The 87,019-nt window shown below is 32.4% G+C and carries 71 protein-coding genes and 1 tRNA gene (1 of these 72 cut by a window edge); 28 read left to right on the plus strand and 44 right to left on the minus strand.

Annotation, left to right across the window (positions count from 1 at the left end):
* Positions 1 to 914, minus strand: the 5' portion of a protein-coding gene (gene fbp / locus B2989_RS01995) for a class 1 fructose-bisphosphatase (RefSeq protein ID WP_145005771.1). It extends 94 nt beyond the left edge of the window; only the first 914 of its 1,008 coding nucleotides appear in the window; it begins with the start codon at positions 912 to 914; its stop codon lies beyond the left edge, outside the window.
* Between the two features lie 118 nt (positions 915 to 1,032).
* Between fbp and B2989_RS02000 the strand changes: the two genes are divergently transcribed.
* The 4 genes from B2989_RS02000 to B2989_RS02015 are packed head-to-tail and all read left to right on the plus strand — an operon-like array spanning position 1,033 to position 5,651.
* On the plus strand, positions 1,033 to 1,512 hold the full coding sequence (locus tag B2989_RS02000; RefSeq protein WP_292943399.1) for a GNAT family N-acetyltransferase: 480 nt from the start codon (positions 1,033 to 1,035) through the stop codon (positions 1,510 to 1,512).
* A complete protein-coding gene (locus tag B2989_RS02005; RefSeq protein ID WP_292943402.1) occupies positions 1,513 to 2,763 on the plus strand; it encodes an aspartate kinase in 1,251 nt (416 codons plus the stop codon).
* Positions 2,764 to 2,806: 43 nt separating this feature from the next.
* Complete coding sequence (locus tag B2989_RS02010; protein ID WP_292943405.1) at positions 2,807 to 4,624, plus strand: lysophospholipid acyltransferase family protein; 1,818 nt, start codon at positions 2,807 to 2,809, stop codon at positions 4,622 to 4,624.
* The gene (locus tag B2989_RS02015) at positions 4,617 to 5,651 is read left to right on the plus strand and encodes a carboxypeptidase-like regulatory domain-containing protein (protein ID WP_292943408.1); all 1,035 of its coding nucleotides are present in this window, start codon (positions 4,617 to 4,619) and stop codon (positions 5,649 to 5,651) included. Before B2989_RS02010 ends, B2989_RS02015 begins: the two co-directional genes overlap by 8 nt.
* Before the next feature lie 3 nt (positions 5,652 to 5,654).
* Here the strand turns inward: B2989_RS02015 and B2989_RS02020 are convergent, their stop codons facing one another.
* From B2989_RS02020 to B2989_RS02085, 14 genes are all read right to left on the minus strand, one after another.
* Positions 5,655 to 5,981 (minus strand): ArsR/SmtB family transcription factor, encoded by a 327-nt coding sequence (locus B2989_RS02020; RefSeq protein WP_145005786.1) that lies wholly within the window; start codon positions 5,979 to 5,981, stop codon positions 5,655 to 5,657.
* 114 nt (positions 5,982 to 6,095) lie between these two features.
* A complete protein-coding gene (locus B2989_RS02025; RefSeq protein ID WP_292943415.1) occupies positions 6,096 to 6,638 on the minus strand; it encodes a hypothetical protein in 543 nt (180 codons plus the stop codon).
* A gap of 51 nt (positions 6,639 to 6,689) precedes the next feature.
* The gene (locus B2989_RS02030; RefSeq protein ID WP_292943418.1) at positions 6,690 to 7,079 is read right to left on the minus strand and encodes a VOC family protein; all 390 of its coding nucleotides are present in this window, start codon (positions 7,077 to 7,079) and stop codon (positions 6,690 to 6,692) included.
* Positions 7,076 to 7,537 (minus strand): DUF1801 domain-containing protein, encoded by a 462-nt coding sequence (locus B2989_RS02035; protein ID WP_292943421.1) that lies wholly within the window; start codon positions 7,535 to 7,537, stop codon positions 7,076 to 7,078. The genes B2989_RS02030 and B2989_RS02035 overlap by 4 nt, the downstream gene beginning before the upstream one ends.
* Before the next feature lie 25 nt (positions 7,538 to 7,562).
* Positions 7,563 to 8,501, minus strand: a complete 939-nt coding sequence (locus tag B2989_RS02040) for a 2-hydroxyacid dehydrogenase (RefSeq protein ID WP_292943423.1) — start codon at positions 8,499 to 8,501, stop codon at positions 7,563 to 7,565.
* 151 nt (positions 8,502 to 8,652) lie between these two features.
* Positions 8,653 to 10,026, minus strand: a complete 1,374-nt coding sequence (mgtE, locus tag B2989_RS02045; RefSeq protein ID WP_292943426.1) for a magnesium transporter — start codon at positions 10,024 to 10,026, stop codon at positions 8,653 to 8,655.
* A 4-nt stretch (positions 10,027 to 10,030) separates the two neighbouring features.
* Positions 10,031 to 10,828, minus strand: coding sequence for a 16S rRNA (adenine(1518)-N(6)/adenine(1519)-N(6))-dimethyltransferase RsmA (gene rsmA / locus B2989_RS02050; protein WP_028284171.1), 798 nt, complete (start codon positions 10,826 to 10,828; stop codon positions 10,031 to 10,033).
* Between the two features lie 30 nt (positions 10,829 to 10,858).
* Entirely contained in the window at positions 10,859 to 11,182 is a 324-nt protein-coding gene (locus B2989_RS02055) for a DUF4286 family protein (RefSeq protein ID WP_145005798.1), read from the minus strand.
* A gap of 3 nt (positions 11,183 to 11,185) precedes the next feature.
* The gene (locus tag B2989_RS02060) at positions 11,186 to 11,698 is read right to left on the minus strand and encodes a GNAT family N-acetyltransferase (protein ID WP_292943433.1); all 513 of its coding nucleotides are present in this window, start codon (positions 11,696 to 11,698) and stop codon (positions 11,186 to 11,188) included.
* Positions 11,699 to 11,702: 4 nt separating this feature from the next.
* On the minus strand, positions 11,703 to 13,487 hold the full coding sequence (locus B2989_RS02065) for a tetratricopeptide repeat protein (RefSeq protein ID WP_292943436.1): 1,785 nt from the start codon (positions 13,485 to 13,487) through the stop codon (positions 11,703 to 11,705).
* A gap of 433 nt (positions 13,488 to 13,920) precedes the next feature.
* Positions 13,921 to 15,198, minus strand: coding sequence for a serine--tRNA ligase (serS, locus tag B2989_RS02070; RefSeq protein ID WP_292943439.1), 1,278 nt, complete (start codon positions 15,196 to 15,198; stop codon positions 13,921 to 13,923).
* Between the two features lie 121 nt (positions 15,199 to 15,319).
* On the minus strand, positions 15,320 to 16,639 hold the full coding sequence (locus tag B2989_RS02075; protein ID WP_292943442.1) for an HTTM domain-containing protein: 1,320 nt from the start codon (positions 16,637 to 16,639) through the stop codon (positions 15,320 to 15,322).
* Entirely contained in the window at positions 16,629 to 17,543 is a 915-nt protein-coding gene (locus B2989_RS02080; protein ID WP_292943445.1) for a bifunctional riboflavin kinase/FAD synthetase, read from the minus strand. The genes B2989_RS02075 and B2989_RS02080 overlap by 11 nt, the downstream gene beginning before the upstream one ends.
* 81 nt (positions 17,544 to 17,624) lie before the next feature.
* Positions 17,625 to 20,363, minus strand: coding sequence for a M43 family zinc metalloprotease (locus tag B2989_RS02085; RefSeq protein WP_292943448.1), 2,739 nt, complete (start codon positions 20,361 to 20,363; stop codon positions 17,625 to 17,627).
* A gap of 145 nt (positions 20,364 to 20,508) precedes the next feature.
* Here B2989_RS02085 and B2989_RS02090 point away from each other — a divergent pair, with 145 nt between their 5' ends.
* The gene (locus B2989_RS02090; RefSeq protein WP_292943450.1) at positions 20,509 to 23,535 is read left to right on the plus strand and encodes a reprolysin-like metallopeptidase; all 3,027 of its coding nucleotides are present in this window, start codon (positions 20,509 to 20,511) and stop codon (positions 23,533 to 23,535) included.
* Between the two features lie 53 nt (positions 23,536 to 23,588).
* Here B2989_RS02090 and pth read toward each other — a convergent pair whose 3' ends face one another.
* The 3 genes from pth to B2989_RS02105 form a co-directional block, all read right to left on the minus strand.
* Positions 23,589 to 24,224: an aminoacyl-tRNA hydrolase gene (gene pth / locus B2989_RS02095; RefSeq protein ID WP_145005822.1), complete on the minus strand. Its 636-nt coding sequence runs from the start codon at positions 24,222 to 24,224 to the stop codon at positions 23,589 to 23,591.
* 77 nt (positions 24,225 to 24,301) lie between these two features.
* The gene (locus B2989_RS02100; RefSeq protein ID WP_145005825.1) at positions 24,302 to 24,937 is read right to left on the minus strand and encodes a 50S ribosomal protein L25/general stress protein Ctc; all 636 of its coding nucleotides are present in this window, start codon (positions 24,935 to 24,937) and stop codon (positions 24,302 to 24,304) included.
* A gap of 52 nt (positions 24,938 to 24,989) precedes the next feature.
* Entirely contained in the window at positions 24,990 to 25,931 is a 942-nt protein-coding gene (locus tag B2989_RS02105) for a ribose-phosphate pyrophosphokinase (RefSeq protein ID WP_145005828.1), read from the minus strand.
* Positions 25,932 to 26,075: 144 nt separating this feature from the next.
* Between B2989_RS02105 and B2989_RS02110 the strand changes: the two genes are divergently transcribed.
* A tRNA-Leu gene (locus tag B2989_RS02110) sits at positions 26,076 to 26,155 on the plus strand.
* A gap of 95 nt (positions 26,156 to 26,250) precedes the next feature.
* Here B2989_RS02110 and B2989_RS02115 read toward each other — a convergent pair.
* Both B2989_RS02115 and B2989_RS02120 read right to left on the minus strand, forming a co-directional pair.
* Positions 26,251 to 27,261, minus strand: a complete 1,011-nt coding sequence (locus B2989_RS02115) for a LacI family DNA-binding transcriptional regulator (protein WP_292943460.1) — start codon at positions 27,259 to 27,261, stop codon at positions 26,251 to 26,253.
* An 8-nt stretch (positions 27,262 to 27,269) separates the two neighbouring features.
* Positions 27,270 to 28,241 (minus strand): type I phosphomannose isomerase catalytic subunit, encoded by a 972-nt coding sequence (locus B2989_RS02120; protein WP_292943463.1) that lies wholly within the window; start codon positions 28,239 to 28,241, stop codon positions 27,270 to 27,272.
* 158 nt (positions 28,242 to 28,399) lie between these two features.
* Between B2989_RS02120 and B2989_RS02125 the strand changes: the two genes are divergently transcribed.
* From B2989_RS02125 to B2989_RS02135, 3 genes are all read left to right on the plus strand, one after another.
* Complete coding sequence (locus tag B2989_RS02125) at positions 28,400 to 28,990, plus strand: HupE/UreJ family protein (protein WP_292943465.1); 591 nt, start codon at positions 28,400 to 28,402, stop codon at positions 28,988 to 28,990.
* 117 nt (positions 28,991 to 29,107) lie between these two features.
* Entirely contained in the window at positions 29,108 to 29,539 is a 432-nt protein-coding gene (locus B2989_RS02130; protein WP_028284186.1) for a deoxycytidylate deaminase, read from the plus strand.
* Positions 29,539 to 31,131 (plus strand): S41 family peptidase, encoded by a 1,593-nt coding sequence (locus B2989_RS02135; protein WP_292943470.1) that lies wholly within the window; start codon positions 29,539 to 29,541, stop codon positions 31,129 to 31,131. The genes B2989_RS02130 and B2989_RS02135 overlap by 1 nt, the downstream gene beginning before the upstream one ends.
* On the opposite strand, the gene B2989_RS02140 is transcribed toward B2989_RS02135, so the two are convergent.
* From B2989_RS02140 to B2989_RS02150, 3 genes are read right to left on the minus strand one after another with little or no spacing between them, the layout of a single operon-like run.
* Complete coding sequence (locus tag B2989_RS02140) at positions 31,128 to 31,733, minus strand: FAD-dependent oxidoreductase (RefSeq protein ID WP_292943473.1); 606 nt, start codon at positions 31,731 to 31,733, stop codon at positions 31,128 to 31,130. The genes B2989_RS02135 and B2989_RS02140 overlap by 4 nt on opposite strands.
* Positions 31,733 to 31,930, minus strand: a complete 198-nt coding sequence (locus B2989_RS02145; RefSeq protein WP_145005845.1) for a hypothetical protein — start codon at positions 31,928 to 31,930, stop codon at positions 31,733 to 31,735. Before B2989_RS02145 ends, B2989_RS02140 begins: the two co-directional genes overlap by 1 nt.
* Positions 31,931 to 31,959: 29 nt before the next feature.
* Positions 31,960 to 32,541: a MarC family protein gene (locus tag B2989_RS02150; protein WP_145005848.1), complete on the minus strand. Its 582-nt coding sequence runs from the start codon at positions 32,539 to 32,541 to the stop codon at positions 31,960 to 31,962.
* 154 nt (positions 32,542 to 32,695) lie between these two features.
* Here B2989_RS02150 and B2989_RS02155 point away from each other — a divergent pair, with 154 nt between their 5' ends.
* From B2989_RS02155 to B2989_RS02175, 5 genes are all read left to right on the plus strand, one after another.
* The gene (locus B2989_RS02155; protein ID WP_292943480.1) at positions 32,696 to 33,265 is read left to right on the plus strand and encodes a DUF3109 family protein; all 570 of its coding nucleotides are present in this window, start codon (positions 32,696 to 32,698) and stop codon (positions 33,263 to 33,265) included.
* 751 nt (positions 33,266 to 34,016) lie between these two features.
* A complete protein-coding gene (locus B2989_RS02160) occupies positions 34,017 to 34,997 on the plus strand; it encodes a ribonucleotide-diphosphate reductase subunit beta (protein WP_145005853.1) in 981 nt (326 codons plus the stop codon).
* A 214-nt stretch (positions 34,998 to 35,211) separates the two neighbouring features.
* The gene (locus B2989_RS02165) at positions 35,212 to 37,692 is read left to right on the plus strand and encodes a ribonucleoside-diphosphate reductase subunit alpha (RefSeq protein ID WP_292943483.1); all 2,481 of its coding nucleotides are present in this window, start codon (positions 35,212 to 35,214) and stop codon (positions 37,690 to 37,692) included.
* Positions 37,693 to 37,820: 128 nt separating this feature from the next.
* Entirely contained in the window at positions 37,821 to 38,327 is a 507-nt protein-coding gene (locus tag B2989_RS02170; protein ID WP_292943485.1) for a zinc ribbon domain-containing protein, read from the plus strand.
* Positions 38,327 to 39,073, plus strand: a complete 747-nt coding sequence (locus B2989_RS02175; RefSeq protein WP_292943487.1) for a CPBP family intramembrane glutamic endopeptidase — start codon at positions 38,327 to 38,329, stop codon at positions 39,071 to 39,073. The genes B2989_RS02170 and B2989_RS02175 overlap by 1 nt, the downstream gene beginning before the upstream one ends.
* 57 nt (positions 39,074 to 39,130) lie before the next feature.
* Here B2989_RS02175 and B2989_RS02180 read toward each other — a convergent pair whose 3' ends face one another.
* The 3 genes from B2989_RS02180 to B2989_RS02190 all read right to left on the minus strand — a co-directional run bounded on the left by B2989_RS02180 (position 39,131) and on the right by B2989_RS02190 (position 43,832).
* Entirely contained in the window at positions 39,131 to 39,985 is an 855-nt protein-coding gene (locus B2989_RS02180) for an OmpA family protein (RefSeq protein WP_292943489.1), read from the minus strand.
* 281 nt (positions 39,986 to 40,266) lie between these two features.
* Positions 40,267 to 42,552: an inorganic phosphate transporter gene (locus tag B2989_RS02185; protein WP_292943491.1), complete on the minus strand. Its 2,286-nt coding sequence runs from the start codon at positions 42,550 to 42,552 to the stop codon at positions 40,267 to 40,269.
* Between the two features lie 77 nt (positions 42,553 to 42,629).
* Positions 42,630 to 43,832, minus strand: coding sequence for a porin (locus B2989_RS02190; RefSeq protein ID WP_292943493.1), 1,203 nt, complete (start codon positions 43,830 to 43,832; stop codon positions 42,630 to 42,632).
* Between the two features lie 390 nt (positions 43,833 to 44,222).
* Here B2989_RS02190 and B2989_RS02195 point away from each other — a divergent pair, with 390 nt between their 5' ends.
* Positions 44,223 to 44,582, plus strand: coding sequence for a toxin-antitoxin system YwqK family antitoxin (locus B2989_RS02195; RefSeq protein ID WP_292943495.1), 360 nt, complete (start codon positions 44,223 to 44,225; stop codon positions 44,580 to 44,582).
* Positions 44,583 to 44,645: 63 nt separating this feature from the next.
* Here the strand turns inward: B2989_RS02195 and B2989_RS02200 are convergent, their stop codons facing one another.
* Entirely contained in the window at positions 44,646 to 45,815 is a 1,170-nt protein-coding gene (locus tag B2989_RS02200; RefSeq protein WP_292943497.1) for a multidrug transporter, read from the minus strand.
* Positions 45,816 to 45,859: 44 nt separating this feature from the next.
* On the minus strand, positions 45,860 to 48,664 hold the full coding sequence (locus tag B2989_RS02205) for a TonB-dependent receptor (protein ID WP_292943499.1): 2,805 nt from the start codon (positions 48,662 to 48,664) through the stop codon (positions 45,860 to 45,862).
* 202 nt (positions 48,665 to 48,866) lie between these two features.
* Between B2989_RS02205 and B2989_RS02210 the strand changes: the two genes are divergently transcribed.
* The 3 genes from B2989_RS02210 to B2989_RS02220 all read left to right on the plus strand — a co-directional run bounded on the left by B2989_RS02210 (position 48,867) and on the right by B2989_RS02220 (position 55,047).
* A complete protein-coding gene (locus B2989_RS02210) occupies positions 48,867 to 50,210 on the plus strand; it encodes a deoxyguanosinetriphosphate triphosphohydrolase (RefSeq protein WP_292943501.1) in 1,344 nt (447 codons plus the stop codon).
* Between the two features lie 91 nt (positions 50,211 to 50,301).
* Positions 50,302 to 54,330: a thrombospondin type 3 repeat-containing protein gene (locus B2989_RS02215; protein ID WP_292943504.1), complete on the plus strand. Its 4,029-nt coding sequence runs from the start codon at positions 50,302 to 50,304 to the stop codon at positions 54,328 to 54,330.
* Positions 54,331 to 54,336: 6 nt separating this feature from the next.
* A complete protein-coding gene (locus tag B2989_RS02220; RefSeq protein ID WP_145005895.1) occupies positions 54,337 to 55,047 on the plus strand; it encodes a hypothetical protein in 711 nt (236 codons plus the stop codon).
* A gap of 41 nt (positions 55,048 to 55,088) precedes the next feature.
* Here B2989_RS02220 and dxs read toward each other — a convergent pair whose 3' ends face one another.
* A complete protein-coding gene (gene dxs, locus B2989_RS02225) occupies positions 55,089 to 56,858 on the minus strand; it encodes a 1-deoxy-D-xylulose-5-phosphate synthase (protein WP_292943508.1) in 1,770 nt (589 codons plus the stop codon).
* A gap of 60 nt (positions 56,859 to 56,918) precedes the next feature.
* Between dxs and B2989_RS02230 the strand changes: the two genes are divergently transcribed.
* A complete protein-coding gene (locus tag B2989_RS02230; RefSeq protein ID WP_292943511.1) occupies positions 56,919 to 57,368 on the plus strand; it encodes a nucleoside deaminase in 450 nt (149 codons plus the stop codon).
* A gap of 139 nt (positions 57,369 to 57,507) precedes the next feature.
* Here the strand turns inward: B2989_RS02230 and B2989_RS02235 are convergent, their stop codons facing one another.
* From B2989_RS02235 to B2989_RS02265, 7 genes are all read right to left on the minus strand, one after another.
* Positions 57,508 to 57,747 (minus strand): hypothetical protein, encoded by a 240-nt coding sequence (locus B2989_RS02235; protein WP_145005906.1) that lies wholly within the window; start codon positions 57,745 to 57,747, stop codon positions 57,508 to 57,510.
* A 43-nt stretch (positions 57,748 to 57,790) separates the two neighbouring features.
* Complete coding sequence (locus B2989_RS02240) at positions 57,791 to 59,572, minus strand: chloride channel protein (protein WP_292943516.1); 1,782 nt, start codon at positions 59,570 to 59,572, stop codon at positions 57,791 to 57,793.
* Between the two features lie 46 nt (positions 59,573 to 59,618).
* Positions 59,619 to 61,373 (minus strand): aspartate--tRNA ligase, encoded by a 1,755-nt coding sequence (aspS, locus tag B2989_RS02245; RefSeq protein ID WP_292943519.1) that lies wholly within the window; start codon positions 61,371 to 61,373, stop codon positions 59,619 to 59,621.
* 94 nt (positions 61,374 to 61,467) lie between these two features.
* Entirely contained in the window at positions 61,468 to 64,980 is a 3,513-nt protein-coding gene (locus B2989_RS02250) for an efflux RND transporter permease subunit (protein ID WP_292943522.1), read from the minus strand.
* A gap of 12 nt (positions 64,981 to 64,992) precedes the next feature.
* A complete protein-coding gene (locus B2989_RS02255) occupies positions 64,993 to 66,162 on the minus strand; it encodes an efflux RND transporter periplasmic adaptor subunit (protein WP_292943525.1) in 1,170 nt (389 codons plus the stop codon).
* A 25-nt stretch (positions 66,163 to 66,187) separates the two neighbouring features.
* Complete coding sequence (locus tag B2989_RS02260; RefSeq protein WP_292943528.1) at positions 66,188 to 67,495, minus strand: TolC family protein; 1,308 nt, start codon at positions 67,493 to 67,495, stop codon at positions 66,188 to 66,190.
* Positions 67,495 to 68,103 carry a TetR/AcrR family transcriptional regulator gene (locus B2989_RS02265; protein ID WP_292943531.1) on the minus strand — a complete coding sequence of 203 codons (609 nt, stop codon included), beginning with the start codon at positions 68,101 to 68,103 and terminating at the stop codon, positions 67,495 to 67,497. Before B2989_RS02265 ends, B2989_RS02260 begins: the two co-directional genes overlap by 1 nt.
* A 127-nt stretch (positions 68,104 to 68,230) precedes the next feature.
* Here B2989_RS02265 and B2989_RS02270 point away from each other — a divergent pair, with 127 nt between their 5' ends.
* Together B2989_RS02270 and B2989_RS02275 are read left to right on the plus strand one after the other, a co-directional pair.
* Positions 68,231 to 69,205, plus strand: a complete 975-nt coding sequence (locus B2989_RS02270) for a polyprenyl synthetase family protein (RefSeq protein WP_292943534.1) — start codon at positions 68,231 to 68,233, stop codon at positions 69,203 to 69,205.
* 9 nt (positions 69,206 to 69,214) lie between these two features.
* Entirely contained in the window at positions 69,215 to 69,565 is a 351-nt protein-coding gene (locus B2989_RS02275) for a hypothetical protein (protein ID WP_292943537.1), read from the plus strand.
* Positions 69,566 to 69,590: 25 nt separating this feature from the next.
* Here B2989_RS02275 and B2989_RS02280 read toward each other — a convergent pair whose 3' ends face one another.
* The gene (locus B2989_RS02280) at positions 69,591 to 70,082 is read right to left on the minus strand and encodes a c-type cytochrome (RefSeq protein WP_292943540.1); all 492 of its coding nucleotides are present in this window, start codon (positions 70,080 to 70,082) and stop codon (positions 69,591 to 69,593) included.
* Positions 70,083 to 70,179: 97 nt separating this feature from the next.
* A complete protein-coding gene (locus B2989_RS02285) occupies positions 70,180 to 70,725 on the minus strand; it encodes an alpha-ketoglutarate decarboxylase (protein WP_292943543.1) in 546 nt (181 codons plus the stop codon).
* A gap of 116 nt (positions 70,726 to 70,841) precedes the next feature.
* Between B2989_RS02285 and B2989_RS02290 the strand changes: the two genes are divergently transcribed.
* Genes B2989_RS02290 through odhB form a run of 3 tightly spaced genes read left to right on the plus strand, consistent with a single transcriptional unit; the run spans position 70,842 to position 75,266 of the window.
* Positions 70,842 to 73,598: a 2-oxoglutarate dehydrogenase E1 component gene (locus B2989_RS02290; protein WP_292943546.1), complete on the plus strand. Its 2,757-nt coding sequence runs from the start codon at positions 70,842 to 70,844 to the stop codon at positions 73,596 to 73,598.
* A 17-nt stretch (positions 73,599 to 73,615) separates the two neighbouring features.
* Positions 73,616 to 73,990, plus strand: a complete 375-nt coding sequence (locus tag B2989_RS02295) for a DUF3887 domain-containing protein (RefSeq protein ID WP_292943549.1) — start codon at positions 73,616 to 73,618, stop codon at positions 73,988 to 73,990.
* A 25-nt stretch (positions 73,991 to 74,015) separates the two neighbouring features.
* Positions 74,016 to 75,266, plus strand: coding sequence for a 2-oxoglutarate dehydrogenase complex dihydrolipoyllysine-residue succinyltransferase (gene odhB, locus B2989_RS02300; protein WP_145005945.1), 1,251 nt, complete (start codon positions 74,016 to 74,018; stop codon positions 75,264 to 75,266).
* 860 nt (positions 75,267 to 76,126) lie between these two features.
* Here the strand turns inward: odhB and B2989_RS02305 are convergent.
* The 6 genes from B2989_RS02305 to B2989_RS02330 all read right to left on the minus strand — a co-directional run bounded on the left by B2989_RS02305 (position 76,127) and on the right by B2989_RS02330 (position 83,536).
* Positions 76,127 to 76,768, minus strand: a complete 642-nt coding sequence (locus tag B2989_RS02305; RefSeq protein ID WP_292943554.1) for a response regulator — start codon at positions 76,766 to 76,768, stop codon at positions 76,127 to 76,129.
* Between the two features lie 60 nt (positions 76,769 to 76,828).
* Complete coding sequence (locus B2989_RS02310) at positions 76,829 to 77,281, minus strand: retropepsin-like aspartic protease (protein WP_145005951.1); 453 nt, start codon at positions 77,279 to 77,281, stop codon at positions 76,829 to 76,831.
* Positions 77,265 to 79,838, minus strand: a complete 2,574-nt coding sequence (locus B2989_RS02315) for a CHAT domain-containing protein (RefSeq protein WP_292943557.1) — start codon at positions 79,836 to 79,838, stop codon at positions 77,265 to 77,267. The genes B2989_RS02310 and B2989_RS02315 overlap by 17 nt, the downstream gene beginning before the upstream one ends.
* 30 nt (positions 79,839 to 79,868) lie before the next feature.
* The gene (locus B2989_RS02320) at positions 79,869 to 81,821 is read right to left on the minus strand and encodes a PKD domain-containing protein (protein WP_292943559.1); all 1,953 of its coding nucleotides are present in this window, start codon (positions 81,819 to 81,821) and stop codon (positions 79,869 to 79,871) included.
* Between the two features lie 169 nt (positions 81,822 to 81,990).
* Positions 81,991 to 82,974, minus strand: coding sequence for a hypothetical protein (locus tag B2989_RS02325; RefSeq protein ID WP_292943561.1), 984 nt, complete (start codon positions 82,972 to 82,974; stop codon positions 81,991 to 81,993).
* Positions 82,975 to 83,035: 61 nt separating this feature from the next.
* Positions 83,036 to 83,536, minus strand: coding sequence for a hypothetical protein (locus B2989_RS02330; RefSeq protein WP_292943563.1), 501 nt, complete (start codon positions 83,534 to 83,536; stop codon positions 83,036 to 83,038).
* A gap of 142 nt (positions 83,537 to 83,678) precedes the next feature.
* Here B2989_RS02330 and B2989_RS02335 point away from each other — a divergent pair, with 142 nt between their 5' ends.
* The 4 genes from B2989_RS02335 (at position 83,679) to B2989_RS02350 (ending at position 86,906) form a co-directional block, all read left to right on the plus strand.
* Complete coding sequence (locus B2989_RS02335; protein ID WP_292943565.1) at positions 83,679 to 84,260, plus strand: RNA polymerase sigma factor; 582 nt, start codon at positions 83,679 to 83,681, stop codon at positions 84,258 to 84,260.
* A gap of 4 nt (positions 84,261 to 84,264) precedes the next feature.
* Positions 84,265 to 85,020, plus strand: a complete 756-nt coding sequence (locus B2989_RS02340; RefSeq protein ID WP_292943567.1) for a tetratricopeptide repeat protein — start codon at positions 84,265 to 84,267, stop codon at positions 85,018 to 85,020.
* Positions 85,021 to 85,098: 78 nt separating this feature from the next.
* Entirely contained in the window at positions 85,099 to 85,866 is a 768-nt protein-coding gene (locus tag B2989_RS02345) for a TatD family hydrolase (protein WP_292943569.1), read from the plus strand.
* A gap of 8 nt (positions 85,867 to 85,874) precedes the next feature.
* The gene (locus B2989_RS02350) at positions 85,875 to 86,906 is read left to right on the plus strand and encodes an asparaginase (RefSeq protein WP_292943571.1); all 1,032 of its coding nucleotides are present in this window, start codon (positions 85,875 to 85,877) and stop codon (positions 86,904 to 86,906) included.
* Positions 86,907 to 87,019 lie beyond the last annotated feature (113 nt).

Genomic DNA, 87,019 nt, shown 5'->3' on the forward strand with positions numbered 1-87,019 from the left:
ATATCCATAATTCTGTTGTAACCATTACTTGCCTTTCCGTTAGCTTGTTCTGCTAAAAAAGCCATCGGATTACATTCATACAATAATCTTAGTTTACCGTCTTCATTTTTTGAGCTTTTAGGATACATATAAATACCTCCTTTTATCATGTTTCTATGAAAGTCAGAAACCAATGACCCAATGTACCTAGATGTATAAGGTCTATCTCCTTCTTCCATTTGACAGTATTTAATATAGTTTTTTACACCTTGTGGGAAGTGGGTATAATTACCTTCGTTTACAGAGTATATGTTTCCGTTTTCCGGAAACTGCATATCTGGATGTGATAAATAAAAAGTACCGATTGCTGGATTTAATGTAAACCCATTAACACCATGACCAGTGGTGTATACTAGCATTGTAGATGTACCATAAACCACATATCCTGCAGCAACTTGTTGGTTTCCTGGTTGTAAAAAATCTTCGATAGTTACAGGTGTTCCAACTGGCGTAACACGTCTATAAATTGAAAAAATAGTTCCTACAGACACGTTAACATCAATATTAGAAGAGCCATCCAAAGGGTCAATTAATACAATGTATTTATTTTGATTGTTATCATCTTGACTATTTATTGTAATAAAATCATCTTCTTCTTCACTTGCAATACCACATACAATATTACGATTTGTAAGGGTTTGGATAAATTTATCATTGGCATAAACATCTAGCTTTTGCTGGTCCTCACCTTGTATGTTTGTATCTCCTGCAGCACCAATAATATCTACTAGTCCAGCTTTGTTAACTTCATGGTTTACAACCTTGGCAGCAAGACGTATAGAGTTTATTAATCTAGAGAGTTCTCCAGATGTGTATTTAAACGAAGCTTGGTTTTCAATAATAAATTCTCCTAACGTTTGATTTTTTTTAGACATGTGTTTAGATGTAGTTGTTTGCACAAATATCGTATATTTTAACAATTATAACGTTGTAGTTGTCCATAATTTGGTATTATAAACATTCTTAAACTATATTTGATTAAATTAAAATTTTATGGAGTTTACAATTCGTTTTGCCGAAAAAAAAGATGTTCCGGCTATGCTTGACTTGATAAAAACACTAGCTGTTTTTGAAAAACAACCAGAAGCAGTAATTGTTACAGAAGCAGATTTATTGGAACAAGGTTTTGGAAAACATCCCTTATTTACAACTTTTGTGGCCGAAAAAAATGATGAAGTTGTAGCTATGGCTTTAATATATATCCGTTTTTCTACCTGGAAAGGTAAGACAGTACATTTAGAAGATTTAATTGTTAAAGAGAATTGCAGAGGAGAAGGTCTTGGTACTTTACTTCTTGACGAAGTTATAAAGTATGGTTATAGTTTAGGTGTTAAACGTATATGTTGGGAAGTTTTAGATTGGAATGAACCTGCAATAAAATTTTATGAAAGTAAAGGAGCCACTTTACTAAAAGATTGGTTTTTAGTACAAATGGATCAATCAAGTATTGAAAATTACATCCAAAAATTATAAATGAGAGTATTTAAATTTGGAGGTGCGTCTGTTAAAGATGCTAAAGGTGTTAAAAATCTAATTTCAGTTTTAGAGCAAGTAGGACATGACAATACGTTAATTATTGTGTCTGCAATGGGTAAAACCACTAATGCTTTAGAGCAGGTTATAGGTAATTATTTTGATAACAAACCAGAATTACAGCAAGCTATACAAGCAGTTGTGACTTATCATAACGATATTGTATTAGAGCTTTTTGAAAATAAAAATCATCCCGTTTTTGATATTACAAATGCGCTTTTTGAAGAGCTCACTACTTTTTTGAAAACAAATAAATCTCCGGATTATAATTTTGTTTACGATCAAGTGATAGGATTTGGAGAGTTAGTATCTACCACTATAATTAGCCAATTTTTAAACTTAAAAGGATTTACTAATAATTGGATAGATGTTAGACAATTAATTAAAACAGATGACTACTATAGACGCGCAAATGTTAATTGGGACCTGACACAGCAGTTAATTACTAAACATGTTGATACTAGTAAACTTAATATAACTCAAGGGTTTTTAGGAAGCGACAAAAATAATTTTACAACAACTTTAGGTCGCGAAGGTAGTGATTATACAGCAGCCATTTTGGCTTATTGTCTAAGTGCAGATAGTGTTACCATTTGGAAAGATGTACCTGGTGTTTTAAATGCAGACCCTAGACACTTCAAAAATGCACAATTATTAAACGCCATATCATATACAGAAGCTATTGAGCTGGCTTTTTATGGTGCCTCAGTAATACATCCTAAAACATTACAGCCACTTCAACGTAAAGAAATACCATTATACGTTAAATCGTTTTTACAACCAAATGAAGATGGAACAATAGTAAGTAAAATTAAAGGAATTGAACCAAAAGTACCCTGTTTTATAGTAAAGCAAAACCAAGTCTTATTATCATTATCTACTTTAGACTTTTCCTATATTGTAGAAGATAATATTAGCGAAATATTTAATTTGCTATCAAAATATAAAATGAAAGTTGATGTTATCCAAAACTCTGCGATTAGTTTTTCTGTTTGTTTTGACAATAATTTCAATAATTTAGAACCTTTATTGTTACATTTAAAAGCTAAATTTAACGTGACATGTAATGATAACGTATCTTTGTACACGATTAGGCATTACAATCAAAAAGCAATTGCCGATTTAGAAGTCGGAAAAACAGTTTTATTAAAACAAATGTTTCAAGAAACACTACAAATAGTAACTAAATAAATCTATTGATTACATTTGTAAACTCTAATATGAATAAAATTAAATGGGATTAGTCACTGCAAAAGAAGTTTCAAAAGCTATAAAACTTGATAAATACGGGTTTTTAGGGACTTTTGTTGGTTGGTTATTAATGAAAGTTTTAAAGATATCTACTTTAAATAAAATCTATAATCGTAATAAACATTTATCACATTTAGAATTTTTAAACGGAATTTTAGATGAATTTCAAATTAAATTTGAAATACCTGAAGAAGATTTAAAGCGTTTACCTAAAGATGGAGCATACATTACAGTTTCTAATCATCCTTTAGGCGGAATTGATGGTATATTACTTTTAAAATTAATGCTAGAACAACGCGAAGATTTTAAAATAATTGCTAACTTTTTATTACATCGTATAGAACCGATGAAGCCATATATAATGCCTGTTAATCCTTTTGAGGACAGAAAAGATGCAAAATCTAGCATAGCAGGATTTAAAAGTGCAATTTCACACTTACGCGATGGTCATCCATTAGGTATATTTCCTGCAGGAGAAGTGTCTACTTACAGAGACGGTAAATTGGTAGTAGATAGACCATGGGAAGAAACAGCTATGAAGTTAGTACAAAAAGCTAAAGTACCTGTAGTACCAATATACTTTCATGCTAATAATAGTAAGTTGTTTTATAAGCTATCTAAAATTAGCGATATTTTTAGAACCGCAAAATTACCATCAGAGTTGTTGACTCAAAAAAGACGAGTGATAAAGGTTAGAATAGGAAAGCCAATCTCTGTGAATGATCAAGCCGAGCATGAGTCGCTTTCAGATTTTTCTGAATTTATAAGAAGAAAAACCTATATGCTATCCAATGCATTTGAACCAAAAGAAAAAATAATAGATACCATTTCCTCTAGCTTAAAATCTCCAAAATCTATAAAAGCACCTAAACAAATTGTGACACCTGTTAGTCAACAGGCTATGATTGCTGAGGTTGATGCTTTAAGACAGCAGGATTGCAAATTGTTAACTAGTAAAAATTACGAAGTGTTTTTGGCTACTGCCGAAAACATGCCAAACTTGCTGCGTGAAATTGGTCGTTTGAGAGAGATTACTTTTAGAGAAGTAGGAGAAGGGACAAATGAGCCTATAGATTTAGACCAATTTGATAATTATTACCACCATTTATTTTTATGGGATAGTGAAGCTAATGTTTTAGCAGGAGCATACAGGATGGGATTAGGATCTCAGATTTTTGCCAATTATGGGATTAATGGGTTTTATCTGCAAGACTTGTTTGGTTTTGAACCAGAATTGTATAAAATGATGAGTGAGTCCATTGAAATGGGTCGTGCATTTATAATAAAAGAGTATCAGCAAAAACCGATGCCTTTATTTTTATTATGGAAAGGTATTGTACACACTACGTTACGTCATCCTGAGCATAAGTTTTTAATAGGTGGTGTTAGTATCAGTAATCAATTTTCAGAATTTTCTAAATCGTTAATGATTGAGTTTATGAAGTCTCATTACTACGATCCTTATGTAGCCCAATATGTACATCCTAAAAAAGAATTTAAAGTAAAACTTAAAGATGCTGATAAGGACTTTGTATTTGATGCAACAGAAGCTGACTTAAACAAGTTTGATAAAATTATAGACGAGATTGAACCAGGAGCATTAAGGCTTCCTGTACTACTTAAAAAGTACATCAAACAAAATGCACGTTTAGTGGCTTTTAATGTTGATCCACTATTTAATAATGCAGTAGATGGTTTAATGTATATTAAAATTGAGGATTTACCAGAAAGTACAGTAAGACCTGTTATGGAAGAGTTTCAAGCAGAATTAGAGCGTAAAGTTACTGAGCAAAATGAGTAACAGAATAGTAATTTTAATTGCTTTTTTTGTTAGCACATTAACATTTGCGCAGACCTATTCTGGTACTGTACAAGACGCAGATACAAGTCAATTGTTATCTAGTGTTACCGTTTATTTTGATGGTACAACCATTGGTGTAATCACAGATCTTGATGGTAATTTTTCTATCACAACACAAAAAACTATAAACGCGCCATTAGTAATTAGTTATATTGGTTACGAGACGTTAATAATTGATAAAAAAATACTTCAAAATAATCCTATAATAAAGCTTAAACCTCAAGCTACAGATTTGGACGAGATTGTCTTAACTGATGATGACTGGTCAAGAGAAAAAAAAATAGGATATTTTAAACGCGAGTTTTTAGGACAGTCAATCCATAGTGAAGATTGTAAGATCAAAAACCTTGATAACATTAGATTTAGATATAGCAAAGTAGATCAAACTATGTATGCTATGGCAGATCAACCCATAGTTGTAATAAATAAGTATTTAGGTTATAAAGTCGAGTATAACTTAGTTGATTTTGAAATCATGTTCCATACATCAGCAGCAGGATTTGATTATGTTAAAGAAGTATTTTACAGTGGTACTAGTAATTTTACCGAATTAAATACAAAAGTAAAGAAACGTTATCTCAAAAACCGAAGCTTTGTTTACAAGACCTCATTACTATATTTTATGAGAAGTTTAGCAGCAAGTAATCTTAGGGAAAATGGATTTAAGTTATTTAAAAAGGAGGATGAAGCATCTTCCGATCCATTATTTGAAACTATTCAAGATGCGGTTTTTAAAACTGAAAAAACAGAACATAATACTACAAAAGTCTCCTTTTTAGGTACTAATAAAGTAGTGGTTAGTTTTGAAAACTTAGAGCAAGCCTTTTTATTGCCAAACTCAAAAGATCTGACTTTTTATATAGACAGCTTTGGTATACACTTTCCTATTAACAATGTTTTGTTTGGAGGTCTGTTTGGACAAGATAGATTGGTAAATATGCTACCATCGGATTATAATTTACAATAACTATTACTTATTGCAATTAACCTGAGTTTTTACAAAAAAGTCATTGACAACACGTCTACTTTCGTTTAATTGATCTAAATCAATCGTGTAAAATAGGTTTTTTCCTTTTACTTTTTGTTTAAGTAAACCAATTTTTCTAATCTCGCCAAGATGTTGCGAGATAGTTGGTTGTGACAATCCAGTGCTTTCCACAAGCGCATTGCAATTGCAATCTTTGTTTTCGCTTATGTACTGTATCATGGCTATTCTAGCAGGATGACCCAATACTTTAGTAATACTTGCCACTTGATTTTGCGATGTATTAAATAGCTGTTTTTTTGAAAAGCCCATAGTCATTATATGATTAATATTATTATTAAAGTGATATTGCAATATCACAATGATAAATTTAATTAAAAAACCAAAATCAAGCAAGACTTTGGTTTTAAATTTCTAATCTTTTTGTTATTTACCAAATAAACGTTGGAAAAAAGACTTCGTTTTTTTAGTAGTTTCTTCAATAACTTCTTTAGCATCTTCAGCTAAATCCTCTAATTTATCGCCAGCTTCGTCTGCAAGTTTAGAGGCCTTCTCTTTGGCGTCATCTAGCATTTCTTTAGCATCTTCATTTATAAATTCGGTTGCTTTTGCTTTAGCCTTTTGATACGTTTCTTTAGCGTCATCAGATAGCTCGTCAAATTTTTCTCCTGCCTCTTTGGCTATTTTAGATGCTTTGTCTTTAGCATCGTCCATAAACTCTTTAGCATCTTCGTTTATAAACTCGGTAGCTTTAGCTTTTGCTTTTTCAAACGTTTCTTTAGCATCCTCTTTTAGATCTTCAAACTTAGACTCTGCTTTATCAACAACTTCTGATGTCTTTTCTTTAACAGCTTCTAGGGTTTCTTCGGATGTTTCTTTGACGTCTTCAGTTACATTATTTGCAGTGTCTTCTATACTGTTTAAAGTTTTCTCTGCTTCACTTTCAATATTTTTGTGCTCTTCGTTCATGATTTATCGATGTTATTTTTCTGAAAGCTAATATATTACAATAATTTATGATTATTTTAAAAATATTTTATCAATAGGTTCCCAAAGCTCAATTTTATTACCATCATTATCTAAAATCCAACCAAATTTTCCGTAGCTGTATTCTTCAATTTCACCTAGTACAGTTACGCCTTCTTCTTTTAAAGCGGATAGTAATTCTGTTAAGTTCTCTACACGATAATTAAACATAAAGTCTTTTTTAGATGGCTCAAAATGTTGGCTATCTTCTTTAAAAGGACTCCATTGTGTCGAGCAGTCATTACCATCTTTGTCTTTCCACCAGAAGGTTGAGCCATAATCATCCGTATCAAATCCTAAATGTTTTTGGTACCAATCCTTTGTTGCTTTTGGGTCTTTAGTTTTAAAAAATAGACCACCTATTCCTGTAACGCGTTTTTTCATTTTTTTAATTTTAATGCAGATTCATAAATTGTTATCCATTCTTCAACACTCATTTTACCTAATAACTCCTCAATTAAATCGTAAGGGATATCATCCATTTTTTTAAATCTGATACAGCTTTTACCCATGTCTAATTTGTATTTACAGTGTTTTGGGTACTCTGCAACAAACCAATCGTATAATTCCTTTTTTGCATATAAACCTGAATGATATATTGCTATAAAGTTTTTTTGAGATGCTACATTAATAAAAGGTAAAGGCGGAAACGGTTTGCAATGGTAACCAGCTGGATATATAGATTTTGGCACATAATAAGCCAACATACTATAACCCATCCCTGCTTCTAAACCTTTTGGCATGTGTTGTGTTATTAAATTATGCAGTTTAGTTATAGGTGCTTTTCTGTCTTCTGGTAGTTGATTGATGTAGTCTTCTGGTGTTTTTGCGGTTGAGGTCATTAGGTTTAATTTTATTTTTAAAGAATTAGCTAAATTGTGATTTAATTTTATCCACTATTGTTTGTGCTAGTTTTTCTTTACTTTCTATGGTCCATCCAGCTACGTGTGGAGATAAAATAACATTATCTGCTTTTATTAAATATTTGAAGGCTTCTGGCATTTTATTATCGGTAAAAAGGTTTTCGAAGGATGATTTTTCATATTCTAAAACATCTAAACCTGCACCTAATATTTTTCCCGTTTTTAGGGCATTAACTAAATCTGAAGTTACTACACTTTTGCCTCTTGCTGTATTTATTAACCAAAACGGTTTTTTAAAACCGTTTATAAATTTTGCATCAATCATATTAATGGTAGATGGTGTTTCTGGTGTATGTAAACTTAATACGTCTGCTTGGTCTTGTAATTCAGATAAAGGTACTTGTGTAGCGTTAGCATCTGCTACATTTGGTTTAAGGTCATAACATAATACCTTAACGTCAAAGCCTCGTAGTTTTTTTGCAAAGGCTTTCCCCATATTACCGTAACCAATTAAGCCAACGGTTTTACCATCTAGTTCTAATCCACGATTATCTTCACGCAACCATTTGCCTTCTCTAACTTCTTTATCACCTTTATTGAGTTTATTAAATAGACTTAATAGCATGGCTAAACTATGTTCTCCTACAGCATTACGATTACCTTCTGGAGCTGCAATTAAAGCGATGCCTTTACTTTGTGCGTAGTCACAATCTATGTTTTCTAGACCTGCACCAACACGTCCTATAAATTTAAGATTGGTTGCTGCATCTAAAAAAGTTTTGTCAATACTAAATCGGCTTCGTATTATAAAACCGTCATATTGGTTTATTTTTTGTTGGATGTCTATTTTGGAAGAGGTATAATCTTCGTGATTTGTAAAGCCTAAATCGTTAAGCTGATTGATTAGCAATGGATGGTTGGCGTCTAGGTGTAATATTTTCATTTATTAGAGACTGTCTATTGTGTTAAACAATTTTAATAAAAGTAATGTTTTTATGCGTTAGTGGTAGTAGTGGCATCCTTTTTTTTGCTGCCATATATGGCAAAAAAAAGATATAACGGATGACACGACCTTTAGGTAACGCCCAAATTATTTAAAATCCTAAGATTGATTTTGCAATAAGAAAATATAGTAATATACCAAATACATCATTACTGGTTGTAATAAATGGTCCTGTTGCAACAGCTGGATCAATACCTCTTTTATCTAAAAATATTGGAATAAAGGTTCCTATTAATGCTGCCATAATTATAACTGCAACTAATGCTATTGCTATAGTTATTGATATTATGTATGGTGTTTTAAATGCAAAATGTGTTACTGCTATGGCTACTAATGCTAGTGCTAAACCGTTAACTAATCCTAAGATAGACTCTTTAAATAGTCGTTTTATGATGTTGCCATCTATACTGTTGTTGGCTAATCCTTGAACTACAATTGCAGAGGATTGTACACCAACATTACCTGCTGTTGCTTGTATTAATGGGACAAAACTTAGTAGGATTATAAACTCACCCATGGAGCCATTAAATCCTTCGATGATGCTAGCTGCACCAAGTCCGCCAAACATACCAATTAGTAACCATGGTAATCGTGCTTTGGTTAATTTAAGGATGCTATCATCTGCTTCTACATCTTGTGATATACCAGCTGCCATTTGATAATCTTTGTCTGCTTCTTCACGAATAACATCAACGATATCATCAATGGTAATACGTCCTAAAAGTGTTTTGTTTTGGTCCACAACAGGAATCGCTTCTAGGTCATACTTTTGCATGATTTTTGCGACTTCCTCTACATCTTCTTCAACGTACACATAGTCCACATTGCTGTTGGCTAATTCTGCTATTTTTTGATCACTTTTTGCTGTTAATAAGTCTTTTAGTGATAGTCGACCTAACAGTTTTTCTTGTTTGTCTACAACGTAAATAGAGTGTACGCGACTAACGTGTTGCGCTTGTCCACGTATGCGACGTAAACAGCCTGCTACTGTCCAAGTTTCATAAACCTTGACAAGCTCTTTAGCCATTAAACCACCAGCAGTATCCTCGTCGTAGGCTAATAATTCTTGTATTTCGGCTTTGTGCTCTTGGTCTTCTATTTGCGATATTACTTCTGCTTGACGCTCTTCTGGAAGCTCTGCAATGATATCTGCAGCATCATCTGTATCAAGTTCTTCAATTTCTTCAGCAATTTCTTTAGCCGACAGATTTTTTAAAACTTTTTCACGATTGTCCTCATCTAACTCCATTAGGACATCAGATGTGGTTTCAGAATCTAGAAGCTTGATAACATACATAGCCTCTTCTAGATTTACTTCATCTAAGATTTCGGCAATATCTGCATAGTGAAACTCTTCTAAAAGCGTTTTAAGTGCTTTATCGTTTTTTTGTTCGATAAGTAACTCTACTTGCTCAATAAGTGCGTCTGTAAGCTGAAATTGTATGTTTTGATTGTCTTCCACCAAATAATTATTTGTCGTTTTCGATTAGGCTAGTTAACTCTAAAAATTGTGCAACGCTTAGTTGCTCTGGACGTTTGTCAAAGATAGGGTTTGCTTTTAAATTATCTGACAATTCCATTGTTTTTAAACTGTTACGAATGGTTTTGCGTCGTTGCTGAAAAGCTTGTTTTACTACTCTGAAAAATAATTTTTCGTCACACGGTAAACTATAATCTGCTTTACGTGTTAAACGTAATACTCCAGAATCTACTCTTGGAGGTGGATTAAATACGGTTGGAGGTACTGTAAATAAGTACTCGGCATCATAAAACGCTTGTGTAAGCACAGATAATATACCGTAAACTTTACTACCTTCTTTGGAGCAAATACGTTGTGCTACTTCTTTTTGAAACATGCCAGAAAATTCTGGAATTTGATCACGAAGCTCTAATGTTTTAAATACAATTTGAGTTGAAATATTATAAGGGAAGTTACCAATTATTGCAAAAGGTTGGTCCTTAAAAGTTTGGCTTAAGTCGTATTTTAAAAAATCTTTTTCAATGATTCTTGGCGCTAAGTTTAGATAGTTGTTTTGTAGATATTCTACACTTTCTGTATCTATTTCTATAACGTATGTTGTAATAGGTTTTTGTAGTAAGTATTTGGTTAAAACACCCATTCCTGGTCCAATCTCTAAGACGTTTTTGTAACCATTTAAAGTTAATGCGTCTGCAATGTCTTTAGCAATACCTTCATCTTCTAAAAAGTGTTGACCAAGAAATTTTTTAGCTTTAACTTGATGGTTGTTATGTTTTTGATGTGCCATAAAATAGGTTGTTTTTCAGCTTAAGCTGAATTATTTAAACGATACCGAATACTCGTCCACAATTTGAAGCTCTGTTCTAAAAGCTAACATTTTGTCGGCAAATTTTTTAAGACCTTCATTTCTAAGGTTGTCAGCGTCTTCTTTATAATAGGCATCCAAAGCTTCTCTGGAATACGATTTATATTGAATGGAGTAGGTTTGTCCTCCCATTTCTTCATCTACTAAAACCTTTGTAAGTGTTGCTTTTTCAAACTTACCAGTTGCTAACACAGTTGGTATGTGTTGTTTTATCCAGATTAACCACTCGTCATGAGCACTATCATCTATATTTACTGTGACGTTATATATGTACATGGTCTATAAGTTTTTTGCAAATAACATAAGTTCTGAGTCGTCCTCAAAGGGTTTTACCATTTTTATGAAGTTAAAACCTAATTTTTCTATTAATTTAATGGATGCAACGTTATTATCTTTAGTTATTGCTCCAATTTTTTTTAGATCAAAGCTGTTTTTTGCTAATTCTAATATCGCTAAAGACGATTCTAATCCATAGCCTTTACCTTCATATTCTGGTAACATTGCAAAGCCAATGTCAGGTAATTCTAAATTTGCTCGTTTTGTTAAACCGTTTGTGCCAATTGGTTTGTTGTTTTCTGCTTTTAAATGCAATTTGTAAAACCCATAACCATGCGTTTTGTAGTCATTTAAATGACCCTTTTTAATGCGTGCTTTGGCTTGGTCAATAGTGTTTACTTTACGGTCACCAATAAATAATTTAAATTTTGGAGTGTTAACTAAATCTATAAAAAATTGAGCATCATCCAATGTAAACTTAGTAATTATAAGTCGTTCTGTTTCTGCTACTACCATAATGTTAGTTTAAGGTGTCACCACGAAGCGTTCTAAATTTTTTACGAGCATCGACTGCGTATATGCTATCCGAATGATTGAATAATAATTGTTCGTATAATTTTTTAGCTTCTTCTGGTTGATTTAAGTGATTTATTAATAGTTCTGCTAAATTGTATAGTGCGTTATCTAATAAAATACTGTCTTTAAAGTCTGTTATAATACGTTGGTAATTTGACTTTGCGTTTTCAAATTCATTTTTAATTTCGAATAATGCTGCTTGTTTTAGTAAGGCTTGAGGTACAATAACTTCTGTTTTATGATCCGTTAAAACGCTATTTAGGATACTAATGGCTTGGTCATTTTTATTTTGAAACGCTAATAAATCTGCTTTAGCATATTTAGTTAAAGCTACTTGTAGTGAGTCTTCTGCTCTGTTATCGCTAATTAGTAATTTTAAATCTAATGCATCATTAGCGGTTAATTGAGAGGTTGAGGATTTTAATATTTTTAGCTGTGATTCTGCCCATTTAAAATCGCCTTTATAATAACTAGCTTTTGCAATCTTAAATCTTGCTTCTTGTGCTATGGTACTGTTTTTTAGGTTGCGTTCTATTTGGGTGTAGTATATTAAGGCTTCGTTAAATTTTTCTTTTAATATTAATATGTCACCTAATTCTAATTTAACTGGAGCTAAATCATATTCTGAAATTTTAAATTTTAATGCGTTTTTTAATATTGAAATGGCTTGATCTTGCTGGTTAAAATTAAAGGCTAAAAAGTGCGCGTAGTTAATTTGTAAATTTAAGGTTTGTGGTGTTTTACCATAGGTTTCAAAAAGCGTTTCATAGTCTTTCTGGATGTTGGGATAGTCGTTAGCAGTGGCTATTTTAGTTTTAATTAATAGCACTTTTAAGTTGCCAACAAGTTTGGTGTCAATGTCCTGAGTATTTTGAATTATAAAATTAAATACAGCTATGGCATCGTCGTATTGTTTTTGGTTTTCTGCAATTAGACCCAATTCAACCAGACGATCTAAGCTTTGCATTTGTCTTTTGTAAATTGCTTTTTCTTGTGCAAAAGCTTTATTGTAATCTTTTTGCTGAATGAATAACCAACTAAGCATCTCATTCCAGATTAAATCTTGTGATTGTTGAATTTTTTTTAAAAGTATTTTTTTTAAAAATATATTATTTTGATTGGAGGCATCATCCGAAATAAACTCGCTAATACTTCTTTTAATGGTGTTTAAATAACTGTAGCTAGTTTCTACTAAATCTATATAGCTTTCAAACATTTTTTCTACTTCACCTTGTGCACCATAAATACGTGCTAATTGCATATTAAACTCTAACCTAGGATTAAGTTGCATAGCCTTTTTATATGTAGCTATGGCTTGGTTTAAAAGTGATAGATTTTCAAAAGTCCTACCAACGCGATAGGCATTATTTGTGTTTTCGTCTAAGGATTTAATTGCTTGATCATAATATTTATTAGCATTTATACTGTCGTTTTGTAGGTTGTAGTTGTAACCTAGTTCTACTAATAATTCTGGATATTTATTGGTATCAAGTACTTCTAGTAGTCTTGCTTCTGCATCTTTATATAGCTCTAATTGTTGCTCTACTTTTACTAATTGTAATAAGTAGTTGGTGTTATTTGTGTTTTTGTTGTATAATTTTTTATAGCTGGTTAAGGCTTTTTCAAACTCACCATTTGTAAAATATTCGCGTGCTACTAAGTCTTCCTGTGCATTTAATGTCACAGAAATTATCAAGAGTATTATTAAAATGTAGCGTTTAATTATCATTGTTGTAAATATAAAAATACGAAAGCTAGTAAATGTAAATAATAAGCAAAAAAAATGCCCGAACTAAGTTCAGGCATTTAGCCAATCTAATAAATGTGCTATTAATCATATATATATTCAATATAAGATTCAATTACTTGATTGGGGTTTATCTATGTAATTTTACTTTTTATTGTTTTACTAGTGCTATTGTCTCTTTGTCCTTGCTTTGGTCGTTAGTTTTGTTTAAAACTTTCACCATAACAGCTAAAAGAAGCATGAAAAGCAGCAATCTTGCAACGTTTTTCATAATTAGTAGGTTGTATAGGGTGTATCAAAGAAAACTTATTTTTTGTTAACCACAAAACAAATCGTACTAAAACCGACAAAACAACGTGTTTTTTAACGTTTAATCGATTAAATTAATTTAAAAAATAAGAAAAAACCTACAAAACTAATTAATATATTCAAAACCTGTATAAGGGACTAATACGTCTGGAATCTTAATTCCGTCTGCTGTTTGGTAGTTTTCTAATATTCCTGCTAAAACTCTAGGTAGTGCTAAAGAGCTTCCGTTTAATGTATGTGCTAACTCATTTTTACCTTCGCTATTTTTAAAACGAAGTTTTAAGCGGTTGGCTTGAAACGTTTCAAAATTAGAAACGCTAGATATTTCTAACCAACGGTCTTGTGCTGTAGAAAAGACTTCGAAGTCATAAGTTAATGCAGAAGTAAACCCTGTGTCACCACCACATAATCTTAGGATTCTGAATGGTAAATTAAGTTCGTTTAATATTGCTTTAACGTGGTCAACCATACCGTCTAATGCTTTGTAAGAATTATCAGGATGCTCTACACGTAAAATTTCAACCTTATCAAATTGATGTAAACGGTTTAATCCACGCACGTGTGCACCATAACTTCCTGCTTCAACTCTAAAACATGGTGTGTAAGTTGTTAGGCACTTTGGTAAATCTTTTTCGTCTAATAAATCGTTTCTGTAAATATTTGTCGCTGGAACTTCTCCTGTAGGAATTAAGTATAGGCTTGGGCTAACATTGGTAGCATGATACATTTGTCCATCTTTATCTGGTAACTGTCCTGTTGCTAAAGCTGAAGCTTCGTTTACAAGATGTGGTACTTGTACTTCCTCATAGCCAGCTGCTGTATTTTTATCTAAAAAATAGGCGATTAATGCACGTTGTAATTTTGCGCCTTTACCTTTGTATACTGGAAAACCTGCTCCAGCTATTTTTGTACCTAATTCAAAATCTATGATGTCATATTTTTTTGCTAGTTCCCAATGTGGTAAAGCACCATCATGTAATTTAGGGATTTCACCTTCGGCGTAAACTTCTTCGTTATCCTCTTCGCTATTACCTTTTGGTACAGTAGCGTGTGGAATGTTTGGAATTTTGTATAATAGTTGATTTAAAGCTTCGGCTGTAGTAGTAAGCTTGTCGTTTAACTCTTTAGATTCGTCTTTAAAATCTGCTGTTTTAGCTTTTAAAGCATTTGCTTTTTCGGCTTGACCGGATTTATATAAAATACCAATTTCTTTAGAGATAGCATTGGATTCTGCTAAAACTGCATCTAATTTAGTTTGTAAAGCACGACGCTCTTCATCTAAATTTATTACCTCTTCAATCAATGTAGAAGCATCTATGTTTCTAACTGCTAATCTATTGATAACTAAATCTTTGTTTTCTCTAATAAATGGTACTTGTAACATATGTTTTGTTTTGGGTGTTACTTCATGCTTTGGCACACTATAATTGTTGTGCTAGGTGACAATTTGTAACTTCAAATTATATGTTGTAAAAGTAGTAAGATTTTGGTTGCTTTAAAATAAATTATTTATCTAATTGCGAAGGCAATACCCAATCACTGTGCTTAAAGGGTTGCCACTTGACACTAGCTAAATCTGTTTTAGTATTAATTAGCGTTTTATGAGGTCTTCCATTAACGCTTACTTTTGCACTTACGTACACAGCAATATCTTGACCTTTTGACTTGTAGTCCTTTTTTAAATGCTGTGCAAATTGCCATATTACGTCAGGTCTTGTAGTGACCAAGCGTTGTTGTTTTTTGGTTAAATAATCGTTTAAATTTATTAAGGTTTCTTGATTGGTATTTTTATCGACTACTTTATAGGTTGCGTATCCAGATTTTGATCTAAGCATCATTCGCCAAGATAATCTATGACCTTCTTCTGTCCATAAAACATTATCGTTTATAAAATGATGACGTAAAGGTAGAATGATTTGAATTATAAAATATAGGGTTGTAGCTCCTATTAAGATTGGTTTGTAATTAGGGATAATCACTTGGTTATCCTTGTATAAGGGCTTGTTTTTAAGAAATATTTTTTTAACTAATTCTGGAGCAAAAAAGAATAAGCTAAATGCCAATGCTAAATAAGGGAAAATGCCTACTTGAAATACAATAGAGTTAAATAAATGGAATATTATAGAGCTGTAAAAGGCTAGTTTTCTGGTTGGTTTAAAAAGCAATAAAGGAATTATTAATCCATCATATAAAATACCTCCATAAGCTACAAAAATAGGTAAGTATTGATTTTGTAATAGTTGTCCAATAATTGGATAGTTAATTTTGTTTTCTAACAGCTGTCTAGGTACGCTTAGGTCTAACCAATCAGGATACATTTTGGCAATGGATGCGTAAGTATACAATATTAATAATTGTACTACAAAAATCCATTTACACCAGCTAGGCATACTTATTTTTTTTATTTCAGGATTGAGTTTGGCGTCAATTGATGCGTATTTATTAGCAGGCAAAAACACCATAATTCCGCTTAGTAAGCATAATAGATAGTAGTGGTTGTTGTACGATGATTTTTGCATTAAATATGTAGTTGTCCACATAACAGTAAATGCAATCATGCTTAATCTGTATTTGTAACCAACCATTATTAGCAATCCAAAACAACCCATTATAAAGTAATATACATACATCCAATTACCAGGTAGTGGCTGTAAAAAATCAAAACCAATAAAGTTGAACGTAAATTTTGGTTCTATTAACGTATTTTTAATCCATCCTGTAAAAATGGCTCCTACGGATTCTAGAAAACACAACAGACCAAAAATAATTCTGAAAACTATTAAGGCACTATTGTCAATATGTTTAAATAGAAATTTATTTATCATACGTCTTTAAAAATTCTGATGCATTATGGTTGTCAATCTCTAATTGTTTTTTTAGTAAGTCAAGGCTTTCAAACTTTTGCTCTTCTCTTAGCCTATGTAGTAGCTCAATTGATAAGGTTTTGTTATATAAAGATTTATTTAAGTTGAAAAAATGAATCTCGATACTTTGGGTAGTACCACTTACTGTTGGATTTGTGCCAATATTCATCATTCCAAATTCAAGTACATTATCTATTATGGCTTGAACGACGTAAACGCCTTGTTTAGGAATAAGTTTATAGGTTTCTTCAATTTTAAGATTTGCAGTAGGATAGCTTATTGTTTTACCAATGCCTTTGCCTTTAATAATTGTTCCTGTCAGCATAAAATTATAGCCTAAGTACGTGTTAGCTGTTTTGATGTCTCCTTCGTTTAATGCAGCTCTAATTTTTGTAGAACTTATGGCAACATCATCTATATCTTGCATAGAAATCTCTTCTACATCAAAATTAAATTGCTCTCCAAATAGTCTTAGGTCATTGATGTTAGCATTTCTGTTACGACCAAAATGATGATCATAACCTATAATGACGTGTTTTGCTTTTAATTGATCGACTAAAATGTCCTCTACAAATGACTCAGCGGTTAATCTAGAAAAGTCTTTGGTGAATTTTTTTACAACCAAATTGGTAATTCCAAAACGTTTTAATAATAACTCTTTTTCACTTATTGTATTAATTAGCTTAATGTTAGCGTCTTTTTGAAGTACCATCCTTGGATGCGGGAAAAATGTTAATAAAGAAGGTTGAAGTCCTTTATTATTTGCAACCTCAACTAACTGTTTGATTATTTTTTGATGTCCAATATGAACGCCATCAAATGTACCAATAGTTAATACAGTGTTTTGTGTTTGATTTGTTTTCAACTTTCTAATATTATACTACAAAAGTAAAAAAGCCAATTGGATTAAATCCAATTGGCTTTTAAGATTATTGTATTTATCTTTTTATTTCTTGATAAAAGGGAATGTTACAGCATTTCCAGCTTTAGATATTTTAATAAAATACATTCCATTACTAAATGGAGTAGTGTCTATAGTAAGATCTTGAGCGTTGTTAATGTTGTTTTCAGTGATTAACTGACCAAGCATGTTGTATACTTTGTAAGCATTTGGTAAATCATTGTCATTAGCTGCTTTTATAGTTAATACACCAACAGATGGGTTAGGGTATATAGATAAAGTACTAGCTAATTCAAAATTATTAACCGATAAGAATGCTAATTGTGATCCAAAGTAATAAGTATCTGCGATACCTGTAGTAAATGATGCAGATAATATTAAGTCAGTACCAAACGCACTAATTGTAACAGGTACAACTTCGTTAGTACCTTCTTTTTTAACTTGTAATGCACTTCTGTTATTTCCAGTAGCAGTTTCCCAAGCAGCTATTTCAGCTTCAGTAAAGTAGAAGTTAATTGAAGATGCGTCACTAGAACTAGCATTTGTGGTTGTGATATCAAAAGTTTTAGCAGTTACAAAACCAGCAGCATCAGTTGCTCCAGCGTAAGATACAGCTGCAGCTCCAGCAGTTGTTGCATCTCTAGATACAGCTACTGTAGTACAACCATGAGCAAATCCTCCTGTGTTATCAATATCTAACATGATATTTCCAGTTGAAACATCTGTCGAGTAAGCTTGACCAGCAGCAGTTAAGTTAATTTGGTCAGGTGTTGTAGTGTTAACATCTGTTTGTACTAACGTGTTAACGTTTGATGTTACAGCAACATTATCTATAGCTAAAAAGTCTTGATCTGTACAATCCCAATGTCTAAAAGCAATATAAACATTTGATTGACCAGCAAATGCCGAAATATCAAACGTATGAGATATAATTGCTCCTGTATTTCCAGCATCACCTAATATTTCTGTCATTGAAGTCGCAGAATTTACTAAGGTTGCAATATTGTTTGTGTTACCTACATGGATGCTATATTTTTCTTCGTCCCAACTTGCTGCAGCCACTTGAGTAGTCCAGCTCATTGTAACTGTTCCAGAAGCAGCAGATAAATCTATTGCTGGAGTTACAGCCCAATTATCAGGAGTTAATGGAACTTGTATCCATGAACGTGACATTAAACTAGGACTTAAAACAACGCCTACTGTAAATTGATCTCCAAATGAATTACTATCACCATCGGCATCTGTGGTTGTCCAGTCAGAAATATCTTCATCTTCAAAGTCATCACTAAAATATGTAACATTTGCAGTGTTTGAAACAACAGCGTCATCATTTAATATGGTAACATTGTAAGGTACTGTTGATACCGTAGCATCACCTGTAGTTGTTAAATTTAAGGTTAATTCAATAGTTTCATCAGCTTCAACAAAGCTATCATTAAACACTCTTAAAGTAACAGCATTACTAGGTGTAGTTGATCCAGCAGGAAATGTAACAGAGTTATTCATTAACATAAAATCTTCATTTTCTGTAGCTGTTCCACTGTTTGATAATGTTACTGTAGAAGCAGCAGTACCACCTAAAGAGATTGTGAAATCAATTGTATAATCTTGGAAATTACAATCACTACCTTCAGCTATTTGTCCAGGAGAAGGTGTTCCAGAAGACGTGTTGATAAATGGAATTGTTGAAGAGTTACATGCATTAGAGCTAGCTAATTCCATTCTACGAGGCGAATTGGCCATTACAATTAACATTCTGTCTTTTTGATTTTGAGTAAAGTTATTCATACAGATATCGTTTGAATAATCCATATAATTGGTAGTTAAATCAGCAACACCATCACAGGTTGTCGTTGCTGGACAGTTACCACCACTAGATGTTTGTTGCGTTGGTGTATCAGCACAAAAATCATTTCCACAGTTAGCATCACCCCAAATATGTCTTAAACCTAGGTAGTGACCTACTTCATGAGTCATTGTTCTACCTCTATCATAAGGTGCGTTTAATAAAAAACTACCATCATTGCTACCAATATCTCCAAAAGTACTATATGCAGCTACAACACCATCCGAGTTAGCACCACCATTATTAGCGTTTAAACCTTGTAATCCTGAAGCATTAGGAAATTGTGCATAACCTAAAAGCGTCTGATCAGTAAATTGAACAGACCACATGTTCATGTATTGTGTAGGATCCCAAATTGTAGCAGGTTTAAGTACTGTATCTGTACTACCTCCTGGTCCAGACCATGTTGTACCTAAAGCAGTAGAGTCAAAACGATTAATACCATTAGTTGGATTACCATTTTCATCTTGTTGAGCAAGACAAAATTCTATCTCAACATCAACTCCAGTTCCATCACCAGGTGTACCTGTTAATTTTCTAAAATCTTCATTCATTGCATCAATTTGAGAAATTACTTGTGCGTCAGTAATATTTGGTGCTACACCAATTGCTTGTCCTGAGTGAACAACGTGTACTACTACAGGAATTGAAATAACAACCATACTTCTGCTATCTGGATTTGCAAGGCGTTGTTGTTTAGCTTCTTCAATTTTGGTAGCCATCCAATCTTCAAATTGACCATCTGTAGCTCTTTCAGGAAATTGTTGAGCTAAGTAAGCTTCATATTCTGTGCTTGAACATTTTACATAACCTGTGTCCTCTAGACTACGAGCATTTTCAGGGGTTACGTTTTTTTGACCGTTATTTCTCTTTTCCTCTTGAGCTGTTAAGCTTAAAGTGAATAGTATAGAAAAAAGATAAAGTGTAATTTTTTTCATCAAAGGGTTTTTTAGTTTAATCCGATAAATTTATGGAAAAATTGCTAATTAGGGTGTTAAATTTTAAAAGGAATATTATTTTTTTACGCATTTTATTAAGAATTCTCATTATTTTAGTCTAATAATTCAACTAAAACCAGCTGTCATGAAAACAAGATTACTCAATTTATTTAAAATACTTATGATGCTTTCATTTGTATTTTCCTATGGTCAACAAGACTATTGGATTAAATCTACCGAAGCTAAAACTTCTAATTTAGAAAAAGTTAGACGTGCTTCTTTTCCAGATGATTATCAAGTATTTTCCTTAAACGTTGAAAAATTTAGATTAGCAATTAAAGACGCTCCTTTAAGAGGTGAAAATATAGGTAAGTCTAATGTTATAGCTTACTTTCCTGATGCTACTGGTAAGTTAGAACGCTTTAGTGTTTCTGAATCTCCAATTATGGAGTCAGAATTAGCAGCGAAAAATCCGATGATTAAAACGTATAAAGCTGTCGGTGTTGATGATCCAACAGCTACAATGCGGTTTAGTTTAACTCAATTTGGATTACATACAATGTCATTGTCAGGAAAAAGAGGGTCATTATTTATCGATCCTTACACTGTTACTAATGACTTTTATATTGTGTATCAAAGAAGTGCTTTAGGTCAAGATTTACAAGGTTTTGAGTGTTTGACAGATGAAAACATAGAGCTTAGATCACTTACTAATGAAACAGCAAGAGCTTTGGCTGATACCGACGATATGCAACTTAGAACCTATCGATTAGCTCAAACCTGTAATGGTGAGTATGGAGCATTATTTGCTGGAACAGGAACAGATGCACAAAAGAAGCAAAATATTCAGGCTCAAATGGCAATTACTATTAATAGAGTAAATGAAGTTTATGAAAGAGATTTGGCTATAACACTAGTGTTTATTAATCAAAATGACCAATTGATTTATTATAACGCAGCGACAGATCCTTGGACAGGAGAGTTTAATACAAAAACACAACAAGTGATTTCTACAACATTAAATGATGAAAGCTTGTATGATATAGGCCATAATTTTAATACCTCTGGAGGAGGTAGTGCAGGTTGTTTAGGTTGTGTGTGTCTTGATGGTGCACCACCTTATACTGGAAATCAAAAGGGTAGAGGTTATACGGGACGACCAAATCCTACAGGAGACGCATTTGATATTGACTATGTTGCGCATGAAATGGGTCATCAATTTGATGGATGGCATAGTATGAATACTTGCAGTCGTTCAGGAAATGGTATGACAGAAGTAGAGCCAGCTTCTGGTAGTTCTATTATGGGTTATGCTGGTATTTGTGCTACTAACGTACAATCTAATAGTGATGCTCATTTTAACTATGTAAATATTAGAGATATCTCTGCTAATATCCAACCAGGAGGAACTAGTGATTGTGGTGTGACTATGGCGCTAACTAATCAACCTCCAGTTGCAGATGCAGGTTCTGATTATTCAATTCCACCAAGTACAGCTTTTGTTTTAAGAGGGTCAGCAACAGATCCTGATGGATTAGCAAGTTTAACGTATAATTGGAGTCCTAACGATCCGTCTCAGGCACCAACAAACGGAGCGCCACAACCAAATTGGACTACAGGTCCAATGTATAGATCTATATTGCCAACAGATTCTCCAGATAGATATATGCCAAGTTATAGTGATGTGGTTGCTGGTAATTTAACACCAACTTGGGAAGTGACTCCTGCTGTTGCAAGAACCATGAATTTTTCCTTTATAGTAAGGGATAATGCTAGTGGTTTTGCTAATGGTATTGGACAAACTGATGCAGATTTAATGGTGGTTGACGTTGTAGGTACGCAGCCATTTACTGTTGTTACTCCACCAGCTTGGGGTTCAGGAAGTGATCAAACTTTAATATGGAATGTTGGAGATACTGATGGAACGGTTATTAATTGCCAATCGGTAAATATTAAATTTTCGACAGATGGAGGTTTAACTTACCCAATAACTTTAGCATCTGGTACAGCTAATGATGGGACAGAAGTTGTGACTATACCTGCAATTGCAGATACGGATAATGCTAGAGTAATGGTTGAGGCTGCGGATAATATATTTTATGCTATGTCTAGCGTGTTTTCAATAAGTAATACGCCTTCTTTTGTGCTTAATAATGCTACAGGAGCTCAAGTTGCTTGTAGTATAGATGCGGTGGATTATACTGTAGATATGATTACTGTTAATGGTTTTTCAGAGACAACTAACTTCACGTCTTCAATCAGTCCAGCATTACCAAGTGCAAATGTGATATTTACACCTTCAAGTTTAAATACTGATGGAACAACTCTGGTAAGCGTATCTGGTTTACTAAGCGCTGCAGCTGGTGACTATACAATTACTATTACAGGTACGTCTGCTACACAAACTAAAGCAGTGGATTTACCTTTAACAATTATTGACGGTATCTGTGCATCTGTTGCTAATACAAGTTATCAAACTAGTACGACTTTAGTTCAATTTGCAGATATAAACAATACTTCTGGTAAACCTTCAGGTTATAGTGATTATACAGGGTCTACTATTGCAACTCAAACAACGGATGTTAATAGAGGCTCTACTTATCCATTAGTAACACACCAAAATACAGATGGTAACTATACTTGTGTAACTAATGTTTGGATTGATTGGAATCAAAATTGTTTATTTGAAGCAAATGAAACTTATGACTTAGGCTCTGCTATTAATGTAACAAATGGGCCTTCAGGAAATTCTGGACTAATGGTTACCGTTCCTTCTGATGCACTTATTGGAGCGACAACTATGCGTGTAACTACAAAGTATGCATCTGCTTCAAACTCTTGCGAAAATGGTCATGATGCTGAGGTGGAAGATTACCGTATTAATGTAATGGCATCTTTATCTGTTACAGAATTTACTGATTTTAGTAGTTTTAATGTGTATCCAAATCCTAATAATGGAGAGTTTGTTATCCAAATGAATAATAATAATTTGTCTAGTGATGTTAATGTTGTTGTTTATGATGTTAGAGGACGACGTGTTTTTAATGAGTCTTTTCAAAATTCTACTGAATTTAATCAAACTATAAAATTAAATAATGTAGAATCCGGATTGTATTTATTAAGTATTACAGACGGAAAGTCTACTGCAACTAAAAAGTTAATTGTAAAGTAATTTACTGCTCAATATTTATAAATAAAAAAAGGAAGCTATTTAGCTTCCTTTTTTTATTTTCCATTAAAATTATTCATTGTATTATTGATTCCAGCAGTACCAAAAGATTTTACTATTTCTGCACTTTTTTCATAGCGTTCCGGAAGTTTTTTGTTTTCATCATCTTCCCATTCGCCTAATACATAATCAACCTGTCTTCCTTTGCTAAAAGCATCGCTTATACCAAATCTAAAACGATTATATTTTGAGGTGTTTAATTTTTCTTGAATGTCTTTTAGTCCATTATGTCCTCCATCACTACCTTTGGTTTTAATCCTGAGACTTCCAAAGGGTAGGTTTAAGTCATCTGTAATAACAAGTAAATTATCTAAAGGAATTTTTTCTTTAGTTAACCAATATAATACAGACTTACCACTTAAATTCATATAGGTACTTGGTTTTAGTAAAATAAATGTTCGGCCTTTATATCTAAAGGTTGCAACATCTCCTAATTTTTGAGTTTCAAATGTAATGTCCTCCTTTGTAGCTAAAAAGTCTAATATTTTAAAGCCTATATTATGGCGTGTATTCTCGTACTTTTCACCAATATTACCTAAGCCTACGATTAAAAATTTTTTCATGGGATCTAATTCTTCAATAAAATTTGAGGATTTATTGTTTGTAAACAGTTTAAAAATCCATTTAAGCATAATGTCTGTTTTTGTAAAAATAAAAAAAGCATCCTAAATTAAAAGGATGCTTTTTGGTATTTAATTTTAAAAGAAATTTAATCTTTTACTGCAGCTACATCATCTGTTTCAGTTGCTGGTACATCATCTGCATCTTCATCTTCATCTTCATCGTCTACAGTTACTGCAGCTCTAGAACGTCTTACTAAACACACAACAGTGTTGTCTGGGTGCATAAAAGTGTAAGCTTCGTTTTCTAACTTAGTAATGTATAATTTGTTACCGATTTTAAGATCTTCGATATTTGCATCGATAAAATCAGGTAAGTTTCCTGGTAAAGCCTTAACACGTAAACTACGTTTGTTTTTACGTAAAACACCACCATTTCTTACACCTCTTGGGTTACCAATAAAGTTAAGTGGAATATCCATTGTGATTTCTTTGTCTTCAAATACTTGGTAGAAATCTACGTGTAAAATATTATCTGTTACAGGGTGAAATTGAATGTCTTGTAAAATAGCATTAAAAACTGTTCCACCTTCTAATTCGATTACAACTGTGTGCGCATTTGGTGTGTATACCAATTTAGAGAATGCTAACTCAGCTGCTGAAAAATGAACTGGTTTGTCTCCTCCGTATAGTACGCAAGGAACCTGACCAGCATTACGTAAGGCTTTTGTTGCTTTCTTGCCCACGCTTTCTCTTTGAGATCCGTTGATTGTAATTGACTTCATTTTATTATTTATGTTTAATTATTAAATACGTTGTTGATGTAGTTATACGTTACTACATTAAAAATTTTGAGCTAATTGATTTATTGTAATGTACATTTTGCATGACTTCGGCAAATAAATCAGCACAGCTTAAAACTTTTATTTTTTTACTTTCTTGCTTTAATGGGATAGAGTCTGTAACGATTAATTCTTCTAATTTAGAGTTCTCTATTCTTTCGTAAGCATTACCTGATAATATTGGATGTGTACAAATAGCTCTTACACTTAATGCACCACGTTCCATCATTAAATCCGCTGCTTTTGTAAGTGTGCCAGCAGTATCTACCATGTCATCTACCAATACTACATTTTTACCAGTAACATCTCCAATTAATTCCATGTGTGAAATTACATTGGCTTTAGCACGTTGCTTGTAGCAAATAACCACATCACTTTGTAATGCTTTTGAATAAGCATAAGCACGTTTTGATCCTCCCATATCTGGAGAAGCAATAGTTAAATTGTCTAGCTTTAAATCTTTTAAATAAGGTAAAAAGATGGTTGAAGCAAACAAATGATCTACAGGTTTTTCAAAAAATCCTTGTATTTGGTCAGCATGCAAATCCATAGTAATAATTCTAGTAGCTCCTGCTGCTTCCAACATTTTTGCTACTAATTTAGCAGCAATAGGTACTCTAGGTTTGTCTTTACGGTCTTGTCTTGCCCAACCAAAGTAAGGTAATACAGCTGTAATGTGTCTTGCAGACGCACGTTTTGCTGCATCAATCATTAACAACATTTCCATTAAGTTTTCTGAGCTTGGATTTGTTGATCCAATGATGAAAATACGAGTTCCTCTGATAGATTCTTCATATGATGGTTGAAACTCACCATCACTATAAGTTGATGTTATTACTTTGCCTAAATCTGATCCGTAAGCATGAGCGATTTTCTCTGCTAACGCTTTACTTTGCGTAATGGAAAATATTTTAGCTTCTGGCTTTGTGTTTGGCATTGTTAATCTGTTGTTTGGTAGGTTTTTAGGCTACATGATTTTTAATGAGGTGCAAATTTAGTATAATTTTTGAGCTTTAAAAGATATTAGACGCTATTTTTACGGGATATTTCTAAAATATATTTATTTTTGTCATCTCAAATTGCTCAAGTGGCGGAATTGGTAGACGCGTCGGATTCAAAATCCGATTCTTCGGAGTGTGGGTTCGATTCCCACCTTGAGTACGTTTAAAGCCTTTATAATACTAAAAAATAGTTTTATAAAGGCTTTTTTTATTGGTTGTAATTAGCTAGTTGTTAGCCTGTTGTTTTGTTTAGTCTTATTTTGAAGAGTCTCTAAATACAATATCAGTTTCTATAGTTTCAATGGTTGTATTTGTTATTTTCTTTTCTAGTTTATTGATTAAAAGTGTGGCTGCTCTTTCGCCAATAATTTCTCCATGTTGACTTATTGTACTTAATCTAGGATTGGAGTGTCTTGCTAAAATTCCGTTAGAAAACGCTAAAACAGATAATTCTGTAGGTATTTTAATGCCTTTTTCATGGGCTATTTTCATTGCAGCAATTGCTACGGACTCGTCAGAAGCAATAAAAGCATCAAAAGTATGATCAAATAATGGTTTTACGACAGCTTCATGTTTTTTGTAATATATTTCATGAGTTGTTATTATAATGTCGTCGTCTTTTTCTAAATTATTATTTTTTAAACCAGCTAAATAGCCTTCATATCTTAGTTTTCCTATACTTAAGTCCATATTTGCGCCAGCAAAAGCTATTTTTTTACAGCCTTTATTTTTTAAGTAATTTACAGCGTTTACAGATGCCATAAAGTCGTTAGTGATTACTTTGTCACAATCTATGTCTTCAACAACGCGATCAAACATGACTAAAGGGATTTCTTTAGCAATACAAGATTTAAAATGATCAAAAGATGCTTCGGTTTCCGTTTCTTCAGCTACAGATAAGATAAAACCATCTACAACACCTGTGGATAGCATTTCTATCGTTTCAATTTCTTTGTTAAGTGAGTCATTGGATATACAAGTAATTATTTTGTAACCTTTTTTTGTAGCTGTTTTTTCTATTCCTTTTAATACTTGTGCAAAGTAATAGTTAAGCATGTTTGGAATGATAATCCCAATGGTTTTAGTGCGTTGATTTTTTAAGCTTAAGGCATTAAAGTTTGGTGTGTAATTTTTTTCTTTAGCGTAAGCTTTTATGTCTTCTGAAGTAGATTTACTAATCTCTGGGCTATCATTTAAAGCTTTTGAAACTGTCGAAATTGAAACACTAAAATGATTAGCTATATCTTTTAAAGTAATTTTTTTCATAGTAATTGTTATAAATAAACTTCTAGTAACTCACAAGACGTTGAAGATAAAGAAATGTTTTTAATACTAGCAGGAAGTAATACTGTTTCACCTTTTTTTAAGGTAAAAACATCCTTTTTCCACTCAATTTCTACGTTTCCTTCAACACATATATATATTATAAACGAATCTATATTGCTGTAATTTTTATTTAGTGTACCATCAATTTTAATAAAATTGCTTTTAAAGTAAGGTGAATGAACTAAATCATTAGATTGGTTAGTCGTTTTGTTATAGTTTGTTTTATAGCTCTCTTGTACTGAAAAATCTATAACGTCCTTTGCAAGTTGTGTATGTAATTCTCTTTTTTTACCAGTAGTGCTATCTGTTCTGTCATAATCGTAAATCCTATATGTGATATCAGAGGTCTGTTGTATTTCGGCTAATAACACACCTGCTCCAATTGCATGTACACGACCTGTTGGGACATAAAAAGTATCTCCTTTACTTACAATCTCATGGTTCATTACGTCTAATATCTTACCATCCTTTAAATATTGTTCATATTGTTCTGGAGATAAGTTTTCTTTAAATCCAATGATTAATTCAGCCTCTTTTTCGGCTTGCATAACATACCACATTTCGTTTTTTCCAAAAGAATTGTGTCGTGATTTAGCTACTTCGTTACTTGGATGAACTTGTATTGATAAAGGCGTTTTTGCATCAATAAGTTTAATTAACAAAGGAAAGTTGTTTCCAAATGTAGTATAAACGGTTTCGCCTAAAAAATCGCCTTTATATCTTTGGATTAATTGTTTTAATGTTAACCCTTGAAGTGGACCTTCTAGTACAATCGTTTCGTCATTATTAACGTCAGATACTTCCCAGGACTCACCTATCATGTTTTTGGAATAGTTTTTACCAAGCTCAGTTTTTAGTTTTTCGCCTCCCCAAATTCTGTATTTATAAAGCGGTTGAAATTTTAAAGGATATAATTCCATAGGTATAAAAGGTGGTGTTTAGAGTTCAAATTTACCAAACTATCGCTATATTTTATAGTTTTTTACTAAACTCTTTTTTTTAATCTGTATCGTGCTTATAATTTGGCTAGCGTTTTTGTTTTTATGTATATTTACCACAACCCTAAAACCTAATTTATATGTTCCAAGAATTTTGGATAAATGTACAGTATGGTATTAACCATGTATTAGATATCAACGCTTATGACCATGTTTTATTTTTAATTGTTTTGGCAGTGCCATATCTTTTTAAAGATTGGAAACGTGTATTGTGGCTAGTTACAATGTTTACTGTTGGTCACACAATCTCTTTGATTTTAGCTAGTTACGGAAAAGTAAAAATAGATGGTAATTTAATTGAATTTTTGATTCCTGTTACTATATTAATTGTAGCTGTTTATAATGTCTTTACAGCAGGTAAGATTGCTAAAAGCCAAAAAATTGGACTTTTGTTTGTGTCTACCTTGTTTTTTGGTTTAGTACATGGTTTTGGTTTTGCTAGAGAGTTTAGGATGAGTTTAGATCAAGGCGATAGTAAGTTATTGCGACTTGTAGAATTTGCATTAGGTATAGAGATTGCTCAAATTATAATTGTTTTTGTAGTCTTGTTTTTAAGTTACATTTTTCAAACTGTATTTAGATTTTCTAAGCGTGATTGGGTTATGGTAATCTCTGCAATTGTTGTTGGATTAGTAATTCCTATGTTGTTAAACAGTCCGTTTTTAGGTTAAGTATCATTAAAATTTTCATAAACTTCATATTTAAAATTGTGATTAAAATATGAAGCGAGTATCTTCGTTTATATCTAAGCGCATCATTTTATGCGTTATAATTTCTATTACCTAATTATGTCAGACTTAAAACAACTCAAATACGATAAAGCTTATTTAAGAATAGCTACAGAATGGGGTAAGTTATCCTATTGCAAGCGTAAACAAGTAGGAGCTGTTATAGTTAAAGATAGAATGATTATTTCAGACGGTTATAATGGTACACCAAGTGGGTTTGAAAATTTTTGCGAGGACGAAGAGGGTTACACAAAATGGTATGTTTTACATGCAGAAGCTAATGCAATTTTAAAAGTAGCGTCTTCTACACAATCTTGTAAAGGTGCAACATTGTACATTACAATGTCACCATGTAAAGATTGTAGTAAGCTAATACATCAAGCTGGCATAATACGTGTAGTGTATAATCAAGGATACAAAGATAATTCAGGCTTAAAATTTTTAGAAAAAGCTGGAATAGATATCCAATTAATCGAACAATTAGAAGACTAATGTCCAAATCCAAAACATATTTTCCTTTAATTATAGGTGTTGCAATTGCAGCAGGAATCTTTATTGGTGGAAAATTAAATTTTGGGGATTCATCAGACAGGTTATTTACATCTAATAGTAAAAAGGATAAACTTAATAGGTTAATAGATTATATTGATTATGAGTATGTTGAAGATGTAAATACCGACAGTATTGTAGATGTTACCGTTAATGGAATTTTGGGAAATCTAGATCCTCATTCAGTTTATATTCCAAAAGAAAATATGCAAAAAGTTGCCGAAAACATGAAAGGTAACTTTGTAGGTATTGGTATTAATTTTTACACATTTAAAGATACCATAACAGTTATTAAAACTATTGAAAATGGTCCAAGCGCAAGAGTAGGTATTGTTGGAGGAGATAGGATTATATCTGCAAATGGCGAGTCGCTTTTAGGTGGTGGTTATGATAATGATACCTTGATTGATAAGCTAAAAGGTGAACGCTACACACAGTTGCTTTTAGAAGTTTTTAGAAAAGGAGAGCCTAAGCTGTTAACTTTTAATGTGACCAGAGATGAGGTGTCAATTAAAAGCGTAGATGCAGCATATATGTTAACAGATAAGTTGGGTTATATTAAAATTAACCGATTTGCAGAAAGTACTTTTACAGAATTTAAAAAAGCATTACTAAATTTAAAGAAGCAAGGAGCGACCAGTTTAGCTTTAGATTTAAGAGGTAATCCAGGTGGTTTTTTAGAAGTAGCTGTAAATATTGTTGACGAGTTTTTGGAAGATGATAAGTTAATAGTCTACACTAAAAATAAAAAAGGAAAAGAAGATAGGAGCTATGCAACTAAGCGAGGTGACTTTGAAAAAGGACAGGTGTATGTAATGATAGATGAAAGCTCTGCTTCTGCCTCAGAGATTATTGCAGGTGCTTTGCAGGATAATGATAAAGGGACTATTGTAGGTAGACGTTCTTATGGTAAAGGATTGGTGCAACGCGAAATGAAATTAGGAGACGGAAGTGCGGTAAGACTAACAGTGTCTAAATATTATACACCAACTGGTCGATCTATACAACGATCTTACGACAATGGTAGCCGAGATTATTATGACGATTATTCTGATCGCCTAAACAGTGGAGAGCTTTTAGACGAAAGTAAAATTGAAGTAGCAGACTCCTTGAAGTATACAACACCAAAGGGAAACATTGTTTATGGTGGAGGAGGAATAATACCTGATGTTTTTGTTCCGTATGACACTAAAATGCTAAACGAAACCTTGACTTTTTTAGAAAAAAGAGGATTATTAAATAATTTTATTTTTGAAGAGCTAGAAAAAGAACGTAACGTTTATAAAAACATGTCTAGGCAAGACTTTTTTAATAACTTTAAAATTACGGACGAAGTTGTAAAATCTTTCGAAGATTTTTTAAAAATAAAAACACGCTCTAACATCGTATTTGTAGCTTATAAGGAAGAGGTTAAACATTATTTAAAAGCCACTCTAGCAGAACAGTTATATGGTTTTGGTGCTTACTTTAAAATATTAAACAAGCATGATATAATGATTGATAAAGTTATTGACTTATCTAATAGTGCAAATTAAATTTTATCGTGCACCTTAGTATGTTTGCCATTATTCCATAAAGTTAAAATATCGGTTCCTACATGTGCTCCACTTCCGGAAGCAATAGCAAACTGACTTCTCCAACCAGCCAAAGTTCCAGCAACATAAAGGTTGTGTTTTATTAAATGGTCTGTGTTTTCTAGCCAAATCCTATCTTTTTCAATCGCAGCTTTTGGATGAGGTTTAACGTAGTTTTCTAATCCAGATATGGTTAATAAATTAGTGTAGCCAACAGCAATAACAACGCGTTTTGTTGTGTAAGTTTTTTTGTTTGTAACAATGCTATAGCCAGATTCTGTTTCAATAACTTGTTCTGCCTTTTCCTTGTCAATCTGTATAACTTCAGGATATAATTGCGTTAATTGTAATATGCCTTCTTCAAGTAAGTCCTTTCCTAAAGTGCCTGGTTTAAGTCCTAAAACATTATTAAATAATGCATTTTGTAAATGCGAATTTTTTTGATGCGTAATTAATGCAACTTTTTTTCCTTCAGCAAAAGGTTTTTTAAGTCCAGAACCTAAAATTAATGCGCAAGATAATCCTGCAGCTCCAGCACCAATTATTATAGTATCAAAATCCATTAGCTTTTGCTTTTAACTTCTATTTTTTTAGAAATACGTAAAATATGTACTAAGCAAATAGCACATAATGAGGCTAGTATGGTGATTATTGCAACAATGCTTTTTCCTTCAAATAATGCAGAAAAATTAAGGTTTGTAGCATTATATATTATTAAAACAACAGATATTATAGTTGTGATGTATGTAAATAGTTTCATTAAAATAAATTTTTATAAAAATACAACAATTAGGTTAAAAGTACTTTGATATTGTCGGTAAACAGTTTGACAGCAATTGCTAATAAGATGACTCCAAAAACTTTTCTAATAATGCTAATTCCGTTTTGACCAATAAGGCGTTCAATGCGTTTAGATGTTTTTAAAACAATGTAAATTACAATCACGTTTAAAATTACAGCTATAATTATATTTTTAATATCATACTCAGCACGTAAAGACAGTAATGTAGTTAAACTACCTGGTCCAGCAATTAGCGGGAAAGCTAACGGAAACACAGATGCAGTTAAAGGGTTAGTGTCTTCTTCTTTGTATAGGGTTATTCCTAAAATCATTTCTAAAGCAATAAAAAATAATATAAATGATCCTGCTACCGCAAATGAGCTGACATTAATACCAATAAGATTTAATATGCTTTTTCCTAAAAATAAAAATGAGATTAATATAATTCCAGCTATAATTGACGCTTTTTCACTTTGTATATGACCAACTTTTTTACGCAAATCAATAATTATTGGAATGTTACCTACAATATCAATTACTGCAAAAAGCACCATAAATACAGTAAATATTTCTTTAAAATTTATTGGCATAACGTATAATTTTAATTATTTAATTTTTTTGCAAAAGTAGTCTTAATTCATTGAATTTTAGTGCTAAACAATGAATAAGTTACTAGTTTTAAAATTATAGCGCTTACTTTATTTAGATGCTTTATATTTGTAAAAAAATAAGTTAAGTTATTTTATGTTTCAATTAGGTAAAACTATAGTGTCTGAGGCTATAATAGAAAAGGATTTTATGTGTAATCTTTCTGCATGTAAAGGCGCATGTTGTATTGATGGAGATGCTGGTGCACCTTTATCTAAAGAAGAAGCTCAAATATTAAAAGACATTTACCCAAAAGTAAAACCGTATTTACGTAAAGAAGGTATTGCTGCAATTGAAGCTCAGGGCACGTCTATTGTTACCGATTTTGGAGATATAGAAACCCCTTTAATTAATGGTGCAGATTGTGCTTATGTTATTTTTGATAAGAAAAAAACTGCGCTTTGTGGTATTGAGGAAGCCTATAATCAAGGCGATGTAGATTGGAAAAAACCAGTCTCTTGTCATTTGTATCCAATAAGAGTTAAGGATTATACCGAGTTTTCTGCTGTTAACTATGATAAATGGGATATTTGTGATGATGCTTGTACCTTAGGTAAAGAATTACAAGTGCCAGTTTATAAATTTGTTAAAGAAGCACTTATTAGAAAATTTGGAGAAGATTGGTATACAGAACTTGAAAAAGTTGCCGAAAAAATGTCTAAATAATTCGGCTCTGCCAATAGTTTTAAGTCAACTATAAAAATCATACTTTAATTCTCTTAAAGAAAAGTATAAAAAGCTTTACTATTTAAGGCTAAAATCTCATCTCTTTTTAACTTAATTTAAAAGGGAAAAGTGAGATGATTTTGTAATGCTCCATTCAAATAAAAACAATTTTTTTTTAACACTATTTATATCAAATTTTGATACTAATTGACGTTTGTTATAAAATACGTTTTGTGTATTTTTAGTAGCAACGTTTTTGTGGTATTAATTGTAATATTTTACAAAATAATAATAATCTCAGTTTCATTTTTTTTATGCCATTTACGTATTTTATTTTTAATAATGCAAACAAAACAAAACTTTTAGGTTTCGTTGTATGTCGCTGATAAATAAGATGCTACAAAAGTATTTTTTGTTAAAGGTTACATAGTGACTAGAGTGTTAGTCAGTTAGAAGTGTAGTATGTATTTTAAATTTGATGAAAAAAAAATGACTATTAAATTACAACTTATTTTTGTTTGTTTAGGTGTTTTAAGCGTTTAATTTCAATGTTAAAAAAATATTAAAATGTTAAAAAATCCGAAACATCAACAACAGCCACTTGTAGACCTACATTTCAACAATCGATGTTAAAAACTTTGAAAACATTTAGCTTAAACAAGCTTTTTAAATCATAGATTATTTCCAATCTTTGTTAGTCCCAAGTCAAAGCAAATAATCGCATATTATAATCACAGAAAAACATAGTACAATGTCGCAAGAAGTAGAGCCAATTTTAGCAGAAAATAAAGATAGATTCGTAATTTTTCCTATTCAACACCATGATTTATGGGAGTGGTATAAAAAATCTATGGCTAGTATTTGGACAGCAGAAGAGATTGATTTACACCAAGACATTTCAGATTGGAAAGAAAAATTAAATGACGACGAGCGTTACTTTATCAAACATGTTCTAGCATTTTTTGCTGCTAGCGATGGTATTGTTAACGAAAATTTAGCTGAAAACTTTGTAAACGAAGTACAGTATAGTGAGGCAAAATTCTTTTATGGTTTCCAAATTATGATGGAAAACATACACAGTGAAACGTATTCATTATTAATTGATACTTATGTTAAAGATGAAACTGAAAAAAATGGCTTGTTTAATGCTATTGAAACGTTTCCAGCTATTAAGAAAAAAGCAGATTGGGCACTAAAATGGATAGAATCTCCTAGCTTTGCTGAACGTTTAATTGCGTTTGCAGCAGTAGAAGGGATTTTCTTCTCAGGTTCATTTTGTGCTATATTTTGGTTGAAAAAACGTGGTATTATGCCAGGTTTAACGTTTTCTAACGAGTTGATTTCTCGTGATGAAGGAATGCACTGTGATTTTGCAGTACACCTTCATGAAAACCACTTAGTCAATAAAGTGCCAAAAGAACGTATTAAAGAAATCATAGTAGATGCCTTAAACATTGAAAGAGAATTTATAACAGAATCTCTTCCAGTAAGTTTAATTGGTATGAATGCTAATTTAATGACTCAGTATCTTGAGTTTGTAACCGATAGTTTATTAGATGACTTAGGTTGCGATAAGGTTTATAATACCGCTAATCCATTTGACTTTATGGAAATGATATCACTACAAGGTAAAACTAACTTTTTTGAAAAAAGAGTTGGTGATTACCAAAAGGCTGGTGTTATGAACAAAGAAGTTGATGAGGATAAATACAATATGGATTTCGACTTTTAATACCGAAATCTAATCGTAGATAATTTTTATTGGATTATTTAGTTGTTATAGCATTGCATGCAACGCTTAACAAACTTTTTATACCCAACCCAAAAAAAATAATTAATACTTAAATAACTAACCTATTGAAAAACAGGTTGGTCTATATTTAGGTCAAGAAGTTAACCCCTTTTCTGAAAGGCAAATCAGAAAAGAATAATAAACAGTGTAAAGTATGTATGTAATTAAAAGAGACGGAAGAAAAGAGCAAATAATGTTCGATAAAATAACTGCCAGAGTGCGTAAATTGTGCTATGGTTTAAACGAACTTGTAGATCCATTAAAAGTTGCTATGCGTGTAATTGAAGGATTATATGACGGAGTTACTACTAGTGAATTAGATAATCTAGCTGCAGAGGTATCTGCAACAATGACAACATCTCATCCAGATTATGCACGTTTAGCTGCTCGTATATCAGTATCTAACTTACACAAAAACACTAAAAAGACATTTAGTGAAGTCATGCATGATTTATACATGTACGTAAACCCAAGAACAGGTAAAGAAGCTCCTTTATTGTCTGATGAGGTGTATAACGTCATCATGGATAATAAAGATAAATTAGACTCGACTATTATCTATAATCGTGATTTTAGTTATGATTATTTTGGGTTTAAAACTTTAGAGCGTTCATATTTATTAAAACTAAATGGGAAAATTGCCGAAAGACCACAGCATATGTTAATGCGTGTTTCTATAGGTATCCATTTAAACGATTTAGAAGCAGCTATCGAAACATACGAGCTGATGTCTAAAAAATATTTTACACACGCCACACCAACACTTTTTAATTCTGGTACGCCAAAACCACAAATGTCTTCATGCTTTTTATTAGCTATGCAAGATGATAGTATAGATGGTATTTACGACACATTAAAACAAACCGCTAAAATATCACAATCTGCAGGAGGTATTGGATTGTCAATCCATAATGTACGTGCTACAGGTAGTTATATTGCTGGTACAAATGGTACTAGTAATGGTATTGTACCAATGTTAAAGGTATTTAATGATACTGCGCGTTACGTGGATCAAGGTGGTGGAAAGCGTAAAGGTAGTTTTGCAATGTATATAGAGCCTTGGCATGCAGACATCTTTAGTTTTTTAGATTTAAAGAAAAATACAGGAGCGGAAGAGCTACGTGCGCGTGATTTATTTTACGCCATGTGGATGCCAGATTTATTTATGGCACGTGTCCAAGATAATGCAGAGTGGACATTAATGTGTCCAAACGAATGTCCAGGATTATCTGATGTACATAGCGAAGAGTTTGAAGCTCTATATACTAAGTATGAAGCAGAAGGTAAAGGACGTAAGTCTATAAAAGCACGTGAGCTTTGGGAGAAAATTTTAGAATCTCAAATCGAAACAGGTACGCCTTATATGTTGTATAAAGATGCAGCAAACCGTAAGTCAAACCAGAAAAATTTAGGGACTATTAAATCATCTAACTTGTGTACAGAGATTATGGAGTATACTTCTAAGGATGAAGTTGCTGTATGTAATCTAGCGTCAATAGCGTTACCAATGTTTATTAAAAATGGAGAGTTTGACCATAAAGAGTTGTTCCGTATTACCAAGCGTGTTACTAAAAACTTAAATAAAGTAATTGATCGTAATTACTATCCTGTTAAAGAAGCAGAAAATTCTAACTTCCGTCATAGACCAGTTGGTTTAGGCGTGCAAGGATTGGCAGATGCGTTTATTAAATTGCGTATGCCTTTTACTAGTGATGCAGCAAAAGCATTAAACCAAGATATTTTTGAAACCCTTTACTATGCTGCTTTAACAGCAAGTATGGAAGAAGCAAAAGTAGATGGACCATACCAAACCTATGAAGGATCACCAATTAGTCAAGGACAATTCCAACACAATTTATGGAATATCCAAGAGGACACTTTAAGTGGACGTTGGGATTGGGATAAATTAAGAAGCGATGTTAAAAAACATGGTGTGCGTAACTCATTATTAGTAGCACCAATGCCAACAGCATCTACAAGTCAAATATTAGGTAATAACGAATGTTTTGAACCTTACACCTCTAATATTTACACACGTCGTGTATTATCAGGAGAGTTTATTGTAGTAAATAAGCATTTACTTGAAGATTTAGTAGACTTAGGATTATGGGATGATAATCTTAAAAACGAAATCATGAGAGCTAACGGTTCTGTTCAAAATGTAGATATTATTCCTCAGGACATAAAGGATTTATATAAAACCGTTTGGGAGTTAAGCATGAAAGACATTATTGATATGTCTAGACAACGTGGTTATTTTATTGATCAATCACAATCGCTTAACTTGTTTTTAGAAGGTGCAACTATGGCTAAACTAACATCTATGCATTTTTACGCATGGAAAAGCGGTTTAAAAACAGGAATGTACTACTTAAGGTCTAAGAGTGCAGTAGACGCTAAAAAAATGACGGTTACAAAAATAAAGAAGGCAGAACCAGTAGAAGTAAAAGCTACGGTTGAGGTTGCAGAAAATGATGGTGTAGCTCAAAAACAACAAAAAGCAGCTAATACAGCAGCTAAGTTTGCAAATACATCTAGTGCAGAAGCAGAACCAATGACACCAGAAGAAATGAAAGCTTTAATCGCTCAAGCTAAAGATGCTGAAGGTGATGATTGCTTAATGTGTGGTTCTTAAATAAAAAAGCAGGTATATAAACTTGCTAGTATTAAGTGTTATGATAAAAAAAGCATCCACATTCGGATGCTTTTTTTTGTTCAAAATCTACAATAAATACTATATTACTAAACCAAAGTAAAGTGTTAATGGAAATACCGCAAAGTATAATATTACAATCAGAATGTAAACATTGTGAAACACCAGCAAAGGAAGAAGCCTCTTTTTGTTCTGAATGTGGATATCCAATAAAGGGTAGCGATCAGGACATTGCTAAGTTTTATGCTAAACGCGTAATGGATAAGCGTAAAACGGACAATGCTTACGAGAAAATAAAATCGGCCAGAAAAACTTTATTCATAATTGCAAGTATTATTACTGTATTTGGGTTTTTTATCTATTATAAAACTGAAGATATAGTACCTTTAAGCATTAACTTGGTTGTTAGTATTGTATACGTTGTTTTGGGTTTTTGGTCTAAACAACGACCTTTAATAGCCTTGATTTTAGGATTATTGTTATATCTAACTTTACTAATTATTACAGCTATTGCAGATCCTTTAACATTAGTAGCAGGAATAATCTGGAAAATATTAATCATTGGATATCTAGCCAAAGGGATTTATTCGGCATCCTCCATTAATAAAGTTGCGTAATGTCTATTTTCTGTAAAAATTGTAATTATATTTTTGAAACAGAAGTTAAATTTTGTTCGCAATGCGGACAGTCTGTTGTAAAAAATGTGTCTACTAATAAGCTTAAAAAGGTGTCTACCATTATTGGTTTTTATATAGCAATGTTGGTTTATATGTTGTTAGTTTATTACATAGATATCACGTTTCCTAATAATTTAGAGGCCGAAATTATTACAGTTATAGGCTTTGCGTGTATTGTGATTGGTTTTGCGTCGTTTGATTTGCAACCCGTTTTACAATTATACAACTACAAAGGTTTAAAACTTAAGCATCTTGCTTTTGCGATTGTTACACCAATATTAACAAGCACTTTTGTTTACTTTTTTATTGGGTTTATTAATAGTTTTGTTGCGGATGGCGCATCTGTAAACTATTTTCAAGAGTATTTGTACTTGGATTATCCTTTATTGTGGGCAACACTATTTATTGCGTTAATGCCAGCAGTTATAGAGGAGTTGGCTTTTAGAGGCGTCTTGTTTAATGCCTTAAAAGAGGTGACAAGCACAAGGCTTACTATAATAGCGACAGCGTTTTTATTTGCGGTAATTCACTTTTCAATATTTTCTTTTTTATGGATTTTTCCTTTTGGATTATTGTTAGGGTTTTTAAGAAGTCGCTATAACACACTTTGGTTAGGCATGATTATTCACTTTATCCATAATTTTATAATCTTAATGATTGATTATTACAATTTTTATAACTTTTAGATACAAAAAAAAGCATCCAAAATTGAATGCTTTTTTTAAAATATATGTTGTGTCTAACTAGTTTTGTTGCGCCATTAAAGCAAAAAACTTATCAATGTTAGGCAGTATTAAAATACGCGTACGTCTGTTTCTAGAACGTCCTTCGCTAGTGTCGTTATCTGTAACTGGTTTATAGCTGCTTCTACCAGATGCAATTAATTTTTCTGGTGCCACACCAAAGTCTTTTTGTAGTTTTCTAACTACAGAAGTGGCACGTAATACACTTAAATCCCAGTTGTCAGCTACTTTATCTGTACTGATTGTTCTAGAGTCTGTATGACCTTCAATCATAACATCTAAGCTTGGCTCAGAGTTTATAACGTCAGCTAATTTTTTTAATATTTTGTCTGCTTTTTTGCTAATTCTGTAGCTTCCGCTATTAAAAAGCATTTTATCAGAAATAGATATCATAACTACAGTTTCCTCGATGTTAATCGCGATATCATCACTTTCATCTAAATCTGTAGTGTCAACAAAACGTTTTAAGTTTAATGATAAAGCCATGTTCATTGAGTCTTCCAATGTAGTAACATATTTCATTACTTCTGGACTTACACGACTTAAAGTTTCGCGCATACCAACTTTAGCTTTTTCTGAAATAACAGCTTTGTTTCCAACTGCGTCAAATTTAGTCTGATTTTCTTCAGTTAAAACACCTACTTCATCAGTCAGATTATTGATTTTAGAATTATACTCATTTACTCTAGCTTCAATTTTTGCAAATTTAGCTTCTAATTCTTCTTTTTCAACCTGAGTCTTTTGTAGTTCGCTAGTTATTTGTCCTTTTTCTTGTTCTAATGCGACAAATTTCTTTTTAGAAACGCATGATGACAATATTACTAAAGCGAATAAGGCTATTGATGTTTTTTTCATAAATACATTAATTTTTTAGTTATTCTATTTACGAAAGCTAAGCTGTTTTGGATGTTTTAATCTTGGGTTTATTGAAAACGGTGTGTGCTTTTAGTTTGATTTTTAGACTTTAAACACCTGTTTATTATGGTTTTAATTAGGTTAGGCTAAGTCTTTGTTTTTTTTTAATTTTGAATACCATAAAGTAGTATGGACTATACTTAAAGTATTAACTATTGATGTATAGACATAAAAAAAGCTACCTGATTAAGGGTAGCTTTTTATTATAAATGGTATTTAATTTATTCCTCTTCTAAAGTAGCAGGAGTTACAGACGCATCATGAGCGTTATGGTACTCTTCTAAAAGATTCATAGTAGCACTAAGTAAATCCTTAGTTTCTGATAATAAATTAAAATATAAGGTTGTATTTTTTGGACTAGACTCTTCAGTTCTTGTACGCTCTACTTGCTTAATAATTTTAGAGGAAACAAGTTCCATTATTTCATTCTTTCTTCCTAAAATATCTCCTATTTGTTCAAATGAGCGTGAGTTAAATGCGTTTTGTGTATTATTGAAAAACAAATCAAAACGTGCATCAATCTCTTTAAGCTCTTTTATTTGACTAAACTTTAATTTTTTATGATTGTTGTTTACGTGTTTATGACTCATTTTAGTAATGTAGTCTAACGACTGCGTCATGTCTTGTAAATAACCTAAAATATTGATGTAAAAGTTACTTGCGTTTAAGCTAGATTCATCTAAATTTTTAATAAAATAAAAGATATTATCTCTAAGTGCATCTACTTCTGTAGACAGTTTAATAACTTGTTTTTTATTCTTTTTAAGTAATGCGCTATCCTGTTTAGCTAAACCATTAATAGCGTTAGTGTAAATTTTGTTTCCTCTTTTTACAACGTTAGCAATGTTTTTAGCACTTTCGTGAATAACACCTTGTACAGAGCTACTTTCTGAGTCTGTTAAGCTATCCTCTGGAGCAGTTTTGTTAGATGTCTCTTTGTGTGATAAATAATTTCTAACTAGTAAAATAGCAGTTAATAGTAATAATATTGGTGTCATCACTTTAGGATTCCACTTTATTAAAAACACGACTGTACCTGCAGCAAAAAAGGCTCCAATAGCAGTTCCAAACCAACCACCAATTACATTTAATACACCAGCAACTCTATATACAGCACTTTCGCGTCCCCAAGCACGATCCGCAAAGGATGTACCCATTGCTACCATAAACGTTACGTAAGTTGTAGATAAAGGCAGTTTCATAGATGTAGCAATTGCAATTAATACACCAGCCACCATAAGGTTAACAGATGCTCTAATCATATCAAAAGCTGGTAAATCTTTACTTTGTGTTTTAGTCAAAGCTTTAGCAGTAGGCTTTTGAAAACTTTTGTCAATTTTTGCTTGCGTTGATTTAGGTACAATAGCACTAAAGTAATCAGATAAAGCTGAGGTTCCTTTTACAATACCTCTAGATAACATGTTAGGTTCAAATTTTTCATGCGTATCGCCTTGGCTAGATAGGTTAATTTCAGTTTCGGCTACTGTTTTAGCTTTTTTAGAAAACCATAACGTTAATACCATAATAGCTCCAGAAATAAACAATAATAAAGGCTCGGCGGGTACTTTTTTCTCTAAAATTGCCATAGAGAAATCTGCTGGTAATGTTCCTGAAGTAGCAAAGGCTGTTTGCATCGCTTCAAACGAGTGGTAAGCTGCCATAGGTACACCAATAAAGTTTACCAAGTCATTTCCAGAAAAGGCTAATGCTAATCCAAATGTACCAACTGCTATTACTATAATAAGAACACTTTTTTTAGTTAATTTTTGAAAAATATACGAAAATAAAGTCCAGAAAATAACGCTTCCTATTAGTATGTATAATTCGTTTCCTTCTACAACACTATTAATGCTTTTGTAAAAAGGAGTCCCTTTAAGACCTTTTAAAAAGATAAAGTAAGTTATTGAAGCTAATGATATACCACCAAAAATAGCTCCAAAATATTTAGATTTTTTTTCGTATTGAAAAGTAAAAATTAAACGCGATACCCATTGTACTAATGAACCAACAGTAAATGCTATAAAGACAGACATTACAATTCCTGTAATAATTTCGACAGCTTTTTTAGTGTTAATATAGTTTCCTAAATCTGCAAATGTTTGCGTGTCTGAAGCACTAATTTTAATTAATGACATTACAACTGCTGCACCAAGTAGGTTAAATACAATGGATACAGTAGTGGATGTTGGTAAACCTAAAGTGTTAAAAAAGTCAAGTAGTAAAATATCAGTAATCATTACTGCCATAAATATATACATGATCTCCTCAAAGCTAAACATAGCAGGTACAAAAATACCTTTACGTGCTACTTCCATCATTCCGCTAGAAAATACTGCACCAATAAAGATACCTAAACTAGCAACTATCATGATAGTTCGCATAGAAATGGCTTTGGAGCCTATAGCTGAGTTTAGGAAGTTGATGGCGTCATTACTAACACCTACAACAATATCAACGATTGCTAATACTGTTATGGCAATCAACATAAATAAATAAATATTATCCATAGTTTTTAATTAAAATAAGTTTGCAAATATCTTTACTGTTTTCGAGTGCAATGTTATGACAATGTTATGTTTTATTGTTAAAAATGAAGGTCAAATCCAAGTCTAAAGGTAATGTTATCTTCGTTACCGCTTACAGTTGTGTAACTTAAATCTGTTTGTACTTTTAGTTTGTGTCCAACAATGTATCTAGATCCTCCTAGAGTGTACTGATCTGTCGGTAAGTTTCCGGTTACAGCATCATAAGTTAATGTAGTGTATCTAGCTGCAATTTCATAATTACTTTTAAATAAATAGCCAGCTTGTAAATTTAGGGCTTTACCAGTTAAAACAATATCTCCAGTTGGTGTTGTACCATCTGTGTCAATTGCTATAGGTTGATCGGCCTCTCTATTAGCATATTCTCCCATAAATGAAAATCCTTTGTATTTAAACATAGCATCTGCAAAAATAGTAGATATGTTGGTTTCATACAATGTGCCATCACTTTTAAATAGGTAGTCGCCTAAACCGCTTCGTTCGCGTACAGCGTTTTCGTTAAAATTATAAGTGAACCCTAACATTAATTTAGGCTTAGATTCTCTTTTTAAATCTGCTTGTATATAGTCTCCTTTAGATTGAAACTTACCAAAAGGTAAAAACTCTAAACGACCTGTATATTGTAGACCACCTTCGTTACCTTCCGAGACATTTCGACCTTCGCCTTGGGAAATAGCTAATTTTTGACGCATTAAAAAATCACCTCCTAAGTTTGATGTGTGTCGTAATTGTAATCCTAAGTCACGATCAATATTAAAACGACTGTTTAATAAAGAACGATCAATTAATTGCAGATTTGCGGATGACACAACACGCTCTACATTACCTGGTAATTTTGTTTGTCCAGCCCAAAGCTCCCAATTATCAGCAAATTGCCACATAATTACAGCATCTAAAATATATCTAGGTGTATTACGATTAAATTGGTTTGCACCAGAAATATCTCTGTTAGATAAACCTAATTCTATTTTGTATTTTAATTTTGGACTGTAGGCAAAACCATCAAACTTTAAACGTGCACGTCGCACAATAAAGTTGTGTTCTGGACTAGTATATTGCGACCCATCATGATCCCAAGAGGATATAGATCTAACCTGAAAGCGAGGTGCAAATTTTATACTAAAAGAACTGTCCTTTGCTGTAAAATTAATTAGTCCTTTACCAAAGGAAGTATCACTAATTTCTTGAGCACGCACAGTTAAGATTACGCACAAGAATAGTGCAATAGATAAAGTAAGTTTCATTACAAGGTATTAGTTTTTGTCGCTGCAAAGAAATAACTCTAATGTTAACTTAATGTTTCCTAAGTATTAACCTTATAAAATTAATAAAAAAAGACTGCTTTGGCCAAAAGCAGTCTCATTAGAAATCATAATAATGTAGTCGACAAAAACTAATAGATTATATGAAATACTAATTGTGTTGTCTTAAGACACCAACAAATATCAACACACAAAGTGATTTTAATGTAACCCTAATATTATGTAATTATTAAGGATTATTATGTTAATTTAATTTGTTTAACGATTGTTTTTCAGTGTTTTATAATTCCAATGTTAATTTAATGTTACGTAAATGTTGCATAAATGTTATGAATTGTGTATCTTTGAAGTATAATGTTAAAACCCATAATTATGAAGAAATCAATTTTAGTTTCAATTGCTTTTTTATTTACTGTGGTTTCTTTTGCTCAAGACAAAAGGGATTTAAAACTTAATAAAAACACTAACTTAATAGAAGTTGTTTATTATCACGACAATGGAGTTGTAAGCCAAACAGGAGCTTATACGACAGATGGTAAGTTGCAAGGTGAGTGGTTAAGTTTTGATACAGCAGGCAAGAAACAAGTTTCAGCAAGTTATGATAATGGTAAAAAAGTCGGCAAGTGGTTTTATTGGAATGATACCACTCTTAAAGAAGTAGATTATAGTAATAACAAAATTGCTAATGTTAGCGAGTGGGAAGTAAAAAATCCAGTAGCTACTAGTAATTAAGTTGTTATATCAAAAAAAAAGCCTTGCATTTGCAAGGCTTTTTTTTGATATATGTATATTGGTTTAATTGATTGTCCAACCAGCTCCCCAAGTTGTATAATCTGTTCCAGTTGCAGAACCTTCTGCAGTGAAAAAGTCAGCATCTGTAAAAGTTACAGTAGTATCATTTTTAACTTTAGTTAAAACGTCAACAAAAGTTACTCCTGTTACCTGAAGATCGTCACTTACAACTCCGTTTCCTGTGTCAGCATCATCTAAATCAAAACCTTCAGCATATCCTGTAATCATTATGTTGTTAAATATACCTTGTGTACCAGCTCTTAATCTAACCGCTTCTGATGAGTTAGCTGAACCTTCTCCAATAATAGATACATTGTTTAAAGTTGGCTTAGAAAATATTCCTGTAGCATTACTAAAGTCTGTATTGTAACCATCAGCTTCAATTGCTTTGTCATCTGTTGCTCTGTTAGAGATGTAAACATTATTTAATGTTCCAGAAAAACCTTCAGTCCAATCTACTGAGTCATCTTCTGCATTGATTACAGAGATGTAGCTTGCATTAACTGTTCCTCCAAAAAATTCGATTCCATCATCTTTTCCTTCGTAAGCTTGGATGTAGTTTACAGACGTTCCGTTACCTACACCATAAAAAGAGAATCCGTTATTTTCAGATTGTCCATCAGCTGCACCACCAGAATACTCTACACGTACATAGCTTAAAGATCCAGAATTATCGTTTGCAACATTTCCACCGTAAGGTAAACTTGCAATTTCAGAAGTTGCAGTGTTTGTTCCTGTAACAGAGTTGATAGGTGCTTTTCCTAGTAAGATTAATCCTCCCCAATCTCCAGCAGCAGGACTTGCAGCGTCAGATGTAAAAACAATAGGGCAATCTGCAGTACCATTAGCTATGATTTGTGCACCTTGAGATATTGCAATATATACATCTGCTCCAGATGATAAAGCCTTAATAGTCATACATGGCGGAATAGTTAAAGTGGTTCCACTTGCCATAATTAAAGATCCATTTAACTTATAAGTGTTGTTAGCATCTAATGTTAAGTCTTCAGTATAAGTACCAGACAAGAAAATAGTTGAAGGGTCAGTTGGACCTCCTCCAGACGTGTTGTTTGTTACACTGTTGTCGTTAATTACAATATCAGATGTGTCATCAGTAGAGCAAGAGAATACTGTTGCTGCTAATGCTAAGCCTAAAATTATTTGTTTTTTCATTGTTTTTAGTTTTTTAGTTGTACTATGTTTTTGCGTTATGTTTATTAAAATTTATATTTAAGTTGAAGTCCTATATTCATACCTCTTTTGTAATCTGTAACACCTTTTCCGTTTGCAGATACTACTAATACATCGCCTTGATTTTGGTCTTCTCTAACGTATTGGATAGTTGGGTTTAAAAGATTTTTAGCGCTTAAGTTGATTTCAAAATTATCATTGATTGTGTTTTTCCAGATAAAGTCTAAAGTTGGAACACTTTTTTCTACAATATTACCTAAATCACCAGAACCCAATGCGTCGATGCGGTCAGAGAAGTATGAAAAGACTAAGTTGGCAACAGGCTTGTAGTTTTTAAATGTTGGAGAATAGCTGATGTCTGCATTTAGGATAAATGGTGAAGCACCTTGTAATTCGTCTTCGGTTTTATTGAAAGCTAAATCAAAAGTACCATCTATGTTTTCATATAAATCTTGTTTAGTTTTCATGTAAGTAGCATTAACTCCAAATGATAAATTGGTGTTTTGATCTGCGTCAACTAATAGGTCTTTTCTTAATTCAACTTCAACACCATAAACAGTTGCTTGATCTCCTGTTCTTACATAACGTTGAGTACCTGTTGCATCACCAACAACAACAAGATTTATTGGATTGTCAATTTGTTTGGTAAATGCACCTATTGAAAAGATTTCACTTTTACTAAAAAACCACTCATATTTTAAATCAATATTTAAAACTTCAGAGTAACCAAGTGCATCTGGATTACCACCTATACGAGTTGATACGTCTTCGTAAACAAAAGGAGCTATTTCTTTAAACTCTGGTGTAGATACTGTTTTACTTGCAGATAATCTTAGGTTTTGATCATCCGTTAGGCTGTATTTAATATTTAAACTTGGTAAAATAAATGTTTCTTCAGATATTTTAGAGTCTACACCATTATTTCCTAAGTTGATCACGTTGTAATCAATACTTTGCTCAAAATTTTCTAATCTTACGCCTGGTACAAACAACCATTTTTCTCCTGCTTTAATTTGAGCATCTACATATCCAGCATAAATATTAAGCTTTCCATTGTAAGTGTTTTCAAAAAGTCCAGGTCTGTTAGTGTTAGAAAGTGTTGGGTAAGGTTTTAGTACTTTAATTTCGTATAAACCGTTTGACGATTCAGTAAGATTTAAGTTGTCAAGATTAAAAACTGAATCAAAGTTGTTTACATCTGTTATTTGATAATTACTATCAACTATATCGTAACCATATCTAACATTATTAAATTGTCTTGTTTTGTTACGACCATTGTATCCAAAGTTAAATTTAAGATTGTCATTAACTTCGTAAGCTAAATTGATGCGACCATTATATTCGTCATCTTCAATTTTTTGAAAGTAACGTTGGTTATCAAATACTACATTGCTGTAAAAGGTTGGGTTTGTTGTAGGATCATTATCTAAAGCATAATCATAGTTTTCTACACTAAAACGCTTACGGTCTGGTTGATCAGAAAACACTTTGTTGTATCCAAATCCCCAATCTAATTCAAAATCACCTGATTTATGATTTCCTATTAATTGATTGACAAACATTTTAGTTTGATCAAACTGTATGTTTTGTTGGTAAAACCCTTTGTCTGTGTTTAGGATGGCATCTCTGCTTCTTCCATTACCATCTGTTCCATAATATCCAACCTCGTCAGAAGAGCTATTAATAAATACAGAATTAAAACTTAGAGTATTATCAGAGTTTATTTTGTAATTAATATTAGCCATAGCTGTTGAGGTTGTAGAATACTCATATTCTTCAGCAGCTTCAAATGCTTTTTTCTCCACTGTAGAAAAATCTACAGACCTACCTTGTCTGTATTCGTAGTTGTTTTCAAATCCACCAGTTACAAAAAAGCTTAATCTAGAACCGTTTTCAAAATTAAAAGAGCTACCACCTGATGCACCATAAGCCACATTTATTGGTGTGTCTACAGCTACAGGATCTACACCATGAGATAATATAATTGCAAATGGATTATGCTCATTTCTACCATAAAAACCAAAGTAACCTGTACCTTCACTACGTACAAAGTTTTTGTCAATAGCATTAGTGTTAAAGCCACTACCTGTAAAAGCAGTTGCAAAGCTACCGCCTTTATGTTCTTTAGAAGTGATATCTACATTTCCAGCAGCAAAGTCTCCGTAAAATTGAGAAGCATAAGCTTTACTTATCGACACGTTTTGAATAACGTCTGATGAAAATAGATTTAAATCAATATTTTTCTTGTTAACATCATTAGAAGGTAATGATAATCCATTCATGGTTGTGTTAAGGTATCTGTCCCCAAGACCTCTTACGTATACGTTGCTTGATCCTTCTTGCTTAGATACACCAGATATTTTGGCAACAGCACCAGCAGCATCACTAACTCCTTTTCTTGATAATTCTTCTGCACCAATACTTTGTTTGATTTCGACCGCTTTTTTCTGGTCTAACAACAATGCAGTTTCGCTTTCACGCTTGGTTGTAACCGTTTCTAAAATTACTTCGTCTAGAGACGCAGCACTTGCTCCCATTGCAATATCAATTGTTGTTGTTTTTCCAGCTTCCACTGTAGTTGCAATGGTTTGTGTTTGGTAACCAACAAAACTAAATTCTATATTATATGCACCTGGCTTAAGGTCGGTAAATTGATATTGACCATTATCATCAGATGTTGTACCTATAGTAGTGCCTTTAATTAAGATATTGGCAAATGCTAGCGGTTCGTCGTTAAATTCTTTATCAGTTAAAGTTCCTGATAACGAACCATTTTGAGAATAAGTTGCGATGCTAAATAAAGCAAAAAGTAAGTATGTTAAATTTTTCATTTTGACTATTAAAATTCTTGGTGCAAAGAAACCTTGATGTTGTAAAGTCAAGGTTAACTGCAGATTAATAGTTAGTCACCAAAAAGTTAGCTAAAGGTTAACAGGGTCGTTTTAGTATCACTTTTTGTAAACGTTAAGTTAACATTAGAAAGTACTTTGCTTTATTTTTCAAATAGTTATCTTGCAATACTAAATTTTGAATATGAATTGGGAGCAATTACTATCGTTAAAGCGCTTTGGCGACACTAATAAAAGATTAAGAAAAGAACAAGATGAGACCAGATTAGGTTTTGAAGTAGATTATGACCGTGTCATTTTTTCGTCAGAGTTTAGAAGCCTTCAGGATAAAACGCAAGTAATACCATTGTCTAAAACAGACTTTGTACATACACGATTAACCCATAGTTTAGAGGTTAGTGTTGTGGGACGCTCTTTGGGTAGAAAAGTTGGGCAAAAAATTTTAGAAAAGCATCCACATCTTCAAAATATACATGGCTATTTACCAAACGATTTTGGAGCAATTGTAGCTTCAGCAGCATTAGCACATGATATAGGTAATCCGCCTTTTGGGCATTCTGGTGAAAAAGCAATTGGCGAATTTTTTATTTCTGGTGAAGGACAGCATTACAAGCATGATTTAACTGATAGTCAGTATCAAGATTTATGTGATTTTGAAGGTAATGCAAACGGTTTTAAAATTGTTACGCAAAGTCGTGCAGGAAGAGAAGGTGGTTTAAGATTAAGCTATGCTACGCTAGGTGCTTTTACTAAATATCCAAAAGCCTCATTACCTAAAAAACCAACACAACATATTGCAGATAAAAAGTATGGTTTTTTTCAAACCGAAAAAGAATCATTTAAAGACGTTGCAGAAGAGTTAGGTTTAATTCCAAGAGGTAATGCTGCCAACTTAAGCTACTCTCGTCACCCTTTAGCTTTTTTAGTTGAAGCTGCAGACGATATATGTTATACAATAATAGACTTTGAAGACGGAATTAATCTTGGATTAATTGAAGAGGAGTATGCATTAGAATATCTTATTAATTTAGTTCGAAATTCCATTAACACTAATAAATACCATAAGCTAACTAATACTAAGGATAGGGTAAGTTATTTACGTGCATTAGCCATTAATACATTAATTAACGAAGCAGTCACCATATTTATGGAAAACGAAGAAGCTATACTTAACGGTCAGTTTAGTATTAGCTTATTGGATAAAAGTAAGTATGAAGCACAAATCAATGATATTATAAAATTAAGCATTGATAAAGTGTATCAATCTAAAGATGTAGTAGATAAAGAAATTGCTGGTTATCAAATATTAAATTCATTATTAAATACTTACAGTAAAGCTGTCAATAATACTTTTTTAGGAAAAGCTACTAATTATGATAAGTTAATAATGAAAGGTTTACCGTCAACATTAGACTTTAATACAGATAGTTTGTATGTAAGATTGCTAAATGTATGTCATTACGTGTCTTTAATGTCTGATAGTCAAGCGATTATCGAATATAGAAAAATAAAAGGGTTTAGTTTATAATTCGTATTTCTTCTAATTAAATAAATTTTTAACAATAAAACTCTTAAAAAAATATTAAAAACCGGTATTTTTATGCTCTTAAAAAAATAAAATGAAGAAGAAAATTATTATCCTAACGTCATGCGTTTTAGTATGTCTTGCTTTTTTTACCCTAACTAAAGTAAAAAACTCTGAAATTTCTGAGATGGCTAACGCTAAAGAAATTCACAAAAAACATTTAGAAAACAGTCCTTTTAAAGACGTTTTAAAATTAACTAAACCAGAAAGAAAAGCTGCTGGATTAACTCCTAACAAATACTACGAACAAGAATGGGAGTTAACAATGGATCCTATTTTAGGAAGACCAACAACAGAAAATCTTAAACAAATTAGAGAAGCTCAACAAGCTAAAAGACAAGCCTTTTTAGCTTCAGGTAGAGTGCCAGGAGATGCTATTGATAACAGTTGGACAGAAAGAGGTCCTAATAATGTTGGAGGTAGAACAAGAGCTATTATGTTTGATCCTAATGACACAACTAACCAAACCCTTTTTGCAGGTGGAGTTAGTGGAGGTTTATGGAAAAACACTAATATTTCAGACGCTAATTCTAGCTGGACTAGAATTGATATTCCAGAAAATTTAGCAGTTAGCTGTATCACTTATGATCCAAATAATACTAACATTTTTTATGTTGGAACAGGAGAATCTTACGTTGGAGGAGATGTAAATGGAGATGGTGTTTGGAAGTCTGAAGATGCAGGTACAACTTGGGCTAAAGTTTTAGGAGGTATCTCTGGACCAACAACAGCACAAACTATTATAAATAATATTACGGTTAATGCGCCAAGCAGTATTGCTGGAGATTATATCTCTAATCCTACAAGCATTTTTGGAGGAAGTATTGATACTGTAATTACAGCCGAGTTTATTTTAGCGGATGGATCTGTACCTTTTACAGGTACTAACGGTCAAACATCCAATAATCCTAATGAAGGTTGTGGACCATCAACTATAGACATGACTGGAAAAATCGCTTTGATAAGAAGAGGGGTTTGTACATTTATTGAAAAAGTTAAATCAGCACAAGATGCTGGAGCAATTGGAGTTATAATGATGAATAATGTGGATGACGCATTAATTAATATGTCAGGAGATGATGACTCAATTGTAATTCCTGCAGTTATGATATCTCAAGCAGATGGAGATCTTATTGAAGCAGCGATTAATGCAGGTACTGTAACAGGGTCTTTAAATCCGCAAATTGGTGTTTTAAATGGTAATTTAGTTCCAGGAATACAATTTATAAACGATATTAAAGTAAGAGATAATAATGGTGTTTCAGAAGTTTATGTAGCAGCAGGAGATAGTTTTTATGGAGCAGCAAGTACAGCAACATTTTTAACAGGTCCAGAATTTGGATTATATAAATCAATTGATAACGGTACAAATTGGAACGAAGTAAATTTACCAACAACAACTTTAGGTAATAAATTTTGTCCAAACGACATCGAAATTGGTGCAGATAACAAAATTTGGTTATCAACCACTAATAGTACAGTTTTTGGTGATGGTGGAGGAAACATCCTTAACTCTACTGATGGTGTAACGTTTACAGTTAAACGTACTGTTCCGGATGCTACTAGAACGCAAATAGCGGTTTCATCATCTAATGCAGATGTGGTTTACGTATTAGCACAAGGTAGTAATGCTGCAGCTCCAGTTTTAATGGAAAAAACAGTTGACGCTTTTACAAATAACTTAACAATGAGTCTGCCTAACGATGCAGATACTGGTATTCCAGCTAATGACTTTACAAGAGGTCAGGCATTTTACGATTTAATGTTAGAGGTAGACCCTAATAATGACCAAACTATATTTGCAGGAGGTATTGATTTATTTAAGTCAAATAATGCAGGTGCTAACTGGAGTCAAATCTCTAAATGGTCAAATAATAATAACCTTGCAAGTTTAAATATTTCTTTAGTTCATGCAGATCAGCATGCAATGACCTTTGCAAATGGATCATCAACAGTAGTTGCTTTTGGTAACGATGGAGGTGTATATTATTCTGCAAATGCAGGATCAAATACAACGTCAAGAAATAAAGATTTTAACACCTCGCAATTCTATACGGTAGGTGTAGCTCCAACAACAGCTTTTACAGGAGATTATTTTGCAGGAGGATTACAAGATAATGGAACACAATTATTTGAAAATGCTAATCCAAATCAAACAGATGCTACGATTGAAGCTTATGGTGGAGATGGTGCTTTTACATTTTTTGACCAAGACGGAACAGATCAATATTTTGTAAGAAACTACGTGTATAACTCAGGGATAAACGTTTATAATTTTGCAACAACTTCTAATGTTACCATTAACAATGAAACTGCTTCAAATGGAGCGTTTATAAACCCTCAAGCATTAGATTCTAATTTAGATATTTTATATTCTAATTATTCGTCAGGAGGCAATAGTATTATTAGAAGATATTCTGGGATTAAATCTCAGTCTACACTTCAAGCAGCAAGTTTAACAGATCCGTTATTAACAAGCACACCAACTGCGTTTACTGTTTCTCCTTACACTACAACGTCATCAAAAGTATTAGTTGGTACAATTCTAGGAGATGTGTTTTTAATAGAAAATGCAAATTTAGCCACACCAACATTTACCAAATTAGATCCTTCAAATGTGATTTTTGGAAGTGTTTCTGATGTAGAATTTGGAGCTACTGAAAACGAAATTTTCTTAACTATTCATAATTATGGTGTAGAGAGTATTTGGTATTCTAACGATGGTGGTTTGGTATGGCAAGCTAAAGAAGGAGATTTACCTGATATGCCAGTTAAAGCAATTTTACAAAACCCTTTAAGTCCTAACGAAGTTATTATTGGAACAGAATTAGGTGTTTGGTTTACAAATAATTTCTCTGATGCTAATCCAAACTGGAGTCAAGCTTTTAACGGAATGTCAAATGTTAAAGTAACAGACCTAGATTTAAGAGATGATAATATGGTGTTTGCTTCAACTTATGGTAGAGGAATCTTTTCTGGAGAGTTTAAAATTGATGCAAATGGTGACGAAGATGGTGATGGTATTCTAAATGGAGTCGATAATTGTGTTAATACAGCTAATGCAGATCAAGCAGATTCAGACGGAAACGGTATTGGAGATGCATGTCAAGATACAGATGGTGACGGAATATTAGATATAAATGATAACTGTCCATTAATTGCAAATCCAGGTCAAGAGGATGCAGACGGAAATGGTGTTGGAGATGCGTGTCAAGATACAGATGGTGACACTATTTTTGATGATGTCGATAACTGTATAGCTGTATCAAATACAGATCAGCAAGATACTAACGGAAACGGAATTGGTGATGTTTGTGATACTAGTTATACTAATGCAGATAATATTGCTTTACAAATTATTTCAGAAACTTGTGATGGTCAAGATAATGGAAAAGTAGTAGTTACGGTTAATGAAACTTACGTGGATTACGTTGCAACTTTAGTAGGTAATGGATTAAACTTATCTCAGTCGTTTACTAATGATACCTATACTTTTGAAGATTTACCTGTTGGCTCTTATACAGTTTGTGTTTCTGTAGATGATATTGCAATAGATTACGAGCAATGTTTTGAAATTAATATAGATGAAGCTGGTGTAATAGAATTGCAGATTGCTAATAACAATACTCTTAATTCAGATACTACCAATGTAGAAGTTAGTAGAGGTACTGCTCCATTTACAGTATTATATAACCAAGAAGTTATCATGATAACTTCTGAAACTAATTTTGATTTAGATCTAGTTGGTAATGGAGAGTTAGAGATAAAAACAGCAAAAGCATGTGAAGGTACTTTTAGAAAAACAATTCAAAATGCGATAAGCTTAAAAGCTAGTCCTAATCCAGTAATTGATAATCTTAAAATAACAATTCCAAGTTCAGATTCTAAATCTACAATCGGAATTCAAATTTATGATGTTACAGGTAAGTTAGTACTTAATAATAACTATCAAAAAACTAGTGCAAATTATATTCAAGTTCCTTTTGCTAATCTAAATTCAGGAATCTATTTTATTAAGGTAGATTTAGATACTCCAGAGGTTTTAAAAATTATAAAAAAATAAAGAAAGATGAATAAGATATTTAAATTAATACCTGTATTAGCAATAACAGCATTTTTTAGTGCGTCTTGCAGTAGCAGTAGTGATGATGGAGGAGGTGCAGCTCCAGCGGTACCAAATACTGCTCCAACAGCAGTTTCAAATTTAGTGTACCCAAGTTCAGATTTGTTATGTATAGATAGTAACATTACATTTGAATGGGCTGCAGCAACAGATGTAGATAATGATGTTTTAGAATACACAATCAGAATTGCAACAGATAGAGACCAAACTAACATCGTAGCACAACAAACAACCACTAATACTTCGATAACAATCCAATTAGGTGCAGGAACAGCGTATTATTGGAACGTTATGGCTTCAGATGGCGAGGATAATGCAGCAGCATCACCTACCTTAGCGTTTTATACTGAAGGAAACGGAGTGGCTAATTATGCTCCATTTACAGCAGCATTAAATGCACCAGCTTTAGATGCTTTTGTAGCTGCAGGAACAACAACTTTAGATTGGACAGGTTCAGATGTAGATGCAGGAGATACATTAACTTACGATTTATATTTTGGGACTTCTACAAATCCTGCTGTTAGTCAATTAGATTTAGCAACATCAACTTTTGATGTAACTACTGTTGCGGCTACAACATATTATTGGAGAGTGGATACTAAAGATAATAACGGAGTAAAAAGTATTGGTCAAGAGTGGTCGTTTACCACAAACTAATACACTATTTACCTTATAATTTTAAATGGCAGACTAATTTTTTAGTCTGCCATTTTTTTTAACAATTCACTTAAGCTTTTAGAGTCAAGCTGAATAGATTGCTGTAATTCTAAAACGGTTCCGTGTTCAATAAACTGATCCGGAATCCCTTTTAGAATTATCGTATTTTTATAATTGTGTTTTACTGAAAATTCAGCTATTGCACTACCAAAACCACCTACAACTGAAGCGTCTTCAATAGTAACAATAGTTTTGTGTGTTTTAAATATTTTATGAAGCATCTCCAAATCTAATGGTTTTACAAAACGCATGTCGTAATGAGAAAATGCTGAGGTATCTTCAATTAAATCGAATGCTTCAGTAACATTTTTAGCCATATTCCCAATAGAAAGTATTGCGGTTGTTGTCCCTTGTTTTAGGCACTCACCTTTTCCAATTTCAATTTTAGAAAACGGTTGCTGCCAATCTAAATTTTGACCACGTCCTCTTGGGTATCTAATAGCAATGGGCTGTTTTAAACCCAACTGCGCAGTGTACATAATGTTACGTAACTCGACTTCATTTCTTGGCGCAAAAATTATCAAGTTAGGGATGCAACGTAAATAAGATAAGTCGTAAACACCATGATGTGTTGCTCCATCTTCACCAACCAATCCTGCGCGATCTAAACAGAAAATGACAGGTAATTTTTGTAAAGCAACGTCATGTATAACTTGGTCGTAAGCACGTTGTAAAAAGGTAGAGTAGATATTACAAAACGGAACCATACCTTGTGTGGCCAGTCCAGCAGCAAATGTAACCGCATGTTGTTCGGCAATTCCAACATCAAAAGCGCGCTCCGGAATTTGCTCCATCATGTATTTTAAAGAGCTCCCTGTTGGCATTGCAGGTGTAATCCCAATTATTTTTTCGTTTTGTTGTGCTAATTCAACAATAGTATGCCCAAAAACATCTTGGTATTTAGGTGCTTGTTTGGTGTTTGATTTTGGGTTTAGCTCGCCAGTATCTTTATTGAATTTTCCTGGTGCATGATAGGTGACTTGGTTTTCTTCGGCTTGACGTAAACCTTTTCCTTTTGTGGTGATTACATGCAAAAACTTTGGACCTTTTACGTTTTGTAAACGCTTTAATTCTGAAATTATTAGTGGTAAATTATGGCCATCTATTGGTCCTGAATAGTCAAAATTTAAAGCTTCAAAAATATTGTCTTGCTTTTCTGTGCCTTTTTTAACGTTAGTTAAATATTGCTTTAACGCGCCAACACTTGGATCAATACCAATAGCATTGTCATTTAAAATAACTAATAGATTGGCATCTGTAACACCTGCGTGATTTAAGCCTTCAAAAGCCATTCCGCTTGCTATAGAAGCATCGCCAATTACTGCAATATGTTGTGTGTTTAAATCGCCTTTTAATTTAGAGGCAATTGCCATACCCAAAGCTGCAGATATAGAAGTAGAGGAGTGTCCTACACCAAACGTATCAAAGTTGCTTTCTGACCTGTTTGGAAAACCGCTTAAACCACCAAGTTGTCTGTTGGTTTCAAAAGTATCGCGTCTGCCAGTTAATATTTTGTGTCCATAGGCTTGGTGTCCAACATCCCAAACTAATTGGTCTTTTGGTGTGTTAAATACATAATGAAGCGCTATGGTTAACTCTATCACACCAAGACTTGCACCAAGATGTCCTTCTTTTGTGGCTACAATATTGATAATAAAATCGCGAAGTTCTTTAGCAAGGATAGGTAAGTCGTCTTGTTTTAAAAGACGAAGCTGTGTTGGGTTTTGTATTTTATTAAGGAATTTAGTCATTGCTTTACAAATGTAGTACTTGAAATTGTATTTTTGATTTTTAATAGTCAACTTTCTGATATGATAAACCCATACGACGATACTTATTTTATGAAAAAGGCACTCCAGGAAGCGGAAGAAGCTTTTGATAAAGGCGAAATTCCGGTTGGTGCTGTAATTGTTATTAAAGACCGCATTATTGCTAGAGCCCATAATTTAACAGAGCTTTTAAATGATGTTACTGCACATGCCGAAATGCAAGCTATTACTGCTGCTGCCAATTTTTTAGGTGGTAAATATTTAAAAGATTGTACGTTGTATGTGACTTTAGAGCCTTGTCAAATGTGTGCAGGTGCTTTGTACTGGAGTCAGATTTCTAAAATTGTTTATGGTGCAAGAGATGAGGATCGTGGTTGTATTGCATTAAATACAAAGCTACATCCTAAAACTAAAATGGAAGGTGGTGTTTTGGCTGAGGAAGCATCAGCTTTATTAAAGCGCTTTTTTATTGAAAAACGAAACTTAAATTAATAGATTGTTGTTAGCGGTTTAGTGCATTAGGGATAGAAACGACATCCTTTTTGTTTTACTAAAAAAAACAAAAAGATACAGTGGATAGCCCGACGCTTTGTAGCTTTTCAGCGGAAACGGGTAATGCCCAAATAAAACACTAAAATCGTCTTTTATCCCCTTCTTTTTTACGCATGTCTTCTATTTTTTCTTTGGTTAACATGTATTCTTTGGCGTCTCTATCTTTCCATCTGTGGTAAGTAAATAATGGGATGACCACAAAAAACAAGCCTAAAACACCAAAACCAATTAGCTTTTGTCCATAGTCAACTTCTAGCCAATAGCCACAAATAATACTAGCAACTGAGGCGATAAATGATAATGCGATGATGTATTTCATGTTTTAAAAGACGTTATTTTTTGTAAAGATATAAAATGCTTTACTAAGTGGTGGTGTAGTTAATTAATTGACGTCTGTAAGCGGTTAATAATTTAGATTTTGAAACAAATCCAAGATACTTACCATCTTTAATTACTGGTAAATTCCATGCGTTGGAATCTTGGAATTTAGCCATTACGGTTTTCATCGAATCTGTTTTGTAGCCTATAATATCTGGTGGATTGTGCATGAGGTCTTCGACTAAAGTAGTGTCATAAAGTGTTTGATTAAACATGATTTCTCGGACATCATCCAACAGAATTATACCAACTAAAGCTTTGTTTTTATTAACCACAGGAAATAGATTTCTAGTAGATTTTGCAACACCTTTATGTAACATATCGCCAAGCGTCATGTTTGGATTTAGTTTTACAAAATTAGTTTCTATTACACTATCTAGAGACATTAGGGTTAGTACACTTTGATCTTTATTGTGTGTTAATAACTCGCCTTTTAAAGCTAACTCTTTGGTGTAAATGGTAAAATCTATCGCGTTTTTTTTAATTATAAAAGACATAGATACTGCTATCATTAATGGGATAAACAGCTCGTATCCACCAGTGATTTCGGCAATTAAGAAAATGGCAGTTAATGGCGCATGTAGCACACCTGCAATTAATCCAGCCATACCAATTAAGGTAAAGTTGGTCTCGGACACATTAAACCCTAAGCCTAAATTGTTGATTATTTTGGCAACCACATTACCCAATGCGCTACCCATTACCATAGTTGGAATAAATATTCCTCCTGCTCCACCAGCCGCAAAAGTAGTAGTCATGGCTATGGCTTTAAATACTGTTATACCAATTAATAATCCAATAACGACCCAAATATTATCGTTTAAATGGTCAAAAGGTGTTGTGCCTAAAGCTGCCAAATGGTTTCCTGCTAATAGGTTGTTTATAAAGCCAAACCCTTCTCCATATAATGGTGGAATAAAATATAACATGACACCAATTGCTAATCCACCAATTATTAATTTTATTAATCTAGATTTAAAACGCTCGAAGAATTTTAAAATATAGAAATACATTTTAGTGAAATAAATTGAAGCAAATCCAGTTCCGATACCTAAAGCTACGTAAAACAGAGTGTCTTTGATTTCGAATTTATCAGAAAAATTAAAGTTGAATAATAAGTCGTCACCTAAAAAAAAGTATGACGTTAATACGGAAGAGACTGATGCGATTAATAATGGTAATAATGAAGCAAAGGTTAAATCCAAACTAAATACTTCAACCGCAAAGATGATTGCTGCAATTGGTGATTTAAATATAGATGAAATGGCACCTGCTGCTGCACAACCAATTAATAAAGTACGTGTTTGTTGATTAACATGAAACAGCTTACCTAAGTTAGAGCTGATTGCAGATCCGGAAGCAATAGCTGGTCCAAGTAATCCAACAGATCCTCCAAAACCAACAGTTAGAGGTGCAGTTATTAATGGAATGTAAATTTTGGAACGCTCTATCAGTCCACTACGTTTTGATAATTTAAACAATATGGAAGGTATGGCGTGTTCTACCTTTTTTTTAGAGACATATTTGGTAAATAAATACACTAAAAACAAACCAAAAACAGGTAGTATAAAATAGACTTGGTTTTTAGAAAACACGACTAGGTTATCCAAAGCACTTTCTATTGTAAACGTTATGTTTCTTAGTGTTACCGCAGCTAATCCCGCAAATAGTCCAACCAATCCACTTAAAATATAAGTGAAGTTTTTTTCGGAGATGTTTTTAATTCTCCAGATAAAAAAACGTTTATGTAATGGTTGCTTTGGCATTAATTAAATGTAATAAAAAATCCTGCAATTTGCAGGATTTTTATTTTTATGATTGTAAATCTAATTTAAGATTTAATTCTTTTAATTGGGCATCATCAATTGGGGCAGGAGCATCAATCATGACGTCTCTACCGGAATTGTTTTTAGGGAATGCAATAAAGTCTCTAATGGTTTCTTGACCTCCAAGAATAGATACTAATCTATCAAGACCAAAAGCTAATCCACCATGTGGAGGTGCGCCATATTCAAAAGCATCCATTAAAAATCCAAATTGAGCTTTGGCTTCTGCTTCGCTAAATCCTAAATGTTTAAGCATGATAGCTTGTGTTGCTTTGTCGTGTATACGTATTGATCCACCACCAATTTCGTTTCCGTTAAGGACTAAATCGTATGCGTTTGCTTTTACGTCTCCAGGGTTAGTGTCTAATAATTCTATTTGACCTGGTTTTGGTGATGTAAATGGATGGTGCATAGCGTGGTAATGACCAGTTTCTTCATCAAGCTCCAATAATGGGAAGTCAATTACCCATAATGGTGCAAATACTTTAGGGTCACGTAACCCTAAACGTGTTGCTAATTCCATACGTAACGCACTTAATTGTGCACGCACTTTATTAGTGTCTCCAGAAAGCACACAAACTAAATCGCCTGCTTTTGCGCCTGTTTTTTCTGCCCATTTAGCTAAATCGTCTTGGTCAAAAAACTTGTCTACAGAAGATTTGAATGTTCCGTCGTCATTACAACGCGAATAAATCATACCTAAAGCACCAACTTGTGGACGTTTTACCCAATCAATTAATTTGTCAATTTCTTTTCGTGTGTATGCATTTCCGCCAGGAACAGCGATACCAACAACTAATTCAGCATTATTAAAAACACCAAAGTCTTTATGTTGTGCAACGTCATTAAGTTCTCCAAACTCCATTCCAAATCTAATGTCTGGTTTGTCGTTTCCGTATAAACGCATCGCATCGTCATATAACATGCGTGGGAATTTGTCAACCTCCACACCATTTACTTCTTTAAGTAAGTGACGTGTTAAGTTTTCAAATACATTTAAAATATCTTCTTGCTCTACAAACGCCATTTCGCAGTCAATTTGCGTAAATTCTGGTTGTCTGTCCGCACGTAAATCTTCGTCTCTAAAACATTTAACAATCTGGAAATATTTGTCCATTCCTCCAACCATAAGCAATTGCTTAAAGGTTTGTGGTGATTGTGGAAGTGCGTAAAACTCACCTTCGTTCATTCTAGAAGGCACTACAAAATCTCTTGCTCCTTCTGGAGTAGATTTGATTAAGTAAGGTGTTTCAACCTCAATAAATTCATTGTTTGATAAAAAGTTTCTAACCTCTTGTGTTACTTTAGCTCTAAAAATCAAGTTGTTTTTTACCGGATTACGTCTAATATCAAGGTAACGGTATTTCATTCTGATATCTTCACCACCATCCGTTTTATCTTCGATAGTAAAAGGAGGAAGTAAAGATTCGTTTAGAATGTTTAATTCCGAAACTAAAATCTCTATATCTCCAGTTTGGATATTAGGGTTTTTAGAAGCACGCTCAATAACAGTTCCTTTAACTTGTATAACAAATTCGCGACCAAGCTTTTGTGCTTGTTCCATTATTGCTTTTGGTGTGCGTTCCTCATCAAAAATAAGTTGCGTTATTCCGTAGCGATCACGTAGATCTACCCACATCATAAACCCTTTATCTCTTGATTTTTGTACCCAACCTGAAAGGGTAACTTCTGTATTTATATGTGATGCAGTTAACTCACCACAGTTATGACTTCTGTACATAATAGTTTATTAGAAATGCAAAAGTAAAAAATCCGAAGTAAAGACTTCGGATTTTTTGTTTAAATCATTTAAATGTATGTACTAAACTGAAAATTTACTCTTCAATTGCAGTTTCTAATTTAATATTGTCTTCATTTTTGTCTGAAGAAAATTTATCTCTTATCCACATTTTTAATTTAATTGATAAGAAAAATAATATTGGAACAACTATTAATGTTAGGAAGGTTGCGATTAATAAACCGTAAATAACCGTCCATGCTAGTGGTCCCCAAAATACTACGTTATCTCCTCCCATGTATATGTTAGGATTAAGATCTGCGAATAGTGTAAAGAAGTTAATGTTTAGTCCAATTGCTAACGGTATTAATCCAAAAATGGTAGTAATTGCTGTTAGTAATACTGGTCTTAAACGTGCTTTTCCTGCATTTACAATACTTTCAAATAGGTCTTCATTTGTAAGATACTCATCTTCATCTAAATCTAATTTTGCTTTCTTTCTGTCAATAAGAAGTTGGGCATAATCTAATAATACCACACCATTATTTACAACAATTCCGGCAAGCGATATAATACCAACCATAGTCATCATAATAACGAAAGAACTTTCTGAGATTACTATACCACCAAATACACCAATAAAACTAAGGAAAATAGCAATCATGATTATTGTTGGTTTTGAAACCGAATTAAATTGAAATATTAAGATAAAAAAGATTAATCCAAGTCCAGTAAAAAAGGCACCAACTAAAAATAGCATTTGCTTATTTTGCTCTTCAATTTGACCTGTGTAGTCTATTTTGATGCCTTTAGGTAAGTTTTCAAAACTTTTCATTTCGTTTTGAATTTGACTTACAATAGCAGCAGCATCTGTAAAACCTGGCGATAGAGCAGAGTAAACAGTTACAACACGTCTAGTGTCTTTGTGTTTAATAGCACTAAAACCTGAGTTGTTTTCGTATTTAATAACCGCAGAAACTGGTACACTTTTTATTTGTCCTGTATTATCTCTAAACGTAATGTTTTGATTAAATAAAGCACTTTTGTTATATCTGTTTTCTTTATTAAAACGAACATAGATATCGTAATCGTCACCATCTTCTTTATAAACACCTGCTTTAGATCCAAAAACTGAGCTACGTAATTGCTGTCCAACTTGCGCTGCACTAATACCTAGTTCTCCTGCTTTTTCTCTGTCTATAGTTACACGCATTGTAGGTTTGGCTTTGTTTACATCAATCTTAAGCTCGTCAATACCTTGAATGTTTTTGGTGTTAATAAACTCACGCATTGTTTCTGCTGTAGCAATAAGTTCATCATAATCTTCACCTTCAATTTCAATATTTATAGGCGCTCCAGCAGGAGGACCATTAGCATCTTTTTCTACCGAAATCAATACTCCTGGAAAAATACCTACTAATGCTGTTTGTACTTTTTGTCGTAAAACTTCACTGTCTTCGCCACGTCTAAATTTGTACTCACGCATAGAAGCAGTAATTTTAGCTTTGTGAGGCATTTCTGCAGCAGATCCACCATCGGTTTGCGGATTTCCTGCACCTTCACCAACTTGAGATACTGTGCTTTCTACTAAATAATTGTAGCCATCATCCATGTAATGGTCATCATTTAATACAGTAAATACACGTTGTTCTATCTCTTTGGTAATCGCATTTGTTTTTTCGATAGCAGTACCTTCAGGATATTCTATATAAACAATAATCTGATTTGGTTTGTTATCTGGGAAAAATTCTACTTTTGTTCGTTTAGCACCTAGTGACATACCAAATGCCACAAATGAGGCAATAAGTAGTAAAAAGGTACCAATGCTTAATAGGTATGGTTTTCTTCCTGATAATGCAGCACGTAATTTACGCTCGTACCAGTTTTCTAAATTAACTAAAGCTTTGTTTTGGAAACTGTTTGCCCATTTTCTGATAAAGAATCGGTAAGCCCAAAGCATAACAGCTGTAAAAATCATTACAGTACCTAAACCTCTGTATGCTCCTCCAAAAATTAATATTAATATCCCGATGATAGCTATGATAGAGGATGTTTTAATGATTTGCTTTAATGGCATATCTTTATCCTCAATAGTCATGTATTTTGATACTAAAACCGAATTGAAAAAGATGGCAACAAATAAAGAGGATCCTAAAACTACGGATAATGTTATAGGTAAAATTTTCATGAATTCTCCCATAATTCCAGGCCATAATCCTAAAGGAATAAAGGCTGCTACTGTTGTAGCTGTTGATATGATAATTGGGAAAGCAATTTCGCCAATACCTTTTTTAGCAGCTTCAATTCTGCTCATCCCTTCGTCCTCCATTAAACGGTATACGTTTTCAACAACAACAATTCCGTTATCCACTAGCATACCAAGTCCCATAATAAGACCAAAAAGCACCATGGTATTTAAACTTTGACCTAATAATTGTAATATCATTAGCGACATAAACATGGACATTGGTATTGCAAAACCAACAAATAATGCGTTTTTAAATCCTAAAAAGAACATTAAAACCGTAACAACTAATATAACACCAAAGATGATGTTATTTACTAAATCATCGACTTGACCAATGGTTTTTGAAGATTGATCGTTTACTACAGTAACAGTTAAATCTGGAGGAAATACATTGTCTATTGCATCTGCAACAATAACCTGAATTTGCTCTGCAGCAGCAACCATGTTTTTACCAGCACGTTTTTTAACGTCTAGCATGACTACAGGATGACCATACTCTCTAGCAAATGTTGTTTTATCTTCTTCTTTAAAAGATACTGTTGCTAAATCTTTAAGGTATATTGAGTTTCCATTTTCTGCTTTTACAACAAAGTTTTCAAGCTCAGTAGGTGTTTCAATTTCACCTAAAACTCTAATAGTACGACGCTGTCCACTTGCTTTTAAGTTACCAGCAGACATCGTTAAGTTACCATTGTTAATAGCGCCAATAATATCGTTAAAAGTAACTTGTGCTGCCATCATTTTATAAATGTCTACAGCGACTTCAACTTCTTTTTCTTGAGCGCCACGAATGTCCGCTTTTTTAATTTCTTGCAGATTTTCTATTTCATCTTGAAGATACTCAGCATATTCTTTTAGTTTTTGAATAGGGTAATCTCCAGAAATATTAATGTTTAAGATTGGCATTTCTTCTGAAAGGCTTAACTCAAACACATCAGGTTCTACTTTTGCACCATTAAAGGTAGGCCAATCTTCGCCAGAAGTTTCTGTGTCAATTTCATCTTTTACTTTTTGTTTGGCTTGATCTACGGTTAAACCATCATCAAACTCGACTATTAATATCGAGTAGTCTTCTTGCGATGTTGAGGTGATTTCGACAACATTACTAACCGTTTTTAATTTATCTTCTAAAGGATCTGAAATTAATTTTTCAATATCCTCTGCAGTGTTTCCTGGGTAAATAGAACTAACGTATATTTTAGTTTCGTTTACTTCCGGAAAGTTTTCTCTTGGCATGTCAAAAAACGCAGAAATCCCTAAGTAAAAAATTACTGCAATTAGGACATACATCGTGGTTTTATTATTTATTGCCCATGATGATAAACCAAATTCTTTATCGACTTGTTTTTTCTTTTTAGTCATTATTTAGTTGGTTTAGTATTTAATTACTTTAACAGTTTGTCCATCCTTTACACTACGTGCACCTTCTTGGATTAACTCGGCTCCATTTGTAATACCTTCTAAAACCTCGATCACATCACCTTGTGTTTTTCCGGTTTTAATAATTACTTTATTTACGGTTCCTTGATTATTATCCTTTTTATCTTTTACGATGTAAACATATTGTTCTCCTTCAGCATTTTCAGATATAATGCTTTGTGGTACTAAAATAGCTTTAGGGTTAGTGTAATCATTTATTTTAAGCTTTGCAGTTAAGTTAGGTTTGATAGTTTTGTCCTTGTTTGGTACAGCAACTTCAATTTTAAATGTACGGTTAGCTACGTTAATAACATCACCTGCTTGACGGACTTTAGTGTCAATGGATGTTCCTAAAACTGGAAATTGAACAGTAACATTTTTTCCTTGTACTACAGTAGGAATATAGCTTTCTGGAACATCTGTCTCGATATACATATCGTCTAGGTTTACAATTTGCATTAAAGGTGTTTGACCTGCTCCAACAACACTTCCTTTTTCTGTAATTACGTCATCAATAGTTCCTGAAAACGGAGCTCTAACAACGGTTTTACTAAGTTGTTTTTGTAATTGGTTTATAGCTTCTTCTTGTGCTTCGTAGGATGATTTAGCCTGTAGGTATTGGATTTCGCTACCAATTTTTTGATTCCATAATTTTTGTTGACGCTCAAAAGTTGTTTTAGCTAATGCAGATTGTATTTTAAGTTGCGCTAATTGCTGGCTTAATCCACCATCATCAATTTTTGCTAAGGTTTGTCCTTTTGACACACGTTGCCCTTCAGTAACATAAACGTTTGTTAAAATACCACTATACTCTGGTGTTATAACCAATAGGTTTTTAGTTGTTACGTTACCTTGAAGCTCCAATACGTGATCAAAAACTTCTTCTTTTGCAAGGATTGTAGTAATTAAAGGAATGTTTTGAGTAGTATCTAAAGTTTTAATTCTTTCGTCTAATAATTTTATTTTAGAATGAATATCTTCTTGTTCAGATACTAATTCTGCACGTTTAGTACGAATGTCTTCTAAATTATTTTTTTCTAGAATTTTTTCTACTGAGTTTTTTTTGTCTCCTCCACATGAGGCTAGTAAAACAGCTATAAAAGAAAGCGTTAATATATGTTTCATAATTAATATTTTGTAGGATTGATGATTAGTTAGTTGTGTTTAGTAAAGTTTCTAGTTCTGCTTTTTTGGTAATTACATCTAACATGGTTTGAAGTAACTCTTGTTGTGCAGTATATAATTGCGTTTGCGCTTGTCTAAGTTCAAAACTAGAACCAATTCCTTCAAAAAATTTGGTTTGATTTTTAGTTTCAATACGCTCTGCAAGTATTAAATTTTCTTTTTTGTTTTGATAATCTTCAATAGCAAATTGGTAATCGCTTTTTGCAGATTGAATTTGAAGATTAAGCATTTGTTCAGTTTCGGTAAGGTTTATTTCAGCCTTTTCTAAATTTATTTTGGCACGTTGTGTCGCTGCATTACGCATGCCAGAGCTAAATATTGGAACATTTAAACTTACTCCAAATATGGAAGATCCAAACCATTTCTCGTTAGTGTTTGTAAAGTTAAATGACTCTCTGTTACCTGTGTAACCTCCATTTATAAATGCGCTTAAACTAGGTAATGCTTTGCTTTTTTCTAATTTAACTAATAATTCTTTTGTTGTTTTATCGTTTTCTGCAATTTTATAATCAATGTTATTTTCTACATTGTTTTCAGAATCTAAAAGTTGAATAGTTATGTTTTGAAGCGCAAGTGTGTCCAAATTTTCAGTTAAAACTATGTTGTCATTAATAGGCTTTCCTATGGTTAAATTTAACATCTGATAGGCTAAGTCTTTTAATCTTGTAGTATTGTTTAAGGTGCTTTTTACACTTGATAATGTTATTTTTAGTTGCTCGACACTTTCTTCTTCTTCTAAACCGTTTTCAAAAATCTTTGTGATATCGTTTAGATTTTTTTCTAAAACACTTATGTTTTTTTCTAAGATAGCAACGCTTTCTTCTGCTAACAGCACATTTCCGTAGGCGTTGATAACAGCTTTTCTTACCTCTAAATCAGTTTTTGTTTTTGCGTTTTTAGAAATTTCTAAATACACTTTAGCAGACTGTAATCCTACTAAATAAGAGCCATCAAATAATAATTGACTTAGGGTAGCAGTACCAGTTAGTGTATGCTGTGATCCAACTTGTATAATTTGATCACCAAAAACAAATACATTACGTTTTAATGCATTTTGGTAATCAACGGTTGCATTAAGTTGAGGTAAACCTGTAGCAGTAGTTTCCCATTTTTGTTTGATTGCAGCTTCAATGTCTAACGCTGCATTTTTTGATGACCTGTTATTTTCTAAAGCATAATTAATAGCTTCTTGTAAAGAAAACTCGGTTGGAGTTTCTTGAGAATAAACGATAGATGTTAGTGCTAAACTAAATGCTAATATTAGTTTTCTCATTAGTTAAGGGTGGTTTTGTTAATAAATTTATTAAGTGTAAGTAGTCCGTTTTCTGTACAAATGGCTCTAAGGTGGTATTCCAAATAGCTTTCCATTAAATATTCCATAGTAAATAGTTTGGTAGGAAAAATGTTTTCGTCTTTAATTCCAGACATACCATTAAAATACATTCTTGAAATAAAATCGACATCAATGTTTTTTCTAAACAAACCTGTTTGTACACCTTTTTCCATACTTTGTTTAACCGACACGTACATTTTTTCAAATTGTTTAAGGTGTAAAACACTGTATATCTGAGGGTAGTATTTTTTTAATTGATATTGAGGTGATGCTTTTTCGTTTTTTAAAAAGGTCATTACAAACATTTTAATGTCGTATAGCTCCTCAATAGGATTAAGTGATTTGTTTGAAATGCAATCAATGCCATCACAAATGTTTTCAAACATGTGCGATGTGGTTGCTTCTACTAATTTTGTTTTATTAGCAAAATGCTGATAAATTGTTTTTTTAGAAATACCTAAAGCATTAGCAATGTCATCCATTGTAACGCTTTTAAAACCAAGTGATAAAAACAACTCGGCAGATTTATGTATAATTTTGTCTCTCATAATTTCGTGCAAATGTACAATAGGAAACTTTAAAAACAATAAAAGTTTCCAAAGTTTTAATTATTATTTAACATTGGACTTTTGCTAGACAATAGTTTGTTAGCAGTATTTGCTTTATTTTTGCAGGATGCAAAACATTTTATTTTATCAGTCTGCATTTACAGACTATTTAAAAGACTATTCGTCGCCAAAACAACCAGAAAACTTATATAGTCCAATACACTATATATTGCAATTAGGTGGTAAACGTTTAAGACCTGTGTTAACATTAATGACAGCAGAAATTTTTGGAATAGATTATCAAAAGGCATTAGATGCAGCATTAAGTGTAGAGGTGTTTCATAATTTTTCGTTAGTACATGATGACATTATGGACGATGCGCCTTTGCGACGAGGTCAACAAACAGTGCATGAAAAATGGGACCTTAATACTGGTATTTTATCTGGAGATGCCATGTTAATCATGGCTTATCAGTTATTTGAAAACTATAAACCAACAACATTTCAGGCGTTAGCAAGACTGTTTAGTAAAACAGCTTTAGAGGTTTGTGAAGGTCAGCAATATGATGTTGATTTTGAAACCAGAGACGATGTTACTATACCTGAGTACTTAAAAATGATTGAGTATAAAACAGCTGTTTTAGTTGGTGCAGCCATGAAAATGGGAGCGATAGTTGCCGAAACTACTGAAGAAAACCAAAATAACATCTACCAATTTGGAAGATTATTAGGAATTGCTTTTCAATTGCAAGACGATTATTTAGATGCATTTGGTGATCCAGAAACCTTTGGTAAACAAGTTGGTGGAGATATTATTGAAAACAAAAAGACCTATTTATACTTAAAGGCTTTGGAGTTTTTAAACAAAAAGGATAAAGTAAAATTAGAACAATTATTTTCTGTACAATTAGATGATAATTCTGAAAAAATTGAAACTGTAAAACAATATTTTATAGATTCTAAATCTGCTGAAGCAACTCAAGAAGCTATAAAAAGTTACACTAAAAAAGCATTTGATGTGTTAGATGTTTTAACAATCTCTGAGGATAAAAAAGAATTGCTTCGCGAGTTTGGAATGGGACTAATGACTAGAACGGTTTAAAACAAGTACATGACTTTACCTGTAACTTTTGAAGATTTAATTGTTGAAGCAAATAACTTACAACTTTATAAAAAGTTAGTGTTGCAACTTAATAAAGATTTTTTGTACGCAAATATTGATTTGGATTTTGATGAAGGCATCTTGCCAACAAGTTTAAGGCTAATATTACATGAAACAGTATATAAACTGATTCAAGAAAAATTTGCCGAATATTTAAATCTACTTTATATAATTGACGTGTCAGAAGACGCTATCAAAAAATTAGATGGTAGTGATACGTTGCAATTGTCGGACGAGGTTACTTTTTTAATCTTAAAAAGAGAATGGCAAAAAGTATGGTTTAGACATAAATATTCGTAAAAGTTTAAACCATACTTTAATGTGTTTAAAGTGTTCTAAAGTATTCCAAAACAGCGCGTGCGTCAGCTTCTGTTAGTCCTTGATTAATCATAGGCGTATTATTATATTCTTTTAATAAATCTTTAGCAATTGGATCGTTTTTTAGCATCTCTTCAGGATTTAAAATCATATTCATAACCCATTCTGGAGTACGTCTTTTTAAAATGTCTTTTGGTGCTGGACCAATAAATTTTTTATCAGATCTATGACATGCTGTGCACATTTTGTCGTAGACTTCTTTTCCTAGAGAAACCATTTTAGTATCTATTTGATCAGGTAAGGTTAGTGTTTTTATTGGACCTATTCCTTTGTTAGTTAGGTCTACAGTGCTTGATGCTGTGTTTTGTTCAGGATTTGATTCTACTTTAGACGAAGGTGGACGCTTATAGCTAAAATTGTCTTTAGCTTTTTTCTCATTGCCACCACAGCTTATTAACACAAAACCTAATACTACAATAATTAAATTTAATTTTGACATGACTTTATATGTTTAAATTTTATCAAAAATAAAATTTAATTAAAGCCTAAAAGGTGACTTAAGTCACCTTAAAATATAAAATAAATTGTATTTAAGTTTAAAAGAAGACTCTTACAAATGGAACAAAAGCATTTGCATAAACACTGTCGTTTTCGTCATAAAGTAAATCATATCTTACTCCAAAAGTAACATTGTTAGTTCTATAACCAGCACCAACAAATAAAGCAGGTACCCAATAGTTCCGATCTGCATTGCTTGCAAAAACACCTTCAAATTTTTGATTAACGTTAAGCTGTTCAAACTCGGCAGATAATTGGATTTCTTGTAATGGATTAAATAATCCCATAATACTTCCTCCTAATATTGTTGATTTGTAAACGTTTTTATTCCTATTGTAGGTTCCGTTTAATCCTACACCTAAGGCAAAAGTATTATCAAATTGATAAATAGCACTAGGTGCTAAAGTTGCACTAAAAAAGTTATTTCCAGTACTTAAACCTAAGCCTCCTCCAAAACGTACATTTTTCCAAAATTCACTTTTTTGTTGCGGTAAATTATCCTGTGCATTACTAAAAGTGAGGAAAAAACATGAAAAGATTGATAAAACAATAATTTTATGTCGATTTAGAGTGCTGAATTTCATAATTGTTAATTTAGATTTTTTAGAATGTTATAAATATAATAAAAGCATCTTTATATTTAGTAAAAGTTGTATTTTTGATAAAATTTTGTTGAAGCGAACACGTCTTAAAGAAAATAATGGATAAATACTCCTTTTTAAACGCAGCACATACAGCATACTTTGCTGATTTATACGAACAATATACAATAAACCCTGACTCTGTTGAGCCTAGTTGGAGAGCCTTTTTTCAAGGTTACGACTTTGGATCTGAAAATTATGGACTTGAAGGCGAAATTGTGGAAGGTGTTTCTAGTCAAATACCAGAACATGTTCAAAAAGAATTTCAAGTCGTAAAATTAATAGATGGTTATCGTAACAGAGGGCATTTATTTACCAAAACCAATCCTGTTAGGGATCGTCGTAGATACGAGCCTACACTGGATTTGGAGAATTTTGGATTGTCTCAAACCGATTTAGATACCAAATTTAATGCTGGTGATATTTTAGGTATTGGAGCGCAAACGCTAAGAGAAATATTAAAACATTTAAACAGTATCTATTGTGATGCTATTGGTGTTGAATATATGTATATAAGAAAACCTGACGAAATTCAGTGGATTCAAAATAAACTAAATATCAACGATAATCAGCCTAATTTTTCTGGAGAGCAAAAAAAGCATATCCTTAAAAAATTAAATGAAGCGGTATCGTTTGAAAGCTTTTTGCATACTAAATATGTTGGACAAAAACGTTTTTCTCTAGAAGGAGGAGAGTCTTTAATTCCTGGTTTAGATGCTGTAATTGAAAAAGCTGCTGAGCTTGGTGTTCAAGAATTTGTAATGGGAATGGCACATAGAGGTCGTTTAAGTACATTAACAAATATATTTGGAAAATCTGCAAAAGATATCTTTAGTGAGTTTGATGGTAAAGATTACGAGCAGGAAGTATTTGATGGAGATGTTAAGTACCATTTAGGTTGGACAAGTAACCGTCAAACAGATAACGGTAAAAAAATAAATTTAAGTATTGCGCCTAACCCTTCACATTTAGAAACTGTCGGAGCAGTAGTAGAAGGTATTGTTAGAGCAAAACAAGACACATTATATAGTGACAACTTTAGTAAAGTACTACCAATAGTAGTCCATGGTGATGCTGCAATAGCTGGTCAAGGTTTAGTTTACGAAGTTGTACAAATGGCACAATTAGATGGTTACAAAACTAACGGAACCATTCATGTTGTTGTAAATAATCAAGTTGGATTTACAACCAATTATCTAGATGCAAGATCAAGTACGTATTGTACAGATATTGGTAAAGTAACATTGTCACCAGTATTACACGTTAATGCAGATGATGCTGAAGCAGTAGTGCACGCAATGTTATTTGCATTAGATTTTAGAATGAATTTTAAAAGAGATGTCTTTATAGATTTATTAGGATACAGAAAATATGGTCATAATGAAGGTGATGAGCCTAGATTTACACAACCAAAACTATATAAAGCTATTGCTAAGCATGCTAATCCAAGAGATATTTATGCAGACAAATTAATTGCGCAAGGTATTATTGATAAGGATCACGTTAAACAATTAGAAAACGATTACAAATCTAGTTTAGAAGAAAAACTAGAGGATTCCCGTAAGGAAGACAAAACTATAATTACGCCTTTTATGGAGGAGCAATGGAAAGATTTTACTCAGGTAGATGAAACCATTATGATGCAATCTGTGGATACTACAACATCTTCAGATAAGTTAGCAGCAATTACTAAAGTAATCTCTAACTTACCAAAGGATAAAAAGTTTATCAGAAAAATAGAACGTTTGATTAATGATCGCCAAACTATGTTTGACGAAAACAAATTAGATTGGGCTATGGCAGAGCATTTAGCCTACGGAACATTATTAGACGAAGGTTACAGTGTGCGTATGTCTGGCCAGGATGTAGAGCGTGGAACATTCTCTCATAGACATGCTGTTGTCAAAGTAGAAGATAGCGAAGAAGAAATTTTATTATTAAACCAAGTAAGTGACAAACAAGGTCAATTTCATATTTTCAACTCATTATTATCAGAGTATGGCGTTGTAGGTTTTGATTATGGATACGCTATGGCTAGTCCTAATACATTAACAATTTGGGAAGCGCAATTTGGAGATTTTAGTAATGGTGCACAAATCATGCTGGATCAATATATATCTGCAGGAGAGGATAAATGGAAAACTCAAAACGGGTTAGTCATGTTATTACCTCATGGGTATGAAGGACAAGGTGCAGAGCACTCTTCAGCACGCATGGAGCGTTACCTACAGTTATGTGCTAAGGATAATATGTTTGTTGCAGATTGTACAACACCAGCAAACTTTTTTCACTTGCTAAGACGTCAAATGAAAACTAATTACCGTAAACCATTAATTGTATTTACACCAAAAAGTTTACTACGTCATCCAAAATGTGTTAGTACTGTAGACGAGTTTGCAAACGGAACATTCCAAACACTAATTGATGATACAGCTGTTCAGGCAGATAAAGTTAAAACATTAGTGTTATTAACTGGTAAATTCTATTACGATTTAGATGAGGAGCGTGAAAATTTAAACAGAGAAGACGTTGCTTTAATTAGAATAGAGCAGTTATTTCCTTTACCAACAACACAAATTAGAGAAGTATTAGCCAAATACAAAAATGCAGAAGACATTGTTTGGGCACAAGAAGAACCAAGAAATATGGGAGCTTATGCGCATATGTTAATGCATCTAGACGAAGCTAAAACATTTAGATTAGCTTCAAGACGTCCTTATGGTGCACCAGCAGCAGGTAGTTCTGTACGTTCTAAAAAACGTCATAAAGAAGTTATAGATTTTGTATTTGATAAAACAAAAAATAACCAGCGATAAACTATAAATTTATAAACATGAAAAAGTTACTTTTAATACTAGCACTCTTGGTATCCTGTTTAGGAATAGCACAAGAAAAAGATAACTATAAAAATGCAGTAACTAGTTTTCAAAACCATTATAATAATGGAGATGTTACTAGTATTTTTAACATGTTTGATAATAATTTTAAACAAGTTTTAACCCTAGAAAAAACAAAAGCATACTTTACAAAAGAGATAAATATGGAAGCTTTAGGGAAAATTAAATCAATTGAATATAAAGACACAGTTCGTTCAGGAAACAATTATACAATTACTTTTGATAAAGGTGTTTATAATGGGTATTTCCTATTAGGAACGGATAATAAGTTTGAATTTATTCAATTAGATTTAGCAAAAAAACAAAAATAACACAACAATATAAAGTTACATTACGATGATTTTAGAAATGAAAGTGCCTTCTCCAGGCGAATCTATCACAGAGGTTGAAATAGCAGAATGGTTAGTTCAAGATGGTGATTATGTAGAAAAAGACCAAGCAATTGCTGAAGTAGATAGTGATAAAGCAACTTTAGAGTTGCCTGCAGAAGCAAGCGGAATTATTACGCTTAAAGCTGAAGAAGGAGATGCTGTCGCAGTTGGTCAAGTTGTATGTTTAATTGACACAAGTGCAGAAGCACCAGCAAGTAGCACTTTTGAAGGTGGTGATGAAGGCGGAAACACAAACGCTGAAAAAGATTTAGCTAAAGATCAAAAAGCAACACCTAATACTGATGCAGCTAAGGCTCCTAATCCAGCAACAAAAACGTATGCTTCTGGTACAGCAAGTCCAGCAGCTAAGAAAATATTAGCTGAAAAGGATATGGATGCATCATCCATAGCTGGAACAGGAAAAGATGGACGTATCACTAAAGAAGATGCAGTTAAAGCGGTACCATCTATGGGAACTCCAACTGGAGGAGATCGTAGCTCGACTAACACTAAAATGTCAATGTTACGTCGTAAAGTAGCAGAGCGTTTAGTTGAAGCAAAAAATACAACAGCCATGTTAACTACGTTTAACGAAGTAAACATGTCTCCAATTTTTGCATTAAGAAACGAGTATAAAGAAACTTTTAAAGCTAAGCATGGTGTTGGCTTAGGATTTATGTCCTTTTTCTCATTAGCAGTTGTGCGTGCATTACAGATGTATCCTGCAGTTAACTCTATGATTGATGAAAAAGAAATGAAAACTTTTAACTTTGTAGATATAAGTATAGCTGTTTCTGGACCTAAAGGATTAATGGTTCCAGTAATTAGAAATGCCGAAAATTTATCTTTCAGAGGTGTTGAGTCTGAAGTTAAACGTTTAGCACTTAGAGCTAGAGATGGTCAAATTACTGTAGATGAAATGACAGGTGGAACGTTTACTATTACAAATGGAGGTGTATTTGGAAGTATGTTATCTACTCCTATAATTAACCCACCACAAAGTGGTATTTTAGGAATGCACAATATTATTGAGCGTCCTATAGCTGTTGATGGTAAAGTAGAAATACATCCTATGATGTACGTTGCTTTATCTTATGACCACAGAATAATTGATGGTAAAGAAAGTGTAGGTTTTTTAGTAGCTGTTAAAGAAGCATTAGAAAACCCAACAGAATTACTAATGAACAATGATGTTAAAAAAGCTTTAGAGCTTTAGTAAACATAATAGTTTTATAAAAAAAAGGGAATAACTAAATGTTGTTCCTTTTTTTTACATCTATTTTTTAAAAAAAATAAAAATATTAAAAGCAATTATAATGACTGCTAGTATAATAATACAAGCAGCGATTATACGGTTTTGCTCCTGTGTTCTCTTTTCTAAATCCATAATTTTAATTAATTAAAAACTCTGCACCATTACAGCGCAGAGTTTTCTTTAAATAATTCTCCCTAAGAACTAATTAATAGCATTGTAAAGGTATAATGTACAAAGGACATATGAAATACGTAGAACTACGTATTTTTATTAAGGTCTAGCATAAAAAAAAGCTCCAAAACAAAATGTTGCTTTAGAGCTTTCTCAATTTCCCTAAAAATTGATTTAATAGCACTGCTAAGATAAAAGATATTAATAACGTGTGAAATACGTAGAACTACGTATTTTTATTTGAGTGAATTCCCAAAAAAAACTCCAAAACAAATTAATGTTTTAGAGCTTTCTCAGTTCTTCATAAATTGATTAATAGCAGTGCTAAGATATAAGTAATAATTGAGGTGTGAAATACGTAGAACTACGTATTTTTATTTAAGTAGATTGCATAAAAAAAGCTCTAAAACAATTAGTCGTTTTAGAGCTTTTACCAATTTTCCCTAAAAATTGATTTAATAGCACTGCTAAGATATAAGTAATAAATGACCTGTGAAATACGTAGAACTACGTATTTTTTTCAGACTTTATTATATTAAAAAAGCTTTAATTGAGATATCAATTAAAGCTGTAATTGTCCGTGTTTGTTGTGAAAGTTACTTGTTTTTAAAATAAAATGAAGTAAGCTAACAATTATTTTACGTAAAAGTCTACGTGTTTTTAATAAGGTCTTTATTCATATTAGCCCATAACATAAGCTCGTTATGCGATTTTTTTAAGTCTAATTTTTTTACAATATTACTTCTGTGCTTTTCAATCGTTCTAGTAGAGCTGGCTAATTCTTTTGAGATCTCGGCAGAGGTTAATTTATCAGACAGTAACTTAACCACCTTTAATTCGGTAGGTGTTAATATTTCTAATAAATTAGAACTAGAAAAACTAACTTTTGAATTTAAGTATGAGGCAATCTCTTCGCTAAAATAAGCTTCATTTTTTAATACATGCTTAATACAGGTTTCTATTTCTTCAACCGCAAATTCTTTTAATATATAACCATAAACATTACAAGCTCTAGCTCTATCAAATAAATGTTCTTCGTTATCAAATGTAATTAGAATAATTTTGGTATTTAATTCGTTTTTAAAGCAAGCTTCAGCTACTTCTAAACCTGTCATTTTTGGCATCCTAATGTCAAGTAAGGCTAAATCTGGTTTTAGTTTTACTATTAAGTTGTAAGCAGTTTGTCCATCTTCGGCACTTCCAATTATTTTAAATCCTCTAGAGGTAATAAAATCAGATAATCCTCTAAGCATTAAAGGATGGTCATCTGCTATTACTATTGATGCTTTCATATTATGTGAGGTCTTTTAGAGGTTGGATTTTGGTAATTAAAATTATAAAAAAATAAGCTGTTAGACTAATTTTTTTAAGTACAAATATTTTTTTTCGTAATCAATTATTCCTTTTACTTTTTTTAATACATCTGCTCCAATGATACCATCAACTGGTTGTGCGTTATGATTTATTAATGCTGTATTAACGTGACTTAAATCAAATAATACTAAAGCAGACTTTGCTATTTTAAGTCGTCCAATCTTGATAGTATTATTTTTAGATACTTGAGTAACCATACCTATTGCGCCAGCTCCCGCAGCTAAAATTTCAGAATCTTTAACTTTTTTTAAGCTAAATTTTTTAGCTGCCTCAAAACCTACACAGCTATTTGATGCACCAGTATCTAAAATAAATAAGCCTTTATAGCCATTTATGGACGCTTTAATTTCAAAATGATTAGTTTTTGTTAGTTTTAATTTGACTCTTATATAGTCTTTGGCAAATAAAAAATCTTTAAGCGTTTGGTCCATTTTTGCGTTTACGTATTATAATCCATAAAAGTAAAGCAATCCCTAAACCAATAAAAGTAAAAATGATATATTTTGAATTTACCGTTGGTTTTTCTGGTGTCAAATGACCATAATAGATAAAGGTACTCCAGTAATAAGGTGATTTTTTTATGTTAGAAATGGATTGATCTTTTAAATAATCTAATTTAGCTAAACGATTAGCTATAAAAGGAGAGTGTGATTGACTATAATTTTTGTAAAACGAAGCCATTAGTTGTGAGGTTGATAAATCATTGATTTTCCATAATGAAAACAATAAATTTTCAACACCTGCATATTGGAAACCTCTTGCTAAGTTCATGCTGCCTTCTCCTTTTTGTAATTTTCCAATACCAGTTTCGCAAGCACTAAGGACTACTAATTGATTTTTAAGATTAAGACTGTATAAGTCGTTTAAAAATAATTTTTGATCTATAAAATCTATGTTTGCAGGGATGGTAAATGTCCCGCTACTTGCGTGTGTAGATAAGTGTAATACGCCATAATTTTTAGCTTGTTGCATCGCATTGCTTTTAGTGGCATCGTGGTACATTAAAAACTTTGCATTTGTTTGTTTGTCAATACTTTTAGCTTCGTCTAAAGAGTAGGTTAGCTTTGCATCACTATTGTCAAATACAGGAAACACACCCAAGACTTTATCTTCATATTTAAAATCCGACGCGTTTAAATAAAACAAAGCACTAGTATTGTACGCTAATACTTGGTTGTTGACAACAAATGGCATTTTAGAATAGTTTTTGCTGTCTGTGGATTGGGTTAGTAAACTTTCAAAAGGAATAAAATTTAAAAAGCCATCCGTAATTATTACTACATTTTTAAAAGCTAGAGTTTTGTCAAAATGTAATGCTTTGTATAGTTTAAAAGCAGCATTGGAAAATTGTGGAATGTTATTATTTATAACCGATGAGTTATCAAAATAATGAATATAGTCACTTATAGCTGTGTTAAAAACAGCATCTCTTGTAATGTTATTTAAGCTTATGGCTGTTGCCGAAATTATAAACTGAAAAATATGATTTTCGCCATAAAAATACTCGACCAACACAGCATGATCTGTTTTTAATTTATGTTGCAGTTTTGAGATTGAAATATCTACATCGTTAGGCTCAGGATACTTAGCCTTAATTTTAACTTTTAATTTTTTTAATGCAATACTGACTGATGTTAACTCTTGACTTAATTTATTTATCTGTTTTACATCTTGTTGATATTGGACCTTAATTAAGGTATTTGTTAAAAGCTCTTGTTGTTGTAATAATGTTAACTCTTTTATTAATAAGGTGTCTGTTGGATGACGTTCTAACAGTGTTTTTTTGCCAATTATTTCTTTTAAAATCGAAGCTTTATTTTTTTCAGCGTATGCAAAAGCTTGTTTAATAAGGGTTGTGTCTTTAGTGTTTTGATAGGCTTTATAAAGTGCACTTATTATGGACTCACTACGTTTACGATTGGCATGTAGATGGATGAGTTTAGACTCTTGTGAGGTTAAGTTATTAGTCAATAATGTTGAGACGTAAAAGCTTAAGTCATAACAGGCTAAAGTATTGTCAAGATTGGATTGTAGTAAAGCCAATAAATCAAAAATATCAATAAATGTGTTTTCAGGATAAAGAGTTTCTTTTTTTGGTAAGTTTTGTAGATTATAATTTGGTAATAACGCTTGTAAAGCCAGTTTTAGTTTTACTGAAGTGCTTTTAAAATCGTTTAATTTATAGTGTAATTGTGCCTCTTCAAAATTTAATTTTGCTACAGTTCTTGCGGTTAGTGTCCCCTTATTTATCTGTAAATATTTAGTTTTAAAATAGAATAATGCAGTTTTATAATCTTTGTTTTTTAGCGCTAAATGGTATTTACTATCGTTATCATACTTGTTTTTCAACGCCAATACATTAGGGTTCTTTTTTAATTCAGAATTATTTTGAATAGCACTTTTATTAATTACCTGTTGTAATGCTTGCTTTTGTATAGCTGAAGCTCCTTTTATATCTAAGCCATTTTTGGCAATATTAAGTGCTGCATTAAATTTGCCAAGAGTATAATAAAGATTAGCTAGGTTTATGGCACCACTAATTCTGTGTGGATTGTTTTTTTGTTTTTCAGCAAGAAAAATATAGTGTTTAATTGTGTTTTCTGCATTAGTATAATCTCCAATTTTATGATAAAGTATACCTAACGGTTTTAAGCAATACTCTGTTATATCATACACAAAGGTTTTATTTAATTGTTGTGTGTTGTAAACGTCCAATGCAGCCTCATAAGCAGTAATAGCTTTGGGTTGTTGGTTACTTTGATATAAATAATCTGCTTTATTGACTAACAAAAATAGATAGGCAAAATAATGGTCTTTTGTCTTTAGTTTTGAAGAGAATTCAGCTTCGTTTTTAACTAAATCGGAAAAGGTTTGAGTAGTTCTATTTTTGTTAAATGTTTCAGTAGCCAAATAAATACTTTCTTCTAAATCTTGCGAAAAACAACATCCGAAGACTAAAAAAAGTAATATGACAAGGCTATATTTCATTATTAAAAGTATAAATCAAATTAATTCTATCTAAAATTTCCAGATAGCGTAAAACTGCATGTAATTATAATTTGTTTTAAAATTGAATACATATCGTGCACCAATACTTGGACCAATTCTGGCAAATCCAGCAGTTGCTTCTACTAAAAAACCGGTTCTGAAGTTTGTAAATGTCTCTGTGTTCTGGGTAGAGGTTTGTGATGTGTCTAATAAAAAAGGCGGTTGGATGTTGGTGTTTTCAAATTCTTCTATTAAAATGTTTTCTGTACTTTTTTGGCTAATGGATAGTGCGCCTTGTAAACCTGCTCCAAGACCAATGTAATTATTAACGTTATATCTTGCTAATACAGGGATTTCCCAATCTATGTTGTCATAGGATTTGGTGGTTGTTGTGCGCTGTAGCCTGTCGTCGATTCCAGGTTCGCCAATAATGGTTTGAGTGACCAATCTATCACTATCAAAGTTGTGAAAACTGTTTAAAAGCTCTGCTTGCCAATACCATTTGTAGGATTTGTAAGGTGATACTGTGGCGCCAACAAAGTAACTTTTAGAATTATCTAAATCCGAGAATAGGTTGTAACCAGCTTTTAAACCAATAGATATACCTGGTAAAAAACGTGTCGTAGAATAGTTAGTTATTATTGGGTCGTTTTTGTCAAAAATTATAGCAGTACGTGATTTGGTTTTTTGCTTATGAAAATCCTTACCAAACTTAATGCGGTATTGTACAAAACCTTTTGTGGAGTCATAAACCTTTACGTTTTTTTGCTGGCTTCCTGGTAAGTAAATGTTTTTAAAAGTAAATATGGCTTGCTTTTGTGTATAGCTTGTGTCAAGGCAACTATATTGGACCTGGTATTTAGGACAAATTTTTACTTTTGGGTACATGTCCAAAACTTCAATTGTGGTTTTGTCAAACATATCTGGTATGTCTGTTTCTAGTTTAATTGTGGTTGCAGGACCTTCGCCATTATTTTGAAATCTAATTTTAAATTTAGGTTTTTTGTATCGTACTAATCTGTAGTTTAAAAAAGTAGCGTTTGAGGACATTTTGTTGGGATCATGAGAGGTTACAATTTCCATTTCCATGTCTTTTACATTATGGTCGTCATAATTATTATCTGGAATATAAACACCTCTAACCGAAATTATCGCGCTTGTATCCTTTAGCATTTCTGGTGTTGTTTTTAGGGTGTAAAATATATTACGCTCTTCATTTGGTTGCATGTTGCTAAAGCTTAATTGGCTTGAGTTCTTATAGTTAGCTTTAGCTTCGGCAAGTGTTAATGGTAGATTTTGTCTTTCAGTAGAATCTTGAGGGTTAAATGTTTTACGCAAGCTTTGAATTTCCGCGGAAGCGTAATAGGTTTTGTTTTCTGGTTTAGAGGTGTAAACTAGGTTGTCGTTATCTTGTGCAATCTCGCCATGATACGTTCTAGTATCTGTGATTTTAAAATTGTCGTCTCCATATTTTGCTTCGTTATAAAACAAATAGATTTTACCGTTTGTAGTGTAATCTTTTGTGTTTTTGTATTTGTAAATTACTACTATTTCTTCTTCTGGAATGGGCTCTCTGTTGCGTTGTAAATCTATTGCATCTTCCATTGACGCTTGCTCTGGGTAGGTGTCATCTGCAGTGTTAACTCTTATTTTTTTTGGTCTAGTGGTTGGTGGTTTGCCTGTGTCGTAATTATTGGTAGCCCAAAGTCTTACCTCATAGTCTCCTGATTTTTTGTAAACTTTAGTAGGATTATTTTCTTTACTGTAAGTACCATCACCAAACTCCCAATAATTTGTGTAAAACGCTTTAGGTGCACCAGCTATTTGATTTAGTTGTGGTGCATTTGGAGAGAATTGTACTTGTTTGCCTTCTATTTTGTAATCTATGGTTGCAGTGCGTCTAGTCGTATCTATTACTGTGTCTTGACTAAAAGTGATGTTGGTTAGGCTAAGGGTGAAAATAATAGCGATTATAGTTTTCATTTGTGGTGTGGTTTAGAGATTAAATTTAGTAATAAAAATATTGATACTAGCTTTTCAATCTATGAGTGGAGGTTTTAAGTAAAGCAACGGTATATAACAATAGATGTTTAAACATAAAAAAAGTCAGAAAAATTAATTTCTGACTTTTAAGTTTAAGTAGGCTAATGGTTTATGGTAAACCATTTATTAAAGCTGTTAAGGTTGCTTCTGTTCCTGTTGTTGTGTCATCCATAGTAAACGTTATAATATCATTTGCTACAATTGTCACTGGTTTGATTGCATATCTCCAAACACCATTGTCTTCTGTTACAAAAATAACGTGACACTCTAAACCAATTGGTATTTGTCCATAATGTTCGCTAAATAAATTTAATGTTCCGTCGTAGGTATCTAAAGCAGCTAGTCCAGAATCTTCACCATCATAAGATAAATATACAGCACTATTAGTAAAGTTGTAACCTATTGGAGCTTGTACCTGGATTAATGTTTTTGGTCTTGGGTCGCTATAAAAACGATCAACATTAGACCAACCAAAACCTTGTAACAATCCATAATACTCGCTACCCTCTACAAAAACACCACCTTGACCTGTAGCATCTTCTACCTCGTCCCAAGTTAAATTATCTTCTGCATCAATCTCGCCTTCCCAAAGTGACATTAATGGATCTGCTCCACCTGTTAAGCTAGCAGGTATAATAAGTTGCAAACCACAGGTTGTATCTAATGCGCTACCATTTTGTGTGGCTTCGATAAAAAATTCGCCTCCAGAAATTAATAAGGTTTTATCACTATTAGGTAATGTTCCCATAGTAGGTTTGTTTGTAGTAAGCATATTTCCTTTTTCAAACAACTCTACATATTCTAGTTGTACTTGTCCAGTTACTGGGTTACCATTTAAGGTTAGACAATTACCGTTAATATTAATTTGTACTCCATTGGCAGAGGTTAAAGTAATGTTTCCGTCATCTGCATTAAAGGTGAAATTTTGAGTTAGATTAGCTAATGCTATATCTTTAATATTTTTAAATTCCTGAGCTGTTGCAATGTCAATAGCATTGTCAAAGTCATTGTCTCCATCATCTTTAGTCTCGCAACTAGTTAGTAATGTTAAGGTCATTAATACTGTTCCAAAAATTGTTTTTAAATTTTTCATGATTTTATAATTTAAAGGTTTATATAGTTATATAAATAGTGTGTCTATTTTGTTACCCTATTTAGTATTCTTTTTTATTTCCGCTAGCAATTATTTTATGAGAAATTATATCTCCTTCTGCTACTAGACGTATTATTTGTTTTGCAGATGCTTCTGAGGTAGCATAACCTTTAGCGTATCCTTTTTGGCTTTTTACTTCCCAAAAGTATAGGCGACTTTCTGTTTTAAGCAGGTCACTTTTTAATACATAATAATTGGTGATTTTTCTTTCTAAAACAACTTCGTTTTGCCCAACTAAGTTTGATCGCTTTTTGGCTTCAAATAATGTTGTAGCAGTTCCAGAATATGTGCCATTAGTAGTTACAACTGTCCAGTCGTAAACTGTAATCAATTCATCTTTTAAAAGCTCAATGGATGTATTACTATTAAGTGATTTATTTTGGTTAGTTGCATTTAGGTTAAAAAAGCCTAACACTACGGTTGCTATAATTAAAATTGCTTTTTTACTCACGTTAATTTTGATGTTGCTAACGTGTTCCGGATTGTTTTGTAGTACGTTCATAATTTCTAAGTTTTAAATTGTTGTTTTTTAAGTTTGTGTGTGCTGTCTAATTTTGACTGTTACACCCTTATATCAAAACCATTTAAAATTTGTTACCCTTGTTTTGCTAAGTTTTTTTAAATTCGTTGGAAACAAAGGGTTTATGAGTCAAAAAAAAATACACGAAGACCAGAAGTATGTGGATGGATTGGTAAACAATAACTCCTTTATTATTCAGGCTATATATGATAAGTTTGCGCCTAAAGTGATTAATTATATCAAACAAAACAGTGGTGATGCAGATAGTGCTCAAGACATTATCCAAGACACCATACTAACTATATATAATCAAGGCAGTCAAAAAAACTTACAATTAACCTGTCCTTTTGATGCTTACTTTTTTTTATTATGTAAACGCAAATGGCTTAATGTTTTGAAAAAAAGAGATAATAAGGAGGTAACAATAAATGAGGAAGTGCTATCTAAAGATGACGACGCTTATCAGTTATCTTTTGAAACCTCTGTTTTTGAAAACAAACAGATATTATTTAATCAGATGTTTCAAAAATTAGGAGATGCCTGCAAGGATTTGCTAAAAGCTACATTTAAAATAAAATCTATGGAAGAAGTAGCCTTAAGTCTTAATGTAAGTTATGCTTACGCAAGAAAGAAAAAATCCTTATGTATAGGACAATTGTCCAAGTTAGTTAAAGAGTCGCCAACTTTTAATCAACTTAATTATTAATGCTATGGAAGAACAAGATTATATCCTTTTTGAAAACTATTTAGCTGGCGACTTATCTGATCAACAATCCTCAGATTTTGAAAACAAGTTAAATACAGATCAAGAGTTTAAGCAAGCCTTTACAATTTACAAACAATTGTCTGCTAATTTGGAACATGAGATTGGTAATAAAGACCAAATTGCAGATTTTAAAGCCAATTTAGATACTATTTCTCATAGGTATTTTGTCAAACAAGAGGATAAACAAAATCCAATAGAGCGTAAAAAGACTTTTAATTTTTATAAACTAGCAATTGCAGCAAGTATAGCATTAGTAATGGGCTTTTTTGCGTACAATCAGTTCTCTGGAGGAGCCAATTACTCTGATTTTAACACACATGACACTGTAGATTTTGCAGTAAGAAGTACAGAAGGGAATGTGGGTTTATTAATAAAAACAACAAAAGCATTTAATAACAAAGACTATAAAAAAGCTAAAGCGTATTTGGAAGAATTACTGCAAGACAATCCTGATAACGTTGAGTACAATTTTTATTATGCTATTACAAATATAGAATTAGATAATTTTGCTAAAGCAGAAACAATATTAGGTGATATCTCAAAAGGAAGCTCTGCCTATAACAATAAAGCAAAATGGTACTTAGCCTTAAGTAAATTGAAACAACAAAAAGAAGCAGAATGTATTAAGATATTAAAGACAATACCAGAAGATGCAGATGACTATGATCAAGCACATAAATTATTAAATAAAATAGAATAAAAAGAGTCTTAAATATAAGGTCTTAAAATACTTAACTAAAAGTCATCATATCCATGATGACTTTTTTATTTTTGCGATATGATAATTACAGATACACATACACATTTATATAGCGAAGCTTTTGACGACGATAGGGCAGACATGATGCAACGTACGTTGGAAGCTGGCGTTTCTAGATTATTTATTCCAGCAATTGATAGTACCTACACAACAAGTATGTTGCAACTAGAAAAAGACTATCCAGAACATGTCTTTTTGATGATGGGTTTACATCCAACGCATGTTAAAGATAATTATCTAGAAGAGTTGGCGCATGTGTCAGAGATGTTAGATACACATAAATTTTACGCAGTAGGAGAGATTGGTATAGATTTATATTGGGATAAAAGCACCTTAGCCATTCAGCAAGATGCTTTTAGAAAACAAATCACATTAGCAAAACAACACAAACTACCCATTGTTATCCATTGTCGCGAAGCATTTGATGAGATTTTTGAAATTTTAGAAGACGAAAAATCAGACGATTTATTTGGGATCTTTCATTGTTTTACAGGGACATTACAGCAAGCACATCAAGCCATTTCTTATAACATGAAACTAGGTATTGGAGGCGTAGCAACTTTTAAAAACGGAAAGATTGATCAGTTTTTAAATCAAATAGATTTAAAACATATTGTATTAGAAACAGATTCACCTTATTTAGCTCCAAAACCATTTAGAGGTAAACGTAATGAAAGTAGCTACATAATAAAGGTCATTGAAAAGTTATCTGATATATATGAAGTGTCCGAACAAAAAATTGCTCAAATTACAACAGAGAACTCTAAAGCAGTTTTCGGTATCTAAAAAAACTTATGACTAAAACTATTCCTAACATACTTCTTATTTACACAGGTGGAACCATTGGTATGATAAAAGATCCAGAAACAGGAGCATTACGCGCTTTTGATTTTGCTAACTTATTAGACCGTATTCCAGAGTTAAAATTACTAGAGTGTACAATAGAAACCTATTCTTTTGAAGAGCCAATAGACTCCAGTAATATGGAACCTAAATATTGGGTGCAAATAGCTGAGGTTATCCAGCAAAACTATACGCTATTTGATGGATTTGTAGTACTACATGGTAGCGACACCATGAGTTATACTGCATCAGCCTTAAGCTTTATGTTGGAGCATCTTGCAAAACCAGTTATTTTTACAGGATCCCAATTGCCAATCGGAGATTTGCGCACAGATGCAAAAGAAAATCTAATAACATCCATTCAAATCGCTTCTTTACAATATTACAATAAACCTGTAATTAAAGAAGTAGGATTGTATTTTGAATATAAATTGTACAGAGCCAATCGTACCACCAAAATAAATGCAGAACACTTTGAGGCTTTTGCAAGTCTAAATTATCCGGATTTGGCAGAAAGTGGTGTGCACCTAAAAGTTAATAACGAGTATTTATTTAAACCTAACACTAGAAAAGATCTAGTGGTACATAAGGATTTAGACTCAAATATTGCATTAGTAAAACTGTTTCCAGGAATTTCAAGAAACCTTTTAGAAAGTATTTTTAAAACCGAAGGACTAAAAGGAGTGATATTGGAAACCTATGGCGCAGGAAACTGCACAACAAAAGATTGGTTTTTACAGTTATTAAAGGAGACCATAAATAAAGGTGTGCCAATTATAAATGTAACGCAATGTTCCGGAGGAAGTGTCTTAATGGGACAATATGAAACTAGTGAAAAGTTAAAGCGAATAGGTTTAATTTCAGGAAAAGATATCACTACAGAAGCAGCATTGTGTAAATTAATGTATTTATTAGGAGAAAATATATCTCCTAACTTATTCAAAACCATATATGAAACGTCTTTACGTGGAGAAATGTCTTAAAATTAACCCTCAAAATTTTAACCTTAGGATATTTTTTTGTTATTTGCCCACCGTAATTAGTAATAATTACAGAGAGGTGGCCGAGTGGCTTAAGGCGCACGCTTGGAAAGCGT

The organism is Olleya sp. UBA1516 (assembly GCF_002323495.1).
In the GTDB taxonomy this organism is placed as follows: domain Bacteria; phylum Bacteroidota; class Bacteroidia; order Flavobacteriales; family Flavobacteriaceae; genus Olleya.

Bases quoted from the DNA above. Each gene is read 5' to 3' on its own strand.
- B2989_RS02265 (WP_292943531.1), bottom strand. From the start codon at position 68,103: ATGAGAGACAAAATTATACATAAATCTGCCGAGTTGTTTTTATCACTT.
- B2989_RS02130 (WP_028284186.1), top strand. From the start codon at position 29,108: ATGTCAGACTTAAAACAACTCAAATACGATAAAGCTTATTTAAGAATA.
- B2989_RS02065 (WP_292943436.1), bottom strand. From the start codon at position 13,487: ATGATAATTAAACGCTACATTTTAATAATACTCTTGATAATTTCTGTG.
- B2989_RS02135 (WP_292943470.1), top strand. From the start codon at position 29,539: ATGTCCAAATCCAAAACATATTTTCCTTTAATTATAGGTGTTGCAATT.
- odhB (WP_145005945.1), top strand. From the start codon at position 74,016: ATGATTTTAGAAATGAAAGTGCCTTCTCCAGGCGAATCTATCACAGAG.
- B2989_RS02000 (WP_292943399.1), top strand. From the start codon at position 1,033: ATGGAGTTTACAATTCGTTTTGCCGAAAAAAAAGATGTTCCGGCTATG.
- B2989_RS02315 (WP_292943557.1), bottom strand. From the start codon at position 79,838: ATGAAATATAGCCTTGTCATATTACTTTTTTTAGTCTTCGGATGTTGT.
- B2989_RS02325 (WP_292943561.1), bottom strand. From the start codon at position 82,974: ATGAAAAATTTAAAAACAATTTTTGGAACAGTATTAATGACCTTAACA.
- B2989_RS02275 (WP_292943537.1), top strand. From the start codon at position 69,215: ATGACTTTACCTGTAACTTTTGAAGATTTAATTGTTGAAGCAAATAAC.
- B2989_RS02030 (WP_292943418.1), bottom strand. From the start codon at position 7,079: ATGAAAAAACGCGTTACAGGAATAGGTGGTCTATTTTTTAAAACTAAA.
- B2989_RS02335 (WP_292943565.1), top strand. From the start codon at position 83,679: ATGAGTCAAAAAAAAATACACGAAGACCAGAAGTATGTGGATGGATTG.
- B2989_RS02175 (WP_292943487.1), top strand. From the start codon at position 38,327: ATGTCTATTTTCTGTAAAAATTGTAATTATATTTTTGAAACAGAAGTT.
- B2989_RS02005 (WP_292943402.1), top strand. From the start codon at position 1,513: ATGAGAGTATTTAAATTTGGAGGTGCGTCTGTTAAAGATGCTAAAGGT.
- B2989_RS02205 (WP_292943499.1), bottom strand. From the start codon at position 48,664: ATGAAAAATTTAACATACTTACTTTTTGCTTTATTTAGCATCGCAACT.
- B2989_RS02200 (WP_292943497.1), bottom strand. From the start codon at position 45,815: ATGAAAAAACAAATAATTTTAGGCTTAGCATTAGCAGCAACAGTATTC.
- B2989_RS02345 (WP_292943569.1), top strand. From the start codon at position 85,099: ATGATAATTACAGATACACATACACATTTATATAGCGAAGCTTTTGAC.
- B2989_RS02145 (WP_145005845.1), bottom strand. From the start codon at position 31,930: ATGAAACTATTTACATACATCACAACTATAATATCTGTTGTTTTAATA.
- B2989_RS02040 (WP_292943423.1), bottom strand. From the start codon at position 8,501: ATGAAAATATTACACCTAGACGCCAACCATCCATTGCTAATCAATCAG.
- B2989_RS02165 (WP_292943483.1), top strand. From the start codon at position 35,212: ATGTATGTAATTAAAAGAGACGGAAGAAAAGAGCAAATAATGTTCGAT.
- B2989_RS02340 (WP_292943567.1), top strand. From the start codon at position 84,265: ATGGAAGAACAAGATTATATCCTTTTTGAAAACTATTTAGCTGGCGAC.
- B2989_RS02220 (WP_145005895.1), top strand. From the start codon at position 54,337: ATGAATAAGATATTTAAATTAATACCTGTATTAGCAATAACAGCATTT.
- B2989_RS02105 (WP_145005828.1), bottom strand. From the start codon at position 25,931: ATGCCAAACACAAAGCCAGAAGCTAAAATATTTTCCATTACGCAAAGT.
- serS (WP_292943439.1), bottom strand. From the start codon at position 15,198: ATGTTACAAGTACCATTTATTAGAGAAAACAAAGATTTAGTTATCAAT.
- B2989_RS02125 (WP_292943465.1), top strand. From the start codon at position 28,400: ATGTTCCAAGAATTTTGGATAAATGTACAGTATGGTATTAACCATGTA.
- B2989_RS02100 (WP_145005825.1), bottom strand. From the start codon at position 24,937: ATGAAGTCAATTACAATCAACGGATCTCAAAGAGAAAGCGTGGGCAAG.
- B2989_RS02230 (WP_292943511.1), top strand. From the start codon at position 56,919: ATGATAAACCCATACGACGATACTTATTTTATGAAAAAGGCACTCCAG.
- B2989_RS02060 (WP_292943433.1), bottom strand. From the start codon at position 11,698: ATGGTAGTAGCAGAAACAGAACGACTTATAATTACTAAGTTTACATTG.
- B2989_RS02210 (WP_292943501.1), top strand. From the start codon at position 48,867: ATGAATTGGGAGCAATTACTATCGTTAAAGCGCTTTGGCGACACTAAT.
- B2989_RS02075 (WP_292943442.1), bottom strand. From the start codon at position 16,639: ATGATAAATAAATTTCTATTTAAACATATTGACAATAGTGCCTTAATA.
- B2989_RS02055 (WP_145005798.1), bottom strand. From the start codon at position 11,182: ATGTACATATATAACGTCACAGTAAATATAGATGATAGTGCTCATGAC.
- B2989_RS02155 (WP_292943480.1), top strand. From the start codon at position 32,696: ATGTTTCAATTAGGTAAAACTATAGTGTCTGAGGCTATAATAGAAAAG.
- B2989_RS02270 (WP_292943534.1), top strand. From the start codon at position 68,231: ATGCAAAACATTTTATTTTATCAGTCTGCATTTACAGACTATTTAAAA.
- B2989_RS02025 (WP_292943415.1), bottom strand. From the start codon at position 6,638: ATGAACGAAGAGCACAAAAATATTGAAAGTGAAGCAGAGAAAACTTTA.
- rsmA (WP_028284171.1), bottom strand. From the start codon at position 10,828: ATGGCACATCAAAAACATAACAACCATCAAGTTAAAGCTAAAAAATTT.
- B2989_RS02350 (WP_292943571.1), top strand. From the start codon at position 85,875: ATGACTAAAACTATTCCTAACATACTTCTTATTTACACAGGTGGAACC.
- B2989_RS02190 (WP_292943493.1), bottom strand. From the start codon at position 43,832: ATGAAACTTACTTTATCTATTGCACTATTCTTGTGCGTAATCTTAACT.
- B2989_RS02035 (WP_292943421.1), bottom strand. From the start codon at position 7,537: ATGACCTCAACCGCAAAAACACCAGAAGACTACATCAATCAACTACCA.
- B2989_RS02085 (WP_292943448.1), bottom strand. From the start codon at position 20,363: ATGAAAAAAATTACACTTTATCTTTTTTCTATACTATTCACTTTAAGC.
- B2989_RS02170 (WP_292943485.1), top strand. From the start codon at position 37,821: ATGGAAATACCGCAAAGTATAATATTACAATCAGAATGTAAACATTGT.
- B2989_RS02090 (WP_292943450.1), top strand. From the start codon at position 20,509: ATGAAAACAAGATTACTCAATTTATTTAAAATACTTATGATGCTTTCA.
- B2989_RS02195 (WP_292943495.1), top strand. From the start codon at position 44,223: ATGAAGAAATCAATTTTAGTTTCAATTGCTTTTTTATTTACTGTGGTT.
- B2989_RS02150 (WP_145005848.1), bottom strand. From the start codon at position 32,541: ATGCCAATAAATTTTAAAGAAATATTTACTGTATTTATGGTGCTTTTT.
- B2989_RS02310 (WP_145005951.1), bottom strand. From the start codon at position 77,281: ATGGACCAAACGCTTAAAGATTTTTTATTTGCCAAAGACTATATAAGA.
- pth (WP_145005822.1), bottom strand. From the start codon at position 24,224: ATGCTTAAATGGATTTTTAAACTGTTTACAAACAATAAATCCTCAAAT.
- B2989_RS02295 (WP_292943549.1), top strand. From the start codon at position 73,616: ATGAAAAAGTTACTTTTAATACTAGCACTCTTGGTATCCTGTTTAGGA.
- B2989_RS02285 (WP_292943543.1), bottom strand. From the start codon at position 70,725: ATGAAATTCAGCACTCTAAATCGACATAAAATTATTGTTTTATCAATC.
- B2989_RS02010 (WP_292943405.1), top strand. From the start codon at position 2,807: ATGGGATTAGTCACTGCAAAAGAAGTTTCAAAAGCTATAAAACTTGAT.
- B2989_RS02330 (WP_292943563.1), bottom strand. From the start codon at position 83,536: ATGAACGTACTACAAAACAATCCGGAACACGTTAGCAACATCAAAATT.
- aspS (WP_292943519.1), bottom strand. From the start codon at position 61,373: ATGTACAGAAGTCATAACTGTGGTGAGTTAACTGCATCACATATAAAT.
- B2989_RS02305 (WP_292943554.1), bottom strand. From the start codon at position 76,768: ATGAAAGCATCAATAGTAATAGCAGATGACCATCCTTTAATGCTTAGA.
- B2989_RS02250 (WP_292943522.1), bottom strand. From the start codon at position 64,980: ATGACTAAAAAGAAAAAACAAGTCGATAAAGAATTTGGTTTATCATCA.
- B2989_RS02280 (WP_292943540.1), bottom strand. From the start codon at position 70,082: ATGTCAAAATTAAATTTAATTATTGTAGTATTAGGTTTTGTGTTAATA.
- B2989_RS02160 (WP_145005853.1), top strand. From the start codon at position 34,017: ATGTCGCAAGAAGTAGAGCCAATTTTAGCAGAAAATAAAGATAGATTC.
- B2989_RS02255 (WP_292943525.1), bottom strand. From the start codon at position 66,162: ATGAAACATATATTAACGCTTTCTTTTATAGCTGTTTTACTAGCCTCA.
- B2989_RS02015 (WP_292943408.1), top strand. From the start codon at position 4,617: ATGAGTAACAGAATAGTAATTTTAATTGCTTTTTTTGTTAGCACATTA.
- B2989_RS02235 (WP_145005906.1), bottom strand. From the start codon at position 57,747: ATGAAATACATCATCGCATTATCATTTATCGCCTCAGTTGCTAGTATT.
- B2989_RS02290 (WP_292943546.1), top strand. From the start codon at position 70,842: ATGGATAAATACTCCTTTTTAAACGCAGCACATACAGCATACTTTGCT.
- B2989_RS02120 (WP_292943463.1), bottom strand. From the start codon at position 28,241: ATGGAATTATATCCTTTAAAATTTCAACCGCTTTATAAATACAGAATT.
- B2989_RS02215 (WP_292943504.1), top strand. From the start codon at position 50,302: ATGAAGAAGAAAATTATTATCCTAACGTCATGCGTTTTAGTATGTCTT.
- B2989_RS02260 (WP_292943528.1), bottom strand. From the start codon at position 67,495: ATGAGAAAACTAATATTAGCATTTAGTTTAGCACTAACATCTATCGTT.
- B2989_RS02180 (WP_292943489.1), bottom strand. From the start codon at position 39,985: ATGAAAAAAACATCAATAGCCTTATTCGCTTTAGTAATATTGTCATCA.
- B2989_RS02185 (WP_292943491.1), bottom strand. From the start codon at position 42,552: ATGGATAATATTTATTTATTTATGTTGATTGCCATAACAGTATTAGCA.
- B2989_RS02115 (WP_292943460.1), bottom strand. From the start codon at position 27,261: ATGAAAAAAATTACTTTAAAAGATATAGCTAATCATTTTAGTGTTTCA.
- B2989_RS02020 (WP_145005786.1), bottom strand. From the start codon at position 5,981: ATGGGCTTTTCAAAAAAACAGCTATTTAATACATCGCAAAATCAAGTG.
- B2989_RS02140 (WP_292943473.1), bottom strand. From the start codon at position 31,733: ATGGATTTTGATACTATAATAATTGGTGCTGGAGCTGCAGGATTATCT.
- dxs (WP_292943508.1), bottom strand. From the start codon at position 56,858: ATGACTAAATTCCTTAATAAAATACAAAACCCAACACAGCTTCGTCTT.
- B2989_RS02320 (WP_292943559.1), bottom strand. From the start codon at position 81,821: ATGAAAACTATAATCGCTATTATTTTCACCCTTAGCCTAACCAACATC.
- B2989_RS02240 (WP_292943516.1), bottom strand. From the start codon at position 59,572: ATGCCAAAGCAACCATTACATAAACGTTTTTTTATCTGGAGAATTAAA.